This window comes from Vibrio sp. S9_S30 (assembly GCF_014694455.1).
Lineage (GTDB): Bacteria > Pseudomonadota > Gammaproteobacteria > Enterobacterales > Vibrionaceae > Vibrio.
In genome coordinates this window covers 288,357-403,699 of the sequence record NZ_JAAUWT010000002.1, presented here as the reverse complement: position 1 = coordinate 403,699, position 115,343 = coordinate 288,357, and the positions used below count along the sequence as shown (strand labels likewise).

At 45.5% G+C, this 115,343-nt stretch carries 100 protein-coding genes (1 of these 100 only partly in view); 21 read left to right on the top strand and 79 right to left on the bottom strand.

What is annotated here, in order from left to right:
* On the top strand, window positions 1-2,451 hold the 3' portion of the coding sequence (locus HC752_RS04030; protein ID WP_190333832.1) for an insulinase family protein. Its footprint begins 327 nt before the window's first position; only the last 2,451 of its 2,778 coding nucleotides appear in the window; its start codon lies beyond the left edge, outside the window; it ends in the stop codon at window positions 2,449-2,451.
* A gap of 137 nt (window positions 2,452-2,588) precedes the next feature.
* Here the strand turns inward: HC752_RS04030 and HC752_RS04025 are convergent, their stop codons facing one another.
* The 5 genes from HC752_RS04025 to HC752_RS04005 form a co-directional block, all read right to left on the bottom strand.
* Window positions 2,589-8,012 (bottom strand): NPCBM/NEW2 domain-containing protein, encoded by a 5,424-nt coding sequence (locus HC752_RS04025; RefSeq protein WP_190333831.1) that lies wholly within the window; start codon window positions 8,010-8,012, stop codon window positions 2,589-2,591.
* A 200-nt stretch (window positions 8,013-8,212) separates the two neighbouring features.
* Window positions 8,213-9,202: an aldo/keto reductase gene (locus HC752_RS04020; RefSeq protein WP_190333830.1), complete on the bottom strand. Its 990-nt coding sequence runs from the start codon at window positions 9,200-9,202 to the stop codon at window positions 8,213-8,215.
* A 10-nt stretch (window positions 9,203-9,212) separates the two neighbouring features.
* Window positions 9,213-10,220, bottom strand: coding sequence for an ABC transporter permease (locus HC752_RS04015; protein ID WP_101112709.1), 1,008 nt, complete (start codon window positions 10,218-10,220; stop codon window positions 9,213-9,215).
* A gap of 52 nt (window positions 10,221-10,272) precedes the next feature.
* Window positions 10,273-11,799 (bottom strand): ATP-binding cassette domain-containing protein, encoded by a 1,527-nt coding sequence (locus HC752_RS04010; protein ID WP_190333829.1) that lies wholly within the window; start codon window positions 11,797-11,799, stop codon window positions 10,273-10,275.
* Between the two features lie 113 nt (window positions 11,800-11,912).
* Complete coding sequence (locus HC752_RS04005) at window positions 11,913-12,974, bottom strand: substrate-binding domain-containing protein (protein ID WP_101112713.1); 1,062 nt, start codon at window positions 12,972-12,974, stop codon at window positions 11,913-11,915.
* A 428-nt stretch (window positions 12,975-13,402) separates the two neighbouring features.
* Between HC752_RS04005 and HC752_RS04000 the strand changes: the two genes are divergently transcribed.
* Window positions 13,403-14,797: an FAD-binding oxidoreductase gene (locus HC752_RS04000; protein WP_190333828.1), complete on the top strand. Its 1,395-nt coding sequence runs from the start codon at window positions 13,403-13,405 to the stop codon at window positions 14,795-14,797.
* A 115-nt stretch (window positions 14,798-14,912) separates the two neighbouring features.
* Here the strand turns inward: HC752_RS04000 and HC752_RS03995 are convergent, their stop codons facing one another.
* Window positions 14,913-15,755 carry a class I fructose-bisphosphate aldolase gene (locus HC752_RS03995; protein ID WP_101112717.1) on the bottom strand — a complete coding sequence of 281 codons (843 nt, stop codon included), beginning with the start codon at window positions 15,753-15,755 and terminating at the stop codon, window positions 14,913-14,915.
* A 202-nt stretch (window positions 15,756-15,957) separates the two neighbouring features.
* Between HC752_RS03995 and HC752_RS03990 the strand changes: the two genes are divergently transcribed.
* From HC752_RS03990 to HC752_RS03980, 3 genes are all read left to right on the top strand, one after another.
* Window positions 15,958-16,764 carry a DeoR/GlpR family DNA-binding transcription regulator gene (locus tag HC752_RS03990; RefSeq protein ID WP_180958404.1) on the top strand — a complete coding sequence of 269 codons (807 nt, stop codon included), beginning with the start codon at window positions 15,958-15,960 and terminating at the stop codon, window positions 16,762-16,764.
* A gap of 174 nt (window positions 16,765-16,938) precedes the next feature.
* Window positions 16,939-18,606 carry a glycerol-3-phosphate dehydrogenase/oxidase gene (locus HC752_RS03985; RefSeq protein ID WP_190333827.1) on the top strand — a complete coding sequence of 556 codons (1,668 nt, stop codon included), beginning with the start codon at window positions 16,939-16,941 and terminating at the stop codon, window positions 18,604-18,606.
* Entirely contained in the window at window positions 18,599-20,098 is a 1,500-nt protein-coding gene (locus HC752_RS03980) for an FGGY-family carbohydrate kinase (RefSeq protein ID WP_190333826.1), read from the top strand. Before HC752_RS03985 ends, HC752_RS03980 begins: the two co-directional genes overlap by 8 nt.
* A 124-nt stretch (window positions 20,099-20,222) precedes the next feature.
* Here HC752_RS03980 and HC752_RS03975 read toward each other — a convergent pair whose 3' ends face one another.
* The 3 genes from HC752_RS03975 to fadI form a co-directional block, all read right to left on the bottom strand.
* Entirely contained in the window at window positions 20,223-21,266 is a 1,044-nt protein-coding gene (locus tag HC752_RS03975; protein ID WP_190333825.1) for a hypothetical protein, read from the bottom strand.
* Window positions 21,267-21,496: 230 nt separating this feature from the next.
* Window positions 21,497-23,614 carry a fatty acid oxidation complex subunit alpha FadJ gene (gene fadJ / locus HC752_RS03970; RefSeq protein ID WP_190333824.1) on the bottom strand — a complete coding sequence of 706 codons (2,118 nt, stop codon included), beginning with the start codon at window positions 23,612-23,614 and terminating at the stop codon, window positions 21,497-21,499.
* Window positions 23,614-24,921, bottom strand: a complete 1,308-nt coding sequence (gene fadI / locus HC752_RS03965; protein WP_190333823.1) for an acetyl-CoA C-acyltransferase FadI — start codon at window positions 24,919-24,921, stop codon at window positions 23,614-23,616. The genes fadJ and fadI overlap by 1 nt, the downstream gene beginning before the upstream one ends.
* Before the next feature lie 662 nt (window positions 24,922-25,583).
* Between fadI and HC752_RS03960 the strand changes: the two genes are divergently transcribed.
* From HC752_RS03960 to HC752_RS03950, 3 genes are all read left to right on the top strand, one after another.
* Window positions 25,584-26,090 carry a sigma-70 family RNA polymerase sigma factor gene (locus tag HC752_RS03960; protein ID WP_238930406.1) on the top strand — a complete coding sequence of 169 codons (507 nt, stop codon included), beginning with the start codon at window positions 25,584-25,586 and terminating at the stop codon, window positions 26,088-26,090.
* Window positions 26,083-26,799: a DUF3379 family protein gene (locus HC752_RS03955; protein ID WP_190333821.1), complete on the top strand. Its 717-nt coding sequence runs from the start codon at window positions 26,083-26,085 to the stop codon at window positions 26,797-26,799. Before HC752_RS03960 ends, HC752_RS03955 begins: the two co-directional genes overlap by 8 nt.
* Before the next feature lie 329 nt (window positions 26,800-27,128).
* A complete protein-coding gene (locus tag HC752_RS03950) occupies window positions 27,129-28,409 on the top strand; it encodes an outer membrane protein transport protein (RefSeq protein ID WP_190333820.1) in 1,281 nt (426 codons plus the stop codon).
* 79 nt (window positions 28,410-28,488) lie between these two features.
* On the opposite strand, the gene HC752_RS03945 is transcribed toward HC752_RS03950, so the two are convergent.
* The 55 genes from HC752_RS03945 to HC752_RS03675 all read right to left on the bottom strand — a co-directional run bounded on the left by HC752_RS03945 (window position 28,489) and on the right by HC752_RS03675 (window position 87,239).
* Window positions 28,489-30,333: an ABCB family ABC transporter ATP-binding protein/permease gene (locus tag HC752_RS03945; RefSeq protein WP_190333819.1), complete on the bottom strand. Its 1,845-nt coding sequence runs from the start codon at window positions 30,331-30,333 to the stop codon at window positions 28,489-28,491.
* A gap of 342 nt (window positions 30,334-30,675) precedes the next feature.
* Window positions 30,676-31,434: an MlaA family lipoprotein gene (locus HC752_RS03940; protein ID WP_190333818.1), complete on the bottom strand. Its 759-nt coding sequence runs from the start codon at window positions 31,432-31,434 to the stop codon at window positions 30,676-30,678.
* Between the two features lie 142 nt (window positions 31,435-31,576).
* Complete coding sequence (gene ccmI / locus HC752_RS03935) at window positions 31,577-32,797, bottom strand: c-type cytochrome biogenesis protein CcmI (RefSeq protein ID WP_190333817.1); 1,221 nt, start codon at window positions 32,795-32,797, stop codon at window positions 31,577-31,579.
* A complete protein-coding gene (locus HC752_RS03930; protein WP_238930405.1) occupies window positions 32,794-33,285 on the bottom strand; it encodes a cytochrome c-type biogenesis protein in 492 nt (163 codons plus the stop codon). The genes ccmI and HC752_RS03930 overlap by 4 nt, the downstream gene beginning before the upstream one ends.
* Window positions 33,285-33,839 (bottom strand): DsbE family thiol:disulfide interchange protein, encoded by a 555-nt coding sequence (locus HC752_RS03925; RefSeq protein ID WP_190333815.1) that lies wholly within the window; start codon window positions 33,837-33,839, stop codon window positions 33,285-33,287. The genes HC752_RS03930 and HC752_RS03925 overlap by 1 nt, the downstream gene beginning before the upstream one ends.
* On the bottom strand, window positions 33,840-35,816 hold the full coding sequence (locus HC752_RS03920; protein ID WP_190333814.1) for a heme lyase CcmF/NrfE family subunit: 1,977 nt from the start codon (window positions 35,814-35,816) through the stop codon (window positions 33,840-33,842).
* Complete coding sequence (gene ccmE / locus HC752_RS03915) at window positions 35,813-36,298, bottom strand: cytochrome c maturation protein CcmE (RefSeq protein WP_190333813.1); 486 nt, start codon at window positions 36,296-36,298, stop codon at window positions 35,813-35,815. Before ccmE ends, HC752_RS03920 begins: the two co-directional genes overlap by 4 nt.
* A complete protein-coding gene (ccmD, locus tag HC752_RS03910; protein WP_190333812.1) occupies window positions 36,295-36,501 on the bottom strand; it encodes a heme exporter protein CcmD in 207 nt (68 codons plus the stop codon). Before ccmD ends, ccmE begins: the two co-directional genes overlap by 4 nt.
* 3 nt (window positions 36,502-36,504) lie before the next feature.
* Entirely contained in the window at window positions 36,505-37,257 is a 753-nt protein-coding gene (locus HC752_RS03905) for a heme ABC transporter permease (protein WP_190333811.1), read from the bottom strand.
* A 153-nt stretch (window positions 37,258-37,410) separates the two neighbouring features.
* On the bottom strand, window positions 37,411-38,079 hold the full coding sequence (gene ccmB / locus HC752_RS03900; protein ID WP_190333810.1) for a heme exporter protein CcmB: 669 nt from the start codon (window positions 38,077-38,079) through the stop codon (window positions 37,411-37,413).
* A gap of 2 nt (window positions 38,080-38,081) precedes the next feature.
* Complete coding sequence (gene ccmA / locus HC752_RS03895) at window positions 38,082-38,699, bottom strand: cytochrome c biogenesis heme-transporting ATPase CcmA (protein WP_190333809.1); 618 nt, start codon at window positions 38,697-38,699, stop codon at window positions 38,082-38,084.
* 259 nt (window positions 38,700-38,958) lie between these two features.
* Window positions 38,959-39,459 carry a DUF2802 domain-containing protein gene (locus HC752_RS03890; RefSeq protein WP_274602103.1) on the bottom strand — a complete coding sequence of 167 codons (501 nt, stop codon included), beginning with the start codon at window positions 39,457-39,459 and terminating at the stop codon, window positions 38,959-38,961.
* On the bottom strand, window positions 39,459-39,953 hold the full coding sequence (locus tag HC752_RS03885; RefSeq protein WP_190333807.1) for a chemotaxis protein CheW: 495 nt from the start codon (window positions 39,951-39,953) through the stop codon (window positions 39,459-39,461). Before HC752_RS03885 ends, HC752_RS03890 begins: the two co-directional genes overlap by 1 nt.
* A 39-nt stretch (window positions 39,954-39,992) precedes the next feature.
* The gene (locus HC752_RS03880; protein ID WP_190333806.1) at window positions 39,993-41,192 is read right to left on the bottom strand and encodes a chemotaxis protein CheW; all 1,200 of its coding nucleotides are present in this window, start codon (window positions 41,190-41,192) and stop codon (window positions 39,993-39,995) included.
* Window positions 41,185-41,961 (bottom strand): AAA family ATPase, encoded by a 777-nt coding sequence (locus tag HC752_RS03875; protein ID WP_190333805.1) that lies wholly within the window; start codon window positions 41,959-41,961, stop codon window positions 41,185-41,187. The genes HC752_RS03880 and HC752_RS03875 overlap by 8 nt, the downstream gene beginning before the upstream one ends.
* Before the next feature lie 9 nt (window positions 41,962-41,970).
* Window positions 41,971-43,116 (bottom strand): protein-glutamate methylesterase/protein-glutamine glutaminase, encoded by a 1,146-nt coding sequence (locus HC752_RS03870; RefSeq protein ID WP_190333804.1) that lies wholly within the window; start codon window positions 43,114-43,116, stop codon window positions 41,971-41,973.
* A 13-nt stretch (window positions 43,117-43,129) separates the two neighbouring features.
* Window positions 43,130-45,304, bottom strand: coding sequence for a chemotaxis protein CheA (locus HC752_RS03865; RefSeq protein WP_190333803.1), 2,175 nt, complete (start codon window positions 45,302-45,304; stop codon window positions 43,130-43,132).
* Window positions 45,305-45,313: 9 nt separating this feature from the next.
* On the bottom strand, window positions 45,314-46,039 hold the full coding sequence (locus tag HC752_RS03860; RefSeq protein ID WP_190333802.1) for a protein phosphatase CheZ: 726 nt from the start codon (window positions 46,037-46,039) through the stop codon (window positions 45,314-45,316).
* A 59-nt stretch (window positions 46,040-46,098) separates the two neighbouring features.
* Entirely contained in the window at window positions 46,099-46,467 is a 369-nt protein-coding gene (gene cheY, locus HC752_RS03855; RefSeq protein ID WP_000697871.1) for a chemotaxis response regulator CheY, read from the bottom strand.
* Window positions 46,468-46,515: 48 nt separating this feature from the next.
* Window positions 46,516-47,250: an RNA polymerase sigma factor FliA gene (locus tag HC752_RS03850; protein WP_190333801.1), complete on the bottom strand. Its 735-nt coding sequence runs from the start codon at window positions 47,248-47,250 to the stop codon at window positions 46,516-46,518.
* Window positions 47,243-48,130 carry a MinD/ParA family protein gene (locus HC752_RS03845; RefSeq protein WP_190333800.1) on the bottom strand — a complete coding sequence of 296 codons (888 nt, stop codon included), beginning with the start codon at window positions 48,128-48,130 and terminating at the stop codon, window positions 47,243-47,245. The genes HC752_RS03850 and HC752_RS03845 overlap by 8 nt, the downstream gene beginning before the upstream one ends.
* 13 nt (window positions 48,131-48,143) lie before the next feature.
* Entirely contained in the window at window positions 48,144-49,622 is a 1,479-nt protein-coding gene (gene flhF / locus HC752_RS03840) for a flagellar biosynthesis protein FlhF (RefSeq protein ID WP_190333799.1), read from the bottom strand.
* 25 nt (window positions 49,623-49,647) lie between these two features.
* The gene (gene flhA, locus HC752_RS03835) at window positions 49,648-51,741 is read right to left on the bottom strand and encodes a flagellar biosynthesis protein FlhA (RefSeq protein ID WP_190333798.1); all 2,094 of its coding nucleotides are present in this window, start codon (window positions 51,739-51,741) and stop codon (window positions 49,648-49,650) included.
* A 119-nt stretch (window positions 51,742-51,860) separates the two neighbouring features.
* Window positions 51,861-52,991, bottom strand: a complete 1,131-nt coding sequence (gene flhB, locus HC752_RS03830) for a flagellar biosynthesis protein FlhB (RefSeq protein ID WP_190333797.1) — start codon at window positions 52,989-52,991, stop codon at window positions 51,861-51,863.
* Between the two features lie 9 nt (window positions 52,992-53,000).
* Complete coding sequence (gene fliR / locus HC752_RS03825) at window positions 53,001-53,783, bottom strand: flagellar biosynthetic protein FliR (RefSeq protein WP_190333796.1); 783 nt, start codon at window positions 53,781-53,783, stop codon at window positions 53,001-53,003.
* An 8-nt stretch (window positions 53,784-53,791) separates the two neighbouring features.
* Window positions 53,792-54,061: a flagellar biosynthesis protein FliQ gene (gene fliQ / locus HC752_RS03820; RefSeq protein WP_190333795.1), complete on the bottom strand. Its 270-nt coding sequence runs from the start codon at window positions 54,059-54,061 to the stop codon at window positions 53,792-53,794.
* A gap of 12 nt (window positions 54,062-54,073) precedes the next feature.
* Entirely contained in the window at window positions 54,074-54,943 is an 870-nt protein-coding gene (gene fliP, locus HC752_RS03815; protein WP_190333794.1) for a flagellar type III secretion system pore protein FliP, read from the bottom strand.
* Window positions 54,930-55,319 (bottom strand): flagellar biosynthetic protein FliO, encoded by a 390-nt coding sequence (fliO, locus tag HC752_RS03810; RefSeq protein ID WP_190333793.1) that lies wholly within the window; start codon window positions 55,317-55,319, stop codon window positions 54,930-54,932. The genes fliP and fliO overlap by 14 nt, the downstream gene beginning before the upstream one ends.
* 2 nt (window positions 55,320-55,321) lie before the next feature.
* A complete protein-coding gene (gene fliN, locus HC752_RS03805) occupies window positions 55,322-55,729 on the bottom strand; it encodes a flagellar motor switch protein FliN (protein ID WP_190333792.1) in 408 nt (135 codons plus the stop codon).
* Between the two features lie 10 nt (window positions 55,730-55,739).
* Complete coding sequence (gene fliM / locus HC752_RS03800) at window positions 55,740-56,816, bottom strand: flagellar motor switch protein FliM (RefSeq protein WP_190333791.1); 1,077 nt, start codon at window positions 56,814-56,816, stop codon at window positions 55,740-55,742.
* 7 nt (window positions 56,817-56,823) lie between these two features.
* A complete protein-coding gene (fliL, locus tag HC752_RS03795) occupies window positions 56,824-57,318 on the bottom strand; it encodes a flagellar basal body-associated protein FliL (protein WP_190333790.1) in 495 nt (164 codons plus the stop codon).
* Window positions 57,319-57,354: 36 nt separating this feature from the next.
* Complete coding sequence (locus HC752_RS03790) at window positions 57,355-59,469, bottom strand: flagellar hook-length control protein FliK (RefSeq protein WP_190333789.1); 2,115 nt, start codon at window positions 59,467-59,469, stop codon at window positions 57,355-57,357.
* Between the two features lie 136 nt (window positions 59,470-59,605).
* Window positions 59,606-60,049 carry a flagellar export protein FliJ gene (fliJ, locus tag HC752_RS03785; RefSeq protein WP_190333788.1) on the bottom strand — a complete coding sequence of 148 codons (444 nt, stop codon included), beginning with the start codon at window positions 60,047-60,049 and terminating at the stop codon, window positions 59,606-59,608.
* Window positions 60,050-60,060: 11 nt separating this feature from the next.
* Entirely contained in the window at window positions 60,061-61,383 is a 1,323-nt protein-coding gene (fliI, locus tag HC752_RS03780) for a flagellar protein export ATPase FliI (protein WP_190333787.1), read from the bottom strand.
* A complete protein-coding gene (gene fliH, locus HC752_RS03775; protein ID WP_190333786.1) occupies window positions 61,383-62,183 on the bottom strand; it encodes a flagellar assembly protein FliH in 801 nt (266 codons plus the stop codon). The genes fliI and fliH overlap by 1 nt, the downstream gene beginning before the upstream one ends.
* A gap of 54 nt (window positions 62,184-62,237) precedes the next feature.
* A complete protein-coding gene (gene fliG / locus HC752_RS03770; RefSeq protein WP_190333785.1) occupies window positions 62,238-63,290 on the bottom strand; it encodes a flagellar motor switch protein FliG in 1,053 nt (350 codons plus the stop codon).
* Window positions 63,283-65,022, bottom strand: coding sequence for a flagellar basal-body MS-ring/collar protein FliF (fliF, locus tag HC752_RS03765; RefSeq protein WP_190333784.1), 1,740 nt, complete (start codon window positions 65,020-65,022; stop codon window positions 63,283-63,285). The genes fliG and fliF overlap by 8 nt, the downstream gene beginning before the upstream one ends.
* A gap of 15 nt (window positions 65,023-65,037) precedes the next feature.
* Window positions 65,038-65,349 (bottom strand): flagellar hook-basal body complex protein FliE, encoded by a 312-nt coding sequence (fliE, locus tag HC752_RS03760; protein ID WP_190333783.1) that lies wholly within the window; start codon window positions 65,347-65,349, stop codon window positions 65,038-65,040.
* Window positions 65,350-65,448: 99 nt separating this feature from the next.
* Window positions 65,449-66,864, bottom strand: a complete 1,416-nt coding sequence (locus HC752_RS03755) for a sigma-54-dependent transcriptional regulator (RefSeq protein ID WP_190333859.1) — start codon at window positions 66,862-66,864, stop codon at window positions 65,449-65,451.
* Window positions 66,864-67,904, bottom strand: a complete 1,041-nt coding sequence (locus HC752_RS03750; protein WP_190333782.1) for a sensor histidine kinase — start codon at window positions 67,902-67,904, stop codon at window positions 66,864-66,866. Before HC752_RS03750 ends, HC752_RS03755 begins: the two co-directional genes overlap by 1 nt.
* Before the next feature lie 122 nt (window positions 67,905-68,026).
* Entirely contained in the window at window positions 68,027-69,490 is a 1,464-nt protein-coding gene (locus tag HC752_RS03745) for a sigma-54 dependent transcriptional regulator (protein ID WP_190333781.1), read from the bottom strand.
* A gap of 235 nt (window positions 69,491-69,725) precedes the next feature.
* Complete coding sequence (gene fliS / locus HC752_RS03740; RefSeq protein WP_190333780.1) at window positions 69,726-70,136, bottom strand: flagellar export chaperone FliS; 411 nt, start codon at window positions 70,134-70,136, stop codon at window positions 69,726-69,728.
* Between the two features lie 12 nt (window positions 70,137-70,148).
* Window positions 70,149-70,454 carry a flagellar protein FliT gene (locus HC752_RS03735; protein WP_190333779.1) on the bottom strand — a complete coding sequence of 102 codons (306 nt, stop codon included), beginning with the start codon at window positions 70,452-70,454 and terminating at the stop codon, window positions 70,149-70,151.
* A gap of 3 nt (window positions 70,455-70,457) precedes the next feature.
* Complete coding sequence (fliD, locus tag HC752_RS03730; RefSeq protein WP_190333778.1) at window positions 70,458-72,335, bottom strand: flagellar filament capping protein FliD; 1,878 nt, start codon at window positions 72,333-72,335, stop codon at window positions 70,458-70,460.
* 20 nt (window positions 72,336-72,355) lie between these two features.
* Window positions 72,356-72,766 (bottom strand): flagellar protein FlaG, encoded by a 411-nt coding sequence (locus HC752_RS03725; RefSeq protein ID WP_190333777.1) that lies wholly within the window; start codon window positions 72,764-72,766, stop codon window positions 72,356-72,358.
* Window positions 72,767-72,842: 76 nt separating this feature from the next.
* Window positions 72,843-73,976, bottom strand: a complete 1,134-nt coding sequence (locus tag HC752_RS03720) for a flagellin (RefSeq protein ID WP_190333776.1) — start codon at window positions 73,974-73,976, stop codon at window positions 72,843-72,845.
* 533 nt (window positions 73,977-74,509) lie between these two features.
* Window positions 74,510-75,640, bottom strand: coding sequence for a flagellin (locus HC752_RS03715; protein WP_190333775.1), 1,131 nt, complete (start codon window positions 75,638-75,640; stop codon window positions 74,510-74,512).
* 171 nt (window positions 75,641-75,811) lie between these two features.
* Entirely contained in the window at window positions 75,812-76,945 is a 1,134-nt protein-coding gene (locus HC752_RS03710) for a flagellin (protein ID WP_190333774.1), read from the bottom strand.
* A gap of 1,088 nt (window positions 76,946-78,033) precedes the next feature.
* Complete coding sequence (locus HC752_RS03705) at window positions 78,034-79,167, bottom strand: flagellin (protein WP_190333773.1); 1,134 nt, start codon at window positions 79,165-79,167, stop codon at window positions 78,034-78,036.
* Between the two features lie 496 nt (window positions 79,168-79,663).
* Complete coding sequence (locus tag HC752_RS03700) at window positions 79,664-80,797, bottom strand: flagellin (protein ID WP_190333772.1); 1,134 nt, start codon at window positions 80,795-80,797, stop codon at window positions 79,664-79,666.
* 276 nt (window positions 80,798-81,073) lie between these two features.
* Complete coding sequence (locus HC752_RS03695; protein ID WP_190333771.1) at window positions 81,074-82,207, bottom strand: flagellin; 1,134 nt, start codon at window positions 82,205-82,207, stop codon at window positions 81,074-81,076.
* A gap of 434 nt (window positions 82,208-82,641) precedes the next feature.
* Complete coding sequence (locus HC752_RS03690; RefSeq protein ID WP_190333770.1) at window positions 82,642-83,775, bottom strand: flagellin; 1,134 nt, start codon at window positions 83,773-83,775, stop codon at window positions 82,642-82,644.
* A gap of 651 nt (window positions 83,776-84,426) precedes the next feature.
* Complete coding sequence (locus HC752_RS03685) at window positions 84,427-85,560, bottom strand: flagellin (protein ID WP_190333769.1); 1,134 nt, start codon at window positions 85,558-85,560, stop codon at window positions 84,427-84,429.
* A gap of 173 nt (window positions 85,561-85,733) precedes the next feature.
* Window positions 85,734-86,651: a Dyp-type peroxidase gene (locus HC752_RS03680; protein WP_190333768.1), complete on the bottom strand. Its 918-nt coding sequence runs from the start codon at window positions 86,649-86,651 to the stop codon at window positions 85,734-85,736.
* 135 nt (window positions 86,652-86,786) lie between these two features.
* A complete protein-coding gene (locus HC752_RS03675; protein ID WP_190333767.1) occupies window positions 86,787-87,239 on the bottom strand; it encodes a DUF2919 family protein in 453 nt (150 codons plus the stop codon).
* A 75-nt stretch (window positions 87,240-87,314) separates the two neighbouring features.
* Between HC752_RS03675 and HC752_RS03670 the strand changes: the two genes are divergently transcribed.
* A complete protein-coding gene (locus tag HC752_RS03670; protein WP_190333766.1) occupies window positions 87,315-87,656 on the top strand; it encodes a DUF2956 domain-containing protein in 342 nt (113 codons plus the stop codon).
* A 49-nt stretch (window positions 87,657-87,705) separates the two neighbouring features.
* Window positions 87,706-87,858, top strand: coding sequence for a hypothetical protein (locus HC752_RS03665; RefSeq protein WP_190333765.1), 153 nt, complete (start codon window positions 87,706-87,708; stop codon window positions 87,856-87,858).
* A gap of 141 nt (window positions 87,859-87,999) precedes the next feature.
* Here the strand turns inward: HC752_RS03665 and HC752_RS03660 are convergent, their stop codons facing one another.
* Window positions 88,000-88,281 (bottom strand): winged helix-turn-helix domain-containing protein, encoded by a 282-nt coding sequence (locus tag HC752_RS03660; RefSeq protein ID WP_190333764.1) that lies wholly within the window; start codon window positions 88,279-88,281, stop codon window positions 88,000-88,002.
* 354 nt (window positions 88,282-88,635) lie between these two features.
* Between HC752_RS03660 and HC752_RS03655 the strand changes: the two genes are divergently transcribed.
* From HC752_RS03655 to HC752_RS03640, 4 genes are read left to right on the top strand one after another with little or no spacing between them, the layout of a single operon-like run.
* Window positions 88,636-88,983 (top strand): ArsC family reductase, encoded by a 348-nt coding sequence (locus HC752_RS03655; protein ID WP_190333763.1) that lies wholly within the window; start codon window positions 88,636-88,638, stop codon window positions 88,981-88,983.
* Between the two features lie 16 nt (window positions 88,984-88,999).
* Window positions 89,000-90,139: a succinyl-diaminopimelate desuccinylase gene (dapE, locus tag HC752_RS03650; RefSeq protein WP_190333762.1), complete on the top strand. Its 1,140-nt coding sequence runs from the start codon at window positions 89,000-89,002 to the stop codon at window positions 90,137-90,139.
* Entirely contained in the window at window positions 90,136-90,810 is a 675-nt protein-coding gene (locus tag HC752_RS03645) for a M15 family metallopeptidase (protein WP_190333761.1), read from the top strand. The genes dapE and HC752_RS03645 overlap by 4 nt, the downstream gene beginning before the upstream one ends.
* Before the next feature lies 1 nt (window position 90,811).
* Entirely contained in the window at window positions 90,812-91,003 is a 192-nt protein-coding gene (locus HC752_RS03640; protein WP_190333760.1) for a DUF2897 family protein, read from the top strand.
* Between the two features lie 283 nt (window positions 91,004-91,286).
* On the opposite strand, the gene bamC is transcribed toward HC752_RS03640, so the two are convergent.
* The gene (bamC, locus tag HC752_RS03635; protein WP_190333759.1) at window positions 91,287-92,312 is read right to left on the bottom strand and encodes an outer membrane protein assembly factor BamC; all 1,026 of its coding nucleotides are present in this window, start codon (window positions 92,310-92,312) and stop codon (window positions 91,287-91,289) included.
* Between the two features lie 68 nt (window positions 92,313-92,380).
* Window positions 92,381-93,259, bottom strand: coding sequence for a 4-hydroxy-tetrahydrodipicolinate synthase (gene dapA, locus HC752_RS03630; protein ID WP_190333758.1), 879 nt, complete (start codon window positions 93,257-93,259; stop codon window positions 92,381-92,383).
* A gap of 301 nt (window positions 93,260-93,560) precedes the next feature.
* On the opposite strand from dapA, the gene HC752_RS03625 reads away from it, so the two are divergent.
* Window positions 93,561-94,103 (top strand): glycine cleavage system protein R, encoded by a 543-nt coding sequence (locus HC752_RS03625; protein ID WP_190333757.1) that lies wholly within the window; start codon window positions 93,561-93,563, stop codon window positions 94,101-94,103.
* Window positions 94,104-94,204: 101 nt separating this feature from the next.
* Window positions 94,205-94,669: a thioredoxin-dependent thiol peroxidase gene (bcp, locus tag HC752_RS03620; RefSeq protein ID WP_190333756.1), complete on the top strand. Its 465-nt coding sequence runs from the start codon at window positions 94,205-94,207 to the stop codon at window positions 94,667-94,669.
* 309 nt (window positions 94,670-94,978) lie between these two features.
* On the opposite strand, the gene HC752_RS03615 is transcribed toward bcp, so the two are convergent.
* The 8 genes from HC752_RS03615 to HC752_RS03580 all read right to left on the bottom strand — a co-directional run bounded on the left by HC752_RS03615 (window position 94,979) and on the right by HC752_RS03580 (window position 106,973).
* Window positions 94,979-97,093, bottom strand: coding sequence for a TonB-dependent receptor (locus HC752_RS03615; RefSeq protein ID WP_190333755.1), 2,115 nt, complete (start codon window positions 97,091-97,093; stop codon window positions 94,979-94,981).
* Between the two features lie 142 nt (window positions 97,094-97,235).
* Window positions 97,236-98,546 carry a lysine N(6)-hydroxylase/L-ornithine N(5)-oxygenase family protein gene (locus HC752_RS03610; protein ID WP_190333754.1) on the bottom strand — a complete coding sequence of 437 codons (1,311 nt, stop codon included), beginning with the start codon at window positions 98,544-98,546 and terminating at the stop codon, window positions 97,236-97,238.
* Between the two features lie 60 nt (window positions 98,547-98,606).
* A complete protein-coding gene (locus HC752_RS03605) occupies window positions 98,607-100,370 on the bottom strand; it encodes an IucA/IucC family protein (protein ID WP_190333753.1) in 1,764 nt (587 codons plus the stop codon).
* Window positions 100,370-101,287 (bottom strand): GNAT family N-acetyltransferase, encoded by a 918-nt coding sequence (locus tag HC752_RS03600; RefSeq protein ID WP_190333752.1) that lies wholly within the window; start codon window positions 101,285-101,287, stop codon window positions 100,370-100,372. Before HC752_RS03600 ends, HC752_RS03605 begins: the two co-directional genes overlap by 1 nt.
* The gene (locus HC752_RS03595) at window positions 101,280-103,073 is read right to left on the bottom strand and encodes an IucA/IucC family protein (protein ID WP_190333751.1); all 1,794 of its coding nucleotides are present in this window, start codon (window positions 103,071-103,073) and stop codon (window positions 101,280-101,282) included. Before HC752_RS03595 ends, HC752_RS03600 begins: the two co-directional genes overlap by 8 nt.
* A 226-nt stretch (window positions 103,074-103,299) precedes the next feature.
* Window positions 103,300-105,291: a Fe(3+)-hydroxamate ABC transporter permease FhuB gene (fhuB, locus tag HC752_RS03590; RefSeq protein ID WP_190333750.1), complete on the bottom strand. Its 1,992-nt coding sequence runs from the start codon at window positions 105,289-105,291 to the stop codon at window positions 103,300-103,302.
* On the bottom strand, window positions 105,291-106,187 hold the full coding sequence (locus tag HC752_RS03585; RefSeq protein WP_190333749.1) for an ABC transporter substrate-binding protein: 897 nt from the start codon (window positions 106,185-106,187) through the stop codon (window positions 105,291-105,293). Before HC752_RS03585 ends, fhuB begins: the two co-directional genes overlap by 1 nt.
* Window positions 106,188-106,205: 18 nt before the next feature.
* Complete coding sequence (locus HC752_RS03580) at window positions 106,206-106,973, bottom strand: ABC transporter ATP-binding protein (RefSeq protein WP_190333748.1); 768 nt, start codon at window positions 106,971-106,973, stop codon at window positions 106,206-106,208.
* Between the two features lie 142 nt (window positions 106,974-107,115).
* Here HC752_RS03580 and HC752_RS03575 point away from each other — a divergent pair, with 142 nt between their 5' ends.
* Complete coding sequence (locus HC752_RS03575) at window positions 107,116-108,324, top strand: MFS transporter (protein ID WP_190333858.1); 1,209 nt, start codon at window positions 107,116-107,118, stop codon at window positions 108,322-108,324.
* Here the strand turns inward: HC752_RS03575 and HC752_RS03570 are convergent.
* The 3 genes from HC752_RS03570 to HC752_RS03560 form a co-directional block, all read right to left on the bottom strand.
* Window positions 108,321-109,046 (bottom strand): siderophore ferric iron reductase, encoded by a 726-nt coding sequence (locus HC752_RS03570; RefSeq protein ID WP_190333747.1) that lies wholly within the window; start codon window positions 109,044-109,046, stop codon window positions 108,321-108,323. The genes HC752_RS03575 and HC752_RS03570 overlap by 4 nt on opposite strands.
* Before the next feature lie 211 nt (window positions 109,047-109,257).
* Window positions 109,258-110,334 (bottom strand): AI-2E family transporter, encoded by a 1,077-nt coding sequence (locus HC752_RS03565; RefSeq protein WP_190333746.1) that lies wholly within the window; start codon window positions 110,332-110,334, stop codon window positions 109,258-109,260.
* Window positions 110,334-110,564, bottom strand: a complete 231-nt coding sequence (locus HC752_RS03560; RefSeq protein WP_190333745.1) for a sulfurtransferase TusA family protein — start codon at window positions 110,562-110,564, stop codon at window positions 110,334-110,336. The genes HC752_RS03565 and HC752_RS03560 overlap by 1 nt, the downstream gene beginning before the upstream one ends.
* Window positions 110,565-110,798: 234 nt before the next feature.
* Here HC752_RS03560 and bepA point away from each other — a divergent pair, with 234 nt between their 5' ends.
* The 4 genes from bepA to HC752_RS03540 all read left to right on the top strand — a co-directional run bounded on the left by bepA (window position 110,799) and on the right by HC752_RS03540 (window position 113,690).
* Window positions 110,799-112,256 carry a beta-barrel assembly-enhancing protease gene (gene bepA, locus HC752_RS03555; protein ID WP_190333744.1) on the top strand — a complete coding sequence of 486 codons (1,458 nt, stop codon included), beginning with the start codon at window positions 110,799-110,801 and terminating at the stop codon, window positions 112,254-112,256.
* Window positions 112,257-112,332: 76 nt separating this feature from the next.
* Entirely contained in the window at window positions 112,333-112,683 is a 351-nt protein-coding gene (arsC, locus tag HC752_RS03550; RefSeq protein WP_190333743.1) for an arsenate reductase (glutaredoxin), read from the top strand.
* Window positions 112,680-113,249, top strand: coding sequence for an NAD(P)H:quinone oxidoreductase (gene wrbA, locus HC752_RS03545; RefSeq protein WP_190333742.1), 570 nt, complete (start codon window positions 112,680-112,682; stop codon window positions 113,247-113,249). Before arsC ends, wrbA begins: the two co-directional genes overlap by 4 nt.
* Window positions 113,250-113,273: 24 nt before the next feature.
* The gene (locus HC752_RS03540; RefSeq protein ID WP_190333741.1) at window positions 113,274-113,690 is read left to right on the top strand and encodes a DUF2069 domain-containing protein; all 417 of its coding nucleotides are present in this window, start codon (window positions 113,274-113,276) and stop codon (window positions 113,688-113,690) included.
* Window positions 113,691-113,825: 135 nt separating this feature from the next.
* Here the strand turns inward: HC752_RS03540 and HC752_RS03535 are convergent, their stop codons facing one another.
* Window positions 113,826-115,175, bottom strand: coding sequence for a DUF2066 domain-containing protein (locus tag HC752_RS03535; protein WP_190333740.1), 1,350 nt, complete (start codon window positions 115,173-115,175; stop codon window positions 113,826-113,828).
* Window positions 115,176-115,343: the final 168 nt, after the last annotated feature.

Below are 115,343 nucleotides of genomic sequence, written 5' to 3'. Positions count from 1 at the left end.
AAACGCTTTAGCCAATTCTTCATTGCCCCTCTGTTTAATCCAGATTCTTTGGAAAAAGAACGTCAGGCAGTGGAGTCTGAATATCGTTTGAAATTGAAAGACGATATGCGGCGGCTCTTTCAAGTACATAAAGAGGTGGTCAACCCCGAGCATCCTTTTTCCAAATTTTCGGTGGGCAATGCAGACACCTTATCCGATAGGGAAGGAAGCTCAATTCGTGACGAAATCATCAACTTCTATGACGCACACTACTCTGCCGATCTCATGACACTTGCGATCGTCGGCCCGCAAGAATTGGATGAATTAGAGAGTTGGGTAGAGGCGTTGTTTTCCCCAATCCCAAACCACCACTTGTTTGGCAAAACGGTGACCGTCCCGCTTACGAATCCAGACTTACCTTCGTGCTACGTCCAAGTCGAACCTGAAAAGGATACTCGTAAGTTGGTACTCGCTTTCACCTTGCCATCAATGGATCAACATTACGCATCGAAGCCTCTTTCCTACTTTGCTCACTTGTTGGGTTATGAAGGGGAAGGCAGTTTAATGCTCTACCTCAAAGAGCTTGGCTGGGTCAATGGATTGGCCGCTGGTGGCGGCATGAGCGGCAGTAATTTCCGCGAATTTTCAGTCAGTTGCACTTTAACGCAAGAAGGTTTGAACCACGTAGATGACATTGTTGAAGCCACATTTGCGTACATAAAGTTAATTATTGATTCTGGTTTTGATGAATGGCGCTATAAAGAAAAACAAGCCGTACTAGAGTCGGCATTCCAGTTTCAAGAAGCCGCTAGACCCCTCGATTTGGTTAGCCATCTGGTCATGAACCTTCACCACTACCCTGAAGAAGATGTGGTGTATGGTGATTACAAGATGGCACATTTTGATACCGCTTTGCTTGGCAAGGTTGCCAAATATTTCACGGTCGACAATATGCGATTGACGTTGATCGCCAAAGGTGTGGAATGCAACAAAGTCGCAAAATGGTATGACACACCCTATTCTGTGAAACGCTTTACAGATGAGCAAACCAGCCGCTGGAAAGAGGTTGCTCTTAACCCTGAACTAACACTGCCTGAAGTCAACCCATACATATGCTATGACCTGACACCACAAGCGTTGGAAGGTAATGAAACCAAACCCAAATTGATACAAGATCTCCCCGGTTTTCGTTTGTGGCACCTTCAAGAGAAAGATTTTAGAGTCCCTAAAGGGGTACTCTATCTTGCCATTGATAGCCCTCATGCCGTATCTACACCACGAAAGATTGTTCAAACGCGGTTATGCGTTGAGCTGTTCCTCGACGCTTTAGTAAAAGAAACATACCAAGCTGAAATAGCAGGTATGGGCTATAACATGTACGCGCATCAGGGTGGTGTAACGTTAACGCTCAGTGGTTTTAGCCAGAAGCAGCCTCAGTTACTCAGTGTTATTTTAACCCGTTTCGCAAACCGAGATTTCCGTTCTAGCCGTTTCGATACCATCAAACAACAAATGCTGCGCAATTGGAAAAACGCCGCAAAAGATCGCCCAGTTTCTCAGTTATTTAATGCGATGACCGGACTTCTGCAACCCAATAACCCCCCTTATCCGGAGCTAATTGAGGCGTTAGAATCCATTGAAATGGAGGAATTGCCAGCATTTGTCGACACCATTTTGAACGAACTGCATGTTGAATTGTTTGTCTATGGCGACTGGAATCAATCTCAGTCGATTGAACTTGCCGAGACCATCAAAAATGCACTGCGTGTAAAAGACCAACGCTACGAAGAGTCATTGCGACCTCTTGTCATGCTAGGAAGTAATGGCACATTTCAGCGTGAGGTTCAGTGCAACCAAGCGGATTCTGCGATTGTTATTTACTACCAATCGCCAGAAATTGACCCGAGAAGTATTGCACTGTATTCCTTAGCCAATCATTTGATGTCGGCGACTTTCTTCCACGAAATTCGGACGAAGCAGCAGCTTGGTTACATGGTAGGAACGGGGAATTTACCTCTAAACCGCCATCCCGGTTTAGTGCTGTACGTACAATCGCCCAATGCCGCACCGATTGATTTGCTTTCTGCAATAGATGAATTCTTAAATGCGTTTTACATGGTGCTGCTTGAGCTTAACGAATACCAATGGCAAAGCAGTAAGAAAGGGCTCTGGAGCCAAATCGCAACACCTGATAACAATTTAAGAGGTCGAGCTCAGCGTTTATGGGTAGCGATTGGTAACAAAGATCACCAATTCAATCAAAGAGACAGAGTACTCGAAGAGCTAAAAACACTGACTCGCAGTGAAATGATTCGCTTCGTCGTCAGCGTATTGAAACCTCGCACCGCGAACCGCTTGATTATGCACAGCAAAGGCAATGAACACCAAGATGATCCTTGTTTGAATGAAGGGTTAGAAATTGGCTCTGTGGAAGAATTCCAGTTGAGACCAAGAGACGTGGAGCTTGGTTAGCTCACTTAAAAAATTTAGTTCGCAAAATATTTAGTTCGCAAAACAAAAAGGGGACCGCGCCCTTGCGGTCCCAAAATCGTCTAATTACCAAAATTCACCTACCAAGCATGTAAATCAGACGAGTACTCTTGTTGGCTTTACTGCGCATGACGGAATTTTGCATCGGCCCAATCCGCCCAATCGTAGCCAATGCCATCACCTCCCGAACCGGAAACTAAACGGATGACACTGTTTTCAGGGCTAATCGGGATGTCGACGTTCTCAGGCGCGCTTCCGCCAGTAAGAAGTGCACTTTGATAGCGCAATTCATCATCGACAAACACTTGGAAAATAACAGAGCCTCCCGTGCCAGTCCCATCATCCACGCCTACGACCGCACTGAATCTATCAAAGTTTGCCCCCGTCAGACTGTAAACCACTTCAGATTCTGCATGTAAGCCAAGCCCTTTTGGATATTGCTTTCCACCGACGGATATTGGCTGACCGTCTCCTTGCGCTTGTTGACCTACATTCATGTCTTTTTCTATTGGTCCCCATCCATTTGTGGAAGAAACTTCCACTAAATCGCTCGCGTAGCTGTAAGTTCGGTCACTAAGAACAAACTTGGCATTACCCCAATCCGCCCAGTCGTAGCCATTTCCATCGCCACCATCTTCCACTATAAGCTCTATATTTGTATCTTGGTCGCCAATTGGAACAAATACCTCAAGGCTTTCGTCACTTCCTCTCACGAGTCCACTATCAAACCTAACATTCCCATCAACAAGCACCTTAAACACAACAGATCCAGCATTACCCGTTCCATCATCAACACCGACCGTTGCGGAAAATGCGCTAAAAGGCTGGCTGGTAAGATCGTAGACTATTCGGGAGTTTGCGTGTGCCCCCAACCCTTTGGCAAAGTACTCACCGTCGATGTACATAGGCTGACCATCACCTAGCGCTTGCTGGCCAACATTCATGTCCTTTTCTACAGGTCCCCAACCGTTTGTTGATTCCGCCGCTTGAAGATCACTGGCATAAACATGCCTTACCTGTCGAACTCGAAACTTAGCGTCGGCCCAGTTCGCGTGGTCATATCCGTTACCATCACCAGCATCCGTTGCTTCAAGACGCACTTCATTATGCGAACTACTTAGAGGAATACTGATTTGGATACTCTCATCGCTCCCTCTAACTACGCCGCTTTCGTAGCTCAATACACCATCGACGTACACCTTGTAGATGACGCTGCCTCGATTACCGGCCTTATCATCGATACCAATAACAGCGCTGAACTCTTCAAAGTCGTAGTCTGAAATGTCATACACAATCGATGAATTCGCATGAGCTCCTAGCCCTCTTGCATAGCGTGTTCCACCGACAGACAAAACATCTCCGTCTCCGAGTTCCGTCCAACCGACACTCATGTCTTTCTCTAGTGGACCCCACCCATTTGTGGCACTTTGCTCATTTAAGTCGCTTGCGAAAACATAAGAAGGAGAATTCAATCGCAGTTTTACATCCGCCCAATTCGCGTGATCATACCCGATGCCATCACCGGCATCCGTTGCAATCAGCTTAATTTCTTCGGCTGTGACAGAAAGGGGAATAACAACAAACTCAATAGGATCCCCACCTCTTAGAACATGACTTCTGTATTTGAGCACACCGTCGACCCACACTTCGAATACCACCGAACCTGCCGAGCCCGCACCGCCATCGATTCCAATAAAGCTACTGAATTGGTCGTAAGGCTTACCGGAGATATCTAAGACAATTTCCGAGTTAGCATGCGCACCAAATCCTTTATCAAATGTGACACCGCCAACGCTAAGTTTTCCTCCATCATTACTTGCCTGACCTCCGACACTTTGATCAATTTCAACCGGTCCCCACCCGTTACTTGAGGATGTAATAGGTAGATCACTGGCGTAGTCAAAATCGTTATCAATGGAAGGAACAACGGTTAAGCCTTCATACTCTATCTGCTTCAAGTAAGAGACTAGGTGAGCACGCTCTGTTTTGTTACCGATATAGTGCACGCCGGTGCTCTGAAGTACGTCATCTAGACTTTCCGCTTTACCGTTATGGAAGTACGGCGCTGAATCTACAAGCCCAAGAAGTGTTGGCGTATCAAACCCAACCCCTGCGAGTGGCGACCCAATTCCCGTTCCAGACGATGTGTCGATGGTGCCCACATCATGGCGTTTATTGTCTGTAAAGTTGCTCCCAGAATGACAGGTACCACAGCTTTTGCTTACGAAGAGAGATCGCCCAGTCTGTGCACTTGCAGTAAGAGTTCCATCGGCATTTCGATAGGGGCTTTTATTAAATGTCGTTAAGCTTGAAACATAAATCGCTAAGTTATCTAAGTCGGTACTGATACCAGATTTGGCGAGACCTAGAGGGTTCTTAACATCCTCAAATAACGCATCAGGAATAAACCCACGCCCTTCAAATGCAAAACGAATGTCGTTCTCAAAGTCCTGAATTTCATCAAAATTAGCAGTCCAATGAACATTGCCATGGTTCATCCCTGCCCGTCCTGTCAACGGAATAGTATTACGAACACCTTCCCCTCGATCAGTAAAGTCCCAATTTCGACCATCTGAACCACCATCCGCATGACAACTTGCACATGACAAGTACCCATCCTTATTCATTCGTGGGTTCGCTGCATCGTGGAACAATTGTTTCCCTGCTAAGATCCTCGGCGATAATTTCTCCGTCGCAACCACATCAACCTCCGCGATATGTCGCGCATCACCTTGAACGGTCTCTAACGCATTAACATCCCAAACAGAAACCGAACGAGATAAGAAATTATGAACAAAAAGATAATTGCCTACTCTCACCAAACCATTCGGTGCGAGACCATGACCACCCAGTTGAGATACAACGTCTCCCGTGTATGCATCCAACACTTCTACGTTGCTTCGCCCTTCCATTGCAACATAAGAATAATCACCCAGCGGGCTGAAAACAGCTGCCTTTGGTTGTGCGTTATTGTCGATATCAAGTTGTCTAGCTGGCACCTCATTCAGCGTCGCCATGTCAATTTGGGAAACGATTGCCCGTACTGTGGTTTCGAACGTTAACCCTTTATTTGGGTCGGACTCCTTAAATGTCCCTCTGTCTACGTTCGCCTTGTTAGATGGAAGCCAAGCGTATTTCTCGTCTGGTGAGATTGTTACGCTGTTAAGATAGTTGGCAATTCCGCGGCTACGGTCGGGTCCATCAATCGTAGAGGTATCTTTGTTTAACGAGATGTTCTGAACCAAAGTCATCGAATTGACATCAATTTCGGCAACGTCAGCCTTCTCTTGAAGAGATATAAATCGAGTAACCAGAGCCTTATTTGAATCAGATGTTATCGCAATGCCACGAGCCGAGTGACCGATATCAATTCGACCAATAACATTTTGAGTATTAGGATCAATTTTAATGAGCTCCCCTAAGCCATAGAGAGAAACTAACGCACTCGTCCCATCCGGCGTAAACGCTATTCCATTAGGGCGAGCACCGCGGGTCAGCCGTATGATGTCTAAGACGGAGCCATTAGCAGCCGACAAAATATGAACCGTATCGCTCTTTTCACTCACAACCCATATATTGCCATTTGGCGCAGTAGCGAGCGATTTTGGCCCTTGCATTACCGCTCTTTCCCAGAGTTTTTGAAAAGGCGCAACAGCCGAAACCGCGGATACAGTGTCGTTATCAGGATTTACTACGAAAACACGATTTGCAGAACCCACAATGGTCGATGAATGACTCGGGGGATTTGCCGATATGGGGTAATGAACCGTTAAACTTTCACTTTCGCTCGAAGTAAAACCACTTTCCCGTACAGTGACAATTGGAGACCAATGCCCGGCTTTATCATACTGATGAGAAATTGTGTTGCTTGAACTGAATGGCGTTGGAGGGGTTCCGTCGCCCAAATTCCACGAATATTCTAAGGTGCCTCCAAAAATCGGACTGGCATTGGCAGCCGCATTTACGTAACCACCTACTTCGACAGTATTAGGAAAAGAAACAGTCACATCGTGCGATGCCACATTACCTGTGGAGAAGCTATAGCGAACTTCAGGCATAGCATTACCGGTAAAGTCTTTAATGCCATTTACAACGACTTGATAGATTTGATTCCCTCCCAGCGGCGCGCTTGGCGAAAAATGCACAAAACCCAAATTGACGCTGTACGTGCCATCAATAGGTGCCACTGAGCCTGCCGGAATAACTTGAAAGGTTAAATCAGTCACAGAGTCCATCAAAACGCTGTCTGAAAGCGCTAGCCCAATACGGGTGGTGGGAGATACATTGGTGTCGTCGTGTGCTGGTAACGTTCTAATTATTTGAGGCGGCGTTAAATCCCTTCCCTCGTTGTGAGCCAAAAATCCGCTTCCGCTCCCGTGATCATTCCCTACCCACACCATGTTACCAAAAGGGAAAACTTGGCCATGATCCGTGTCACTTCCGCTCGCATTTAAACTGCCTTTACCTAAATCGACAAAATTCTGTTTGTCTGAAACATCAATGACAGCAACATCTTCTTGGTTCCCAAGAAACAATTTATTGTCTTGCCCATTACAATACAGATTGACGTATTCTCCTTCATGCTCATTAACCAAAGTCATTGGCGTGGTCGTGGTATCGTACGTCACTAAATTGTTCGCGGAAGATCGTGGCCCAAAATTCGCGTATTTCCCATCCCAACAACTGATGTAGAAGTTATAAGGAAGATTGTTTACGACCTTCGTTAGTTCCGGGTTAAGTGGATCATCAATATTAAGAATCGAAAAACCGCCTCGGTCTTCACGGCTCGCCAAATGCAGTTCATTACCTAACGCCAGTACAGAGCCGACAACAAAGCCGCCTAATTCAGAACGCGGGATCGTTTTTACCAAAATAGGGTTATCAACGTCCGTTGTATCAACAATGGAGATACCCGAAGTTCCTCGAGCGACATAAAGGTAAGGCGCTTGCCAGAAAACATTCCAAGGTATATTGCTGTATCCGCCCAATATGATATCTGGGAATGTTAACTTCGAGCGCCGCACAGGATTATTTACATCTGACCAATCCCAGATTTCAATACTGCGGGAATTGTGAGTGACGATAAGGTTGCCTTCAGACAAACCTAAAGAATGAGCTTCTGTAAAATCTTGGGTTCGAATGGCGTCGCCTGTGCGATGAATATTTGTACCATCAGGCTCGTAAACTTGTTTAACCTTAACGGGATTTATTGGGTCAGAAACATCAAGGGCAATCCACCCTCCCGGATCTTGACCATGATCTGGCGCAAACACGCCAACCGCATACCCATTGACCATCGTTAACATATTGAGCCCATAATGAGCCCGACCAGGATAATCAGGTGGGATAAACCCCGTCGTATCATCAATTAACGGCGATACATGTGTATAGACATCATTAGATGAAAAATTTGGATTGCCTAAACCCGGTCCATTTGCCTGAACCGGGTTTAAGATAAAAAAGGATGACAAAGCTGCGACTGCACCTTTTTGAACGTGCTTTGTAGCTATAAGTAAACGCTTTAAATGTCCCTGTGTTTTCATGACTGCGTCCTTGTGTCTAAAACTAAAATACACATATATTTAATTGAACACTCCAACCAAGTGTTTCGAATCTATGTGCGACATTTACCCAGCCAAGACGTCTTAAATTTGGTGAATTGAAACTTTCAGGGACAAGTGTTCTTACAATAGCTTTTTACTATTTTCGTAAATACAACCAGTTAAAGTGCCCCTTCGAAATTTCAACTCAATGCATTCAATTGTGACAACATGGTATTTGCATCTTCCTTATCAATATTCAACGATCCTGCCTTCGCATTTTGCTCGGCATGCCCAACCGATCGCGCGCCACACAACACAAAATCAATTCCCGATACCTGACTAGTAGCAGCGACAATAAGCTGTGCCATGGTGCAACTGTACTTATCTAGCAACGGCTTCCATGCTTCCATTTGCTGTAACACTTGAGCACGTTTTTCTTTAACGAACCAAGGGTTCCAAGCATCCACATTGCGAATATCATTGGCATCAAATTGGGTGTCCATCGTTACTTTCCCAGAAAGTAGCCCTTGCTCCATCGCTTGGTACGCCATGGTAGACATCCCCAAACTCTGGTTTTGGTTTACGGTGGCTCTTGCGTCTTTCTCCCAGAGCATGCTGTAGCGAATCTGATTGGTATCAATTTGATTGCCTTTGCAATACGCTAATGTTTCTTCTTCAGATAAATTACTCACACCAATAGCTCTTATCTTTCCTTCTTGCTTGAGTCCCACCAAGCATTCGAGCGTTTCTTCGATTGGTGTCTGATAAGGCGCATTCGACGGCCAATGTACTTGATAAAGATCCAGATAATCTGTGTTCAAACGCTTCAAGCTTTCTTCTACTTCACGGCGGATACTCTCTGGCGACAAGTTTCGCCTTAGCGTCTTTCCATCAGTAGAAAAGTGCTCGGTTCCTTCCCAATCCCATACCAATCCACATTTTGTTGCCACGACAATTTCATCTCGACGCTTTCTAATGGCTTTTCCAATAATCCTTTCTGACTCACCAAAGCCATAACCTGGAGCCGTGTCAATAAAGTTGATCCCTGAAGACAACGCAGCATGAATCGTATTAATCAGCTCCTTTTCATCCGCTTCTTTCCCCCATATAGAACCGCCACCAATCCCCCAGGTACCAAGGACAACCGCGGAAGCAGAGATATCTGAACGACCAATTTTTCTGTACTGCATCACGGGCTCCTTATTTTTTAGATTGAATGACGTGGTCAATCGCAATCGCTGATAATAAAATCAATCCTCTAATCAGCTCCTGCCAGTACACGGGGACGTTGAGCAAAATAAGAGACGAAGACACAATAGAAAGAAGCGCGATACCCAAAATAGCGCCAAAAATCGTTCCTGCACCGCCGTTTAAACTCGCCCCGCCAATTACAGCGGCAGCGATAACATTGAGTTCAAGCCCAACACCGAACGTTGGTGTCGCTCCGCCAAACTTAGACATAAAAATGATGCCCGCAAGACCTGCCATTGAGGAGCACAATACGGTCGTCCAAAACTTGATGCGGTCAGTTCGAATACCGGAATATAACGCGGCTTTTTCGTTACTCCCCGTATAGTAGACCCTTCTAAACATCAACATATTTCTGAGCATATAGTCGGACAGGAAAATAACCGCTATGAATATGATCACTGAAAATGGCAAACCAAACACATCTCCTTGACCAATAAACTTAAACTCGGGCGGCAAGCTATACAGCGATAATGGAGATCCTTCGGTTATAACAAAGCACAGCCCTCGCGCTATCCCCAAAAAGGCAAGTGTTGTCATAAAATGGCTTAAGCCAACCTTGGTCACACAAACACCCATAATGCTCCCGATGCCAGCACAGGCTGCAATCGCAACCAAACTCGCCACCCATGGGTCCATGCCTAAGAGGAAAAGCTTACCGGCTATCACCATAGATAAGCACATCACGGCACCGACAGATAGGTCGAACCCGCCAACGATAAGCAGTATGGTCATTCCGACAACGACCAAGCCTTCCGTTGAAAAAGAAAGAAGCATGGCACGCATGTTCGCCCATGTGAGGAAGTAAGGAGAAGCAAAACTCATCACCACGAACAGAATAACGATAATGGCAACCAGTGCTGCTTCACGCGCCCCAGCAAACCTTGAGATCAGTGGAAGTAATCCTTTATGTTCTACTTTCTCAGTCATTCCTGAGTTATTTATAAATTCCGTTTTCATATTTTTATCCTGATTCAATCCTTGCGGTTAAAGCCGTCAAATTTTAATACCATCATCCGACTTTCACCTCACTTTCAATATTTAATCCAGATGCCAACCGAATGATATTTTCTTCTGTAACGTCGTCACTATTTAATTCACCCGATATACAATTCTCATACATAACTATGACTCGGTCACTCACTCCAATTATTTCTGGTAATTCAGAAGAAATAATAATAATACCGACACCTTGATTGGCTAGTTTTCGAAGTAATGCGTGAATTTCATGTTTTGCTCCAACATCAATTCCTCTTGTTGGCTCATCCATAATAATTATTTTCGGTTCTATTGCTAACATTCGAGCAATGGCAATTTTTTGCTGGTTGCCACCGCTGAGTTCTCTTGTCAGCTGCTCAATATCTCTATATTTTACGGTAAGTACTTTTGATAGTGATTCAGCTTGTTTTATTTCTTTTTGTTTATCTATTCTACCGAAACTCTTTCTTAAATTATTGAGCCCCAAAACAGAGATATTTTCTCGAATAGACATATCGAGATACACACCTTCTTGCTTACGGTCTTCAGACAAATAAACTACTTTGTTATTCAAGCTGTCATCATAAGATTTAAACTGAATCTTTTTCCCTTCCAATGTTATATTCGCTGACTGTTTAGGGCGCAAGCCACATAAGGTTTGTATAAGCTCACTTCGCCCCGAACCAATCAGCCCTGCCACTCCTAATATTTCACCTTCATAAAGCTGAAAGCTAACATTGTTGAACCGTTCTTTATCACAAAGGTTTTCTACCGACAGAATGGGTGTTTCATTTGATTTGACTTCATTACTTTTAGGTGGGTAGAGATCATTTATTTTTCTTCCTACCATATTATTTACGACATCTTCTGGTGAGGTGTTTTTTATTTCCTTAGTACAGATGTATTCTCCATCTCTTAATACGGTCACTCGATCGCAAAAATCGAACACTTCAGCCATTCTATGACTAATATAGATAATACTTACACCACGACTTTTTAAATCCAGAATAATATTAGATAGTGCTTCCGATTCTTTTTCAGTCAGTGCTGCGGTAGGCTCATCTAAAATTAAAACATCACACTCTTCTGTGAGTGCTTTAGCGATTTCAATGATTTGTTGTGTCGATATACCCAGATCTTTTACTTTAATGTCGGGTTGAATGGGCATCAATTGTGATAAGATATCGAGCGTTTTTTTATTTATTTCTGAATAATTAATTCGCCACTTTTCACCTTTTTCAGCACCACACATGAATACATTCTCAGCCACCGTGACGTCAGGGCAAAGTGCAATTTCTTGATGAACGAAATTCACGCCTAACGCTTTGGCTTTACGTGGGCTATCAATATGAACGCTTTTGTTTTTTACTAGAATGGTCCCACTATCAGGTTGATAGATACCATTGATCACTTTCATTAACGTGGACTTGCCAGCGCCATTCTCACCGCACAACGCATGAACTTCGCCCTTAGCTAACGAAAAGTTAACGTTTGATAAAGCTACGGTTGGTCCGAATCTCTTGGTGATATTCTTCAATTCTAGGACTTCATTTCCATCCACAACAACTCTCCTACAGCAAACAGATAGATCTTCGTCTTTATTATTGTCGTAAGCCAAAGGTTGGAATAAGGGAGCACGCCGCTCCGCCCCCTTTCCTCTTAAGCTGACGCGAGCTAGTCTCTTACACCCTTGGACTCTCTTCGCTTCATGTACGTATCCCAATAAAAATGTTCTGCATTTTCTTTTGTTACAATAGAGAATCCATTGTCGACATAAGGCACTTGCATTGGGTTGATGCCTTTGGCTACATGGTCATTCATCGGATCGATGAGCTCAGAGTGTTTCGCTAAGAAGAGCAATGTCATTCCCATAAACCCTTGAACCCCCTGGTTCGGGTTAAGAGCACCGAAGATTTCTTCGTTTTTGATCATGTCTAAAACTTTTGCGTTGATATCGCAATTAAAGACTCGAATGCCTTTTCCTAGCTCTTTTGCTGCTTGCGCAGCCCCCATTGCCGAATTCGCTTCTGGCATAAATACAGCACCAAGATTTGGGTGCGCTTGAGACATCGTTAGCAAGGCGTTGTAAGCTTTGGTTGGATCTTGATTACTTGCGGCGCGCGTAACAAGTTTCATGTCGGGCCACTTTTCTTCCATTCGACCAATAAATGCCGCTACACGTTTATCGTGATTATCTTGCCCAGGATTTTCTAGAACGGCATATTCACCTTTTCCTCCCATATCTTCGGCAATCGCATCCGCTGCATAGATCCCTTCACGTTCATTATCTGAAGTAACATAAGCAGTACGTTCGCTATTTGGAGAGTCGGCACCAAAAGTAACGACCGGAATGCCCATTTCTCTGGCTCGTTTAATCGGCTCCACAAAAGGGTCAGGGTTAATCGGTGCCAGCAGGATACCCGCAGGTTTGCGCGCAAGGATTTGTTCGAAAGACGCGAGCTGCTTGTTTACGTCATATTCTGGTGTACCTGTGTAAACAGTTTTAACACCCAGCTTTTTCCCTGCCTGCTTCATCATTTCATACACAGGGAACCAATATTCAACGCCCGATACAAAAACATTCATGTAGTAAGTTTCTTCGGGATCACCTACAAAACCGTTGGCTTCTTTCTCTGCTGCAACCGTCGAAAATGCGATACAAGCTGTAAGAACAGAGACTGCCGCTCTCTTTACCCCTCGCTTGAATAGACTTTCTTTTTCTCTTGTAAAACTCATTTCAGTTCTCCTTGAACATCGTCTTCCTTGATTTAGCTATATGGAAGTGCACTAACTAAACACCAAACCACACAACCCAACATCTAAACACCACAATAATTAGCATAATGTCGTTTTACAAGTTCAAATCGCACAAGAAGTGAAAAAAGAATTACAAATCCAACATATCGATAACAAATGGAATATATGACCACAATTAATACAAATTAATAGATTATAAAACTAGTAATAAATGATAAAACAGGCATAACTTACCATGCAATGCATTAACAATCGTCACTAGACTAGTATTAAAAACTCAATAAAGCCAAAAGAACTTGAACACAAAACTACATAATGCTAAAAAATAAAACAGGAACTCTAGATGAGTTAGAGGTGTGGGTATACAACCCTCATATATGGACATAAATGAAGTGGAGTAAAAAAGTATGGAGAAGACAATTGAAGAGGTTCTAAATGCTTTAGAAACGAATCAAATCGAAAAGATTGATTATGACGTTCTAAACACCAAGGATTTGGACCCTGAAGAACATTGGCCTAGGTACTTTAAAGAAAAAAAACAAAATTCAAACATTTTGATTTTCAAGCCAGATAATTCAAATGATGTTTCTACTATTCTTAAACTCGCCAACAAACTTAATATCCAAGTTTCAGTATTAGGGGGACACTCTAACGTCGTGGGTAGTTTTGAAGGCGGTCCTAACGTTTACCTATCAACGGAAAACCTAAATTCCATTCAACCTGTAGAGCGTTTAACCAACCAAATCACGGTCGGTGCTGGTGTTTATGGTGGTGATCTTCTCAAAACGATGGAACAGTGGGGCTTTGAACTTGGTCAATACCCTCAATCACTTTTTATATCTACAGTGGGTGGTTGGATTAATACTCGAGCAACAGGCTCATCGTCTACCTACTATGGTGGTATTGAGCATGCAGTTATTGGATTGGAAGCCGTCCTTGCAACCGGCGAAGTCATAACGGCGACTCCCAGTGCAAGACCCCCCGGAGGGCTTGATTTAATTAAGCTTCTTATCGGATCAGAAGGCAGTTTTGCAGTCATTACATCCGTCACTCTAGAAGTTCACAGAAAACTGCCAACCTCATTTACATCAGTCGCGTTTGACAACTACGAAAACGCTATTGAAGCACAGCGTCAATTGGTTCAAGGCGGGTTCCCTATCGGATTGCTTCGCGCATACAATATCGCTGAAACCAACCATATTACCGAGTCTATTTCTAAAGGAGTTCCAAAAGACGATTTTGCTTTGTTAACTTTCTCTGTCATCGCGCCAGAAGAATCTCTCTCAGCGCTTACCATCGAAGCAAGAAAGAAAGTGACCAATATCGGAGGGACAATACTGTCTGACGATGTTTCAGACACTTGGTTTATCAATCGTTACCAGTGTGAAACCATGATGAGAGATCGCAATGTTATCGATGGGAAGATGTTCGATACCGTAGAAGTAACCTTGCCTTGGAATCAAGCTTCAGATTGTGCTTTAGCCTTAGAAGATGCCTTTAATGATAGAGTAGAGCAGTTCTATACTCACTTCTCTCACGCCTATCAAACAGGTGCCTGTATGTATGCACTTTTCTTTATAGAGGAAAGCTGCGATTCCGAAGCCATGAGTATTTGGCGTCATTGCCAAGATAAAATGGCAACCATTGTAAAAGCACATAAAGGTACGTTAGCTCATCACCACGGAGTTGGCTCTGAACGTTCAAGTCATTACATGGAAACGGATGTAGGCTTTATCCATAAGCAAATCAAAGAAAAACTTGATCCTAACAATGTTCTATTCTGTCGAATGCTTCTTGGTTAATCGAATTTAACCACTAAACACATTGAATCCACCCTTACGTAGAGGTGGATTTTTTTAGGTTCAAAAAAGGCGCCTAGAAGACGCCAAAACCTCTTAACTGAGGAAGCAAAGTACCCTACAAATTATATTCTTTAGCAGCATCCGCTGCCGCTTTGCCCTGACATATCACGTCGGTAATCGCCCGTATCGCATCGGCTGGACGTTCATGCAAATAGAGGTTTCGTCCTACAGCCACCCCTGAACATCCTGCCGTCATCGCACTTTCCAAACTCACAAGAAAGTCTAAGAAACTGCTTCGCGTTGCCCCGCCCATCATCACCGTAGGAACCGGTGTTGAGTCGACGACGGTCTTAAATGACTCGGGATCCCCTGTATATTCGACTTTAACAATATCCGCCCCCGCTTCGGCAGCCATGCGAGCCGCCAGAGCAACAAACTCCGGTTTATTTTGTTCACCGTCAGCAACATTTGTACCTCGAGCTAAAGGCTCACATAATACGGGAAGTCCAAGACGCTCAGACTCCCGGACTAGCGTACCTAGGCGTTTCATTTCAGCGACATCATCAGCGGGGTTACTCGATCCAAGAAAGACATAATCGTGCACCGCATCAGCGCCGTAAGCAGCGGCTTGCTCAGCATTAGCGATAAAGTCATGCTGTCCCTTGAACCCATCATGCCCCAACAGTTCGGCATTCCGCCATTTGTCCGTCCACCCCACCGACATGATTACTGCCGGAGAATGTCTGTGCCCCAATAGACTAGAGTATTGTTTTATGTACCCTGGTGAGAGCATTGCCCCTGTTAAGCCATTCTTCGATAGTTCAAGTAGAATTCTCCTGAACTCACTATCTGATGTAATACCTGGCTGTGGTCCCAGGTACATACTGTTAACTAACGCTGCAAAGACCGCTTTCTTGTTCTCAAACATTCTGTTGAGACGAATAGTTTTCCCTTCCATAACACTTCCTTATGTTTTCTTTCATCTGTCACATAAAGCACTATGTAGCTTTATGTAGTATAATGTCAACAATAATGCTACACAAAAGTTAAAAAAGAAATAAATATGGTGCACGAGCACATAAGCAAAGTGTGAAGCTTGAGAACAGCACGATGTTATGATATTTCACAACTTACAGCTCACTAAACTCAAAGGAACATTTATGAGTAGAGGAGACGTTTCAGAAGAAACCATGCTGCCTGAACAACGTCAAAGTCGGATTTTGCAAATAATTCGAAAAAATGGAGTCGCAAAAAACGCGCAATTGGCTAAACAATTTGGAGTCAACATTGCAACGATTCGCCGTGACTTCACTACGTTTGAAAAGCAAGGGTTAGTCACTGTCGTTTATGGGGGAGCCAAACTGAAAAGCGAGTATATCGCCCCTTCTCCCTATGAAAATGAAATTGCGTTAGAAGAAAAACAAAATATTCATTTAACGACAAAACAAACCATCGCTCAAAAAGCAGCGTCACTCATTAAATCTAACGAAAGCATAGGTCTAAATGCAGGTAGTACTGTTCCTATGATTCTAGATTACTTATCCGATGACGTTCAGCACCTATCCGTAACGACATTGGCTCTAAACATTGCGGAAAAAGCCGTCCGCCTACCTATTGTAGACTTGTTCGTTCCAGGTGGGCACTACAGAAACACATCTCACGCATTGTCTGGCACTGTAACGGAGCAAGCATTAGCTTCTATCAATTTGGACCGAGGCTTTTTTGGTGCTTCTGCCATTGACCTTAATGCGGGTTGGACACATCCAGCGCACGCAGAAGTCCCGTCAAACCAAATGATGCTTCGCCAAGCAAGAAAGAAGTACCTTGTATGCGATTCCTCGAAGCTAGGTAGAATTAACTTCAGCAAAGTGTCCGATTTAGCAGTATTCGACGCCTTTATTGTTGATGATGAATTCCCTCTGGAATACAGACAGTGGGCAGAGGATAATGGTATTGAGGTGATTTAGCCTTTCAACTAGCTTCCCCCACAACATCCATATTGTAGAGCCGAATCATTACCGATTCGGCTTTTTTATGCCTTAAAAACACAAAAAACAACAACAAACTTTACACAAAAACACCACAATGCTATAAAAAACTACATGTCGTTATATTAATTCGTCATTTTCCAAGGAGCGGAAATGGAAATACATAGCAATGATGCACCTAAAGCATATGATTTTGTGATAATTGGTGGGGGCATATCAGGGGTATCTCTCGCCCGAGAAGCGGTTTTGAGGGGATACTCAGTCGCACTGATAGAGAAAAATGACTTTTCTTCAGGAACAAGCAGCCGATCAGGGAAACTCATACATGGGGGAGTACGCTATTTGGAAACGCTTGACCTCAAGGTTGTTCGTGAATCTTGCAGGGAAAGAGAGACTCAGCTAAACATAGCGCCGCACTTAGCCAAAACCCAACCTATTCTGTTTGTATCAAACTCACAAGGTAAATACAGCCCTTGGCAGCTCAAGATAGCGCTCTCTTTTTATGACTTTGTATCAGGTAACCCAAAAAACAGAAAAAGCCGAATATTCAATAAAAAGACCCTAAGAGACAAAGAACCTAATTTGAATTCAAATGGGCTTAAAGGAGCTGGGTTGTTTCATGATTTAGCGACTAACGATGCCAGATTAACAATAGATACCCTGAAAAGCGCGATATCTCTCGGGGCTGACGCCATGAACTACACTCAAGTAACAGATTTACTGTATAAAAAAGGCAGGGTCTGTGGGGTAAAAGCGACCAATCATCTCTCGAACGAATGCTTTGAATTATCGGCGTCCTATGTGATCAACGCCTGCGGTCCAGGTGTCGATTCCATTCGCTTAATCGATGATCCCACCGCACAACGTTTAATGTCTCCCTCCAAGGGTGTTCACCTTGCGTTTAGCAACAAGAGACTCAAAGTTAACCATGGTGTGTTCATGCACGTAGAAAGCGACAATGGTCGCATGAATTGGGTATTACCTAAAGATGATGAAGGGTATGTCTTTGCGGGTGCAACCGATTCCTACTACGAGGGTGATATTGATAACCCGACGGTAACTGATTCTGATGTTACGCATGTACTGAACGCAACCAATGAAATGTTTCCAAACGCGAAATTAACACAGCAGGACATCCTCTCTGCGTGGTCAGGATTAAGACCCTTAGTGAAAACAGAGTCAATATCAAATGCCAGTAACGTCTCTCGACGCCACTTGATCACTCAAAGCTCTTCGGGTTTATACACCTTGGCTGGTGGTAAATTGAGTACATGTCGACTCATGGCAGAAGAAACCGTTGATTTTATAGAAAACCAAGAGAAGCTTTGCAAAACAAAGAGCTTAAGCCACGTAACACCGATTTCGGGCGGAGAAAATTTCTCTCACTTAACACTTCCCAATGTCGACGTTTTATCAGACCAAGATATTGCTAGAATACAAGGTAATTTTGGTAGCAACGCACCTCAAGTGCTTAAGCTGGCTTCATTTGACGAAGACCGAAAAGACATATTCGGCTCTAACTTTCCTCTGACTCCAGCAGAAATTCGCTACATCGCGCGAAACGAGCATGTCGCTCACCTGACCGACATTTTAATAAGACGAACAAATGTCTTCTTTCAATTGAAAGACGCAGGACTGTCTCAACTTGAAGCAATAGGGAAACTCGCCGCTAGCGAGCTCAATTGGTCTCCAGAAAGACTTCGAAAAGAAATTAATATGTACCAAGAAGAAGTGGCCATCAATCGAGAGTTTGGTTCCTCTAAGCCTCAATGCCTCTCAATGAATCAAACCAAATCGAAACTAGGTGGTAGTTATGACTAAGAAACTGATATTGACCATTGATTTGGGCTCTAGTGGAATGCTTTTGTCTGTTTTTAATAGTAAAGGGGAGCTATTAAGGGAACAAAAACAAACATACACACCAGACACGGACACCACTGGCAAAGCCGCTTACAACATAAACGCGATGTATGATTCCATGTTGTTGTCTATCAATCAGCTCTTTGATACCGATGACTCTTTTTCTGCCCAAGAGGTCGGCGTAATTGGCGTATCGGGCATGATGGGGGGAGTATTAGGTGTAGATAAATATGGCTCCCCAACCTTTCCTTACACCACATCGTTAGACACGCGTTTTCTCACTCACTACGAAAGCATAACGAATGAATACGGTTCCGAGATACGAGAAGTGACAGGCACTTGGTACCCAATACTTGCACCAAAAATGAAATGGATGGAAAGCCAGTCAAAAGAGAGCTTTGCAAAAACGATTAAAATCGTGCCCATTACAAGCTATATCGTCGGGCATCTTTCAGAACTTCCACCAGAAAAGTGGGCGATAGATAAGTCTCTACTCTGGATGACGGGTCTTTCAAACAAACATAGCCAACAGTGGGATCAAAACATCGCTTCCAAGCTCGGTATTGATCTGAAGCTTTTGCCTTATATTGCGGAGTCGACCGATATTGTTGGGCATACGACCAGTAAACTGTCTACGCTCACCTCTATACCGAGTGGCACACCGATACTGGCAGGGCTTGGCGATACTCCTGCGAGCATTGTTGGCGCGGGTGGTTTTTCTAAGAACGTGGCTGTAGATATCGCTGGTACTTATCCTATCCTATCTATGTCGACCCCTGTAACTTCTTATGAACGCATTGGAAAAGTGGGGGAAATCTTCGGCTCACCTTTACCTAACATTTGCCACCCGTCGGTGTTCATTAATGGTGGTGGGCTTACTCAAAAATGGCTTGTTGATATCATGTTCGGTGACGATTGCGACCAAATTAGCCACTATGAAGACCTATCAAAAGACGCCGAACTCATCCCACCTGGCTCTGATGGTTTGCTCTGTAACCCTCACTTCGGAGGTCGCGCCTGCCCACCCGATGCCGATGTAAACGCTGGCGCATTCGTCGGATTAAAGTGGGGGCATAAAAGAGCACATCTGTATCGTTCCTTCTTGGAGGCTTTAGCTTATGACTTGTCCCTTACATTCAACCAACTTTCAAATGATCTTGGTGAACAAGTTACCGAGATCAGAGGCGTGAGCGGAATGGCCAACAATTCGCTTTGGAATCAAATGAAAGCCGACATTCTAAACCTACCTTATGTGGAGATGGATAATAAGGAAGCAACGGCACTCGGCACAGCAATAACCGCTGGCGTTTCGATTGGACTATTTGAAAACTTTGAACAGGCTACTTCTGATATTTGTACACCCAAAAAAGTATACAAACCTAGACGTGAGTTACATGAGACCTATAAACCTTATATAACAGCCTACAAAAAACTCATTGAAGGCACACCTTAACCAGATACAAAAAATGTGGTCAATCGTTTAAGGTAACAATGCATTTTTCAGCGAGGTGCGCCGAACACTGCATTGTTACCTTTGCCAGTGGAAATCAGTTAACGCTAGAAACTACCCGACCCGTTTACACATAATCGATAACTGAATCAATTAAGTCACTGGCACTGGTATCGGTTACGATCAAGTAATCCCCACTCTCCGTATAAAACTCAGCAATAGTGTATTGTGCAGTGTAATCCACGCCAAAATCACTCAGTCGTTGAGTCATCGCGTCGGTCAAATCCTCTGCTGAGTACGTTGAAAAATAGCTCGCATATTCAACCAACCCAACATCTATCGTGAGATTGACGTCGGTAAAAACCATTACATTGGCGCTGCCATCTGGGTTGTCTTCCCAAGTGCCCGCTAGGTTGTTATCCAGAAGTTCTTGCGTAATGTGTAAGTCAGAAGCACCATCACCAATGACGACTTCAAAACCCGTAAATTCCAACGTGTTGTTACCACTGAGATAAAGCGCATCAATGCCTTCCCCTCCATGCGCGCTGCGATGAGTATTCCAATCGGCTTCGAGCAACCCTGCAACGTTAACCACATCATTCCCTTTCCCAGCAGAGATATCAAACTCTGTGTGGTCTCCACCTGCAATGTCAAAAAAGCTGATCGTATCGTTGCCGTCACCCGTATCGATATCGAAATGGTTATTCCAAGCCGCCCCATTTGACTTCACATGAACGTTTACCTCATCGTTCCCCTCACCCGTAGAGACCTCTCCACGCTTTGCTCCGTATACGTTCACCGTCGTTCCCGTGTCAGACAAAGCGTTGACCTTCACATCCACGAAGTTTCTCACATTGATGAAGTCCGCATCGGCCTCAACTGACGCTTCTTTTAGACCGTCCGTATTCCATTTGAACACCGAGACATCAGTAACAAATTTACTTTCACCGTTTACCCATTTTTGTTGAAAACTGAGTGTCAGCCCCCCCTCCTTTAATACCCCCTCCCCTTGAAGAGTTTTTAACGATGGATGTTGATCGACTCCATACTGATCCAAATACTGCGCAAATTTCGTTGTTGCAAGCGCTTGCGCGTCAATAGCCATTTCATTGACAAGCGTTTCAACTACGCTGCCGACATAAATGTCGGATTTTATTGTGTTACCTAGCATAGCCACTCCTGATATTTACTTTTCAGACTAAGAGTCTACTCTCTCTGCGACAGCGAGAGTATTCTCGTATCATTAGTTAGTGCTATTTTGGGGATCCGTACTTTAAATTGTCATACTTTTGTCACGCGTACTAAGTAATCAAAATACTACCTGTGCCAAATAAAAAATAAGCCGGTTCGAAACCAGCTTATTGATACGGTTATTACTAAAGTTTATTTTATGACCTAATACTAAGAAGCAATATGGAAGGTTGATCCGTTACCCGCACGAGTAAGCAAGCCATCGCATGGCGCAAAACGATCGCCGTATTTTTGTGCGAATTCGTTCATGATGGTGACCAGTTCTTTCAAACCTATTTGCTCCATGTAGCGGAAAGGACCGCCTAAGAAAGGTGGGAAACCGATTCCAAAAATCGCACCAATATCTCCGTCACGAGCATTGCGAATAATGCCTTCGTCTAAACACCGTACTGCTTCATTTAGCATCGGTAGTACACAACGAAGTGCAATGTCTTTTTCGGGCAATTTGGCTTCTGGTGTGAGCTTGAGTAGCTTATAAACGCTTTTGTCGACCTCTTTCTTCTTACCTTTATAGGTATAAAAGCCTTTACCACTCTTACGCCCTTTACGACCGTCGTTAAGCAATGTATCGAACACATCTGGTGCTTTGAATCGTGCTCCCAGTTCTTCAATTAAGATAGGTATTATCTTAGCGCCCACATCCACACCCACTTCATCCAGAAGCGTAATGGGACCGACAGGGAACCCAAAGTTGAGTAAGGCATCGTCCAGCGTTTCAATCGGCTCACCACTCAATAGAATATGGGCAGCTTCATTCATATAAGGGGCAAGGATGCGGTTAACAAAAAAGCCCGCTTTATCGGCGACTACAATGGGCGTTTTTCCTTGCTTGCGCGCAAAATTGACGGCGGTAGAAATCACTTCATCGGATGTGCCTTCATGAGGGATGACCTCAACAAGGGGCATTTTTTCAGCGGGGCTAAAGTAATGTAAACCCACCACATTTTCTGGGCGCTCACACTCTGCGGCTATTTGGTGAATCGGCAGTGACGACGTATTAGTGGCAAATATGGTGGTGTCTTTCGCGTGTTGCTCGATCTCTTTCACCATGGTTTGTTTGAGTGCCAAGTCTTCAAATACCGCTTCAATAACAATATCGACGTTGCGATAACCAACGTAATCCGTCCCACCAGTCAACTGCGACATATGATACTGCACACCCGCCTTGGTCAGGATCCGCCGTTTTTTCTGCTTAGTGAACAATGTATGGTTGTAGTTGATCGCCTTCAAAACACCATCGTGAGAGACGTCTTTAACACGAACAGGCACCTTAGCTTTCGCCACCGACACGTGGCTTATCCCGGCTCCCATTAGCCCGCCACCTAACACGCCCACTTTCGAAATGTTTCTTGGTTTGGCTTCACTACCATTATCTTTTTTCATTTCGGTGGTGGCGAAAAAGATTGACCGAAGCGCCTTAGATTCGCTAGTCATACACAACTCACCAAACTTTTTGGCTTCTGTTGCTAGACCGGCTTGTATCCCTTTTTCGAAGCCTTCTCTGATGACGTCCAGAATCGCCTCAGCGGCAGGGTAATTGCCACGCGTTTTCGCCAAAGTCTTCTTCGTCGCTTGATCAAAAATGAATTTACGACCAAGGTGATTGCCAGAGAGCAGCTTTTCTTTGGTATCCACCAAGCGTTTCGCTTTCGTTTTACTTGCAAATGTTTTAGCAACATCCAGCAAAATCGATTGAGGGACACTGGCATCAACCACACCTAACGTCTTGGCTTTTTTGGCACGAAGCTGCTTACCGGTCAAAATCAAATCCAAAGCGCCCAACAACCCTATTAACCGAGGGAGTCTCTGAGTTCCACCTGAACCTGGCAACAAGCCTAGCTGCACTTCGGGCAACCCTAACCGTGTTTTATCTGAATCGGTACACACTCGATAATCACAGGCTAATGCTAATTCCAATCCACCACCTAAACATGGGCCGTGGATGGCCGCGACTGAAGGAAAAGGTAAGGCTTCCAAACGCGCGAACATCTGTTGCCCTTGTTTGGCTAGCCCTTCCGCTTCTTCCGCTGTGGTACACGCGTCCAGCATTCTTACATCAGCCCCTGCAACAAAATTATCGGGCTTAAGCGAATGAATCACCAAACCCGTCAGTTCGTTCTTTTTGGCTTCAAGTTCAAGCAAGATCGCCTGCATTTCATCCGCAAACTCCGCTTGAAGCGTATTCATTTTCTCGCCAGGAACATCTATGGCTAGCCACGCGAGGTTGTGATCGTCTATTGATAAAGTAAATGCACTTTGACCCGCCATTATTCCACCTCCAAAATCATCGCTGCACCTAAACCACCCGCCGCACACGCTGTATTCAATGCCAGCCCCCCTCCACGGCGTTTAAGTTCACGTAGAGTTTGAGTGATCATCCGAGCACCTGTTGCAGCAAATGGGTGGCCATAGGCGATAGAGCCACCAAGCACATTGAATTTGTCCATATCGATGTCGCCAATGGCTTTATCTCTACCTAGCACTTCTTTAGCGAACTTGTCGCTGGCGAACATTTTCACGTTTGCCAACGTTTGTGCTGCGAAAGCTTCATGCATATCAATGAGTGTGAGATCAGCTAAGCTAATGCCTGCACGATCAAGCGCTATGGGTGTCGCATGGGAAGGCCCCATCAGCATATCTTCTTTTACATCTATCGCCGAAAAGGCGTAGGAGCGAATGAACCCCATGATGTCCATTCCTAACTCTTTTGCGCGACCTTCACGCATAATGAGCAACGACGCTGCCCCGTCGGTAAGCGGTGTCGCATTCGCTGCTGTCACACTGCCATACTGGCGATCAAACGCAGGACGTAATTTTGCGTACCCTTCCATCGTCGAATCATGACGAATATTGTTATCGGTATCGATCCATTGTTTGTAAGGCTCGGGAAAAGCGGTCATCACTTCATCTCGAATCTTACCTTCTTTCCACGCTTGTGCTGCTAAGGTATGGGAGCGATGTGCTAATTCGTCTTGAGCTTGACGCGTGATCCCGTGCGTTTTTGCCATTTGCTCAGCCGTTTGCCCCATCGATAACCCTGTCGAATATTCCGCCACGGCAGGAGGCACCGGCATCAGATCTTTGAAGGAGAGCTTGCGCATAATGGCAAGCTTCTGCCCCATTTTTTTTGCCTTACTCAGAGCAAGTAAAGCGGCAGCCAACTTTTTGGAGACACCAATAGGCAATACTGACGAAGAATCCGCCCCACCCGCGACACCGATATCGATGACACCAGCCATGATACTTTCTGCTACGTTCACCGCAGACTGAAAACTCGTCGCACAAGCTCGCGTCACACTATAGGCATCGGTGTGAATATTCATACCTGTCCCTAATACAATTTCGCGTGCAATGTTTGGTGCCTCTGGCATTTGCACAACTTGCCCAAATACCACTTGATCAATTAGGGCGGGATCAATATCGGCGCGGGTCAGCATTTCACTGACGACCATCTTACCCAAGTCAACAGCGGGGACCTGAGAAAACTCGGTGCTTTGTCTTGCAAAAGGCGTTCTTAGCCCCGCAACAACCGCAATCCTTTCTCCGGAACGCGTCCTTACATCCTGAATGCCCATTCTATCTCCTTAAAGAGGTCAGACCTGTAATGTAATGAAAATGTTATCAGATTAAAACACATGTTTGAATCGCTTTTTATTTTATTGCGTGATCTAGGACTAGAATGTAGAGAGATGCACGTAAGAAATCGTAAGTGTAGTGCAGAAAAGACAGGGCAATCACTGTGATAAATAATTAGATTGCGTTACATTAAAACTGTGACTCTGGAATATTGGATAAAAAAAACCACACATAACGTGTGGTAGGAATTGATATAGCGTATCGCCAAAATTAAAAAATCAGTTTCCTGATTAGGAGAAAGTAAAGTCAGCCTTCAAAAGGAAGTGTCATCTTGCTCAACATGCTAACCACAAGTGGTTAACCAGATGACAAGACGTACTATAACCAGATTCCAAATATGGGTATTGAATTAGATCAATTTATTTGTTGTTTATGCAATGCTGCCAAGTGGATAACGGCTTAAGGAAAGAATTGGAATGAAATTTCTAAGCTCGGTCATTAACGCCAAACTATCCTCTTAATTATAAGTTCAATTACTTTCAGTAGGTTAGAACTCTCAGGTGTTGACCTTCCATAGACACAGCGAGAGCAAACGGAGGCTCAAGTGTCGATTATCGATTTTTTTGGAAAGAAAAAAGAGAAGCGTCCGGTCAATTCTGATATGGACAAGCAAAAAAGATACGAAGCGCTCGTGCGCGCTTACCACACCGACCTATATCGCTATGCGTATTGGTTGTGTAAAGACAGTCATGTTGCGGAAGACTTGGTACAAGAAACCTGTTTACGTGCTTGGCGGGCAATTGATAGCCTGCTAGACGAAAAAGCAGCAAAGTCTTGGTTAATTACCATTCTACGCCGTGAAAACGCACGCCGTTTTGAAAGAAAACAGTTAGAATTGGTGGATATTGATGACCATAGCAACGATGCAAAAGTTTCTGACGACCCGCATCATCAGCAGCAGTGGCTTCAACATCAAATTATGAAATTAGAGGTCGAATATCGAGAACCATTGTTCCTACAGGTTGTTGGTGGGTTCAGTGGCGAAGAAATTGGACAAATTCTGGAATTAAATAAAAACACGGTGATGACACGTTTGTTCAGAGCCAGAAACCAACTCAAAGAGATGCTTGAAAATTCTCAATCGGATATGGGGGTACATAATGGATGATTTAGAATTTCGCCGTCGCATTATGTCAGATCCAAGGGACAGAGATGACGAAATCGAATTGGCGATTTCTCAAAACAGTGCGAACGCTAAATTTGTCGATGACATTTTGAGCCTAGATGCACGGCTAGAAAAAGCAATGAAAGTCGATGCGCCAGATGGGTTGGCAGACCGAATTCTGTTTAATCAAAGTGCTGAAACGGAACAACCTAAGTTTGCTCGGAAGGCGCTCGCGATAGCAGCATCGATAGCATTTGCTTTTGGGATTTTGATGGGGCAAGTCAATTGGGATGGGCTTGTGGTCACTCCAGCTTACGCAACCTTGGCAAATACTGCACTGGCGCATGTGACGGCTGAGAAACCATTTATTAACCCAATAGATGAAAATGTTTCTTCTAGCCAGATCAACGTGAAAATGAAGCCATTTGCGTATTACTTCTCGCAAAACTTTCCTTACCACGTTTATTACCTAAACCACTGTAGTTTCGGGAAGTCAAATGCGATGCATATGGTCTTTGAAGGAAAGCATGGACGGGTGACACTTTTTGTTACTAATATCCCTGCACCTGAATCTCAAACGTTTGTCAAAGACGGAATGTCTGGCATTGTCATGCCATTGATGAACGCCAGCATGGTGATTGTAGGAAGCATGGATGAAGATGTAGCGAAAATCGCTGAAACCTTGAAACCCCTCATACACCCAGCAAGCTAAGCACCAGTCTAAGCTCAGCGTTTAACGACATAGGTCTGCTTTTCTTCTTAAGCAGACCTTTTTATTTGCACACGTCAGTCCACATACTAGTCAGTCCACATACTATACGCGGCATTCTTTTCCATATTTTTATTCGTTGGCATCTGTTTTTTAAAACAATGGTCGGATTTCATTTAATGAATCACAGAATTACCATCTCAGTCATTGAGTAATTACTCAATGACTGAGATAGTTACATCAATCGATAAAGCAGGGTTATCTACCTAATAGGTAGATACACATATCACCCAACAAATAATGTCTGGGAATACAATAATAAGGTTAATCCTATGAACACTTCGCGTCTGTTTAAAAAAACGGTCATCGCAACAACTATCGCTCTCGCATCTCAGCAAGCTATCGCGGCTGGCTTCCAACTCAACGCACAATCAGCGACAGGTCTTGGCCGTGCATTCGCGGGTGACGCGGTTATTGCGGACAACGCATCTGTAATGGCTCGTAACGCCGCCGCAATGGCATTGTTTGAAGAGACGTCGATGTCATTGGGTGTCACAACAATTACATCAAAGATCGAAATTAAAGATGCTAAGTACACTTATGCCAATGCACTTACTGGTCTATCTACTTCTGAATCCAATTACAGCAACGCGGGTGATACTTCCATAGTACCTAACCTACACATTATTGTTCCATTGAATGAAAAGATTGCTGTAGGCGCGAATGTTTACTCTAACTTTGGTACAAAAACTCAATTTGATAGCACATTTGTTGGTGCTGAGTATGGCGGTCTAACTGATGTTAAGAGCATGAATATTGGTCTTTCTGGATCATACCGTATCAATGAGCAACTAAGTGTTGGTGCTGGCTTAGATATGATTTATGGTTCAGGAAAGATGCAACGTAATCTAAGCGGTAAACTAACACAGGTCCCTGTGAGCATTTCACCCATTCTTATCCTCGATTTATCTGGGCTAAAGGTACTTGACGTAGACGCTTCAGGTTGGGCGTTAGGGTTTAACCTAGGTACAGTATATGAGATTGATAAAAACAATCGTTTTGGACTCTCTTATCGTAGTAGCCCTACTCTAAAAGCCAAAGGTGACGTAACAACAAGTGAAGGGGTAACCAAAGGTGACACGCTTTTAATACCTTTACCTGACATGGCCGAGTTTTCTGGTTACCACCGTATAGATGGCACTGAGTTTGCGCTTCACTACAGCGTACAATGGATTGGCTGGTCTACATTTGAAAAGCTAGAGGCAGAGAAAACTGGTATTCTAAACGAATACAAGTGGCAGAACGGTATACACTACTCTCTTGGTGGTACGTATTTCTTAAGCCCAAACTGGACGGTACGTGCAGGTTATATGCATGACACAAGTGCACAAGACAAGCTAACCTCAATTTCTGTGCCTGATTCGAACCGTAACTGGTTATCCGCTGGCTTTACTTACAATATAGACGACCAATCGAATGTAGATGTCGGCGCCACTTATCTTCTAGGTCAAGATGTAAATGTATCTGAAGATAACTTGCCATTAAGCAAAATTGAAGGCACTACACGAGCGGATGCAATTCTACTGGGTGTGCAGTACAGCCGTACATTCTAATCAAACGGATCCGATTATCTGAAAAATATAAGAGTTGGCACGGTGCCAACTCTTTTTGGTTTACGCTTACCAAGTTTGATTAAGTTTCTTTAAGCTGACTCTGCCACATTTGGGCATACTGCCCTTTTAAATCGAGTAATGCCTGATGGGTTCCTTGCTCCAAGACTTTTCCTTGTGAAAGAACAACAATGCTATCGGCATCCACGATGGTAGAGAGACGATGCGCGATGGTAATCACCGTTCTTCCTTTCGACATCAACTTCAAGCTTTCCTGTATTTCTCTTTCTGTTTCGGTGTCCAAAGCCGAAGTGGCTTCATCCAGTAATAAAATAGGTGGATTCTTGAGCAATGTTCGGGCAATACCTACGCGCTGCTTTTCACCACCAGACAGCTTTAACCCCCGCTCACCCACTTGAGTTTGATAGCCGTCTGGCAGCTGTTCAATGAAATGATGAATTTTAGCCGCTTTAGCCGCTTCAATAATGTCATTTTGCGAAGCATTGGATCTGCCGTAGGCAATATTGTAGTGAATGGTATCGTTGAAAAGCACGGTATCTTGTGGAACAACACCAATTGCACGATGCAAACTGTCCTGCGTTACGTCTCGTATGTCCTGACCATCAATTAGGATTGCCCCCTTAGTCACGTCATAGAAGCGAAACAGAAGCCTTCCTAGGGTCGATTTGCCTGAACCAGAAGAACCCACGATGGCGACTGTCTTTCCAGCACCGACCGTGATGTTCACATCATTTAAAATTTGCCTCTGCGACTCATAAAAGAAATCGATGTTCTTAAAACTTAACTCTCCAGCTGAAACCGCGAGTTCGGATGCATTTTCTTTGTCTTTCACATCGGGTTCTTGGCGAAGTAATTCAAACATCTCCCCCATATCTATCAACGACTGACGAATCTCCCGATACACAAACCCAAGGAAATTCAACGGCATCATAACTTGCATCATGTAAGCATTGACCATAACAAAGCCACCTACCGTCAATACTCCAGCATTCACATCTCTAACGGCAAGCAACAGTGCAAGCACCATCCCCCCATTTAACAAAAGCGCTTGACCGAGATTAAGTAATGCCAGTGAATTCACTGTTTTGATCGAGGCGGCTTCATAGCCTTCCATTGATTGGTCGTAACGCCTCGCTTCCCGCTGCTCTGCACCAAAGTACTTCACCGTTTCAAAGTTCAGTAAGCTGTCTATCGCTTTTTGGTTCGCATCCTTATCCTTGTCGTTCATTTCCTTACGAATACGCACCCGCCATTCAGTCACTTTTGCAGTAAACACGATGTAAATAACAACGGTTACGCTCACCACCAGCAAATACCAGAAATCAAAAGCGAACAACAAGATGAGAGAAATAAGCAATAGCTCAAGCATGAGTGGTCCAATGCTAAAAAGCATAAATCGAAGCAAAAACTCGATGCCTTTCACTCCTCGCTCCATGACTCGGCTTAAGCCGCCTGTTTTACGCGTAAGATGGTAGCGAAGAGAAAGGCGGTGGATATGCGATATGGTTTCTAGCGCGACAGAACGGAGCGCGTGCTGCCCTACCTTAGCAAAAACAACGTTACGTATTTCTTCAAAACCGATTTTAAAAACTTGGTTCATTCCATAGGCGGCAACCAGCCCTACCGCCCCCAAAGCAAGCAACCACTCTGGTGAATCATTTTCTGTCGCTAGAATATCAACGACCGCTTTGTACAAAAACGGAGTAAACACGGCAACCAACTTGGAGAGACCAAGGGCAATCATGGCAATGATCACCCTTCGTTTTACCCATGGTTTACTCTTTGGCCACAAATAAGGCGAAATTTTCTGAATTGTATTCCAGGCACTTTCACGTGCTAAGTTTTCTAGTTCTCGGTTATCTTGAATAGCTTGATTTGGTTTTCCAACATCGCTCGTTTCTGACATGCGTTTCCTGTTTAAATGTTATCTAGCGGTGGGGTTGCGATAGGTCTATACCGGAATGAGGTCTATGCCCGAAATTGATTCTACTTTTAACGTCAGTATAGATAGATTATTGACCTGATAATGAGATCCCTAACGAACCTTAGCTTTGGCTATGAAATAACATCACTCAAAGCATGCAATAGGGGCTAAGGTCGACACCCTTTCTAACCACAGCTGAAGTGAGCTATATGAGGGTTCAACACGAAAGTTCAACACGAAAAAAGCCTGACGATAAATCGCCAGGCTTTCACTTTTTTGAAGTCGGTCCTTTTGATCGACTTATCGTCGAATCAAATCCTCTACCTAATAAAACTCTTCATCTAAGTAATCGTCTAAGAAGTCTTCTTCGTCTTCTTCTACTGTGTCCGTCATACCTGCTTTAAAATCCCGCCTCTGTAGGTATACGTCACGAGACAATGCATAAGGATCCGGAGACGATTTCAGCGTGCCTTCTTGTGGAATCAGCAAGTAACGCTTTTCCAAACCTTCTAATGCCCACTTTCCTAAACCAGCCCAAAAGTTCAAGTAAGACAGTGGGACATACATACCATCGACAGTATCTGTTGCTTTCCGTAACGTTATTGGTCCGTACCCAGGCACCATAAAGTATGGTCCATGACCCACACCGTAATAACCCAACACATCGCTGAATGCACGATCATCCTGATGAATAATGCCTGCGGCAGACGCCACGTCAATGAATCCCAGTAGACCCAATGTCGAATTAATCCAAAAACGATTGAAGTTTGTTAGCGCTTGCTCACCCTCCCCCATTAAAAGGTTGTTGACCATACTGGCGGGTTCATCAAGATTCGCAAGAAAATTACCAATGCCACCACGAACGGGTTTGGGCACAGTTTCGACATACGCGACGGACACTGGGCGAACAATGTAAGGATCAAGATAATCATGGTTGATATCAAACATTGCTCGGTTAAAGCTTTCAAACGGGTCATTCGGATGAGAAAGATCGTCATATTCTCCCTCTGGCACAGAGGAACATCCGACTAATAAAGAGGCTACTAACACTAATAGCCAAGAACTCACTCTATTTAACAACATATTACTTTACCAAAAACAAAGACCGGCTTATGCCGGTCTTATTATCGATTCTTAATGTACTCAAGTCATTCAGTCTATTCTAATGATTTCATAAGATTCATCAACTTGAATGGATATCGACACTTAGCACGAGACGGTACCATTAATACCGTTTATCAATGGTTAAAGCAACCTTATCACCTAATTTAGCGATATCACTTTGACCATACCAATCGCCATCTCGGCTCGCAACATTACCATCCGCATCAATTCTGGCTTTCACCATAAGCTCATCTAAACTAGATAGCTTCACGCCTTCTATCATACTATTTCCATCGTCAAGCACGACCGTTCTTGGAAAAGCCCCCAAAGGATAGCGTGCAGCAGCAACTGGCATTGGGCTGCCATCCGCTCTGTGCACTGATACAATCAATACAGCATTAGGATCGGGGCTGACGTCATCGGCTAACGCAATACTTACCTGAATTGATTTATCGCTCACCACCGCGGTTTCGCCCATTTTCAGCTTCGCATTTTGAATGCTGCTACTCAGCATCTCGTATCGGCTATCTTGTGGACCAATCTTTTCTTGCATGGTTCCCCAATAACGAATTGCCGCAGCGTAATCGCTACGCTCAAACGCATCAAATGCCAGCAAAGAAAATACTCTCAGATCGACCTGCTCTTGCTGAGCTAATCGAAGCAGCAAGGAGCGAGCCTGACCTTGGTCTACTTCATCAGATGACAGTGTCAGAGCTTGAGCATACCCTAACTGAATGTCTGAATCTTGGGGCTCAAGACGATATGCGTTTTTCATCGCACCAACTGCCGTAGTCACATCTCTGTTTGCTAACGCTATACGACCTAAAAGCATCCAGCCAGTTGATTCGTTTGGTTGATTATACAATCGCGTACGCAGCGCGAGTGTCAAATCCTGCATCTCTTCTTCGGTGAGAGTTTGACCTTCTGGCGACATCAGCTTTTTGGTGAGCGTTGGAAGATTGCTTGCTGCTCGATTCCAGTCCAGTACTTTCTGTGCTCCACCAAAATGGTAATACATTCCGTAGGATAACGCCGCAACAAACAATACCGATGGAATCGCTACAGCCATTGTAGAAATCTGAGTAGTCGCTTCGTTTTTCTTTGCTTTAGGAACGTCGTCTAACAACGTTTGTTTAAGGTCAGCAATTAAATCTTCCTGATTCTCAACTAATCCTTCTTTCGTCTCTTCTTCTAGCTCACCTAAGCGATCTTTGTAGAACGCTTTATTAAGCTCATCACGCCGCGCTTCATCATCGACAGCACGTCGCTGAACCAAAGGAAAAGCAATAAACACGCTAGAGATAGTAATGATGACTGCCGTGGCTATCCAAAAAAAAGTCATTTTCGCACCTCTCCCGTTTCGGATTCTTCTTTAAGCAAGGCTTGTAGCTGTGCTTCTTTTTCTGCATCCCAGTCGACAGATTTCACGGAATCTTGACGGGAGGGTTTACGACGGCTTCTCAAAACGATAAACCCAAACCCAATGACCAAGACGCCGATAGGTCCGATCCACAGTATGGATGTTGCAACAGTAATCGGCGGGTTATAGGTGACAAAATTTCCGTAGCGGGCGATCATGTAATCGATGATTTCCTGCTCCGTTTTCCCTTCTTTCAACATCTCATACACTTTCAGTCGGAGATCTTGAGCTAGGATGGCGTTAGAATCGCCAATAGAGTTATTTTGACACTTAGGGCAACGCAATGTATGCCCCAGCTCTTTGAATAACTGTTCCTGCTCAACAGAATCAAATTCGTATACTTCTATGCGAGCCAGAGCAGGTAAAGCAAACAGAGCAATAGCAAGGAGTACGCCACGTAAATTCTTCATCATTTCGCAGCCTCCTCCACTAAACGCTGATAAATGGGTTGTAACGTTTCTTTCCAATTCCTGGCGTTTACATCGCCAACGTGCCGGTACTGAATAATGCCATTCGCATCAACGATATACGTTTCTGGTGCCCCATAAACACCGAGGTCTAACCCAAGCATACCGCTCCCATCAAATAAACTGATCATGTAAGGGTTGCCCAATTCATTTAACCACTGCACGGCTTTTTCACGGTTATCCTTGTAGTTAAGACCAATAATCTTCACTCCATTAGCCGCTAACTCATTTAAGTAGGTATGCTCGGCATAACACGTCGGGCACCACGTCGCCCATACGTTGATGAGCAATGGCTCACCTACAAATATGTCTTGTTCATACAGCCGGCCAGGTTCTGCTAAGTCTTCAAGTTTAAATTTGGGTACAGGCTTTCCAATCAATACCGATTCTAGCTTTGTTGGATCATCCCCATCGGCATTGCGGCTGAGCTGAGTAGCAAACACGGCGACCAGTATCAAAAAGAAAGCCAGTGGGGCAAAAAGTACATTTCGATTCATTTAGGCTTCCTTCTCTTTCAGCTCGATTGCCATTTTAGAAGGCTTTCGGAATCGATATCGCTTATCGCTGATTGCCACAATGCCACCAAAGGCCATGAACAAGCTACCAAGCCAAATCCATCGAACGAAGGGTTTGTAATAGATACGTACCGCCCATGCATCACCATCGTCCAGTCGTTCACCCATTGCGATATACAAATCACGGGTGATGCCACGATCAATCGCAGCTTCTGTCATCATGGATTTAGCCGTAGTATAAAAACGCTTTTCTGCATGCAAGATGTTCACAAAATTGCCGTCTTTTGTTATCTCAAAGTCCGCGATATAGCCATCATAGTTCGGCCCGTCATTATCTCGTACGCCTTGGAAATATAATTTATAATCTTGGATTTGAAAGCTTTCTCCGGGTGCTAAACGAACATCGCGCTCTATGCTGTAATTCTGTACCATGGTGATACCAATCACGGTAATCGCCATACCAATATGACCAAGCATCATCGCCCAATGGCTTCGCTGGAGCTTTCTAATACCAACACTAAAAGTATGTCTGTGAGTCGCTCTTTGATACAGCTCGAAGCCATGCATAGAGATAATCCACATCGCCATAACCCATCCTAGGTATGCAAGCCCATTAAATGAATCAGCTAACAGGAAGACGAAAGCCGCTCCAAGTAACAAAGAAATCACCCCAGACACTGCCATCGGCTTTTTGAGACTACTCAGATCGTCACGCTTCCATTTTATCAATGGACCTATGCCCAGCAAGAAAGCGAAAGGCATCATTAGCCACATAAACAACATGTTGAAGAAAGGTGCACCGATAGAAACTGAACCCAACCCTAACTGCTTATGAACCAAGGGTAGCAATGTACCAACGAGTACAACCATCAAAGCAGCTACGAGAATAACGTTATTGGAAAGCAGGACATTCTCGCGCGACAACAGTGCAAAACTGCCGCGCACACGCACAGATGACCCTTTCAGCGCAAACAGCAATAACGAACCGCCAATAACAACCACTAAGAGCCCCAAGATGAACATACCGCGAGCGGGATCAGAGGCAAACGCATGCACTGACACCAATATACCGGAGCGTACAAGAAATGTACCCAGCAAGCTGAGCGAGAATGCCGAAATCGCTAGCAGCACAGTCCAAGCTTTAAATGTTCCGCGTTTCTCCGTTACTGCAAGCGAATGCATCAACGCTGTACCCGCTAACCAAGGCATGAAAGACGCGTTTTCGACAGGATCCCAGAACCACCAGCCACCCCAACCAAGTTCGTAATACGCCCACCAAGAGCCCAACGCAATGCCTAAGGTTAAAAATAACCAAGCGGCCGTTGTCCATGGTCTCGACCAACGCGCCCAAGCAGTATCTAAGCGTCCTGTCATCAAGGAAGCAATCGCAAACGCAAACGCGACGGAAAAACCCACATATCCCATATAAAGCATTGGCGGATGAATGATTAGGCCAGGATCTTGGAGCAGAGGGTTTAAATCACGTCCATCAACAGGAAAGAATGGTAACGTTCGAAGAAACGGGTTTGAAGTAACAATGATAAACAGCAGGAACCCAACCGTTATCATCCCCATTACGGCTAAAACACGAGCAACGGCTTCTTGCGGCATTCCTCGGCTAAATGTCGCAACCGCAACCGTCCAAGCCGCCTGAATCAACACCCACAGGAGCAGTGAACCCTCGTGAGCTCCCCAAACTGCCGTTAAGCGATAGAACCAAGGAAGCAAACTGTTAGAGTTAGACGCCACATACTTGAGAGTAAAATCATTAGTATAAAATGCCCAAAGAAGCACAAAGAATGAGAGGAGAATCAACAAGAACATTCCCCAAGACAGCGGTCTTGCCGTGTTCATCAGTGTGATATTGTTTTTTGTTGCCCCAACTAAAGGCAATAGGCTGAGCAATATAGCAAAGCCAAGAGACACTATCAGAGCGAAATGCCCAAGTTCAGCGATCATTGCGTGCTCTCCGATTTTTGTGCATCTGTATATTCCAAAGGTTCATGCACTTTCTGCATTGCTTCTGCGATTTCAGATGGCATGTACTCTTCGTCGTGTTTTGCTAAGACTTCAAATGCTTCGATGGTCGTTGCATCTTTTAAAACACCTTGTGCAACAATACCCTGCCCTTCACGGAATAGATCGGGAAGAATACCGTCATAAAAAACCGTGACTTTTGGACCAACATCAGCCAGATCAAACTGCACTCTTAGCGACTGGGAATCACGAGAAACCGAACCTTTTACGACCATTCCACCGATTCTCAAGCGTTGACCGACTTCGGGTTTTGATCCATCGGGCTTACCGTTAACAAGCTCAGTTGGTGTGTAAAATAAATCCATATTCTGATTCAAGGCATACAGCATCAGACCAATGGTGGCACTTAAGCCAAGTACTAAGGCCAGAACAAGACCGAGCCTCTTTTTACGTCTTGGATTCATAGGGTGTTCTCCAAATTCTTAGCAGCATCAATTCGCGCTTGACGATCGATCTTGACATTCACCTCATCCATGAGATTCCTTCCTCGTTTGATACTGCTAAACAGCAAGATCAACATCGAGAGAAATGTAATACCAAATGCACCCCATACGTAGGATGCATACCCCCCCATGGCGAGAAAATCACTGATAGATTCAAAATACATTCTCTACTCCTTACTACTGGCTGGAGACGACGCCAAAGCTTGTACCCAAGGACGATGGCTTTCTTTGCTGATAATTTCGTTTTTGAATCGGATCACAGTGACAGCACCGAAGAAAAAAGCGAACCCCAAAATATTCAACAGCAACGGCCAAAGCATATCATCAGATATTGACGGTTTAGCGAATTTTGTAATTGTTGCTCCTTGATGCAAGGTATTCCACCATTCAACAGAAAAGTGAATGATTGGCAGGTTAATCACACCCACAATGGCTAGGATACTGGCAGCTTTAGCCCCTGTTTTTTGATCATCAAATGCATGATAAAGCGCGATTACACCGAAATATAAAAATAGAAGGATCAATTCGGAAGTTAAACGGGCATCCCATACCCACCACGTGCCCCACATTGGCTTCCCCCATACTGCACCAGTAACAAGTGCAATAAAGGTATAAACGGCTCCAATAGGCGCCATTGCCGCTGCTGCCATATCCGACAAACGAAGTTGCCAAACAAGACCAATAAAGGCTGCGATTGCCATCGACATATACACTCCCATCGACCAAATAGCCGAAGGGACATGAATATAGATGATCCGGAAACTGTCTCCTTGTTGGTAATCAGAAGGCGCATACGCTAACCCCCAGATGGTACCAGAGACTAAAAAGACGACAGCCAAAACGGAAAACCAAGGCAAAAGCTTATCGCTTAGCTGGTAGGCTTTCTCGGGCTTGGCATAGGGATGTAGCCATTTCCACATGGTTAAGATCTCACTCTTACTTCTAGGGCTTCCTTGTTAAGACTGTTTATATCTTGGGAAGTTGTAATATTAATTATTAATAGGTGTTACTTAAAATCTGTAGCACATTCCCAACACTTTAACGGAATGTTAACTAAAAAAACTTGTTCAATATCAATTGACGCTTATGCGTAATGATGCGCTTATCGCAAAAGGGGTTAACGTCGCCGCTCCAGCCAGCATCGCCCCCAGTATGGCAATTTGACCGTTATACGAGACTCCCAGACCCGCGGCATCAATGGCTGACGTAGCAAAAATCAGTATAGGAATATACAAAGGCAACACGAGTAAACTCAAAAGAACACCACCTTTTTGCAATCCAACGGTAAGGGCGGCACCAATTGCTCCAATGAAACTCAATGTTGGCGTTCCCACCAAGAGAGTGCAAACCACTGCACTCCACGTATTAAAGTCTAGGGATAATAAGATGGCCAGCAGAGGACTAATGAGTATCAGAGGTACTCCGGTTAACATCCAATGTGCCATGACTTTTGCCATCACGGCCATCGGTAAAGGTACAGGCATTAGCATCATCTGTTCCAACGCACCATCTTGAAAGTCATCTCGAAAGAGCCGTTCTAATGACAATAGCGCAGACAACAACGCTGCAACCCAAACCACGCCAGATGACATTCTTGCAAGTAAATTAGGCTCTGGACCAATACTCAAAGGAAATAATGTAACGACAATAATGAAAAACCAAAGCGGGTTCAGAATGTCAGCTTGTCGACGAAAGGCTACAAGTAATTCACGCCTTATAATTGATATCATTGCTCCAATCATGACTACTCACCCAATTTAATTTTTCTAAGAAGAGGGTTATCCGTGAACATATCTTGGTGAGTGGTTAAGAGCACCATCCCTCCTTTTTGCGCATGAGAAACAAACAGCGTTTCCAAGACCTTAACACCTTGCTTATCAATTGCCGTTAGAGGTTCATCCAATATCCATAGAGGATGCTCACTTAGCCACAATCTCGCTAATGCCACTCGCCTTTGCTGCCCAGCGGACAATTTACCAACGGGTATGTCCTCTCTTCCTGCAAGACCGACTTGAGCTAGCGCTTTCCATAATGCTTGTTGATCCTTTAACCCTTGATGAACATTCATATAGAATTCGAGATTTTCTTGCGCACTGAGCTCTTTTTTTACTCCCGTCTGATGCCCTAAAAAAAGCAAATCAGAGTGATACTCTTCTCTTGAAGAAAATATGCTTTCGCCTTTCCAGTAAATTGACCCTTCTTCAGGGTCCCCAAGACCTGCAATGATACGCAGCAGTGTTGTTTTTCCGGTTCCGTTTCGCCCTTCAACTTGGATTAAATCGCCAGAGTTGACCTGAAAAGAAAGCGCCTCGAACAGCACTCTTTCATCACGAACAGCAGTAAGATTGGATACGTCTAACATGGTAAATGTCTTGATTTTATTAAGGGCATATCTTAGCACAATGCGAAATACACTAAACAGGATGCTCCATCAAGATTCACGAAAGAGAGTAAAAAAACGTTAACAAAACATCATATTTTTATGAATATGCTTACTAGATCATGTAATGATTGACACTGAGAAAGCGTCAACCCTCGGGGGTGAGCGGCTTTCACGGTATTGAGAAAAATAAAAAAAGGAGCCAGCGGCTCCTTTTAAATGGGTAGAAGTATCTTTTGGATCATTTTACGTTCTTTTGTGGACGTCTTTGATCTTGTCTTCGGCGAGGAGCTGTTCGACCGCTAAGAGGTGGAACTTTTTCTTTGCCTGCTATCTTATTTTGTAAAGACATCATTAGCTCAGCTTCAGCTTTAGGTAATTCGCACTCTTCAATAAGTTCGTTGATACCCGCGCCCAATTGAACCATCTTACTCGCTCGGGTGTACAATCGACCATCACTGTCTGTGTGTTCAATCTCAGTAATACGCTCGTTTAGATGCTGAATGATATCCTGTTGCTCTGCTACTTTCTGCCCGAGCCCGACCATTACCGATCTCACTTCAAGCACTTGTTTGTTCGTCTTTTGAAGCTCTTTCTCCAAAGCTCGAATCTGTTGGCGCTGCTGATCTATTTTTTGACGACCATTTTTTCGGATTCTGAGGAAGAACAATACCAATAGCAAGGCAACTAAAACTGAGCCGCTCACTACAAAAGGTAAAACAGAATACAACTCGTCGGTCATTATAGGTGAGCCATATCTTCCCATTCTTCATCAGAAAGAAGCTTATTCAAATCAACCAAGATCAAAAGCTTGCCATCACGGTTGCTCACACCTTGGATAAATTTAGCGCTTTCATCAGTACCAACACTTGGAGTCGTGTCGATTTCAGAAGAACGTAGGTAAACAACTTCAGCCACGCTATCAACAAGAATACCGATAACCTGACGCTCAGATTCGATAACAATAATACGAGTATTGTCTGTAATTTCACCTTGCATCAAACCAAAACGAGAGCGAGTATCGATAACGGTTACAACATTACCGCGCAAATTGATAATGCCTAGAACGTAATCTGGCGCACCTGGAACAGGCGCAATTTCCGTGTAGCGTAACACCTCACGAACCTGCATTACGTTGATACCGTAAGTCTCATCTTCTAGCTGAAACGTTACCCACTGCAGAACCTCGTCGTTAACTTGGTCTTTTCTTACTTCTACTTCATTAGCTTGAGACATGTTTTATCCTCATCTGTGTCGCTACCGACAATTCTACTACTAACTGTCTAATGCTTTGACATCCAGCCCGGCATTGAGCATGGAAACTAACTCTTCTACATGAATTAAAGCACACATTTTCTCTTTAACCATGCCAGCCAACCAAGGTCGCTTACCTGCGCTTTCACGCCAACGAACCTTTTCCGGCTCCAACCACTCGGTGCCCATCAATTGATTAGCAGCGAGCCCCCAATGACTTTCGCCCAGCATTACAATATATTCATAATTCTCACGGTGAGAATTATCAACTAGCTTTTCCGACATTACCCACCTAGCTGTATCGACTACATCAAACTGGTCATTACGGCTTGTTTGTAGCCCCAAATACCAGTCTGGTCGACCAATCAAGTGATTCAATTCTTCGTTCTTACGATGAATCCCGCCGAGTTCATCGAGAGGCACAGCAAACGTTACACTATTAACGCCAAAGTAAAGCACCTGAAACGCTTCATGTCTTGCGACCGTATGCCAAGTATCTTCTGAATCGCTACCCGTTACGGTTTGAGCTTCAACTTTCGTTTCGGCTTTAATTTCTGGCTCTTCAACCGTTTCTTCAGCAATAGGCTTTTGTACTTCAGGCTCTGAAATAACAATATCTGGTTCGGCGAGCGCTACCTCTGGTTCATCAACTTCCCACTCTTGAATTTCGTCTGGCTCAAACTGAGTGACAACCGCATCCACTGTGTTCTTTTCAACCACGGTAATTTTAGGCTCTTCAGCACTAAGTGCCGCAATCTCAACTGTGTTTTGACCGATTAACTCATCAATTTCCGGTTCATCCGCAATATTGGTTGATTCAAGCTGGCTCAACAAACGTTGAACATCTTCCAAATCCGGAGCTTCAAATTCGTTGTATGCGGTTTCAGTATAGGACGGAATAGACTCAGGTTGTACTTCAGGCTGAGGGTCGAGACAGAAACTCTCTTCCTCCAACTCCAATTCTTTGGGCAACTGCACCATTGAAGCTGATTCTACAGAATACTCTGGAGGCGATATCACTTCCTCGGGCGCTATATCATTAGTAAGATCAATTTCAGGCTTTTCTACATCGACAGATTCTGCAAGTACTTCTTCTGTCATCCCCTTTTTAACATCAAGTGCTTCAGATTCCGCAGACAACAACAACCCCTCTTCATCAAGAAGTGAGGTAAAATATTCATCTAAAGCCTGTTCGCTAGAAAGCACTGAATCTTTAATCATCGAAAGCTAACCTCTCGAGGTAAAGTAATAGCTGCTTATAAGCAAAAACGCCACGACTACCTGATGCAAAATGTGAGGCAGGAAGATGTTTTATGCTCGCATCTCTAAATTTTGTATCAATAGGGATAGCTGAAGGCCATACCTGGTTTGGGTAACCTTTCTTTAACTGTGTTAATGTCTGCAATGAAGCATTAGTTCGTTTATCGTACATCGTGGGGACTATTGTGGTCTTGAAGGGGTCTGGGCGCGACTTCTGCATAATAGCCAATGTGCGAACCATTCTCTCTAGTCCTTTCATAGCAAGGAATTCGGTTTGAACAGGAATTAATATCCTATCGCTGGCAGCCAGCGCATTGACCATCATGACACCAAGAATAGGTGGACAGTCGATAAGCACATAGTCATATTCACCTTGAACGGACACCAATGCTTTCTTCAGAATCAACCCCATTCCGCTCCGGTTACCCATGACACGATCTAGTGTCGCTAACGACATATGCGCTGGAATGATATCGATATTTTCAATATCTGTACCCAAGATCAAGGATTGAACTGTCGATTTTTCAACTTGTCTTAACTGAAAAAGATCAAACAAACTCGAAGGGACTTCATCGGAATCGTAACCTAAATAAGTTGTTAATGAACCATGTGGATCGGTGTCAACCAGTAGTACTCGATGACCCTGTTTGCTTAACAGCCCAGCAAGAGTAACTGTTGTTGTGGTTTTCCCCACTCCACCCTTTTGGTTAGCAACGCTCCAAACTACCACATTGGCTCCTTAGGATAGTCCAACTTCGATCAGAATACGCTCTGCAATTCGATCCAGAGGCAAATCTTCTGTCGATAAGCCCGCTTTAGCCACAGCCTGTGGCATTCCATATACTACACAGCTCTCTTCATCTTGTGCCCAAATAGTCGCACCCGCTGCTTCAAGCATCCGCGCGCCTTCACGCCCATCGGCTCCCATACCAGTCAGTACCATGGACAGAACCTTATCTTGGTAGATTTTCGCAGCAGAGCCGAATGTTACGTCCACGCAAGGCTTATAGTTCATCCGCTCACCACCATCGATAATTCGCAGTTTTGCCGCTCCAGGACGACCATCGATCATCATTTGCTTACCGCCTGGCGCAAGATACGCGTGACCCGCTCTTAAGATGTCTCCATCCTCTGCTTCTTTCACCTGAATACTACATAATGAATTTAAACGAGCGGCAAATGCTGCGGTAAACGTAGCAGGCATATGCTGGATAAGCACAATAGGATGTGGATAGTGAGCAGGCAATTTGGTCAGAATCTTCTGTAATGCGACTGGTCCTCCAGTAGAAGTACCAATCGCTGTAAGTTGATATTTCTTACCTGTTGCTCGAAACTTGGCGTTCACTGACCGACTGCGTTCTTGTACCGGAGCCGACCGTTGTAATGCTGAAGCCCCCACTGGACGTGCAGCAGTACGTGTCGCTGTATTTGTAGGCACACTACTATCGGATGCTGACGTTCCCCCTATTGGACGGCGCATAAACACACGCTTACGTGAAATTTCTAATACCCGCTGCTGCAATAAAGTGACTGCTTCATCGCGATTTCGTGCGATGTCTTCGAACTTCTTAGGAAGAAAATCCAAAGCACCAGCATCAAGCGCATCTAGAGTAGCCTTAGCACCATCATGAGTAAGCGAAGAAAACATCAAGATTGGCGTAGGTTGCGCCTTCATGATTTCACGAACAGCTGTGATGCCGTCCATGACGGGCATCTCAATGTCCATTGTGATGACATCTGGCTTTACTTTGATGGCTTTTTCAACGGCTTCTTTGCCGTTGACAGCCATATCCACTACTTCTAGGCGCGGATCTGAGTTGATAATTTCACTTACGCGTCTGCGAAAAAAGCTTGAATCATCAACTACTAATACTCTTACCGCCATATTATCCCTTCAATTAAATATGCGAGCGAGTGGCATATTTCTTCAATAAGTTTGGTACGTCTAAAATCAATGCAATATGACCGTCACTGGTAATGGTTGCGCCAGCCATACCTGGCGTTCCTTGCAATAATTCATCGAGTGGTTTGATAACCACTTCTTCTTGACCAATTAAAGTGTCAACCACAAATCCAACACGCTGACTGCCCAATTGAACAATAACGACATGCCCATGATTTGATTTTTTCTGACCATCAGAGCTACTTGGGACAAGCCAATGCTGAAGGTAGAACAGTGGAATCGATTTATCTCGTACAATGATCGTAAGTTGGCCATCAACGGTGTTGGTTTTGCTTAAATCTAGATGGAATATCTCATTCACACTTGCCAGTGGCAATGCGAATGGTTGTCCAGACACGCCCACCATAAGTGTCGGTAGGATGGCGAGCGTCAACGGAACTTTGATGGTGATCTTAGTTCCTTTACCCATTTCTGAGTCAATATCGATAGACCCATTTAAGGTATTGATCGCAGTTTTTACCACATCCATACCAACACCACGTCCTGAAATGTCTGAGATTTCAGTTTTGGTAGAAAATCCTGGCATGAATATGAGGTTATAACACTCTTTCGGAGACAGTCGACCTGCCGCATCCGCATCCATCAATCCGCGATCAACCGCAATGCTTCTGAGTTTGTCGGCATTCATACCGCCACCATCATCGACAATGCTGAGTTCAATATGATCACCTTCTTGCGATGCAGAAAGTATCACTTTACCTGTGCGTGGCTTACCATTCTCGACACGTACATCTGGCATTTCTATGCCATGGTCAACGGAGTTACGCACCAAGTGAATCAATGGATCTGCAAGTGCTTCAACCAAGTTTTTGTCTAGGTCGGTTTCTTCACCGCGCATTTCAAGAACAATGTCTTTCTTCAAGGTACGTGCGATATCACGTACAACTCGAGGGAAACGCCCGAATACTTTCTTGATAGGCTGCATTCGGGTTTTCATTACCGCACCTTGGAGGTCTGCAGTAACAACATCTAAGTTAGCAACAGCTTTCGACATGTCTTCGTCGTTGCTATTCAAGCCAAGGCTGACTAATCGATTACGAACTAATACAAGCTCACCAACCATATTCATGATGTCATCCAAGGTTGATGTATCAACACGAACTGTTGCATCTGCCTGAGGCTTCTTCGATTCTTTTGCTTTTGCTGGCGTGGCTGGCGTAGCGGCTACAGGCTTCTCAACGGGTTTAGGCTCGGCTTTTGGGGCTGGGACTGGAGCAGGAGCTGGCTTCGGTGCATCAGCAGCTGGAACAACTGGTTTCGTTGCTGCTTCAAGTTCTTCTGGAGATGGACCTTTACCTGTACCATGAAGTTGATCAAGCAGATTCTCAAATTCATCATCTGTCATTAAGTCTCCGCCGATATCAGCGGAAAGTGCTGCTGGAGCAGGAGCAGCTGCAGGAGCTGGAACAACCGAGTCAGAGGCACCACCTGTAGGGCTACCACCTGAGCCATGCAGCTCATCAAGAAGCTTTTCAAACTCTTCATCGGTAATATCATCACCACCAGAGGCTATGTCAGCAACTGGTGTTGGAGCTGGCGCACTACTTGATGCGGACGGTGAACCTTTACCATGCAACTCGTCGAGCAGAGCTTCAAACTCATCTTGAGTTATTTCATCTATTGAGCCAGCATCGGAAGGTGCATGGGCGACTGGTGCAGCCGGCGTTTCCACTACAGGCTCAGGCTCAGGAGCCGCGGCAGACGCAGCTTCTTCAGCGCTTTCAGGTTTACATAAACGATGAAGCTCTTCGATTAACACAGGATCTGCTGGTGTGAGAGGCTGTCTTTCTTGAACGGCTTCAAACATGATATTCACAGCATCAAGCGCTTGCAGAATCGTATCCATTAGATCAGCACTTACAGTTCGCTGGCCATTACGTAAAATGTCGAAGATATTCTCCGCACCGTGACAAACGTCAACCAGCTCGGTAAGAGCCAAAAATCCAGCACCGCCTTTTACGGTGTGGAAACCACGGAATATTGCATTCAAAAGATCTCTATCATCTGGATTATTTTCCAGCTGTATTAACTGCTCTGAAAGCAGTTCCAGGATTTCACCAGCCTCGACCAAAAAATCCTGTAGAATATCTTCGTCTAATTCGTAACTCATATATAACCCCTAGAAGCCAAGACTCGACAGCAAGTCATCAACATCGTCTTGTGAAGCGACAGCGTCTTCACGCTCGTGAGCGTTAATAATTGGGCCTTCTGCTTCAGCACCATTCTTCTTCGCTTTGCCCTCTTCATGTTCGCCTGTTTGCTGCGCAACACCAAAGGCCGTCAAAATTTCGACAAGTCGGTCTTCTACCTCACGAACTAAGGTAATAACACGTCTTATGATTTGTCCAGTAAGATCTTGAAAGTCCTGAGCCATAAGAATTTCTGTTAATTGGCTTCGTAACTCAGAACTATCTCCTTCTACCTGGGTCATCAGCTCATCGATTCGATGGCAAAGAGATTTAAACTCATCCAACTCAATTCGCCCGTTCATAAGTCGGTTCCATTGAGGACGAACCAGCATTAAATGTTCATGCAGATTGTCAGCCATTGGAAGAGAACGTTCGACCGCGTCCATAGTTTTGTTTGCTGCGGTTTCCGTTTTTTCTATCACATACTCTAGACGATCTCTCGCATCAGGGATTTCATCTGTAGCAATTTCATTCATTCGTTGATCGACTTTGAATTGCGTTAAGGAGTCATGCAACTCACGAGTTAATGTTCCAATTTCATGGATCACTGGATTCTCGATAGTCTTTGAAATGGATTTAACGAGTTCGTTAGCTTCTTCTTGCTTGTCGCTTTCCAACAAGCTGACCAACTCTTTCGCTTGCTCTAAAGAAATCATTCTACTTTTGCCCTTCCAACGCGTCTGTATGTGTGTTTGTTATAAGCGTAATAATGGCTTTACAAACGCTCGAAGATTTTATCTAGTTTTTCTTTCAGCGTTGCAGCAGTAAAAGGTTTGACGATGTAACCGTTAACCCCTGCCTGTGCTGCTTCGATAATTTGCTCGCGCTTGGCTTCTGCAGTAATCATCAAAACAGGAAGGTGCTTGAGCTCGTCATCTGCTCGGATATTCTTGAGTAGATCAATACCTTGCATACCGGGCATATTCCAATCTGTTACGACGAAGTCAAACTCGCCTTTTTTGAGCATCGGTAAAGCGGTAAGACCATCATCAGCTTCCTGAGTGTTATTAAAACCCAGGTCACGAAGTAGGTTCTTAACAATACGGCGCATTGTTGAAAAGTCGTCAACAATGAGGATCTTCATGTTTTTATTCAAAATTGCCTCCACTGAGGTCGAAGTCAGTGTTATTTATTACTCGTTAAGTGTCCACGCACTAAGCTTAGCTCGTAAACGTTGCATAGATTGGCTATGTATTTGACTGACGCGAGATTCGCTGACATCCAATACTTCCCCAATTTCTTTTAAATTTAGCTCTTCATCGTAATAAAGCGAGAGAACTAGGGCTTCCCTTTCAGGAAGTGTCTTAATTGCTTCAATAAGGGCATGTCGGAAAGATTCGTCCGCTACCCCTTTGAATGGTAGATTATCTTCGGATGCTTCATGTGGAGATATGGCATCTTCTGACACACCAAGGTCTTCAATTCCTACCAGTCGTGAACAGTTTATATCAGTTAGCGCATTATGGTACTTTTCTAGTGACATATTTAAGTGTTTGGCCACTTCTGCATCAGTTGGATCACGGTTTAATTGTGATTCTAGCTCATTTATTGCCTGACTGATGCTCCGATTGTTCTTATGCACCGATCTTGGCACCCAGTCACCACGCCGCATTTCGTCCAACATAGCGCCGCGAATCCTAATGCCAGCATAGGTTTCAAAGCTTGCCCCCTTATTTCCATCGTAGTTTTGCTGAGCTTCAATTAACCCTATCATCCCGGCTTGAATCAAATCATCCACCAAAACACTCGGTGGTAATCGACCAATGAGATGATGGGCTATTCGCTTTACAAGATCGGAATAACGCTCAAGAAAAGCCGATTGGCTTCCTGGATTACAAAATTGATCGTATGTCAGCGCCTTAGTCACCAAAAGGCTCTCCTGCTACTTCTATGTTATTAAGTAAGCGTTCAACAAAAAACTCTAAATGTCCACTCGGAGTTTTAGGAATTGGCCAGGTTAATGCTTTGTTTGCTAATGAGCTGATAGCCAATGCTGCTGGAGAACGCGGAAATGCATCCACCACAATCTTCTGCTTTTTCACCGCTTGACGTACTTTATCATCAAGAGGGATGCAGGCAACGAGCTCTAGACTAACATTGAGAAATCGTTCTGTCACCAAAGTCAGTTTTGCAAACAATTCTCGTCCCTCACGATAACTTCTGACCATATTGGCTACAATTTTAAAGCGTTGAACTTGATGTTCACGACTTAACAGCTTAATTAATGCATAGGCATCTGTAATGGATGTAGGCTCATCACATACTACAATCAGCACATCTTGAGCTGCACGTGAAAAACTTACGACCATATCTGAAATACCGGCTGCGGTATCGATCAAAAGCACATCCATATCTTCTTCAAGTGACCCAAAGGCACGAATTAAACCAGCATGTTGGGCTGGTGACAACTCGGTCATGCTTTGAGTCCCGGAAGTGGCTGGAATAATTTTAACACCAAATGGCCCTTCAACCATGGCATCTTTTAGCTCGCATTCTCCAGCCAATACATGACCTAGGTTTCTTTTGGGTCTAATACCGAGCATGACATCAACGTTGGCTAAACCGAGATCGGCATCCAACACGACGACTTTTTTGCCTTGACGTGCCATTGAAAGCGCTAAACCAAGTGTGACATTTGTTTTACCAACACCGCCTTTACCGCCAGTAACCGAAATTACTTTAGTAAGAGTTGGTTGCGTTAAGCGACGGAGGCCGCTGGCTTGATCTTGTATCATATTTTTATTCATAGTAGTCCGCCGCTTAAAGTCCTTCCGATTCACTATTCCAATAGTGAGGTTCATCTTCCGCTGACTTCTCTAGCAACTCATTTGCTTTTGCAAGCATATACTTAGGTTGAGCTATCACTATATCCTCTGGCACCCGTTGTCCATTGGCAATGTAAGCCACAGGGATGGCATTTTGAATAACCACGCTGATAACCTCTCCTAAGCTCAGAGATTCATCTAACTTAGTCAAAATGCAACCAGAAAGAGGAATCCGTTTAAAATGGTCTATCGTTTCTTGCAGCACTTGTCGCTGTGCTGTAGTTGGTAAGACGAGGTAGCTGTTAATGACTTCACCGCTTTCCTGCATTAGTGTGTCTAGCTGTTCGGAAAGTCGTACGTCTCTCTGACCCATTCCAGCTGTATCAATTAAGATAAGTCTTCGATTTCTAAGCTGATATATGACTTCGGCAAGTTGTTCAGAATCTTTAGCAACTCTTACCGGACAGCCCATAATTCGACCATAAATTGACAGTTGTTCGTGTGCGCCGATACGATAGGTATCCGTTGTCACTAATGCGACGTTATCCGCGCCGTACTCCATAGCCGCTCGAGCTGCCAGTTTTGCTACCGTTGTTGTTTTCCCCACACCAGTGGGACCCAGTAATGCAACGACACCACCACGCTTTAGAATGTCTTCGCGGGGTATGGCTACTTGATCTGAAATGAGACCTAACAATGCTTTCCAAGCATGTACTGGGGGGGTCTCTTCTGGGATGTAGCATGCCATTTGGTCTGCCAGTTCTTGAGAAACCCCCATTCGTTCCAATCGCTTAATTAACATCGCTCTAAGAGGCTCACGACGTTCAACTTCTTGCCACATTAAACCCGATACTTGATGCTCAAGAAGACGACGAATAGAGGTCATTTCTTCACGCATGTTTTCCAGTTCTTCTTGGTTTCCATTATCTCGCGTATCTCGTTCGCCTTTGTCGTAGCGAGTCGGATCTAACTTTGGTCCACGCCTCTCTGCGAAAGAGTCTTCCTTGAGTATTCGAGACAACCCTGACTCTTCAGCAAGTGAGCGACCAGACGTACCTTGAACGGAAGAACGACGGCGATCGTAACCAGAATCTCGGTTTGAAGATTGGCGCTTTAGCAGCGCTTCCAATGAATCGGCTTCTGTACTTGTCTCTGAGTCCGCTTCTTGGCTGTATTGCTTTAGCATATTGGCGAAGCGGCGAGTCATGGATCCTCTGCCTTCACCTAGGCTAACTCGATCTTCTTTTAGCTCTCGTCTCGTTGACGTCATCTGAGAATAATCGCTTGGGGTACGAGAAACGCTAGAACTTCTGTTTCCATTTTTTGCCGCACTGTCACTGTCGATCGCCGCAACAATTTCGACACCGCCAGTCACTCGCTTGTTCGACATGATCACGGCATCAGATCCAAGCTCTTCTTTCACTTGAAGCAGCGCACCGCGCATATCTTTGGCAAAAAATCGTTTAATTTTCAAAATCGCTTTCCAAATCTAACAATGTTTAGTTTCCGACAGCCTGAACAATTCTAATTTGCTTTTCATCCGGTATTTCCTGGTAGGAAAGCACTCTTAAGTTCGGGATGGTGTTCTTCACAAATTTGGCGAGTGTTGTTCTTAATACACCTGAAGTCAGTAATACTGCTGGCTCACCTTTGAGCTCTTGGTCATGTGTGGCTTGGCTTAATGAGGATTGCAGCCTTTCGGCTAACCCCGGCTCAATCCCTGCAGACTCTCCACCTGACGCCTGCATAGTTTGATGCAATATTTGTTCCAACTCAGGTATTAATGTAATCACAGGCAATTCAGGCTCTATCCCATTGATTTCTTGTACGATTAATCGTTTTAACGAAATTCGAACTGCTGCTGTGAGTATGTCGGGTTCTTGACTCTTTGATGAATACTCGGACAGAGTTTGAACAATGGTACGAATATCTCGAATAGGGATCGCTTCATTGAGCAAGTTCTGCAAAACTTTAACAACCACACCCAGTTGAAGCTGATCCGGTACAAAGTTCTCAACCAATTTCGGTGCATTTCTTCCCAGCATTTCCAATAGGTTTTGAACTTCTTCATGCCCAATAAGCTGCGACGCATTGTTTGTGAGTAATTGGCTTAAGTGCGTTGCAAGCACTGTCGAAGAATCAACGACGGTGTAACCCAGAGCCTGAGCAGTTTCTTTCTGATCGTCTTTGACCCACACGGCTTCCAAACCAAATGCTGGGTCCATGGTCGCTTCCCCTTCTACCACGCCATAAACTTGACCGGGGTTGATCGCCAATTCTTGATCAGCACGAATTTCAGCTTCCCCAACCGCAACACCCATTAACGTAATGCGGTAGCTGTTCGGTGAAAGTTCGAGATTATCGCGAATATGAACAGCAGGTATGAGGAAACCAAAATCTTGTGAAAGCTTTTTCCGGACACCTTTCACACGCTCAAGCAGTTCCCCACCTTGATCTCTATCAACCAGTGGAATCAAGCGATAGCCGACTTCTAAACCAATCACGTCCACAGGCTGAACATCGTCCCACGACAGTTCTTTCTGAGAAGCAGATTCAACCTCTTGTTTAACTGGCATTTTCGGTTGATCCGTTTCTTCTTTTTGTTTTTTCCTAATGTAGTAAGCACCACCGCCTGCAATGATCGCCAATAATAGAAAAGCAAAATGCGGCATTCCAGGCACAATGCCCATCACCCCTAAAATACCCGCAGTAATCATGAGTGCTTTAGGGTTATCGAACATCTGGAACACCATTTGTTGCCCCATATCTTCGTCAGTATTTTGGCGAGTCACCATGATCGCCGCGCCAATCGAAAGCAAGAGTGACGGGAGCTGAGCAACCAAGCCATCACCGATGGTTAGCAGGGTGTATATTTGAACCGCATCGCCAAAATTCACGTCATGTTGGACCATACCGATGGATAGCCCACCGATTATGTTAATAAACAGGATTAAAATACCCGCAATGGCATCCCCTTTTACAAATTTTGATGCACCGTCCATCGAACCATAAAAGTCCGCTTCTTTAGTGACTTCAAAGCGTCGGGTTCTGGCTTGTTCCTGATCGATAAGACCCGCATTCAAATCGGCATCAATCGCCATCTGCTTACCGGGTAACGCATCGAGAGTGAATCGCGCACTGACTTCAGAAATTCGCCCTGCACCCTTGGTGACAACCATGAAGTTGATGATCATCAAGATAAGGAAGACAACCAAGCCTACGGCGTAGTTACCACCGATAACAACGTTACCAAAGGCTTCAATGACGCTACCCGCCGCACCCGGTCCTTCATGACCATAAAGCAAGACAACACGTGTGGACGCCACATTGAGCGCGAGCCTCATTAAAGTGGCGACCAGCAATACCGTTGGAAACGCTGCAAAATCAAGCGGACGACGCGTGTATACCGTAACTAACAAAACAACCATTGCCAGAGCAATATTGAACGTGAACATTAGATCCAGCAGAAACGGAGGCATGGGCAATACGATCATTGCAAGTGTCGCAAGGACCAATACCGGCGCCCCTATTGCGGGCATTGCCCGATTAGGCATTTTGGGCAGTTTTTCTGCAAATGGCAGGTTCAATTTCATAAGAAGCTAAATAGACGATCTATAAGTTAAAACGCAAGGTGAAGGCTACTATGCAAATTTCAGTCCATTTGAATAGTCAAAAAATTGTCTGGTAAATGGGTAATAAGAGTTTTGGATTATCAATGCCTTAAGTCTGGTGGTATCGGCATATTCCTTTCTTGCAGCGTCGGGCGCTCTCCACCTCGTTTTCGGAACTGCTTCAACTGGAAGACATACGCCAGTACTTGAGCCACCGCAGTAAATAAACCGTCAGGAATTTGTTGTTCTAGCTCGGTGGAATGATAAAGGGCACGAGCAAGGGGGGGGGCGGGTACCACGTAAATATCGTGCTCCAGAGCGATTTCCCGAATTTTCAACGCAATATGATCGGTACCTTTTGCTACCACAACGGGCGCTTTGTCGGTTTTTTGATTGTAGCGAAGCGCGACAGAGAAGTGCTCTGGGTTGGTAATAATCACGTCAGCCTGTGGAACATCTGCCATCATCCGTCGCTGTGCCATTTCGCGCTGAAGCATTCTAATGCGGCCTTTCACCTCAGGCTTACCCTCTGTCTCTTTGAATTCGTCTTTCAATTCCTGTTTGGTCATTTTTAACTGATTGGCATGCTGCCAAATCTGGAAAGGAATATCGATAGCAACAACGACCAGCAGAGAACAACTGATAAGTAAGGTGAAATTAAGCAGGATATCCAAAGCATGAAAAATATTCGCTGGATATAAATCTAAACTGAGTTGAAACAAATCCTGACGAGACGCCTGTATCAGATAAAACGCTACGCCAGCGACCAGTAACACCTTCAAGATTGATTTAATCAACTCAACCCAACTCTGCATACCCACCATTCGTTTTAGACCGCTAAGTGGGTTCATTTTTGAGGCTTTTGGCATTGCAGCTTCGACAGAGAAACTGATCCCACCTACGCCAGCGGCTCCCGCTAATGCAGCAACGAAAATAGTGATCAAAATCAGCAGAAGCGGAAGTATCAGATAGACCAAGGCACCGAAAATTATCTCAATAAGCTTACCAAAGTCGTAGATTTCTTCCCTGCTCAGGGAAAACAAACGTGACATTACCGTGAACAGCCCTCTTGAGAGGGATTCACCAAACCACATTAATGCCACGGACCCAATCACTAAAACCGACACGGAAGCCAATTCCTTAGAGCGGGCTACTTGGCCCTTATCTCTTGCCTGTTTTAGCCGCTTGGGCGTGGCGTCTTCTGTGCGTTCCTGACCGTCTGATTCTGCCAAATCAACCTCCTAACAATTCATGTCAATAAGGCGGCATATTTGCCCTCGCCCTTCGAGCCAAATCAGATCATAGTGGGTATACAGCCCAGCGATGATGTACCAACAAATCAGTAAACCCACCAACAAAGCAAACGCAAATCCGAGTGAGAAAATGTTCAACTGGGGTGCGGCTCTTGTCATTACCCCGAACGACAGATTAATGGTAAGCAAAGCGATGATGCCAGACAGCGACATACTGAGTGCCATTTTAAACATAGTACCAAACCACAAGGCGAGCTCCCGATAGTCAACCGAATTCAGCGCACCTTGCCCGATAGGTAAAGCCGTAAAGCTCATGACAACCAATTGGATCATTTGTAAGTGACCATCGGTCGATAAGAAGAACATGGTCGCTAGAAACATAAATAGCTGACCAAGCAAAGGGGTGTTTTGTCCATTCGCTGGATCCACCATAGATGCAAAACCCAAGCTGGATTGCATGCCTAGGATTTGACCCAACACGACAAACGCTTGCAGCATAAACTGGGTGACGGTCCCCATCGCAATACCAATCACCAGTTGCTCAAACGTTGTTAGAAAGCCTTGAAACGACAATAGCTCAATGTCTTCAGGCACCGCCGGTATAGCAGGCATGACTGCAAACGTAATGGCTAAACCTAAATACAGTCGAATACGGGTAGAGACAAACCTTGCTCCTGTAACCGTCATCACCATTAACATGGCAGAAATCCGGCTATAAGGCCAGAAGTAGTTTGCTATCCAGTCCAGAATGATGTCTGCAGAAAACTCCATACCAACCTCTAATGCAGAACAGTTGGCATGCGTTCAATCAACCCGAAAAAAAACTCCATCAGCATACGGGTCATCCAATGCCCAAATAACATCAAAGCCAAAAGCGTGACGACCAACCTTGGAAGAAAACTCAATGTTTGTTCGTTGATGGATGTCGCTGCCTGGAAAATGGCAACAACCAAACCAATGATAAGGCTGGGAATAATTATCGCGCACACCAATATCAAAACCAACCAAAGTGATTCTCGAAAAAGGTCAACGAACATTTCAGGAGTCATGCTTTCCCTTCCCTATATCGCAAAGCTGCCAGCTAAGGTAGACAATATGAGGTTCCAACCATCAACCAGTACAAACAACATAAGTTTAAAGGGCAAAGAAACGATCATAGGAGAAAGCATCATCATACCCATGGCCATTAATACCGAGGCAACCACTAAGTCGATAACCAAAAATGGCAAAAAGAGCATAAAACCAATCTGAAACGCGGTCTTCAACTCCGACGTAATAAATGCAGGAATCAAGATGCTCATTGGCACATCTTCTGGGTTATTGACCTGAGCACCTGAAATATTCACGAACGTTTCCAAATCTTTAACGCGTGTTTGCTTGAGCATAAAGTCCTTCATAGGTATTTGCGCCAAGGTAAACGCATCACGAGCGGTTATTTGTTCATTGATGTATGGCTGAATGGCCTCTTGATTGACTCGATCTATGACAGGGGACATGATGAAGAAGGTTAAGAAAATGGCTATACCAATGATCACCTGATTAGACGGCGTTTGTTGCAAACCCATCGCTTGACGCAATATCGACATCACCACGACAATACGGGTAAATGATGTCATCAAAATCACCATTGCGGGCAAAAAGCCCAACAATGTCATTAAGGCCAAAACTTGTAAGTTGATTGAGTAATCTTCAGTGCCATCAGGATTCGTGGTAACCGTTATTGCTGGAATACCACTTCCAGGTGCCCCACCAGAGATAAACGCACTTGAAGACCCTGTCGCACTTTGTGATTCTGCTACTGTTAGACTTTGCGCACCCACCGCATTAGTGGGAATCGAGCTTGCTAATTCTTCTTGCGCTACAACCGAGGTTGAAAGACTTAAAAGCAGAAACGCTGCCAGTAAGGCAGCGATAAAATTATTTTTTTTCATCTTTTTTCAATAACTGACTAAGTTGTTGGGCGAAGGGTGCCGACACGGGTTGTGCGTCTTCGACAGGCTTGTCCAGTTTAGAAACCAAATTAATCGAGTGGGCGGTGATGCCCACTAAAAACTGCTCTTCTCCAGCCTGCACAATCACAAGCCGTTCTTTGGTCCCAACAGGTAGCTGACGAACGATTCTTAGCCCGTCGTGTCCCATCATACTAGGCAACCGCATTCGCTTTAGCGCCCATGCCAATATAAAAATAATGGCAATAACAAACAGCAAAGAACCGAGTGTCGCTGCCATATCTAACTGCCCAGCACTGGAGGTGGAAGCCAATGCAGGGGCAGGCAGGAACAACCACCAACCAAAGAATTTTTTCATGGCTACCGGAGTTTCTTAATGCGTTCAGTTTGGCTAATAACGTCGGTGAGACGAATACCAAACTTATCGTTGACTACAACGACCTCACCGTGTGCGATTAATGTTCCATTAACCAACACATCCAGTGACTCACCAGCCACTCGGTCTAGCTCAACAACCGACCCTTGGTTAAGTTGCAATAAATTACGAATGCTGATTTGTGAGCGCCCAACTTCCATCGAAATTGTGACAGGAATATCCATGATGGTGTCGAGTTTACGACGCTCATCTTCAGAAATCGGAGCTGGCTCATTGGACAGTTCTTCAAGGGGAGCCGCTTCAACATCATCACCGCCACCAGATGCTAACGGGTCTTCACCTAATGCAGCGGCCCATTCATCTGCCAGTTTTTGATCTTCGTTTGGATCCATACTCAATCACCTACTCATTTATTTCTGGCGAGATTTCTTCAACCTCATCGCCACTATCTAGTTCCGATTCCATGTCATTGCCAAGGAATACCAAATCGGATTTGACCACATCTGGACGCTTAATTTTCTCAGATACCTGAACAGCCAGCTTATCGCCTGAACGCCCCATTTTAACTCGGTATGTTGGCAGTTCTTCCACAAACATCGTTGCATTTTTAGGCATTTCAATAGGGATAATGTCACCCGGTCTAAGTTCCATCAAATCACGAAGGGAAATATCTCTTTCCAACAAATTCACTCGGAAATTGACCGGGACGTCCATAATTTCTTCTTTTAGCGCCGAGCTCCAACGTACGTCAGTTTCCATCTTGTCGGACTGAACACCAGCATCTAGAAGCTCACGGATCGGCTCAACCATGGAATAAGGCATAACCACATGGAAATCACCGCCGCCACCATCCACTTCAATATGGAAGCTGCTTACGACGATCACTTCGGTTGGGCTCACGATATTCGCCATACTTGGGTTGACTTCTGAATCCAAATACTCAAATTCAACGCCCATAACCGGTGACCATGCTTCTTGATAATCCGCAAATACAATTTTAAGAAGCAGCTGAATAATGCGTCGTTCAGTGGGCGTAAACTCACGTCCTTCAATCCGGGCATGGAAGCGACCATCACCACCAAAGAAGTTTTCAACCAAAATAAAGACTAATCGCGCTTCCATAGTGATGAGCGCCGTGCCTTTGAGTGGTCTAAAACGCACCATGTTCAAGCTAGTCGGTACATAAAGGGTGTTTTGGTATTCACCAAACTTCACCATTTGCACACCGTTGATCGATACCTCTGCAGTTTTCCGCAGCATGTTAAACAAACTTATTCGCAGGTGCCGAGCAAAGCGCTCATTGATGAGCTCCAAAGTCGGCATTCGACCACGAACAATTCTGTCTTGAGACGAGAAATCGTAGTCGGCAGTGTTATCGCGCGCCCCACCACCGGCATCAAGATCATCATCTCCGTCATCTACATCGTCAACACCATGCAGTAACGCATCAATCTCATCTTGGCTTAATAAGTCTGTCACAGGATACCTATTGCATTACAAAATCGGTAAACAGCACTTTCTCAATCACAGGCTGTCCCACTAGCTGACTCAAGGCCGCTTTAATGTCATCCGTTGCCTGTTCACGCAACTGCCCACGACCTAGCGGTGTACGAAGTTGCTCGGCGGTTGCGACACCAAACGTTGAAAGAAGGGTGCTTTCAATCAGAGGAATGTGGTGCTTCGCCATTCCCTCGTTTTCGCTTCCTCTCACCATAATTTGGACCTTGATTTGCACCAATCTGTCTTTCTTATCTCCAGTAACGTTAAAAACAAACGGTTCTGGAATATTGACATAGGAAGCGGGTTCATTTAACGGTACCGCTGCCTCTTCGGCTACGGGTTCTTTTTCCTCAGGATCAGAACCCATTAAGAAAAATGCTGCACCACCACCGCCCGCCAGTAAAACGACCACTGCAATGATGATGATCAGGAGTTTGCTTTTTCCTTTGGGTGCTTCCGCATCTTGTTGTTCTTCTGCCATAAGCGTCTCGGTTAAATAGAAGGTTTAGTTATAATGTTAAGCGTAAAAACTGATTCCATCACGGTTTGGTTTCACATCAAGGTTAACTTCGAGTGATTCGTCACCCTCTGAGTCGAATTCGCTATTAAAGCCATCGCCATCTTTACCTTTTCTGGAACCTTGATCAGCAACATACTGACTTTGCTGCTGTTGTCCTGCATTTTGCTGCTGAACAGACGTATCTGCAAGCTGTAAACCTTGTTGAGACAGCATTTCTCTCAATCTGGGCATGGCTTGTTCAACGATGTCTCGAGTTTGCTGGTTCGCAACCGTAAACTGAACCGATGCGATATCGTTATTCATTGTCATCCGAATCTGCATTCGCCCTAATTCGGGCGGATCCAATCGAATGTCGATATTTTTGAGGTTTTTCGACAGCATCATTTGTACACGTTCAGCGAGCTGGTCGCCAGCTGCCACACCATCTCGAGAAAGTTGCAGCGGCGATTGCTGAATGGCAGCGGCGATTTGCCCCTCCACCTTAGCCTGTGCGTTGGACAATCCTTGTTGCGATGTGACACCAGTGAGTTGTTGGGAGAAATCCGCTTTTTCACCGTGATTATTTTCATTGCCTTTAGCCAGTTTAGTTGCACCTAAAGCTGCCGCACTACCAACCACAGCAGCAACCGCATTACTGGTTTGAGTTGCTGCTCCCGCCGTCATACTTTGCGTTGTCATTTGCTGATTTATCACAGCGGGACTGATTTCTTGTGGCATAACTTGTGTCGCTGAAGCGACGGCTGTTCTATCGAACGGTAACGGGGTCGACGTTGGGTTAACTAACTGGGCAGCAAGCGCTGCATTGGTTGCCATTTTGGTGCTGTTAGCCGTTTCTATCGCCCCCTTCGCCGCTTGCAGTTCTGCTTTGGTCATCTCTGCTGATGTCGCGGTCCACATAGGCTCTGTGTACTGACCTTGAAGTTGTTCAGAAGCAACCGGAGGTTGTCCATCAAACGATGTCTCTAGCGGTATTTGATTGGCGATCACGCCTGCTTCCATAACACTCACTTGTGCCCCTTTCAGATCCACCTTTGGGGTATCCGAAAACGTTGTCGCACGCACAGTATCGACATCAATAGGTGTCTGAGTCACCGTATTATTTGCCCAGTTAATTTGCGCATCTTTCGGGGTTTGAGTAGAAGACTTCACACCGTTTTGACTAACCGAATCATCAGCAACAACTGTTCTTGTTTTGGTCTCCGTCATCAGAGCATTTTCGGCAGTCAGTTCAGCGATGTCTTGGTCCACTGCAACTTGCCTACTCTGTTGCAGTGACTCTGCACCAACTTGTACTCCAACAGAGTCGTTTGAAGCCTCTTCAGCTGGTGTTGGAGCGATTTGACCTTGGTTTGCAACAATCGCACCTCCAGAAACAGCGACCATCCCTTTAACAAAATCACGGCTTATTTCATCGGTCATTGGATCAGATAAAAGCTGACCCGGCTCTGTTGATGCCGCGCCAAGAGTGGCTGCGTCTACTCCGTTAGAAGCGTCAATATTAGGCTGTTGTAAGTATTTGGATTTCGCATCGGCTATAGCCCGTTCAGAAACAGCCTTATCTTTTGATGTTGATTCTGCTACCCCCGCCACACTCGCTGATCCTTGTGGCAACTTGTTGCCATTGGCGTCAATCTGCTCATTTTGATCAGTACCGTCTGACCGGTCTTTTGTCTTTAAGACTTTATTCGAATCGTCTAACCGACCAAGCAAATCATTACCCTCGGTCATTGCTTGATCAACGTTTTGTCTTTTAGCGTGTGTTACTTCTTCTAGTACGTCCGTGCTTTTGTTGGAATTGGCGAGGATCTCATCGATAAACTCGTCACCACCCGCTTCGTCTGTCAACGCTGCCGCAGTGGCAATCTTTGGTAATTCAGAGTCCTCACCTTCCGCAGCGTCAGCAACCTTTTTTAGGCTAGGCTCTTCGGTGCCATCGACTTTAACCTTGTTGCTTGACTCTGTAGGTTCGGATTCAGAATAAAAGACAGATTTTAGCGCAGCCAGAAACCCACCCGACTCATTTTCTGCAGCAGAATCAGTAGATTGACTGGATTTTCCGAGCAAATAAGACTTGCTTCCGGATTCGTTCACTGACAGAGGATTTTGGCTCATAAACACACTCTCAAAGCGTTGGTACGTTCTAGGATCTGTTGACCTATCTCGGTTAACAGTCGACTTTCGGCGATTCTATTCAGTCTATATAGTCGGAAAGATTGCAAAAAGTGAGCCAATTTGAATATATATCGAACTAAAAAGAACTTTTCCTACGAGAAAACTGCAAAGTGGAAAACTCATCCATTTGTCTTTGCTCAACTTTTTCTTGCTGAATGCGCTTTTCCTTTGCTTTTTTCTCAAGCATCCACTCATAAGAACGACGAGTTTTGCGAGTTTCCAGCCAATATTCTTCACAGTTGCTGACCTGTGAAATGAAGTGCTCTTCAGCAGATTTTTGTTTAGCTAAAGTTTCATCCAACTGCGTTAAGAATCGATTTAGGTGGCCATATTCACTGGCAGTGAGCCCACTTTTCCCACGCTCCACCAATTGATTGCAGTAATCCAATCGATACTTTTCTATTTGCTCAACTTGACGATAGTAATCTTCAAGCTCAGATCTCGACTTATTGAGAACTAATACGGCTTGAGATTCTTTATTTTTCGCCTGTTCTAACAAAAACTCTAGCGCATTATTCACTTATCCCTCTCTTAAGATGGCTGCAATATACTACGAAGCATATTGACGCACATTTCATATGGTACCGCCTCTCCCATACCTTGCTGTGCGTACTCATCCAATTTGGGTTTGAGAGTAAACGCGGTATCAATTGCTGGGTCTGTCCCTGGCTTGTATGCACCAATAGAAACAAGATCTTGGTTTTTACGGCAAACTGAAAGCACTTGACGTACTGCTTTCGCCATCATCATGTGCTCATCAGTTGTAATTTGAGGCATAACGCGGCTAACAGATCTCTCGACATCAATTGCAGGATAATGACCAGCATCCGCTAATTCACGAGACAGTACGATGTGGCCATCTAAAATGGCCCGCGAGGCATCCGCAATAGGGTCTTGCAAGTCATCCCCTTCCGTTAATACGGTAAAGAAGGCGGTAATCGACCCCTGATTGTCATCACCATTCCCCGCACGCTCGACCAGTGCAGGCAATTTAGCAAACACCGATGGTGGGTAACCTTTAGTTGCTGGTGGCTCTCCTACCGAAAGGGCAATTTCACGTTGCGCTTGAGCAAAGCGAGTTAAGGAATCCATTAGCAGGAGGACATCTAATCCTTGATCACGAAAATACTCCGCAATGGTCAGCGCTGTCTGACAACCTTTTAAACGCATCAAAGGCGAGGAATCAGCAGGCGCAGCAACAACGACTGAGCGTTGGCGACCTTCTTTCCCTAAAATTTCCTCGATGAACTCTTTCACTTCTCGCCCACGCTCACCAATCAGCCCGACAACCACGACTTGAGCCGTTGTCCCCCGAGTCATCATACCGAGCGTGACCGATTTACCCACACCGGAACCTGCAAAGAGACCAATACGCTGACCTTTTCCCACCGTCAACAATCCGTTTACCGCTTTCAATCCCACATCAAGCGGCTCGGAAATGGGCTTACGCGCCAACGGGTTAATGGGCTGACCATTGAATGAGGCTTTTTTCTCGGTGTAAATATCACCAAGACCATCCAGCGGATTTCCAACCCCATCAATGACTCGACCTAGTAACTCCATTCCAACCGACAAACCACTGTCCGTTGTGATGGGGGTGACTTTAGCTCCTGGGAGAACCCCTGTTATCTGTTCGCTCGGCATTAAATAAAGGCTTTCGCCAGAGAAACCGACCACTTCAGCTTCCATTTCTCCGCTGAGTGTTTCCACTTTACAAAGGCTGCCTATAGGAGCTTTACATCCTGTGGCCTCAAGCGTTAAGCCAACCACACGGACTAACTTACCAGACGCAATCGCCTTCGTGGTTAAGCCTTGGATTTTATAATTGGACAGTCTCTCTTCAAGAGCCAGCATCACACTTGCTCCTGGTGCCGATTTGAACCACAGAAGGATTGAATGACTGAACGGATTCGCTCTTCCATTTTGAAACTCACACTCGACTCACCGGCTGCGATATGCACATCGCCTCGATTCAAAGACGGCTCACTCGACAATGTCCAACTGCGATTATTGAGTTCTTCTTCGCCGTAAGACGACAAGACAATGGCTAAATCATCGGGATTGAGCTTGATGGTAATGGCATGACCTGCTATGGGCAGAGCCTCCACACTTTGACGGACGGTATCTAATATCACTTGTGGGTTCATCTGCACTTCTACGTGCACCACTTCTTTAACCAAGGTGAGAACCATGTCTACCAATTGCTTTTCGACTTGGGCATTCATCAATTCCAACGGTTGAGCAAACTGATTAGCCAACGTCATAAAGTGGTTTACTTGCTCTTCAATGTAAGCTTGACCCGCTTCAAGACCTTCTTGCTTGCCTTGCTCTGTGCCCTCTTGATGACCAGCGGTAAACCCTTCTTCTTTACCTTTTTCAAACCCGTCCTGATACCCTTGCTCTTGACCCGATGCTAAGCCTTCTTGATAAGCCGCTTGCTTGATTTCTTCTATTTGTTCGTCGGTCAGTGCAACAGGTTCTTCAGCTTCAGGTATGTCGAATTTTGGTACCCAAGAAGGGTCGTAGTTAAAGGCAGTATCTTTGGCGTGAGTATTCGCATCACCTGTATAGTCAGGCAATCCCCATGCCTCAGCCTTGTCAGCCATGTCATCTTCATCCGGTCTTAAAAAGCCACGTTTACGTTCTAATGACATCACATTACCTATTTTGAAATGATCAGGCAGCGCTCAACAATAGAGCGCATGGGATTATAGGAATTCGTCTGCACCACCACCCAACACAAGCTCGCCATTGTCGGCAAGACGTCGAGCAATCGCCAGAATTTCTTTTTGAGCGGCTTCCACATCGGACACTTTTACTGGAGCCATTGCTTCCATGTCGTCTCGCATCATCTCTGCGGCACGCTTCGACATGTTCTTGAAGACTTTTTCGCGAAGACCATCGTCGGCTCCTTTGAGCGCTCGTTGCAAAACATCCTGTGGAATATCACGCAGCAATTTTTGAATACCAGCGTCGTCCACTTCCATCAGGTTTTCGAATACGAACATCAGATCTTGAATCTGAGTGGCCATATCTTCATCCTGCTCACGGATTTGATCCATCAAGATGCCTTCCATGCTGTTATCCATAAAGTTCATGATTTCAGCAGCCGCCTTAGTACCACCGATCTTCGCAGCTTGCGCACCCGCTTGACCTGCGAACTGTTTCTCCATAATTTCATTGAGCTCAGCCAATGCAGACGGCTGAACTTCTTCTAAGTTGGCGATACGCATAACCAAGTCGAGACGATCACGTTCTGCAAATTGTGACAAGATTTCAGCCGATTGATCGGCTTCCAGATAAGAAAGAACGATAGTTTGAATTTGCGGGTGCTCGTTCACAATAATGCTGGCAACTTGGCGAGGGTCCATCCATTTCAGAGAATCCAAGCCTTTCGAACCCGTACCTAATAGGATTTGGTCAACTAAGTTATTCGCCTTGTCCTCACCCAAAGCGGCGACCAAGGCATTCCGCATAAAGTCTTCACTGCCCATACCGATGTTGGTGTATTTCTGGATGTCTTCCAAAAACGCTCGGTGTACCACACTGACTTTATCGGAGTTGAGGTCAGCTGCCCTCGCCATGGCGCTACCCACCCTTTGAACCTGCTTAGGCTCTAGATGACGAATTATGCCTGCGGCATCCGATTCATTTAGACTCAAAAGCAATATCGCAGCACGTTCCTCTCCAGGAATCGATTCGATATCGATGCTTGGTCCTTTTTCACCGCCATCTTCTTTTGTTGCAACGTCGTTAGCCATCTGCTGATACCCAATTCTTCACTACTTGTGCCGCGAGTTCTGGTTCGTTTGCAACCAGTGCTCGTACCGCTTTCAATACATCTTCGTCTTTATGCAGGTTAGGCAAATCAATACCTGAACCAAACTCGAAGGAATCACCCGCATCAATATCGCTACCAATTAAGCTCGTATCGCCATCCGCTGAAAGTGGAAGACCATCGGCACCAAATTCTGAATCCTCGTCCTCTTCGGAATGAGGGTTGATGAGCTTCTTCATCGCTGGGCGGACCAAAATCAAAATGATGGCGATGATAACCAGCGCACTCGCTAACCAACGAATCCAATCGTTAAAGTTCGGGTGATCCCAAATTGGTACATCCACCATGATTTCGGTTTCGGGTTCTGCAAATTTGACGCTTAGAACATTCAACAAGTCACCACGTGTTTCGTTGAATCCCACAGCACCAATAAGAACACTTCGAATCGCATCAATCTCTGCTTGCGCCAACGGCTGGTAAGTGACGTCTCCCGTTTCCGCATTCACGATGGGTTTATGCCGAATAGCCACCGACACCGTTTGACGATTCACGACGCCCGTTTGTCGACGCTCATGGCTAATGGTGGTATCCAACTCAAAATTTCGAGTCGCTTCTTTACGAACAGAGCCCTGACCTAGTAGTGAGCCGTCTTTCATCTGCTTGACGTCTTGGGGAATAGACGCATCGGCGGGTGGTTGATTTGAAAGCGCGCCAGGTACGCCCGCAACCACATTTCCGTTGTTGTAGTCTTCTACCGTATATTCACTGCGCGTCGAAGGGGTATTTGGATCAAAACGCTTACGAGTTTGCTCCACTGCACTGAAATCGAGCTGAATGTCTACCTGAGCGGTATAATTGCCGAGCCCCAGAATTGGAATGAGAACAGAATCGATCTTTTCACGCAGCGCTTGTTCTTGCTTGCGTTCTAGTTCCTGTTCTTTCCGGCGAGCCGTGGCCATTGGGTCTTGCGACCCTGAACTGAGTAATCGACCATGTTGATCTGTCACGGTTACTCGTGTCGGCTTCATACCCGGTACAGCACTGGACACCATATCGACAATAGAGTCCACTTCTTCTTGCTTCAACGAATTCGTGGAGCCAAGCGTCAAAAATACGGTAGCTGACGCCTCTTGATTTTGACGAACAAAAACGCTTTGCTTAGGTAGCGCAAGCAAGACTTGTGCTTTACGCACTTGTCGCATCTGTTCAATAGCTTTGCCTAACTGTCTTTCTCGGCTGAGTTTTAAGCGCTCTTGTTCAAGGCGTTGAGACACGCCAAAGCCCATATCTTGTAAAAGAATATCATCGCCCGCGGGGTCCGGTTGATTCAAACCAGCACGAGTCATGTTTAATTTGATATCGCTGTATTCGCTCACCGAAACTCGAATGGTATTGCCGTCAAGCTTATAGTCAATTTTCTGTTGATCTAGGTAGTCAAGAACGGGGATCAGCTCTCCTGTCTCATAGGTTCCTAGCGGGCGTAGCTCAGGTTCACGCACCCAAAAGAAAACCATGACGATAAGCGCCACACATATTGAAATAGCAACAACCAAAACCACTTGACGCAATAAGTCTAAATCACCCATAGACATATCAAACTTTGAGGAGCTTTGCTCATCTAAGTCTAGGTTTTGACTCTCGTGATCCAGGTCACTTCCTACGGCTACTGCTCCGCCATCGGATACCGCGAGATCTGTTGATTTGTCTTCAGCCACTTGTCACTACCTGTTTTAGACTGGCATGTTCATCAGCTCTTTATAAGCTTCTACCAGTTTATTTCTTACTTGAATCGTCGCGTCAAAAGCCACACTAGATTTGTTTCGAGCAATCATCACATCAGACAAAGATACGTTCGGGTCACCTTGGTCAAAGCGCGTTGCTAACTCACCCGATTGCTTCTGTAATGCATTAACGTTGTTTATGGCATTGTTTAATAGCGCACCAAAATCAGAGGAAACCTGCTGTCCTGTCGCGGGTTTAGTGGAGTTTGTCGCTTCAAGCATCATCGCTTGCATTTCCTGATTTATCCCACCAATTTTCATCGCTCACCTCTGTCGTCAATATTCTGACTTTTTACTGCATTCTACTCTTTGACCTTGCAATTAATATGCCACTGTATAGGAACGCTAGTATGACGCCTATTAATTAGGGATATCAATACCCGAATCACGCATTTTTGCTAACTTGTAGCGCAGTGTTCTTGGGCTAATACCTAGCTTTTCCGCCATTTCTTTTCTGCGCCCATTACATTCCGCCAACGTATCCAAAATAATAGCGTATTCCTGTTCTCTTAGCTCAGAACCTAGACCATCGGTAGACGATCCCATTATTTTTGTAATCTCATTATCGGGCTCTGCGATAGGCTTAACGGAAGGTATAGCCACATCACCCGATTCAACAACCGCCTGCAAACTATTGGCATCTTGCCAATCGACACCTTCAAGCAGGATGTGGTCGGAATCAATGTCGCCTTGCTCACTTAAAATTAAAGCACGCTGGATAACGTTATCAAGTTCACGCACGTTACCTGGCCAAGGGTAGGACACCAATTTGTGCAATGCCGTTGCTGATATGTTAGGAACGGGCATGCCTAACTTCTTACAATGACGTTCCACCAAGTGTTTGGCGAGTGGCTCAATGTCGCCCTGACGCTGACACAATGGTGGCCAAGCAATTGGGAATACGTTCAAGCGGTAATACAAATCTTCCCGGAAATGACCTTGTGCTACGTACTGTTTCAAATCACGGTTACTGGTGGCTAACACACGCACATCCAGTTTGACACTCTTACGACTGCCTAAACGTTCGACTTCTCGCTCTTGTAATACGCGGAGTAGTTTTGCTTGTAGATTCAAGTCCATTTCACTGATCTCATCGAGTAAAATGGTGCCGCCTTGAGCTTGTTCGAACTTACCTGGACATGCCTGAACGGCACCAGTAAACGCCCCTTTCTCGTACCCAAACAGTGTGGCTTCCAGCATATTATCGGGAATGGCAGCGCAGTTGATGGCGACAAAAGGCCCTTCACTTCGCAGGGATGCATTGTGTATGTAACGAGACATGACTTCCTTGCCCGAGCCACTGGGTCCAAGCACGATAACATTGGCGTCCGTTCTCGCGACTTTGTCTGCGAGAGCTAACAACTTAAGGCTTTTCTCGTCCGCGACGACTGCATCACCTTCATCGTCACTTTTTACGGGCGCGTAACGGCTAACCATGTTGAGCAACACTTCTGGTGCAAATGGTTTCGCCATATAGTCAATCGCCCCTTCTTTCATGGCGGCAACCGCATCTTCGATATTGGCGTAGGCAGTCATTAACAATACAGGTAGGTTTGGCCAATGCTGTTTAATATTTCGGAGCAGCGCTAATCCGCCCATACCAGCCATTTGCACATCGGATATAACAATATCCACTTCTTCTGATTTTAGAATAATCAGAGCTTGTTCCGCACAATCCGCCTCGACCCACTCATATCCTGCTAAAGCAAGGGTGTCTACAAGAGCCTCACGTAGACCTTCGTCATCTTCCACTATCAGTACTTTGCTTTGAGCCATCATTCTTCTCCAGAGTTTGTTGTTGCAAGGGGCAGACAGACAGTGAAACAAGCACCATCTCCCGGCTCTGAAATCAGTTCTAACCTTCCATCATGGGCTCGACATACCATTTGAACAACGGCGAGCCCTAATCCCGTCCCTTGAGAGCGAGTAGTAAAGAAAGGTTCCATAATTTTTTGCTGTAATTCAGGAGGGACACCTGGACCGCTGTCCTGAATCGAAATTTTGAGTTCGTTATTTACGACTCGAAAGTAGACATCAATTTGCGCTTCTTTCCCTGAAATCTGTATGGCATTGATAACAAGATTGCTCAACGCTGACGCCACCGCATTGGCGTTCCCCATTAATATCGCATCCGGGTTTTCTAATTCGAGATGGTAATCAATTGAGCTGGTTTTGATTGCGGTTTCTACCATAGGTTGAAATTCAGAGCGCAGATCGTCGACCGTAAACGGCTTGACGACTTTGTTATCTCCACCTTTTGCAAATAACAGCATGTCGTTAACTTGTTTTTCGAGATCGTGTAATCGGTCTACCAGTTTGGTTTGAAAACGTTCACGTGTGGGAGCCGGTAGGTTTGGCGCACCTAAGTTGGAAGCGTAAAGCATTGCGCTAGAAAGTGGCGTGCGTACTTGGTGCGCTAAAGATGCCACCATTCGCCCTAAAGAGGACAACCGCTGCAAATCGCCAACACGAGCTTGCAATAATCGTGTTTCAGTTAAGTCGGTAATCAAAATTAGCTGACCAGTTTGAGAGGCAGAAATGGCAAGGCGTACTTTACGACCATTACGAAGTGAAATTTCGTGCCCATCATCTTCTCGTGGAGCAAACGCAGCTTGGATGACTTCAAACCACTTCTGTCCGACTAGCGGAACTTCCAGCAATTTTTCTGCTTCAGGGTTCGCTTCGTAAACACTGCCTTGGGTATCAAGTAAGATAACCCCAGCTGGCATCACATCCAAAACTTGTTTGTAACGCGCAACTTGATCTTCTAAGGTTCCTAACGTCGAGCTGCTTTCTTGAATTTCTGATGGTGCCATGACAGGTTTCCGACTAAAAACAACAATAGCCTAGGATGCATAATGCATGCCAGGCTATTTTTGCTTAAATATCAGATAATTAAACCAAAAAAGACAGTGTCAATTGATTGACAAAAACGTGCTTACCGATTGAGATTATACTTACGCATCTTCTCTACTAGGGTGGTACGGCGCATTCCTAACATGTCTGCCGCTCGAGCAACGACACCACCTTGAGCCTCTAACGCTTGACTGATCATGTTCACTTCAACGTCAGCCAAGAGCTCTTTCAAATTAACACCTTCTGGAGGTAACTCTTGAGGGCTATTGGCATTGTCGGCCATATCGAGCACACTTCCTTCAAAATTGAAGTCTTCAGAAAAAATGTCAGAAAGTGCGTCACGCTCTTGCTCTTCAATGGTTCGACTTGAGCCAATATTTTCTGGCTGAAACTCTGGAATATCACTATAGCGATATTTGGTGGGTAGATGATTCACATCCACTAAGCTGTTTGGAAACAGAATCACCATGCGCTCAACCAGATTGGCGAGCTCACGCACATTACCTGGCCAATCATGTTCCATCATGGAATTGATGGCCCGAGGTGTGAAGCATATCGGCATCCCACCTTCAGCTTCCATTCGGGTCAGCAATTCTTTGAGCAAAAGTGGAATGTCTTCTTTACGATCTTTAAGAGCTGGCATATCGATAGGAAAAACATTCAATCGATAGAATAAGTCTTCACGGAATTTTTCTTCTTCGATCATTTTCTCGAGGTTGCGGTGCGTCGCTGCAATCACTCGAACATCGGCTTTGATTGTATTGTTGCCACCGACACGCTCGAAGCTACGCTCTTGAAGCACTCGAAGCAATTTCACCTGCATTGACATTGGCATGTCGCCAATTTCATCAAGAAAAAGTGTGCCACCTTCAGCCAACTCGAACCGCCCTTTACGTGCGGTGATTGCACCTGTAAACGCGCCTTTCTCATGACCAAACAATTCGCTCTCTAACAACTCGGGAGGAATGGCGCCACAGTTAATTGGAACAAATGGGCCATTTCTACGCGGGGAGTGATAGTGGATATTTCTCGCCACGACCTCTTTACCTGTCCCAGACTCGCCAAGAATAAGAACATTCGCTTCGGTTGCAGATACTTGTTCGATCAAGTGACGCACATCTTGTATGCCTTGACTTTGCCCAACCAAACTTCTGAACAGTGTGTTTTTACGGCTCGCCGACGGCAATGGCCCCCCTTTTCGACCAAGAAACTCTTGGCAATGTCGCAAAGCATCACTGAGCTGGGGGTAATTCAAAGGCTGTTCAAGCTCACCAACATAATGTGGAAAGTCATCCACAGAAATGGTGTTACTGCTTAACGTAAGAAGTGGAATATGGTTGGATTGTTTCAGTGTTTTAGTAAGAGGCGCTTTATGGTTTACAGATCCTAAGATACATCCCGCCCATGTTGCTGACCAATCAATGCTGTCGATTTCATCGGTACTGATGACTTCACAGTGTTCACCGATAAACTCAAGAATTATGCTTAAATTATGTTTAACCTGCTGATCATCTTCAATAATCAACAATTGTGCCAAGCCTTGCATATAAATAAGTGTTTGCCTTTAGATTTTAATCATTATCGTACAGACCTAAGCCCTGCAACTTTGTTTCATTTACGAATGAAGTATGCAATATCACGAGCGTTAAGAGAGCAGCAAAAACAAAAAAGTCATTAAAAGAGTAGGCTCTAATAATGACTCTATTCTATGCGATAAAAAAAATAAGGCAACCAAGCACTTTGCGGATGTGAGTTTTGTTCTAAAACATCTTAAATCCGTGTTACTGACCTATTTCCGCAGAGGTCAAATTATGAAACTCAGCTGGAATCTGATCCCATGCTGATTTGATCTCTCGAATGATATCGACCACATCATCAATTGGTTTGGGTTCGTTACTCTGATTCGCAACCGTAATTTGCGCAATCATGAATTCGTATAACTGATCTAGATTTTTAGCAATATCACCACCGTCGTCCATAGATAAGCAAGATCGAAGGGCGATTACAATGTCTAACGCTTTACCTAAACGCTCACCTTTTGTTGCTATGTTTCCCTGCTGCATTGCAGCCTTACCTTGAATCAGGCGCTCAATTGCACCAGCCATCAGCATTTGAATGATCTTATGCGGAGAGGCCGCAGACAATTGACTGTCTACTGAAACCTTTTTGTAAGCCTGTAAAGAACCTCGCATGGTAATCCTCTCTTATAGAAACTTCTTGTATTGCTGAACCGACTTGTTTCCGTGTCGATACTTTTTCAAGTGTTCAGCAATTTTATTGGTATTCGCCTGCATCAATAAAACCATTTTCTGTGTTCTAACCACAGCGTCTTTCCACTCTTCTTTATTGATGAGCTCAGGCGATTTTTCAAACTCTTGCAAAACACTTTGCAACAACTGTTCTCTTTTATCGACCACAGCAACAATTTCTTCAGCCATTATTTCATCTTTTTCTAAAAAAGATACAAGCTGCCGATCGAGATCGCTTAGGTCGGTCAATATATTGGACATACATTAACCAAATGCATTCATCATGCCAGAAAGCTGTGCCTGCATCTTACTGGTCGCTTCCTTCATCGCAGAAAACTTATCCTGCGTTCTTTGTGCGAGGGTGTCCATTCGACGATCTAAGTTGACTTGCTGATCGTTCAAACGGTAATTCTGCTCATACAGGCTCTTTTCTCGTGTACTGATAGAACCTGTCACACCGGTCATCGAATGTATGGCGTCTTCTACCTTTTTCGCAAAGCCATCACTTCCACCAAAAAACTCACCAAGCTTGGTGAAATTTTTATTTAGTTGCCGATCGAGCATGTCATAATTAACTTCCAGCGTCCCCTGACGCGTCGTCGTTATGCCAAATTCCGTCAGGGTTTTAATATCTTCTGGTGCATCCTTTATCGCGGTAGTAAAAACCGTCTTTAAACGCGATTCAGCGCCACGAACGATACTGTCTCCAGAAAGAGGACCCGCGGCCCCAGAAGCAGGATCTGCCGCTGAAAGTTCTTTGCTGAGCCTAAAGAACTGGTTGTACGAATCCACAAACGTTAGGATATCGTTCCTGACACGTTCTCTATCGTAGTCTATCCCGATTTCCGTTTGTTTCTTCGGGTCTGATACGCCTTTTAGCGTCAAGTCTACGCCATCAATCGCGTTCTCAATAACATTATTGTCGCTGCTGACCTGTGCAATGCCATCCAAGACCACCAAAGAATCTTGACCTTGTTGTAATTCATTCATACCACTATAGCCATCAAACGCTTTTTGGGCGACTTCGATTCTTGACATGGCATTTTTGATGTCTTGATCGTACTGAGCTTTAGCATTCGTCATCAGCATGGCATCACGTTCTTTCACCGTGACGTAGGAATCGGTTAGTGTGCCTGACGCCGTTGGCGACCAACCAGGTATATCGGACGACTTCTCGCGTGCTTCGTCATCCAACCCGTCGGTTCTTGGCTTGTAAGAGCTCAGTAATGTGCCTGATGCCGCTTCAGAGAAGCCTGGAATGGTGTCTTCTGGCTTAGGCGGCTTTTGTTGTTCTACACCATCAATAATAACGGGCTCTTCGATACCCGGTAAGTTAACGACATAGACGGGCAGCGCACCATCAGGATTGATCGGCTTGCCTTCTAGAGCTTCTTCAATTTCTTTTGGTGAATATTTATTCGACAGAACGGCAACATCTTGCCCATCTGCTGTTAAAACTGGCGAAGTTTGCAGTTTTAGGAGTGCCGCTTGCGCTTCTTCCAGGTCTTTCATCCTGTCTTCTAGCGTTTTATATTCAAGCGCTTCCAAGGGATTGTTTGGATCAGCGGAATTGGCTGAAACATAGATTTGATTTTCTGCACCCGTTTTTTCTGAGGCTAAAATAATGCGCTGGCCATCAACATCATTAATGATGGCAGCGCGAACACCAGGATTGCCGGGAGCTGCATTGATGCTTTTTACAACATCAATGAGCTTGGCATTTTGTTTTACTTCAACAGTAAAATCCCTTTTTCCTAAACGGATCTGCAGCTCACCAGCCCCAAAGCGAGTTTTCTCACCCACAATGTTAGAACCCAACTTATGGTTCTGAGCAAGCTGCACCACATCGACAGCATATTTGCCAGCAATTGCGTCCGTTGTGGCAGTAGCCGAAACTACTTCTTCATCAGATGACTCCACCGAACGTACGGCGAAAGCCTTATCCTGACGAAACTGAGCCATCAGTGCTTTCATAGAATCCAGTGATTCCCTGAGTCGACCATAGGCGCTGATATTGGTCTCAACTTTGATGCGCTCATTATCGATCCGTTGCTGCTTTGGAAGCCGCTCCGAATCCACAATTTTGCTCACCATAGAGTTGATGTCCAGACCAGACATTCCGCCCATTGGGTTTACACTCATTCATTCACCTTCATACCTAATTACACCTTTTCCACGATCAACCCGGAGGAATTGGCGGCTAGGCGCCTTAATATTTCGAGCATTTCTTCGCTCGGTATCTGTTTGATGATATCGCCAGTATCCGCATCGAATACAGTGACGACTCGTCTCCCAGATTCGTCATCGAATTTAAAAGATAATCCCTTATTGAGTGACGAAATAAAATCATTTACTTCATCAATCCGTTTCTCCAGTTCGGCTGCGTTAATCTTAGTACGCTCTTTCGAAAAAGACTGCGCAGATTCGTTCTGGATAGCGTCTTTTGGGGTTACCTCTTCTTTTTCTGCTCGTTTTTGCGCATTAGCACTGGATACACCCTCAGCTGTAGAAGCAATTTTTGTGCCACTACCATAAGAAGGCTGGGAAATCGATGTGTAGGATGATATGTCCATAACGATCTCACCTCCACCTTGACAGCTTACAAAAGGTTGCCCTTATGCTCGCTTCTTACACAGAAGTATACCAGATTTAACCCAACAAACTCAGTGCCGCGGATGGTGACTGTTTTGCTTGAGCGAGGATAGATGTACTCGCCTGCTCAAGGATCTGAGACTTCGTCAATTGAGTGGTCTCTTTAGCAAAATCAGTGTCGCGTATGCGACTCATCGATGCGTTCACGTTTTCGTTAATGCTATCCAAATTACTGATAGCGTGGTCAAATCGGCTTTGGAATGCACCAAGCTCTGCGCGCTTACTGTCGACACTTGTTAATGCACCGTCAATGACGGCTATGGCTTGTTGAGAGCCTGCAACGGTTGTTACGTCAATATCATTGACCGCAACACCTTCTGCCTCTCCCATGCTCAGTTCTCCAGCTAACCCACCGCTGAACGTCACACCGCCATCTATTTTTTGGTTATGGGCAAATACACCCAACTCACCATTGTCGCCTACGTAAGCTTTTAGGTAATCCTGCTGACCATTAATGTAAGTCGCAACTTCTTCAATATCGTCGCCGGCCAAAGCGTTGATAGTGATACTTTGCTCATTACCCTCTGTGTCTGTAAACTCAAAGGTTATGTCAGTAGCTTCGCTGTCCACTACCCAGTTGCCATCTTTCGCATTCGCCGCTGTGTAGTTTTTTCCTGCCATACTTTCATGGTCGGAACGAACATTACCCATTTTCAACAATACAGCTTCACCGGAACTGGCACCTATCTGAAAAGATTGTGTGCCATAGGTACCGTTCAGCAACTTATTGCCACCAAAAGAAGTCGTTTCTGCAATACGATTTAATTCATCGTTTAGAGCACCCACTTCTTGCTGAATCGCAATCCGCTCTGAGCGGCTGTTGGAACCGTTAGACGATTGAAGTGCAAGGTCTCTCATGCGTTGAAGAATGTTAGTACTTTCCTTCATCGCTCCTTCCGCCGTTTGAGCTATTGATATCCCATCGTTTGCATTTCGCACTGCCACGTCTAAACCGCGACTTTGTGAATCCAAACGATTCGATATTTGTAACCCAGCGGCATCATCTTTCGCGCTATTTACACGGTATCCCGATGATAAACGCTCCATTGATCTGTTCATGTCGGCCACAGAGTTATTCAGGTTACGCTGGGCCGTCATAGCAGACACATTAGTGTTTACTGATATTGTCATATAGATCTCCTTTGACATTAAGGATGATGGCATCGCGTCTCTCACCTCGCTAAACCATCTCATTTCTCGCATTCCTTTTAACGGCTGAATCATCCAGTTCTTTAGAGAAAAACGTATTTTTTTTATTCTTTGTTAAGGGGGTAAAAGAAGGGATTCAATAACCGCATGACGATCAGTAGGTTAGAGTCAAGATCTATTTTATATGAAGCTCACCCATTCAAAAAAAGAATGTCATAACGGAAGATAATATGGCGACTGATAGCATTCTTTTCATTTACTCTACAGCTCCTACAATGCACGTCAGAGCAAGCTAGCCACGTTAAAGAACAGTGAGTTAAGAAGCCCGCTTTGCGTTGCGAGCAGGCATCAGGGACGCATAGACCGACCCATTTCAGGTACAAGTTTCTGATCTTTTTTGGCGGGTATTATTTGAATGGGGAGATAGAGCACCTGGAAGGGATGCAGAACACGCTCTCCAGCATAGCGTCAGAGGGTATATCAATAAACAATGACGCGACTAATGCCTCTCGATATTAATTCAGCAAGCTTGTCGCCGCCGAGGGCATTTGATTGGCTTGCGCGATGATCGCGTTTGAGGCTTGTTGCAAAATTTTTGATTTTGTAAAGCTTGTCGCTTCTTTTGCGAAATCGGCATCTCTAAGTTGCCCCTTGGAGCCACTCACATTAATGTTCATGTTTTCAAGGTTAGAGATACCACTTTCGAATCGGTTGTGAATTGCTCCCAGCTGGCCACGCTGGCTATCGACATAGGTCAATGACGCATCGAGCACCGCGATTGCTTGCTGTGCGCCGCCTACCGTACTGATGTTGAGAGAATCGACGGTAAGTTGCCCCTGTTTCGATAGTGCAAGTTCTGAGGCAAGACTGCCACTAAACGTAAGATCAGATTTTACATCATGATTTGGAGCAAACAGTTGCAATTGTCCATTTTCATTAACTGAAGCACTGATCTCGTTCGTTTGTCCGTTAATGTATGTCGCTAACTCTTCGATGTTGTCACCGGGAATAGCCACAATTTGCAAATTAACGGGTTGGTTTGCGACATCCTGGAACTGGATATTTAATGCGTTGCTTGAATCCGTAACTACCCAGTTACTGTCCTTTCCATTTTGTGCTTCGTAGCTGTCTCCTCCCATACGCTCACTATCTGTGCGCATGTCTGTCAGTGATACCATAATGGCGTCAGTGTTAGGTCCTATATGAAACGATTTGGTTCCATACGTTCCGTTAATCAGTTTCTCACCACCAAAGCTGGTCGTTTCAGCAATTCGATTGAGTTCGTCATTGAGAGAGGACACTTCATCTTGCAGTGCCTGACGATCGTTATCGCTGTTGTTTCCGTTGGCAGATTGAATGGATAAATCTCGCATTCTCAACATGATATTGGTTGCTTCGTTTAACGAACCTTCGGCCGTTTCAACAATGGACAACCCATCATTTGCATTTCGAATTGCTACATCTATCCCGCGAGTTTGTACATGGAGTCTATTTGAGATTTGCAGACCAGCTGCGTCATCTTTCGCTGTGTTGATTCTCATCCCCGAAGATAAGCGTTCCAGTGATGTATTTACATTGCTCATAACACCTTTCAATTGGTGTCTGGTTGCCATTGCAGATACGTTGGTGTTAACCGTTAATGCCACTGCAAGCTCCTGAAAATCTTTAAGTTCGTAGAATGTCCACTTTAAGCAATGCTCTTGCTTGGGCACAGGATTGACGATTTAAGTCAGTAACGGTAAACCGTCTGTATCCCTGTGGAATGCTAGGTGGCTGCAACACAATCAACCACCCAGACCGCCCTTAGTCTTCGAGTACTAGCCCAGCAGCATTAACGCCGAATTGGGAGATTGCTTTGCCTGAGCAAGTACCGAAGTCGATGCTTGTTGTAGAATCTGAGACTTAGTCATCGCCGTGGTTTCTTTCGCGAAGTCCGTATCTTTAATTCGGCTCTTAGACGCATTCACGTTCTCGTTAATGTTGTCTAAGTTATTAATTGCATGATCGAACCGGTTTTGGAATGCGCCCAGCTCAGCTCGATGGCTATCAACATACTGGAGCGCTGCATCGACAACCGCTACCGATTGTTGCGCACCCGATACCGTTCTGACATCGATATCGTTAACGGTTGTTGCCTGAGCAGCTCCCATAGACAACTCGCCACCCAGAGCGCCACCAAATGTCACCGCACCGTCAATTTTGTTGTTGTCAGCAAAAACTTGTAACACCCCATTGTCGCCGACTGACGCCTTAATTTGATCCGTTTGACCATTGATGTAGGTTGCCACCTCTTCGATGTCGTCTCCCGCCTTGGCATTAATAGTCAAGCTTTGATCAACACCATCTTTATCGGTGAATGAAATGGTCAAATCCGACGCCGCACCATCAACCGTCCAATTTGCATCTTTCGCATTGGCGGCTTGGTAACTTTGCCCCCCCATTGCGCTTTCATCAGAACGCATACTCTTAAGACCCAGCATGACGGCTTCACCGCTGTCCGAACCGATCTGGAATGATGCATTGCCGAAGGTACCGTTTAGAAGCTTGTTACCACCAAATGATGTGGTTTCAGCAATACGATTGAGTTCGTCATTTAACGCGGTAATTTCTTCCTGAATTGCAACACGCTCAGATTTACTGTTTGAACCGTTGGCAGACTGAAGCGATAGATCACGCATACGTTGAAGAATGTTTGTCGTTTCTTTCATTGCCCCTTCTGCTGTTTGTGCAATCGAAATACCGTCGTTGGCATTTCGAACTGCCACATCCAAACCGCGGCTCTGAACGTTTAAGCGGTTAGAGATTTGCATCCCTGCTGCATCATCTTTGGCGCTATTGATTTTATAGCCCGATGATAGACGTTCCATCGATGTATTAATGTCACTTGCTGCGTTGTTTAAGTGACGCTGTGCTGTCATCGCTGATACGTTAGTGTTTACTGTCATACTCATGGTGTTTCTCCCATTGATTTTCCGTTAAGGGCGGTTTCCGACGTCTCGGAAAACCAATTAGTTCTCTCAAAGTCATATTTTGTATCGACTTACTATTTATTTTCTTTAGGTATTTTTAAGAAAAAAACATTAAAAAATAACGAATAAACCAATAAGTGTATGAAATTGCTATTTAAATTATTTGAACTTAAATTATTATTAAAATACAAACAGTTATAGTTTTATAAATTACATTATTTTTGTTGTTTTTCCGATGTGAGGAATTCCTACCAGAGCGGCAGTATGTAGATATAGAAATGCATAAGTATTACGTAATACCTATCCAGAAAAGTAACGTTTTAGATACGCCTAAACATACAGAAATCAGAAGAACTAACACCAGGAATAGATGTAGGGATTCAGAGAATACACCGATGCTCTTGCGTCCAGTTAGTCACTGGCGAGGCACCCGTACTCTACAATTCTGAATCTCCATCCAACCTTTGGATAGATCACTTCCAATGAAACGAAACCGATATGGGCGAGTGTTGTGCAAATGCATGAACTATCAGATTTCTTCAGTGCATTTCACTCTGCCTATATATAACCTCGTTACCTGGTTATTGCGTGTTAGGTTGATAGGTCGCACTTTAATTATCCTGCTATTGTGACTGTACCGTTCTAGATCCGCTTATTGCGTCCAGATAGATCCATCCCACTTCCTGCTAAAATTAAAAAGCGAATCAGCCTGAGCATTGTTTAGCTAATCGTATCTATCTCCTTACAATCTGGTTAATCTCTTCAAGCATCTTGTTGACTTGCATGAACTTTCGGCACGATACCCATTAAAACCTCGATATCGTTTAAACCTTTTTGCTGTTGTGACTGTTTAATCAAAACAGCAAACTGGTCTACATTACTTTGCGATCTGAATGGGTCTTAGATTTCGACCATTTTTGATCTGGCTGGGTATAAAACCTCGATTTAATCTAAACCGATTTCGTTACCCCTACACCCATCTGCACTCTCCGCGGTGTTCTCCCCTCTCTTAGAAAAGAGAGGCGGGAAGGAACGTCATGGGCAGGCGCCCCTTCCCGCAAGAGAGTCGATTAACCCAGCAAGCTCATCGCAGCGTTCGGCGCTTGTTTCGCCTGCGCCAATATCGATGTCGATGCTTGTTGTAAGATCTGGGCTTTTGTCATTGAGGTCGTTTCTGACGCGAAGTCGGTATCTTTGATACGGCTCTTCGACGCATTCACGTTCTCGTTGATGTTGTCTAGGTTACTGATGGCGTGTTCAAATCTATTTTGAAAAGCGCCCAGCTCTGCTCGGTGACTGTCCACGTATTTCAAGGCGGTGTCGATAATTGCTACTGACTCCTGAGCACCGGCAACAGACGTCACATCGATGGTGTCAACCGTAACATCCTGACCAGCTGAAAATGCCAGCTCTCCCGCTAACGCGCCTGCAAAGGTGACATCCCCTATCACTTTGTTATTTCCTGCGAAGACTTGCAGTTTCCCACCATCACCCACCGATGCTTTCACTAAATCGGTTTGACCATTGATGTAGGTTGCCAGCTCTTCGATGTCATCGCCCGCCTTCGCATTGATGCTCAAGGTTTGCGCCTCTCCGAAACTGTCGGTCAATGAAATCGTTAAGTCTGTCGCGGCATCTGGCACCGTCCAGTCTTTGTCTTTGCCATTCGCTGCTTGGTAGCTCTTGCCGCCCATCATGGCGTTGTCGCTTCGCATATCTCGCATGGTGAGCATCACGGCTTCACCGTTATCCGCACCGATTTGGAATGCAGCGGTGCCGTACGTTCCGTTGAGTAGGCGGTTACCACCGAACGAGGTGGTTTCTGCGATACGGTTCAGCTCATCGTTCAATGCGGTGACTTCTTCTTGAATCGCGATGCGCTCCGCTTTGGAATTCGAGCCATTCGCTGATTGCAGCGACAAGTCACGCATACGTTGAAGGATGTTGGTGGTTTCGTTCATCGCACCTTCGGCTGTTTGAGCAATGGAAATTCCATCATTGGCATTTCGCACGGCGACTTCTAAGCCTCGGCTCTGTACGTTTAGACGGTTTGAGATCTGAAGACCTGCTGCGTCGTCTTTGGCACTGTTGATTTTGAAACCTGAAGACAAGCGCTCCATGGATAGATTTAAGTCACTTGCTGCGTTGTTTAAGTGACGCTGCGCTGTCATTGCTGATACGTTGGTGTTTACAGTCATGCCCATGATGTATTCTCCAAATTGGTTGATGGTTTGTAATTAAAGAGCTTTGCACATTTGCTTACACTCTTTCCTCTCTCTGTACTTTATATAACGGCTCAAAATGAAAATTCTTTAGCTAAAAATAAGCAAAAAAATCAAAAAATGAACCACTAAAACACAAATCAAACCTTAATCACAAAAACAAACAACAAAATAAGAAAAATACTCAAGATTACCGGAAGAAAACCAAGCAATACCGTCTTGTTTATCATGAATACTTAATTTGATAGTAAATGGCGGAAATCGCCTTCATTTACAGATTCGCTTTGCTGTTTCGACTAAGAAATCAGAACAGCAAAGCGATCTATTTATTTGCTTTGACTCATGTTCAGCGTGACCTTTTGTACCCATTTCTTATGCATATCTCTCTTGCATGTCATGCTTTCCTCGCTTCCTCAATTGAGAAAGAGAGGCGGGAAGGAACGTCATGGGCAGGCGCCCCTTCCCGCAAGAGAGTCGATTAACCCAGCAAGCTCATCGCAGCGTTCGGCGCTTGTTTTGCCTGCGCCAATATCGATGTCGATGCTTGTTGTAAGATCTGGGCTTTTGTCATTGAGGTCGTTTCTGACGCGAAGTCGGTATCTTTGATACGGCTCTTCGACGCATTCACGTTCTCATTGATATTGTCTAAGTTGCTGATCGCATGACCGAATCGGTTCTGAAAGGCACCCAGTTCGGCTCGATGGCTGTCTACGTATTTCAGTGCCGCATCCACTATCGCGACCGATTCTTGTGCACCCGCTACCGTCGTCACATCGATGGTGTCGACCGTTACGCCGTTTGCAGTACCCATCGCTAGCTCTCCTGCAAGAGCGCCGCCGAAGGTCACATCGCCAACCACTTTATTGTTCCCTGCAAAAACTTGCAGTTTCCCGCCTTCGCCAACCGACGCTTTCACTAAATCGGTTTGACCATTGATGTAGGTTGCCAGCTCTTCGATGTCGTCGCCCGCTTTCGCATTGATGTTCAACACTTGAGCCTCGCCGAAACTGTCGGTCAATGAAATCGTTAAGTCTGTCGCGGCATCTGGCACCGTCCAGTCTTTGTCTTTGCCATTCGCTGCTTGGTAGCTGTTCCCACCCATGAGGGCGTTGTCGCTTCGCATGTCTTTCAGAGTAAGCATGACTGCTTCACCGTTATCGGCACCTATCTGGAATGCAGCGGTGCCGAACGTTCCGTTAAGTAGGCGGTTACCACCGAACGAGGTGGTTTCTGCGATACGGTTCAACTCATCGTTCAATGCGGTGACTTCCTCTTGAATCGCGATGCGCTCCGCTTTGGAGTTCGAGCCATTCGCTGATTGCAGGGACAAGTCACGCATACGTTGAAGGATGTTGGTGGTTTCGTTCATCGCACCTTCGGCTGTTTGAGCAATGGAAATCCCATCATTGGCATTTCGCACGGCTACGTCTAAGCCTCGGCTTTGTACGTTTAGACGGTTTGAGATCTGAAGACCTGCTGCGTCGTCTTTGGCACTGTTGATTTTGAAACCTGAAGACAAGCGCTCCATGGATAGGGTTAAGTCACTTGCTGCGTTGTTTAAGTGACGCTGCGCTGTCATTGCTGATACGTTGGTGTTTACAGTCATGCCCATGATGTATTCTCCAAATTAGGGTGTGTATTTATGGGTTCCCTCTCTAATGGAGCCCATTCCTCTCTCTGTACTTTATTTAACGGCAACGAATTCGATTACTTTAGTTATTTTCATCACTTTATTTAAAATAACTATTAAAGCAGCCAAAAAACAAACTTAACAATGAATAAAAAACAGCTTTACTCATCGTTTACTTAATGTTTCATTGAAAAGCTCAAAAATAAAAAGGAGCCTTGGCGGCTCCTTTCATAATCGGGTATTTAGATTTAATTTTAACTAGCCCAGCAAGCTTAGCGCCGCGTTCGGCGCTTGTTTCGCCTGCGCCAATATCGATGTCGATGCTTGTTGTAAGATCTGGGCTTTTGTCATTGAGGTCGTTTCTGACGCGAAGTCGGTATCTTTGATACGGCTCTTCGACGCATTCACGTTCTCGTTGATGTTGTCTAGGTTACTGATGGCATGTTCAAATCTATTTTGAAAAGCGCCCAGCTCTGCTCGGTGACTGTCCACGTATTTCAAGGCGGTGTCGATAATTGCTACTGACTCCTGAGCACCGGCAACAGACGTCACATCGATGGTGTCAACCGTAACATCCTGACCAGCTGAAAATGCCAGCTCTCCCGCTAACGCGCCTGCAAAGGTGACATCCCCTATCACTTTGTTATTTCCTGCGAAGACTTGCAGTTTCCCACCATCACCCACCGATGCTTTCACTAAATCGGTTTGACCATTGATGTAGGTTGCCAGCTCTTCGATGTCATCGCCCGCCTTCGCATTGATGCTCAAGGTTTGCGCCTCTCCGAAACTGTCGGTCAATGAAATCGTTAAGTCTGTCGCGGCATCTGGCACCGTCCAGTCTTTGTCTTTGCCATTCGCTGCTTGGTAGCTCTTGCCGCCCATCATGGCGTTGTCGCTTCGCATATCTCGCATGGTGAGCATCACGGCTTCACCGTTATCCGCACCGATTTGGAATGCAGCGGTGCCGTACGTTCCGTTGAGTAGGCGGTTACCACCGAACGAGGTGGTTTCTGCGATACGGTTCAGCTCATCGTTCAATGCGGTGACTTCTTCTTGAATCGCGATGCGCTCCGCTTTGGAATTCGAGCCATTCGCTGATTGCAGCGACAAGTCACGCATACGTTGAAGGATGTTGGTGGTTTCGTTCATCGCACCTTCGGCTGTTTGAGCAATGGAAATTCCATCATTGGCATTTCGCACGGCGACTTCTAAGCCTCGGCTCTGTACGTTTAGACGGTTTGAGATCTGAAGACCTGCTGCGTCGTCTTTGGCACTGTTGATTTTGAAACCTGAAGACAAGCGCTCCATGGATAGATTTAAGTCACTTGCTGCGTTGTTTAAGTGACGCTGCGCTGTCATTGCTGATACGTTGGTGTTTACAGTCATGCCCATGATGTATTCTCCAATTGATTTTCCGATATTACGGTCTCCGCCGTCGCGGAAAACCAAGCGTATTTTTCTCTCGTGCTTTTTATAACGGCTCAGCTAAAAAGATCTTTAATAAAAAATAACCACTGGGTGAGGGATTTTGAAAATTCACCTAAAATCAGACTATTACGCTTTGATAAATACGTGGGAACATTCTAGAGTCGAGAAAATAGAGCAAAAATCGTCCTAACTGCATGGGAGGCTCTAAGGGGAAGAGTGAGTAAGCAGCTCACTTTCAATTAACAAATGTCTTCAACCTTTACTTTCCTCAAAGGGGATAAGAGCCCATCGTTTACTATGATGCGCATTCTTGAAGGTAAGAGAAAAAAAGATCAGAGCGCGCTCTGATCTTTTTTGCCTTCTTTTAGCTCATTCGTTCAATTAACTTATTCGTTCATTTAACCTAAGAGGCTCATCGCTGCGTTAGGTGCCTGCTTAGCTTGCGCAAGGATAGACGTTGAAGCCTGCTGTAGGATTTGTGATTTCGTCATCTTGGTTGTTTCTGATGCAAAGTCTGTGTCTTTTATGCGGCTCTTTGATGCGTTCACGTTCTCATTGATGTTATCTAGGTTACTGATGGCGTGATCAAAACGGTTCTGGAATGCGCCTAATTCTGCACGGTGGCTATCCACATATTTGAGCGCAGCATCAATGATCGCAACAGACTCTTGCGACCCCGCAACAGTGGTCACATCAATGCTATCGACCGTAACATCTTGCTTTGCCCCCATGGCGAGTTCACCAGCAAGACCACCACCAAACGTAAGGTCACTGGATACTTTGTTATTGCCAGCAAAAATTTGCAGTTTACCTTCTTCACCAACTGATGCTTTCACTAAATCGGTTTGACCATTAATGTATGTCGCCAATTCTTCGATATCATCGCCATCTTTGGCATTAATAGTCAGAGTCTGCGCTTGGCCAAAGCTGTCTGTTAGATTAATCGTTAAATCGGATTTGGCAGCAGATACGGTCCAATCTTTGTCTTTACCGCCAGTCGCTTGGTAGCTCTGCCCACCCATCAGAGAATTGTCGCTGCGCATGTCTTTTAGCGTCAACATAACCGCTTCACCGTTGTCGGCACCAATTTGGAATGCTTTCGTACCGTACGTACCATTTAGCAGCTTGTTCCCGCCAAAAGACGTCGTCTCCGCTATTCGATTCAGCTCATCATTTAATGCGGTCACTTCTTCCTGAATAGCGACACGTTCAGACTTAGAGTTAGAACCGTTTGCCGATTGCAATGACAGATCACGCATACGTTGCAGAATGTTCGTGGTTTCATTCATTGCCCCTTCAGCGGTTTGAGCAATAGAAATACCATCATTGGCGTTTCGAACAGCCACATCCAAACCACGGCTTTGAACGTTCAAACGGTTGGAGATTTGCAGGCCCGCAGCGTCGTCTTTTGCACTGTTGATTTTGAAGCCGGATGATAGGCGCTCCATTGAAGTCGCTAGATCGCTGGCCGCATTGTTAAGGTGACGTTGTGCTGTCATCGCCGATACGTTGGTGTTTACTGTCATGCTCATGGGTACTGCTCCAAATGATTTTCCGAATTACGCTTTCCGAGCCAATGCGTCGGAAAACCAAGTTGATTGCCACCGAAGTAACCTCAAGATAAAAATCAAAAGTCACTCGGGGTATTTTCAAGATGAAACAGTTAACGACACCCTATTGTTTTCCTTGAGGAATTTTTTAAGAAAAAATGGATTTTCCAGCTTAAGTGGTTACAAATAAATCAAACGCGATATATTTTGTTATTTCCCTCTAAAGTTCGCATTTTCCTTGCCGATACATCTTTCTTTTTTCTCGAGCCCAATCCAAAGCTCTGCACCCGCGATGTCAAAATCTTATTCACTTTTTCAAATGCGAGCTTACTTTGGCTAACCTGATTTTGGGCTAACCAGATCAAAGATTAAAAGGGCACGTTTTTGCAGGCAATCACGCCGAAGTAATCACGTCGAGTTAATCACGACAAGGTATCGGGTTTTGAGCCATGACGTTGAACCACGCTCTGAGGCGTGATCCTCAGAGATCAGATAAGTGGGCTGCCAACGATATTTGGCGAAGAATGCGTAAAAAGATCACGCGTTACTGCATTTTCTTGAGATGAAGTTTGCTCTATTGCAGCGCTATGCACATCGACAGTGGGGTAACCAATCTCTCGTTTAGCGCTTAACCTACCCCAATAGTGTCAATGCAATATTAGGTGCTTGTTTTGCTTGAGCAAGGATGGTGGTACTGACTTGTTGCAACATTTGTTGCTTTATCATTTCGACCGATTCTTTGGCGAAGTCGGTATCCTTAATGCGGCTATTGGAGGCGGCGAGGTTTTCATTAATGTTATCGAGATTGCTGATGGCATGATCGAATCGGTTTTGGAACGCACCCAATTGTGCACGATGGCTGTCCACGTATTCCAACGCAGTATCAATCACCGAAACGGCCCGTTGCGCGCCCCCCACATTGGTAATATCAAGGTCGTCAACCGTTTCAAGAACAGGGCCCGACATGGCTAACTGAGAGGCTAAACTGCCACTGAAGGTAATTGGGCTTGCGACGACGTCTGCCGACGCAAAAATTTGCAGCTGCCCATCTTCGTTTACAGACGCCGAAACGTGATCCGTTTGCCCATTAATGTACGTCGCCAGCTCTTCAATGTCATCGCCCACTTTTGCCTGAACATTGATGTTAACGAGATCCCCAACTTTGTCAGTAAAGCTAAGGTTAAACTCATTTTGACCTGCGCTGACCGTCCAGCTTGAATCCGCTTTTCCCGCCGCTATGTAACTGGCTCCCCCCATCGCAAGGGTATCGGAACGCATATTGTTTAGCGACACATTCACCGCTTCTCCGGCACTGGCTCCAATTTGGAAAGCAGAGCTTCCATACGTGCCATTGAGAAGCTTTTTACCACCAAAAGAGGTGGTTTCGGCAATGCGGTTGAGCTCATCGTTGAGAGCGCTCATTTCTTCTTGAAGGGCTATTCGCTCCGCTCGGCTGTTTGAACCGTTTGAGGACTGTAACGACAAATCCCGCATGCGTTGCAGAATATTGGTGGTTTCTTTCATCGCCCCTTCGGCCGTTTGTATGATTGAAATACCGTCGTTAGCGTTGCGCACCGCCACATCCAAACCACGCATTTGCGTTTCCAATCGGTTGGAAATTTGTAGACCCGCTGCGTCGTCTTTTGCACTGTTAATACGGTTCCCTGAAGCCAGTCGCTCCAAAGATTGGTTCAACGCCTGAGTCGCCACCCCGAGATTTCTCTGGGCGACCATCGCTGAAACATTAGTATTAACCGTAACGGCCATAAAACTGCACGCTCAAAATAAGGGTATTCAGCCCTATAACGGCAGGGGAAAAGAAATCTTTAGTCGAAATTTGAATGTTTTTTCTTCGGTGGGGAAATGTTAGTAGGATCGGGTCGCTAAGCACGACCCGATCACAAGCCTAAGTAAGCGCTAAATGTAAGCATTAGCGAGTATTACCTGAGTGTCTTTGATGAAGACACGTCTAAAGACGAAAGCATGGCTTGCGAAGGCGCGAAGAAATACGCCCCTGTCACTGCCGTTGTAAAACGTAGGAGTTGGTCGGTTTTTCCATCCGTTTCACCGTACATACTTTCAAGCATGGCTTTGAAGTTATGGAGCGTATGACAGTAGGCAATAAACAACAAACCGTGATCACCTGAAACACTGCCGTAAGGCAAACTATGGCGAACAATTTTAAGCCCTTTCCCTTCTTCTTTTATATCGACACGCCCAACATGGGAAGCGGCTGGAACATCATCTAGCTCAATAGAGTCTGGTTTGGTTCGTCCTACCACCTTCTCTTGTGCGGATACATTCAGCCGGTTCCAAGCGGGCAAGTTATGGACGAAGCGTTGAAGCATCACATAGCTTCCGCCAGAAAATTCACCCTCAGGAATGATGGCAACCTCACTGCGTTGCTCACCTTCTGGGTTTTCGGTTCCATCAACAAAGTCGGTCATATCGCGGGAATCAAGGTAGCGATAACCATAGGTTTCATCGACCAATTCTACGTATTCAGCAATAGGCATTAAGAACTTACGTAATGCAAAAAAATGGAGATGGTGACGATCAGAGTGACAGTGAATCAGAACATCGACATCCGTTGACGGTGCAATCACGTTATCTTTACCCAGCTCACGGAAAGGCTCTAACTCACTAGGCATGGGCTGATTCAATTTCGACCAAAACTGATGCGTGAAAGACACGCTCAGCTTGATATTGGCGTTTTGCTGCTGATTGATCTCTTCCACCAAGGCTGGTAGCGCTTGAAGCGAAGACAATACCGTTTGAGGTTCGCTCGTGATTTTAAATAAAGAGTAAAGCGCGAAAGGGCTTCCTTCCGGTACAATCGCAGTTTGCGGATTCGACATATTGATTCTCACCTGTAGTTTGCATCATTGTTCCGCTTCTTTCTGAACGGATGTATATACTCAAAATACGAGTATAAATATAGTGCCATAAACGTCAGTCACAAAAGTGCATGCCGTATCAAAGAAGTGTGACCTTTACTTCATTACTTTCAAACATTCTTTCAATCGGCGACTTTTCCAAACAAACAAAAAGAACCAAATGAGCAACACCGCCGTTATAGAATTCGACCAACTAAACGCCCCATTATCGAGTTTGATTTGATAGATAACCAAACCAAAGTGACCACCAATTAATAGCAAAGTAAGCCCTCTCCCCCAGCTAATGAAGCGATTTAACCAAGCCCTGTCTGGGTTTCGAAAACCAATCAACCACATCAATAAAATGGAAGGAAGACCAATGGCTAAACCAAGATACAGTGTGTCTTTTACTGGGTAGATCATTTCAAGAAGCTTGCTACCTGATTCTCGGCTGACCCCTGCTACAACAAATACGACCCAAGCTTTCGCTAAAAATATCCAACCGAGCCAAAGCCAGATTGGCGCTTTTAAGTAACCATGTTTGTCGTAATCTTCAATTGGATAGCGCACTATCACCTCTGCATTTCATAATGGTAGACTAGGGACTTCACCCTACAAACCAAACATATCAACCCCCGGTTAGCAATGAAACATAAAAAAAGTACTCCATCTCCAGAAACACAATCTGATGCCCAAAAAATTGCCAAAGCAACGCAAAAGCCAGGTCAAACAAAAGAACAGACCAAGCTCATCGTTCAAGGTATCGAGAAAGGCATTACGCTGTATAAAAAGCAACAAAAAGAAAGACAACGCGATGCCGACAAAGCGAAGAAACAGGCGCAAAGAAGCAAACAGCGGACAGATTTGGTCGAAGACAATCAATCAACCGTGCCAACGACAACGGAAAGATCATCCAATCTATTGCCTTGGATGCTTCTGGTTGCAAGTTGGGTTGGCTTTATTGTTTATGTATTAGGAATTGCATAATGTTTACGTGATGAACCCCCAGCAATAGCAATGTAAAGAGGTTGTTGGGATGGAATCCGTTGGGTTTCTCGATGGGAAAGGGCTTTCTGTATTGCGAAGACCGTTTGAAATAAAGTCAGCCGATGGCGTTATGTTTGTCAGTCGAGCCGTGTTCTACACAGACTCTGATGGTGAAGAAATTGAGCTTGTTGAGAGCATGTAAATTATAGGCTCTCTGCTTGTATGAGCACTACTTAAATCACTCATACAAATTCAATCACTTATACAAAAAACCAGCCTACAATGTTGCAGACTGGTTGCGTTTCCAACAATCAAGCTCTGTGTTCCTTTGAGTCTACCGACCCTAGTAGCCTAACGTCGATGCAATGTCTTTTTGTCTGTCTAAAACCCATTGGCTATCAAATGGTCCCCAATCCGACAACTGATAATACCCATCATTATGGCGACGTCCATCCTGCACAAACATGAGCTCTATGCCCAACCCTGGTAAGGCTTTCAATACATCTTGAATGGTTCGTCTAGGCCAACCTGTTATTTCAATCAGCTTAGGAACATTCGGTCTATCTAGGCTTTCAACCAACAAAGCCAAATATAATCGTCTTGCAAATACAGGATTCAAATCCATTGATGCCTCCTACCACTGTATTTTTGCTAGAGCTAGACGCCCTAGTGACCTACTCCTGAGGTCTCGGATAAATCCCCACACCAACTGGGTCTATTCACATTATTGGTTTTCTGGCACGCAGAATGTTGCGCTTGATCAAATTTGATGAGATTGGAGGTGATTAAGTTCTCGTTTATCGTGCGTGAAACGATTTGTTTCTATTTGGGAAGAGCAGAGTGCAACCACACACACCAATTACTTACCAAGGACTCAATATAGAACATCAATTTTACTCCCACACGCGGTTTCCTCTTGCTCCACTTTGTCAACCTGATAGGATTTGGGCTTCGGAAGAAAAAAGGATAAGAAAACGCTATGGCAAACACTATGTATGGCATTCCTAACTGCGACACAATTAAGAAAGCAAAAAAGTGGTTGGAAGCTGAAAACATCGCATACGACTTTCACGACTACCGTAAGCAAGGTATCGATAAAACCATGGTGGAAACGTTCTGCGAAAAATTGGGATGGGAGCACGTCTTAAACAAGCGTGGAACCACATTTCGCCAGCTATCTCAAGAGCAAAAAGATTCACTCAATGAACAAACGGCGATTGCATTACTGGTGGAACACCCAGCCATGATCAAACGCCCTATTTTAGTGGTGGAAAATACCTACCACCTTGGCTTCAAAGCCGATCAGTACCACACTATTTTTAAGTAAGTAAGGATTTTCAAGGATGACAGACAGCCCTGTATTGGCGCTTGCCAAAGATCTCATTAGCCGCCCATCGGTCACTCCGTTGGATGAAGGCTGCCAAGAACTCATGATCAATCGTTTAAAAGCGCTAGGGTTTGACATTGAAATCATGGTGTTTGAAGACACCACCAACTTTTGGGCTCGACGTGGCACACAAGCACCTCTGTTTGCCTTTGCTGGGCATACGGATGTGGTACCAGCGGGTCCTTTAGAACAGTGGCACACGCCACCTTTTGAGCCAACGGTTATTGACGGGCACTTGCATGGTCGCGGCGCCGCCGACATGAAAGGCTCGCTGGCCTGTATGGTGGTTGCGGTTGAACGTTTCATTGCTGCAAACCCTGACCACAAGGGCTCCATCGCATTTTTGATCACATCGGATGAAGAAGGACCTTTCATCAACGGTACTACTCGCGTAGTGGATACCCTTGTCGAAAGAAATGAAATCATCGACATGTGTATCGTTGGAGAGCCTTCAAGCACTTTGCACGTTGGTGATGTGGTTAAAAATGGTCGCCGCGGTTCTATCACAGGCGATCTTGTTGTGAAAGGCACACAAGGTCATGTCGCTTACCCTCACCTAGCGAATAACCCAGTGCACCATGCACTGCCCGCATTAGCGGAATTGGCTTCCACAAAATGGGATGACGGCAACGAGTACTTCCCACCAACCAGTTTCCAAATCCCAAATTTGCATTCTGGTACTGGCGCGTCGAACGTCATTCCTGGTGAATTCAATGTTCAATTCAATTTTCGCTTCAGCACAGAATTGACCGATGAAGAAATCAAACGCCGCGTGCATTCCACACTCGACTCTTATGGATTGGACTACGATCTTAACTGGACGTTGAGTGGTCACCCATTCTTAACCGATACGGGTGAACTTAAAGACGCAATTGTGAAAGCCGTTGAAAGAGTCAATCACAAGAAACCTGAATTGCTGACGACGGGTGGCACTTCAGATGGTCGTTTTATTGCGACCATGGGTGCGCAAGTAATTGAACTAGGGCCAGTTAACGCCACCATTCATAAGGTTAACGAGTGCGTGAGCATAGCAGATTTAGAGCTACTGACGGATATGTATGAAGCCACATTAGAAGAGCTATTGGCAAACAAATGACGCCAGCCCAACTGACCGGACAAACCCAATCCCACCTTTTAGAGTACTTCATTGGTACTCAAAAGGTACTGGCTCATCCCGACGCAGGAAAAGCATTAACCGCCCTGCATCAGGCAGCCAAAAACAAAGGGTTTGAACTGGCAGTTGCCAGTGGATTTCGCAGCTATGAACGTCAGAAGTCCATTTGGAACGCCAAGTATTCTGGTCAGAGGGCTATTTTAGATAACCATTCTAACCCTATCGATGTCACAAAGCTGTCGGACGAAGACAAAGTGATCGCCATTTTACGTTGGTCGGCATTGCCGGGAGCAAGTCGCCATCACTGGGGCACAGATTTCGATGTCTACGCTAAGAACGGTTTGCCTAAAAACACACCGTTACTATTGGAACCTTGGGAATACCAAACTGGTCATCAACAAGATTTTGCAGAATGGGTGCAGGAAGCCATGCAAAATTTAGGCTTTTTTCTGCCTTATGATGAAGATTTGGGCGGCGTCGCAATCGAGCCATGGCACATAAGCTACCGTAGTGTGGCAAGTAAAAATCTTGCTTCATTAACGACCGACATCATTCGTGAGGCATTACATCTCTCCCCTGTTGAAGGGCAAACAGTGGTGCTGCCTTTACTCGATGCCCTATACAATCGCTTTATTATCAATGTGAGGGACTAAGATGGAATTTCTAACCAACCCTTGGGTCATTATCACCGTCGTCTTGGCCGTCGTTATCGGTAACATTGCGGCGTTAAAATACACCGCGAAAATGAAGTTTACACCGCCCGAGAAAGGGAAAAACGATATAGATAGGCTTAACGAATTGGATAAAGAGAATCAAAGCAAAAAAGACAACGAAAGCCAGCATTAAGCGGTTTGCATGGACAGATCATTAATGTAGACGTGGTGATTAAGGGGGTCGCTTGGGTTAGCCGAAACCGTCGCTAGCTGCCAAAAGTTGGGGGCTTACGAGCTTCCACTTACGTTTGCGTATACCCTGTTCTTATCGTTTCCGCGGTAATTGAGCCCAATCCTCTAAACTGCCGTACGGATCAGAAAGGCAAAGAGGCATGGTCTGGGTGTCGTAACCTTTCGGGCCACTGGATATAACAAAGCCCACTTCACAAAGTGGGCTCTATCGATTTAAGCTCTGCTTACTTTAATGAATTTTCCGCAACTTTCGCTAATATCGGCACTAAGTCCGTAAGCAATGGTTCACTAATAGGTTTATCAGATCCATCGGTTACGTTGATGGATGTTCTGTTATCTAAATCCCCCATCAAGAAAGTAAATGATCTACCATTCAAATCCAACGGTTTCACGCCAATATCTTGCCAGAACTTGTCGTCTGGTTTGGCGTACTTCACTTTAATTATGCCTTGAGACTGGTTACGCTCTTCAATATTAAACCCCATTTTCGGCAAAATCGTTGGCATGTGTTGCCATAACGTCGCGTACGGAGTACGAGCGATGATGACAGGTAACCCACTTCGGTCTTTACCAAGGCTGATCGGAATTCGCTTCACCAACTCCTGAGCCTTCAATGCCGCTTCGGCACGCAGGTTTTGATCGTAAGTCGAGGTCACTAGATTTGTCATCAGGATGTTGTAGCGCTCTTTGTCTGTCGCTTTAACAGGCTTAACTTGCTTACCTTCACGCCAGTCGATGAGTGAAATCTTAAAGCCGTAGCGGCGGTTCGATTCCAGCTTTTCTAGCGCATAACGGCTGCCAAGCTCAGAGTCTTCATCTTCCGATTTCCAAGTTACCCAATCCGTCTCGATCCGAGTATTGGTGTTTTCTTTTACGCCAATACCTTGGTTTGAAAGCATCTGTAAAGCAGTTCGCCACACTTTATCTTGTTCGGTTTCTCGCACTAACCATAGAGTCACTTCACCCTCTTTCACTTCCGTACGTGCACCGGGGATGAGTTCTAAAATCTGTTGTGGTGGACGAATGTCAACGTTCTTGCCAATTCCGCCTGCGTAGTCGCCGGCTGGAATATCGTAATCAGGGTAGAACTGTGGTGTGGCACCTTGTGGAAGTAACCACTCTTTCAACGGTGTTGAATCAAGGTACGTAAAATCATCTTTCGCCTGACGGCGAGATGACGGATCACTTGAACAAGCAGCGAGAACAAAAACAGCCAGCGAACTGATCACTAGCTGACGTGAAAGCTTCATTAAAACTCCTAAATACAACCCGAAGCGCTTGGCTTCGGGGTTAATTTTGTGGGTTCGTTGGTTTGATCCTAGCTGATCCCAGCTTCTGCTAGAGACTGTTCAATAACAGGCTGAGCATCGATAGAAAGCTCCGTCATCGGCAGCCTTAAACTGCCATTCGCAATCAAACCCAGTTTGTGCGCGGCCCACTTCACAGGAATTGGGCTCGCTTCAATAAATAGGTTTTTGTGCAGTGTCATCAAGCGTGCATTGATGGATTCAGCTTCTTCATACTCACCAGCTCGAGCTAAGCGCATGATTTTAGCCATATCTGCTGCCGCAATATTGTTTGTTACAGAGATGACGCCATGACCACCTAGCTTACAAAATTCAAGCCCTGTCGAGTCATCACCACTTAGTAAGATAAAATCTTCGCCACAAAGTTCACGGTGAATTGCAACTCTTTCTAAATCGCCCGTTGCATCTTTCAATGCAACGATGTTCTCAATTTTGGCGAGACGAGCGACTGTCTCTGGTTGAAGGTCAACCGCTGTGCGACCGGGTACGTTATAGAGAATAATCGGTACATCACTGGCTTCAGAGATGGCTTTGTAGTGCTGGTATAAGCCTTCTTGAGTCGGTTTGTTATAGTAAGGAGTGACACTTAAGACCCCCACAATACCCGAGCCTTGAAGCAAGCGGCTGAACGTCACTGATTCGTGAGTAGCGTTTGCCCCCGTTCCCGCAACCACAGGAATACGACCATTAGCGTACTCTACTGCTTTGTTCACCACCTTGACATGCTCTTCGATTGTTAGAGTGGCCGACTCACCCGTAGTGCCCACCGCGACAATTCCATCGGTGCCCGCTTCTACGTGGTATTCAACAAGTTGCTTCAGGCTTTCGAAATCCACTTCACCTTCACTATTAAACGGTGTCAAAAGCGCAACCCAGCTTCCAGAAAACATGTCCATCTCCTTAATAAATTCTCATACCAAATGGCGTCACTTCAACGACCTCCAGAAGGTCTATCTCAGCTCAAATGGGCTTCTAGCATGGTACTGTAACATCCTTGAATAAAACAAGGGTTCAGAGCGCCTTAGATGACAATCTCACGTTAATAATTGGAGGTGGAGCATAGATTGGTCGAAAAATTATCGAATTGGATGTACTTTCAGGTTTTCCCATTGAAATTCTTCGTCGGTATCCGAACGAATAGCCGGAACTGTGCTAACATGCAAATTAACAGTTATTGAAAAATTGCCCCTCATGTTACAACATTTAGTGATTACCGCTGTTGGTACAGATCGCCCAGGTATCAGTAATCAAATTACGCATTTGGTTACCGAATCGGGATGCAATATTATCGACAGCCGCATTGCACTCTTTGGCAGCGAGTTTACGTTGATTATGCTGTTGTCTGGGAACAACCACAGTCTCGCTCGAGCTGAGACTCGGCTCCCTCTTTTAGGTAAAGAACATGATCTGATTACGATCATGAAGCGTACCTCTCCTCATCAGCGCCCTGACCACGTTTATCGGATAGAAGTGTTTGTCGAATCGGAAGATAAAATGGGTCTGACTGGAAAATTCACGCAGTTTTTTGCCGACCGACATATTGGCATATCTTCGCTGAGTGCACAGACCATTGATAAATCTAAGGTCGAAAAAGAACAACATCAATTTCATATTGCGTTGACTGCCTACGTCGATGGCGAATGTAACTTGATGCAACTGGAAGAAGACTTCCAATTACTGTGTTCACAGCTATCGGTTCAGGGTTCACTGAATTTCATAAAAAACAGCCAGTAAAAATAAACGAGTGCTCAATGGCAGCGTTGGCTGATGACGCGCCATCACCCGCAGGCGTATCTACGCAGATAACATTAATTTAAAAAGTAAGGATTAGACCAATGGCAATCGAAGCCGGACAAACTGCACCAGATTTTACCCTCAATGACCAAGACAACAACCCAGTAACACTGTCTGAGCTTAAAGGAAAGAAGGTACTGCTTTACTTCTACCCACGCGCTTCCACACCTGGCTGTACGGTTCAGGCTCAAGGGCTACGTGACACGAAAGCTGAATTGGATGCTCACAATGTTGTTGTTCTTGGTGTCAGCCCAGACAAACCGCAAAAACTGACTAACTTTATCAACAAGCAAGAGCTGAACTTCACTCTACTTGCTGATGAAGAGCACGAAGTATGCGAAAAATACGGTGTTTGGCAACTCAAGAAGTTCATGGGCCGAGAAAACATGGGTGTAGTAAGAACAAGCTTCTTGATTGACGAATCAGGTAACCTTGAGCATGTATTCAACAAGTTCAAAACCAAAGACCATCATGAGGTCGTTTTAGACTATCTCAACAGCAAATAACTTTCTCAACAGCAAGTAACTATCTCAACAGCAAGTAATTTTCTCAACAGAAAGTAACGTCCCTCGGCTAATATCTCGCCGCTTTACATTCGAGATTGACTCAGGGTGCACTCAAACGGATCAACTTTCGCCAAGATCTTTATCCTCTAACCATAACGTAAGTTGACGAGCTGCTGTTTTTTCAATAACCAACAGTTCACGTGCAAGAGTAAACTATGGTACAGAGCGTACCCTGAAGTGAGGTGAGGCAAGCCATTCAGTACCACGAAAGCAGAATGGCTTGCCTAGCTGGGCAGTGTTTTTAAGTGATTAGAATTTCAATTGGTAGTTTAAAGTGAAAGTACGACCGCGACCTTTGTATTGGTATAGCGCATCGCTGCCCGTGTACCAGTGTTGAGCTCGCTGGCTCCAAGTCGTGTAATAGTTTTCGTTAAACAGGTTCTTTATACCGAAGCCTAGGCTACCGACAGGGAGCAGGTAGTGACCTGCGAAATTAACCACGGTAAAGCCGTTGAGCTCGCGCTGGTCAGCGTCTTCGTAATCAAACATAGTCAGACTTTGAAGCTTCAGGCTGTAGTCATTGTCGTACCAACCAACCCATGCCCCCGCTTTAGAAGTACTGGCTTCCATCGCTTTGTGATCTTCCCAGCCTTTGTCTGTTTCAGTTTCGGTCACGACATAGTGACCGAGCAGACCAAGCTGTAGCCTGTCTGTTGCCCAGTAGCTAATTTGAGCTTCGGCACCATAGACACGTTTAGGGTCTGCAAGTCCAGAGATAGACAAATCATCTTCATACTGAACTGTTGCGCTTGAGTGCGAGTAATAGAGCGCAGATTGTAGCGAGATATTGTCTAGCTCGTTACGATAACCGATCTCGTAGCTGTCTGTTTTGATTCCATCAAGCTTAGAAGCCGCAACATCTTGAGTCGCACTCTTACCGTAGTAACGATAGAGCTGAGGAATATCAAACCCTTGTGAGAAGTTAGCCCAAACCTGAGACGTCGGGTTTAGGTGATAGATAGTACCAAGGTTAAACAAGCCTTCGGCGTAGTCTGTCGAGCCACCAGGAATAAAGTGGGAGCGAGAAGTCGCTTGAAAGTCAGAAATATCTACGTCCATTTTCTGGTAGCGATAACCAGCCTGTAGCGACCAGTCTTCAGTGATGCCGTATTCCGCTTGGATGAAGCCGGCGATAGATTGGGTGTCAATACCTGGGTAGCGACCCTGTATTTCCTTGATAACGTGGACTAACCCCCCCGTCGCTTCAGTCGTTGCCGGATCGTAGATAGCTTTATCGCTGTCAAATTTATCAATGTAACCGTCAATACCGTAAGTCAGGTTCCAAGATTTAAATGATGTATTCAACGCTGCTTTCATTGCCAAAATGTCCGTAGATTGGCGAGAAGAGTTGGTTGACAGAGACGTCCTCCCATCGACTGTGTATGGCATGAAGGTGTGATCTTCAGTACGGTAAGATAGCTCTGCGATTAGTTGATGGCTTAAGAAGTTATTGTTGCTGTAAGCCGCACTCAGCATCATACGCTCTGTGCCTTGTTCACGATCCGCAGAGTAGCCTTCTCTAACATCCACAAACTGGAAAGTACCGCTGCCATTTTTTTCAAAATAAAGACCGTAAGGCGTATCTTGTTGGCTATCGTAGTATTGCGCTAACACGTTTAGCTGCTGACCTTCAGCGATGTGAATTTGTAGGTTACCTAGTAGGTCAATGGTTTCGTTAAACTGGGTCGAACCCTGAGTAATATCCGGCGTTATTATCTCGCCGTCAGCATCGAAATAGCCTTGTGTTTTAGTGTAAGCGACCGATGCGCGACCTTGAACTTTCTCGTTACCACCAGCAATAGACTGAGCCAGTTTGTAGTCAACATCTTCGCTTGATGAGAAGCCCGAAGTTCCACTAACAAACGATTCAAATTCCACGTCTTCGCCAGGCGCTTTCTTAGTGATGATATTGATAACACCACCCGAAGATCCTGCACCATAAATCGAAGTCGCCCCTGAAAGTACCTCGATGCGATCGATATTGAACGGGTCAATGGCGTCTAACTGACGACTCAGGGAGCGCACAGACTGAAGAGATACCCCATCAATCATAACCATCAGGCTGCGACCACGTAGGTTTTGACCAGAATGGGTGCGACCGCCACTGCTTACATCCAGTGAAGGGATAGTCGCAGCCAGAATCTCATCAAGGCTTTTACCACCACGGTACGCTTGCTCGATAGTTTCCGAGTCAATGTACCAAACGGTTCCCGGAATATCACTGATCGCTTTTGGCATGTGGCTTGACACAACCACCATCTTCTCTTCACCGGTGTACTCTTCGGCTTGTACGGGGAATGCCGTGGCAGCAGCGACGGCTAATGCGATGGCAGATAGCGAAAAACTTCCTTTTTTAACGTTCATTTTCTTCCCTATGTTTATTGTTTGTAGGCTCCAAAGGAGTTCATTTTTTTGTGTAGTGACCTTAGTTTTTTCTTTGGTAATTAAGCCTTTGTCTAGGGGGTCTCCGAGACAAAGGCTTAAACTGGCAATAAGTAAAATCGGCTCAAATGGTGGTTTTTGCGCTGTTCAAACTTGGGCTCAGCCAGTCGATCATTCCGCGACCTGAATCGGTATCAAATAACGTTTTACCTACAAGACGATTAATGATTTTTGCACTTCGCCACGCCATCAGGCTTAATTGCGGCTCGGCGATACCATGACTGTGCATGCCAGCATTCACTGCAAAGATCTTGTTGGTTTGCTGACCTTCCCACTTAAGTTCGAAGTCAGAATTCATCTGATAGCGATTGTGTTCGTCCATATCTAACAGAGGCAGCAGGTTGCTCAAACAAGCTGGCGAAGGTGCTTTAAAACCGGTCGCCAGAATAACAATGTCCGCTTGGTGAGCTTCCAAGTTTTGCCCTAGAGCATTACTGGCTGTTAGCTTGAAGCCTTGAGAATCTTGGCTCATGTGAGTGAGGGTGCGGTGAGGCAACAATTTGACCCACTTATCCTCTTTGAGAACATCAAAGCGGTGGTAGAGCTCCTGATAAATGGTCAGCAGGGCTTTCTGGGTAATACCGTCAGAGGTGAGCTTCTGATTGGTGACTTCCGTATTTTTCACTGTCGGAGACAAGTTAATAAACGCATCGACATAATCAGGTGTGAAGAACTCGTTCGTAAACGATGCTTCATCGAGTGGCTGATAGTTAGAACGACGTGACAACCAGTCTAACGACTTTGGCTTGCCCCACTTATTTTGCAGTGCATTGATAAAGATATCTGCGCCACTCTGACCACCACCGATGATCATCACACGCTTGTCTGTGAAGTCTCTTTGACGAAGACCAACTTCAGCAGCGTGGAAAACACGTTCACCAATATGAGCTTTCGCACACTCAGGGATAGACGGAACTTTACCAGTGCCAATACATAAGTTGTTAGCCTGATAAGTCCCTTGGTTTGTATGCAGGTTGAATGCTTTACCTGTGTATTCGACCTGTTCTACGCGAGTGGAGAACTGAACATTGTCCATCTGATGCGCAGCCCACGCCAAATAGTCTGAGAACTCATGGCGGCTGATGCACTGAAGTTCAGCCGACAGAAAGCGATAGAACTTTTTGTTTTTGACCAGGTAAGAGAGGAACGAATAACGGTTCTCTGGGCTGATCGCAGTCACTAAGTCCTTTAGGAACATGGTCTGCATGTTGGTGTTATCCAGCAGTAATCCTGGATGCCATGCAAAGCGTTCTCTGCCTTCAAAAAAGCACGACTTAATTTGTGGTTTTTCATTTAGCAGAGCAGCAACGCTAAGGTTAAATGGACCTGCCCCGATACCGGCTAAATCGAGTTTGACGTTGTGAGTGTGTTCCATGAGTACAATCCTTTTCTTGGGTTATTTATGCGGCTTAACTTGCCGTTATTATTGTTTTGCTTAAGCGTTTTGCTCTGCTTGCCGTGCTGTCACGAGCGGGTTATCGAGCATGTCATCCATACTGGGTAACATTCTTGATGCGCTGGCATCGGTGCTGTGCTGGAATTTGGCTAAATTAAGCCCTATGCGCAAAATGCGCGGTTTGAATAGATCGAACTTGGCAAATCGGTGTTGATAGTCAGGCTGCTGCGCCATGTAGGCTTGGATTCGCTGACCCAATAGCGCGTAAAACTGCGACTCTGAGAAGCCGAGTTTGGCGACCAAAGGCGAAATAAAACGAAGCGTGGTAACGAAGTGACCCGTTTGTAAATCGTGGATGATCAGCGCTTCTTCGAGACGCACAGTCACTGCTTTTACGCTTGGTTCAAGCGTGGCCTGTTCTGGGTAATCGCTATCAACTAAACGCATGTCGCCTTGGAAATCTTTAAGTAGAATTCGTTTGGGAAGATCGTTCTCTAATACCAGAGTTACGTTCTGACCGTGAGCAATCAGGGAGACGCCGTACTTACACAGCAAGTGGTAGTAAGGTATGACGACCGCATCGAACATCTTGCTCAGCCACGTCTCAACAGAGACGCCTGAACGTTCAACGTATTCAGCGATAAGCGGATTGCCCTGATTGTCGCATTCCATCAATGCGGCCATCAGAATGGCCTGCTCACCCTGCCTGAGTTTTGAAGCCGCCGATTCACGCCAGATAACGCCAAGCAGTTCGTGATAGCGATACGGTGCCTGCTCCAGTAACTGATAATCGGCCTGAGCGGCAAAGGCGGCGGCGGGTTCCTGAAGTACTTCAGCTTGCTTTTCAACCAGCAGTTCATCTGAGCTAAACACGGATTCGATCCAATCCGATGCGATAGGTCCTGCAAGAATATAGCGACCAGGAATACCTCGGTAACATGAGGTGTTCATAATCGTCAGCGGCAACTTAATATCGTAGCTGTCAGGTCGGGTCACGTTACTTAACGTGCGTAAAGAGAGTTGTGGCAGAAACTCATCGCCAAACTCACCAAGGTAGATCAGTTTCTTCTCTGCCATCTCGCGGACAAACAACAGTGATAGCTTGTTACTCCACTGCCAAGGGTGAACAGGAACATAGCTATAGTCTGCAATATCAACCCCATAGGAAGCGGCAATGCTATCCATGGTTTTACGTTCTGATTCCTTCATTGACGCGTTGAGTAGTTCTTGCCAGCTGACGCTTCCGTTAGTGGCGAGTTGCAAAATGGAATGCTCCACGGCAACCCAGCCCAGTTGAAAAGCGCGTTCTGATTCTGGCGCATAGCGCTTCAGGTCGTCACTGCCCCAACCGCGTCGTCCCTTGTTAAAGGCAAATTTCGGGTGACCATCGAAGTAGGTCTGTTGCTGCTCGCAAGGGAGCAGCGCTAAGTCTCGTGCAGTTAGCGACTCTTTTCTCTGCATCAACTTACAGTCACCCAATAGAGTCGCATTAAGATCCTCTAAGTGCTCAGCGAACGCGTCATCCGTCATGTTGAGCAGAGACTGTAAATCACGCATTAACAGGGCAGCTGAAATGGTCTGATGTGGCTGGCGTGCAATAGAACTTGGCTCAATCAGAACCTGGCCCCAAATGTTTTCACTGCCCTGAAATTGATAGCTCACTTCATTGGCTAGCTGAAGAACATACCTCTGGGCATCGTGCTCGAAATGAAATGCCTGTTCATACGCAAACTCGCTGATGATCTTGGCGACCATTTTCTGGTTGGCCAACGACCAATACTTATGTAGCGCTATTTGTTCCATTACCACTGCTCCGAGAAGAAACGGTCACGTGTCATCATGAGCAAAGCTGAACGTTTATGGGGGAAGTTAAACTCAAAGCACTTTTCGTAGCCGAAAGGTAGAATGCGATTAAACAAACGTTGATTATCCGATCTCGGTTCAAGAACGATGCGCTGAGTACGTGCGTCATCGATGAATAGGTAATGGCTGATCCCTTTCATCCACGCATTAAAGAACTTAGGACCACGGAACTGCTGTTCACCAACCAATAGATGAATACCGCGGTCAAAATCTTGCACATCGAAGTAAGGGCTGAGTCTGTCTTCTGCCACCCAGTAAGCTTCTACATAACCAAAAGGTTGACCGTTAAACTCACCAATCAGCGGAATAATATGAGGGTCTGCCATACGATGTTGAAGGAATTCTGCCAGTTTGTCCTCACTCCATGCCTGTTCCCAGAAATGGGCGACGCGCGGGTCGTTCATCCAGCGAGTAAACTGAGCGAGATCCTGATTGATATCGACTGTACGGAAGCTGACGTCCAACTCCGCATCCACGTCATATCTCTGATAAACGCACCCTTCGGGCTTTGACGGTCTTAAAGGGTGATGTCGGTATTGGTCGTTCGACTGAACTAAACGCTTTGGGAAACGGGTTGATGTTTTGTGACGATGCCAAAACAGCGGTAACTGATAAAAACAGTCGCGATGAAGCTTGCCGTTGATGGTAGGAAACTCTTGAGCGAGTCGTTCTTCAACCTGTTGGTCATCACTGGCTAGGGTAACGAACTCGAGCTGTTTGTTGTGACTAAATAGCTGATCCAGTTCGTTAACCACGGTCTCGAATAACCCAGAATGCTCCAGATCACTGTGTTGGACGATAACGCGCACACTGGGATCTTGGTCATCTTGATAGATAAAAGTTTTAAAATCAGGCATCTGCGACCTCCTTGACGCAAGCGAGAGGATTAGGCAGATCAAAGTAAATCACTGCCGGATCGGGAATGGAGTTCTCGTTAAAGTTCTGCAGATAGCAGAAGAAGTTACCTTTGCAACACAGTGACTTACTGTTAAGCACGTAGCTCAGACAGCGATCATCATTCACACCGGTTTGCAGTAAGGCGTCGAGTTTATCGTGGAGGATTTCAATTAACTGCGACTCTTCTACGTCGAGATGGGCACAGATAGCTGAGATAACGTTAAAGGTAGAGTTGATGATGAGGTAGTAAGCGAAGTAGCGCTCGACCTTCTCTTGATCCCAGTAGTTTTCTAGCGTCTCTTTCTCATCGCCGAGTAAGCGGCCAAAGCGTTGTAGTGCAAGATCTGTGTATCCCGTCCCCTGACAGTCTCGGTAGTACATGCCGACAGGGAAACCCTGTTCAAGTTGCATCACAATGTTCTGCTGGTGGGCTAGGAAAACAATGCCGAAATTAGACTGTAAGTGGAAGAGAGAAACGACACAGTGGGTACAGTAAGCATCAAACCACTGCTTTGCGGCTTGTTGATAGGACAGACTGCCTTGTTCCGCGTAGTGACGAATTCGCTCGGCAACCAAGCTGGAACCACCATAAGGGTTTTGCTGAGTTAATGTCGCGAGAACAACCGCTTCTTGGTCGGGCTTGTCTTCCAGAGGGTTGTCTCTAAATGCCACCAGACTTTCGTCAATAATATTGCCATCGCTATCTTTCAGGCCGATATACGCAGGCTCCTGCATCAACTGGAAACCAATGCCTTTACCAAGCTGCTTATCCAGAATCTCTTGTTGGAACAGATCATTCAGACGTGTGCCACGAATCACTTCTTTCAGTGACAGGTTACGAATTGAGTTGGTCAGCTTTACGCTTAGAGAGAACTTAAGCATATAAGGCAGTGATGGTGCGTATAGCGAACGGGTTGAAGAGGTTGGATACCAGTTCACACCAATTTGACCAAGGTTAATCAGTTGACCCGTTTTAAGGTATGCCTCAATCGATGGGTTGCTTGCCATCACGCTCCATTGCCAAGGGTGAACGGGCAGCAGGCTCTTGCCTTGTGCAATGGCTTCGGTTAAAGCTTGCTGAAGCTTTGGCTCATGAGAGACCAGATCTAGCATACGCTGTTGGCAAGGAATGCCAGCAGAGCTGCCTTGGGAAATCAGTTCGTTATCAACCTGTAGCCAGTAGAGTTGGAACTGACCACCGAGTTCTGGTGAGTAAACTTTGGCATCCTCAAGACTAAACTGTTCGCGGCTTTTGGGGGCTGGGTGAAATGAGTGACCGATTAACAAACCCTGTTCTGCGGTTTTGAAATCTAGCTTGTCGGTAAAGAGTCGGGTTTGATAAGGAGAATGCTGGATACCTTGACCAGTGTTGAACTGACTCTCCAGCACACGAGTCACAAAGATCTGTTTTTGCTCTTCACTGATGAATCCGACAACCGCAGGTTCCGACACCATCAGTTCGATAAGCTGATTGACCGATAACGCTGTTACAGAATCGCCATTAAGCAGTAAGGCGGGAAGTCGATATTCGTGGCTCCCCAACGGTGAAAAGTAGCAGAGTGGAATATGGATGGTTCGTCCACCAGATAGCGACACCTGATAAGTATAACCTTCTGCATGTGATTCGATTTGAACGGTATGACTTTCTCGGGCGAGAGAATTGAGAAAACAAGCTAGAGCTGGGTCATTGTTGGTGACCAACTGGTTTGAGTTTTCAGGGTTGAGCTGATCGTTTTTACGATTCATTTTCTTTCTCAAATTATTATTAATTAAACTTTTGATGCGAATGCTAATTATTATCATTCGTATAATAGACTAATTTGTTAATAATTTGTCAGAATTAGCAACAAGGAAGAAAACGGCTGATTTTATCCATGATTTTGTGACATAGCTTCACAATGGAAGTTCGTAGAGAGCTCTCTGTATACAAGCGATTTGCCAACTCAATGACTGTTTTCGCAGCTCACCGGTGCTATTTCCTCATCAAATAGAGGAAGTACCCTCCCCCAATCAGCGAGGCTAATAGTCCCGCAGGGAACTGCCATGGGAACCACAACGTCCTACCAATCCAGTCGGCAGCCACCATAATAATCGCTCCTAGCAGAGCCGCTGTGAGCATTTGTGGAATCGCACGATATTGATGGAGCGAGCGAGCCATATGCGGCGCTAACAACCCAATAAAGCTTAAGGGACCAATGACTATGGTGCAGAGCGTAGTTAACGCAGCAACGATAAGTAACAGCACTAATCTAACCACAGTGGCGTTGAGACCAAGGCTGATGGCACTCACTTCACCGAGATTGATCAACGTCACCCAGCGATGGAGTGAGAGAGCCAGAGCTCCCACAACGCAGACACCACCAGCCAATAGCCACATGTCATTAAGACTGACTAAATAGGTAGAGCCTGACAGCCAAGTCAGCAGTGTTGCAGCGTTATCGTGACCTGAGCTCATGGCAATTCTAAGCAGAGCATCGAGTCCAGCGCTGAGTGCTATACCAGTCAGTAAGGTTTGAGTTGGGGCGAAATGGTGTCGTCTCCCCATGAACCAGACGAAACCGGTTACCGAAGCAGCCCCAAGGGTACCGAGTAACATTTGCTGTTCTCGCTCAATCGCCACGCCTGTAAGAGTGCCAAGAACCAAAGCCAAAGCTGCACCGGAGCTGATACCAAGCACTTCTGGGCTAGCCATTGGGTTATTGGATAGGCGTTGAATAACCGTACCAGCAAAGGCCAATCCAATGCCTGCCAGTAACGCGACCATGACGCGGGGTACCCTCAGGTCAAACAGGGACGGAGTTAGCTTGGTGCTCCAGCCTAATGGGGTTTGACCGACCACTAAAGCAATGATAACGATGGTCAACAGAACGCCAACCAGTATGACCGTAATTTTAGTCGCACTGATGATTTTATACTGACCAACCGATTCGCTTCGGGCTTTGAGGTCTGACTGCAGTTTGGTTCGTTGCAACAGCCAGAGTAAAAATGGGGCGCCAATCAGGGCGGTCATCGCTCCAGTGGGTAGCAGCTCTCCGCCGACCCCAGAGAAAGGCTGAATGACAAGGTCGACAATCAGCAGCAGTAGGCTGCCAACTAAGCCACTGACCATGATCTGTTTCGCCAATGTCCGTGCACCCAACATTCTCGCGATCGCAGGGGCGACGATACCGACAAAACCAATTAAACCGACCTCGCTGACCACTGCCGCCGTCATAAAAATAGCCAACGACAGACACAGCAATTTAATCTGTTTGATGTTGACCCCTAACGAGGTGGCAACGTTGTCACCGAATTGCAGCACAGACAGAGGTCTTTGTAGCATCAACAATAGGGCTGTCGGTAGGGTAACAAGCGGCAGAAGTATTTGAACACTCGACCAATCATTCTGGTTAAGTACGCCCGCACCCCAAACAAAAACGGTCGTTAAGCGCTGCTCATGCAATAACAACAGCATGGTATTAACCGAACCGAGGAATAAGCTGACGACCAGACCCGCCAAAACCATATGTAACGGTGAAAAGCCCCTACTAGAACCAAGGATAAAAACCAGCCCTGTAGCGAGGCAGCCACCGATAAAAGCGGTAACAAAATTAGGGACCAAGCTAGCGGCAGGAAGCAGCAATAGACCAAGTACCATGCCGAATTCAGCGCCCGCTGCAACACCTAGCGTGGTTGGGGAAGCGATTGGGTTTCGTAAGACAAATTGCATCACGCAGCCTGCAACCGCCAGTGCGAAACCGCAAATCAGCGCCACAGCCAGCTTGGGCAGGTATGTGTAATAGGTAATGATATGCTGGTAATTCGCTGAATCGAAGTGAAACAATGACTGCCAAATCAACCCAACACCCTGTGAATAGGGAGCGGTAACTTGCAGTAACCCACTCACCAACACCATAACGGCGAAGATTAGTAGCCATGATGGGGTGTTGAGGTTACTGCGCTGCGGGATGTCGCATGCGTCCATTAAGGTTTCACTAACTGCTGAGTGATATGGTCACTGAATCGTTGCGCTGCGATAAGGCCACCGAAAGTCCAGATTGCCGGAAGTTCATAGACTGAGTCACTGCGAGTAAATTCCATGGCTTGCCAAAGTGGCGACTGGCTAAGTTGCTTGCGCTCTTTCTCTTCAAGTGGACCGAAAAGTATGACGTTGGCACCTTGATGTTCGGCAAGCTTTTCCGTTCCAGTGGTGGTGAATCCCCACATGTTTGTGGTTTCATTCCAAGCATTACGCATGCCCATCACATCAATCGTATCTTGAACTAAAGAGCCTTTGCTGTGGACTCGCAGCGTCTTGTCGTTGATGAAGCGAGCAAAGATAACGGGTTTTTGGGTCGAACCTGCAGCTTGGATTTTACGGCCGTTTTCAGCCAATCGCTGATGCGTCTGGTTAATCACTTGTTCCGCTTGCTGTTGCTTATTGAACAGTTGACCTAGCGATCGCGTAATGGACTCTGCTGATTTCAGAGGTTGTTTATCTTCACTGTAAATAGTGAACACGAGAACTGGCGCAATCTGACTCAGCGGCTGGTAAGCGGCAGCCATGTGTTTGCTGATCAGTATTACATCCGGCTTGAGTTCACTCAGTAGTTCAAGGTTAGGTTCTCTGCGCGAGCCTACGTCGGTTACCTTTGGGCTTAGCTTAGGTTCCGTCACCCATTGTTGATACCCCTGAGGGTCGGCTACGCCTTCCAGTTCAACACCTAAGCTCAATACGGTTTCAGTTAATGCCCAGTCTAACGCAACCACTTTTTTTGGTAACAGCTCAAAAGCGCTCACACCCATCTCATGGGTAATCTCTATAGCGTAACTTTGAGCAGAAGCTAACGCTGCACACAACATCACGATAAACTTTTTCACAATGAACTCCTTTTTGGTTTAAGGGATATAACTTATTGGCTGACCGGTAGTCGGATGAGAAAACAGGGCTAGCTCCATGCCGTAGATCTTCATCAGAGTCTCTGGTGTCATCAGCGCTTCCGGAGTGCCTGAGGCAATCACTTTACCCGAGTGAAGAGCGATCAATCGGTCACTGAATTTGGCGGCCATGTTGACGTCATGCAATACCATGATCACGGTCAGACCTAGTGTCTGATTCAGTTTGCGGATTAACGCGAGCAGCTCATGCTGATGGGCGACATCGAGTGCAGAAGTGGGTTCATCGAGTAAGATGCACTGGCTTTGCTGAGCAAGCAGCATCGCGACCCAAGCACGTTGCCGTTCACCACCGGATAAGGTAGCCACATACCTTTCGGCTAAGTTACTCAGACCTACTTTTTCAATCGCGGATTCGACGATTGCATAATCTTGTTGGCTATAGCGACCAAAAACCCCTTTCCACGGATAGCGACCAAAACAAACCAGCTCGCGCACTGTGACGCCATCTGTAACGGGAGGATGCTGTGGCAGATAAGCAACTTGATGAGCAAACTCTAAATGACTGTAGGAAGAGACTGGCGCGTTTTGAAACAATATCTCGCCCTGACTTGGCGCGTGTTGCCGGCTTAACAGTTTAATCAGAGTCGACTTACCGCAACCGTTATGTCCGAGCAGAGTGGTTACCTCTCCTTGGGCAAAAGTCAGGTTAGTAGGGAAAAGTGTAGTCTTGCCATCGATTTCAAACGACGCATCGACAAGTTGGTACATGGCAAATTATCAAATTATGTTATTGATTACGAGTCGGCGATGTTAACATATGTAAATAGAAATGATAATTACTTTCATAATCACTTTGCGGCATGTGTTGCTCTAGCCGCATTGCACTTTCGCTTATAGTGTGTTCAATATGATGTCAGTTACACAAAGCAAAACCGCCCAGTTGGGCGTCGTTGGTCTCGCGGCTGCGTTAATGGGGATTGGGCAAAATGGACTCTTGGTATCCCTACCATTTTTGGTCGAGCAGTCCGCGTTTAGTTTGTCGACTTGGTCAATCCTTATCGCTGTCGGCAGCTTATTGTTTCTTCCTACAGCACCCTACTGGGGGCGCTACAGCGACCGCCATGGACCGAAAGGAGTTGTGGTGAGAGCGCTTGCTGGAATGGCGCTGAGTTTTTCGTTATTGAGTTTGTTTGCTTTTCTTAGTCAGAGCGATGAAGCACTCGTCGGTTTGAGTTTGATTGGGTTACTGCTTGCGCGAGTGATCTATGGTTGTACGGTCTCAGGCATGGTGCCAGCCAGTCAGCATTGGGCCATTCTTCTGTGTGGTGAAGACAACCGATTACAAGCGATCACTTCAGTCAGCATCGGTTTGAGTGCCGGACGTTTGATTGGCCCACTGATCTCAATCTTAGTGTTAAAGCTGTCTCCCTATGCACCATTAATGGTGATGGTGGCTCTGCCCTGCTTGGCGCTTATTGCTGCTTTGTCGCTTCCTTCGCCAATCGTTGAAGCAAAAGCTAATGCCAAGCAAAAATCTCTGCCTTGGTTACCGCAAAGAAAACTGATGCCTTATTTGATCAGTGGATTGCTATTATGCGCCGCAATTGCCTTGCTGCAATACAGTTTCTCGCCATTGATTGAAGCAGTCACGCAATGGACGACTGCACAAATCAGTGATGCCATTGGTGTGTTACTGACCATTAGTGCCGCCTGTACCTTTGTTACTCAACTATTGGTGATTAAAAAGAAAAAGCTCACGCCGTTATCGATGTATCGAATAGGCTCTGTCTGCTTATTGATAGGATTTGCCCTGTTTCTTACCGCTAACATCTGGGCGTATGGCGTTGCGATGACGTTTGCCGCCTGCGGCGCAGCATTACTTGCTCCTGCTTATACCAGCTCAGCGACAGAGCAGCAGCCCGACTTTCCAGGCGCAGTGGCCGGTTACATCTCGATGTTCCACACCATAGGTTACGGTTTGGCGTCATTAATGGCGGTTACTGCAACGATCTCCGCTCATTATCCAATCTACCTATGCATTGCCTTTTCCTTGATGATTGTGTTCATTGCTTATCTCGCGGTTGATAAACAACAGCCGAAGGAGATAAAGGTCTCTTAGCGTTTATTATCCGGATGCCTTGCACAGTCTTTGCATAATTTACGTCCTTGGCATTTATAAACTAAACAGCAGCTGGTTCTAACCAGTTTTAAGCGGTTGGAGTGAGGATTGTAGCTAAGGGTATTCAGCAGTTTTTCTGGCAGTTCGCAGGCTTGTAACCACAGTCGAGCCTGCTGCATTAGGTACTCTTCGCCCAGACTAGGAGCAAACTGGTGCAGTTTTACCAAGCACCCAAGTACACCATCGGCAAACAGGTGACGAGTAAAACCGGGACGGATACGCGTCCACAGGCTCATCTCTGCTCGGAAGTAATCAAACAGCTCGATTAGCTGTTTGCCTGCCTGTTCGATTAGCTCTGATTCTGTCCCTTGTGAATAGTCTGATGATTCAAACTGAAAGCCGCTAATAAACCTTGGCTGAATCTTTTGCGCCATCGCTGCCAGATTGGGCAAACCTCGACAAGCGTAAATGGAGATAAATGCGACATAAATCGGTTGCCAGCAGAGTAGAGTCCATGTGCGGGTCAACCAGTAAGGGGATCCAGCTTCTGGGTGCGCTTTCTCTAGGCTCAAATAGAGTTCGCGAATGGATTGCGAGCTAGGATGACCGATATGAATTAACGATGGATCGCTAGTTGCCAAAGGGGCTAACTGCCCATCTAGGTATGGGGTGACCTGCTTGGAATGTTCAAACAGATGTTCAAAGAACGAATGATCACTCATTGGATAGTGCTTATCTGTGCTAACTAGGTAGCGCACAGGATAAGTAATTGCCCAAATTACTGCAATCGATTCTCATTTCGATTTATATTGAAAGCAATAGCGCATCATGACGTAGTATTGGATTATTTAAACCAGTCTGCTAAAAATTTGCCGCAAAAACACAAAAGACCTCTGGAGTCAGAGGTCTTTTTATATACTTATTTCTACGCGGTTAATCAGAGCTAGCAATCGCGGGTTTGGATTCCGTATTGGGCAATGCATTAATGACGGCTTTCACCAGCGTCGCTAAAGGAATGGCAAAGAACACCCCCCAAAATCCCCACAACCCACCAAATACGAGTACCGAGACAATAATCGCAACCGGGTGCAAGTTCACCGCTTCTGAAAACAGTACAGGCACCAACACATTACCATCGAGCGCTTGAATGATGCCATACGCGACCAAAAGCCAGTAAAACTGAGGTGTTAAACCCCATTGAAATAACCCGACAATGGCAACAGGGACGGTCACTGCCGCCGCACCAATGTAAGGAATCAGCACCGACAAACCGACCGCAACCGCTAGCAGGACGGAATATCTCAAATCGAGAATGGCAAACGTCACGTAGCTGACCCCACCAACAATCAAGATTTCCATCACCTTTCCACGAATATAATTCGAAATTTGCTGGTTCATCTCGCGCCAAACTTTGGTGGCTAAACGTCGGTTTTCAGGCAGAAACCCACTGAGCATCGACAGCATTTCTGCCTTGTCTTTCAATAAGAAGAAAACCAAAAGAGGCACCAAGATAAGGTAAACCGCCAGTGTCGCGATACTGACCAGTGAAGCCAATGATCCTTTCACCACACTTTCGCCTAAGCCAAGGACTTTGTTCTTCGTATTTGAAACGATGGATTCAACAATTTGAAGGTTAGCTAACTCTGGGTACTTTTCAGGAATAGAATCGATAAAGACTTGAAGCCCGTTATACATATTCGGGATATCGTTGATCAAGTTGCCCACTTGGCTCCATATGGTTGGCACTAACCCAAAAACCGCCATCAGCATAAGACCTAGGAAAACCAAAACCACAATAGGTACGGCTACATTACGAGGCAACCCCACACGAATCATTTGTGTTACCGGCCATTCAAGCAAGTAAGCAATCACTATTGCAACCAAAAGCGGTGCAATTAAGTGTCCGACAAAATAAATGGTGGCAAAGCCAAACAGAAGAATGGCAACCAAGCTTACTGCATGAGGGTCGGAAAAACGTTGCTTATACCAGCGGCTGACCATATCGAACATTAGGAATCGCTCTCTCTTACTACGGTTAAGGTGGACATATACTCATTCTCTTCCAAATGGATCGAAAAGAGGGATGAAGAAAAATATCGTATCATATCTTGTATTGAGCTTTTATCATGTACTTGAATAACTAAGGTTTCTTTCCTTTTTAAACTTGCTGCGCGACGCTTCGCGATCAGCAATGCCATTGGGCAGCGTTCTTCACATAAATCAAGCGTGTAGCTGTTCATTCTTAACACCAATACTTACTATTGTGCCTGTATTGTAATAGCATTTGTGGCTCTGGTCTCCCACTTCATTCGCAGAAGTGGAGATGGTCATGCTGAAATGTGTGAGCTAATTCTGTTTTACACTGCGCCCGTCAATGAAATAAATAGCGTTCAAAAATTGATAGGCGAACCATATCTGTGTTCAACAGTCCAAATGCACGATACGAAATAAAAATGACAATGTAATGGAGCAGAATGTTTAAATTTACGCGTTCAACCCTATACCTCAGCATGGCGGCTCTCCTTAGTCAGCCAACTCTGGCGCAGAATCCGGGGTATGAGTTGCCTGATATCGGCACTGCTGCTGCCTCTACACTGACGATTGATCAAGAGTCGTTGTATGGCGATGCTTACATGCGCATGTTGCGAAAAAGCCAGCCTATCGTAAACGACCCAGTATTAAACGAATACATAAGTACTCTTGGACATCAACTTGTCGCGAGTGCCAATGATGTCAAAACCCCGTTTAACTTCTTCCTTATTCAAGATAGAGACATTAACGCCTTTGCGTTTTTTGGCGGATACGTTGCGCTCCATTCCGGGTTATTTCTACATGCACAGACAGAAAGCGAATTAGCTTCTGTGCTTTCTCACGAAATCGCCCATATCACTCAGCGCCACCTAGCCCGAGCGATGGAAGATCAAGCCCGTCGTTCTCCTGCGACCATCGCTGCGATAGTCGGCTCTTTGTTGCTTGCCATTGCCGCTCCTCAAGCTGGCATCGCGGCCATTACAGCCACTCAAGCAGGAATGATTCAAAGCCAAATTAACTACACACGCTCTAATGAAAAAGAAGCCGACCGCTTTGGTATTGTGACCATGTCCAAAGCCGGTTTCGACCCTCAAGCCATGCCGCAATTTTTTGGTCGGCTGGCCGATGAATTTCGTTATGTGAGTAAACCGCCGCCGATGCTACTGACTCACCCATTACCCGAAGACCGAATTACGGATTCACGTGCAAGGGCACAGAGCATGCCACCAAAACGGTTAGGTCCATCAATTGAATTTAACTTAGCCCGTGCGCGCGTCATTGCGCGACACGCAGGGCTCGACAGTGAAGCAGCCATCGACTGGATGGACAGAAAGCTCAAAAAAGCACATCAAGATACCGTACCGACACTAAAATACGGTAAAGCCCTCGCATTGCTCGACATGAGAAAATTGGATGAGGCAGAAACACTGCTCGTGCAGTTAGACAAACAAGACCCAAACAACAATTTTTACTTAGACGCGCTTTCAGATTTGTATTTATACAAAAAAGAATACGACAAAGGGCTCACCATGCTGAAAAAGGCATTAGATAAAAAGCCAAACAACCCTGTACTTGAAATTAATTACGCTAACTTATTGGTAGAAAGCGGAAAATACGATCAAGCAACTCGGCTGTTACAACGTTACACGCACACTCACCCTGAAGACGTAAACGGCTGGGCACTGCTTGCCAACTCGGCTGGCAAACAAGGAATACGAGACGAAGAAGCGGCAGCACGAGGCGAGATATTTGCTCTTAAAGCCGATTGGAAACAAGCCATCAGTTTCTATGCAGAAGCCAGTAAACTGGTTGAACTTGGAAGCCTCAAACAGGCTCGATATGACGCAAGAATCGACCAACTTGGGCTTCAACGTGATCGCTTTTACGCCCTTCAAAATTAAAAACGACCGCTTATGAACCCAAAGCGTCTGTTACTCTAAACAATCGGCAAACCTAAAGAAGGAATAAGGAGCCTCCATGTCAGTATCGATTTACCATAACCCTCGCTGTTCAAAGAGCCGAGAAACGCTTGCTTTACTTGAAGAAAAAGGCATAACACCCGAAGTCATCAACTATCTGGAAACACCGTTAACTGTTGGTCAACTGCAAACCGTTTACACACAACTTGGGCTGAGTTCAGTGCGAGATATGATGCGAACCAAAGAGTCCATATACAAGGAACTAAGCTTAGGTGACGAGTCTGTTACCAACGAGCAGCTTTTTGAAGCCATGGTCGCCAACCCTATATTGATTGAGCGCCCTATTGTCATTAAAGGTGACGCGGCTCGCCTAGGTCGACCACCAGAACAGGTTCTGGACATTTTATGATTATAAAGGTCGTTGTCCTTTATTATAGCCGCCACGGAAGCACCAAAAAGCTGGCTCGCCAGATTGCCCGTGGCATCGCTTCTGTCGAACAGTGTGAAGCCCTGATCCGAACGGTAAGCGAAATCTCAGACCATTCCCCTCAACCTGAAGACCCAATTCTGACGCTTGAAGAATTAAAAACATGCGATGGTCTAGCCATGGGCAGCCCCGTTTGGTTTGGAAATATGGCGGCACCACTAAAACACTTCTGGGACACCTCTACCCCTCTGTGGGTAGGTGGCGACCTCATCGATAAACCGGCTTGCGTGTTTACGTCTTCCTCTTCCATGCACGGCGGTCAAGAAACCACCCTTCAAAGCATGATGCTTCCTTTATTTCATCATGGCATGATGCTACTTGGTATCCCTTATTCTGAACCCGCTTTGCACACCACATCACAAGGTGGCACCCCTTATGGTGCATCCACTCTTGGTGGTCAGATACAATCTAACCAGTCAGATGAAGGGCGATTAGCTTTTGCTCTTGGGAAACGTCTGGCAGAGTGTGCCAAGAAACTGAAAAGCTAGGGTTCGTCGCCCTAAGGACTCTGTATGACGGAACTTCAATCCATTAAGTATCGATACTTAGCGTTAGCAGGAAACATTGGTCTTTTAGGCTGGGTTGCTTTATGGCAAATCAGCTTATCACCTCACCCTCATATCAATAGCCTAACATTAACGCTCGCGTGGTCTGTGCCGCTGCTGCTGCCCTTACCGGGAATTTTGGCTGGCAAACCCTATACGCATGCATGGGCTAACTTTGTATTGATGCTGTATTTTCTGCATGCACTGACCATTTTGTATGTCAATGAAGGCGAACGGTGGCTAGCGGCAGTGGAGCTTTTATTAACCACGATTGCCTTTGTAGGAAACACCCTTTATGCGCGACAGCGAGGAAAAGAATTAGGTCTCAAACTCACCAAACTTTCTGAAGTAGAGAAGCAAGAAAGAGCGCGTTTTGAGCAATAGACAGTTGAGCAGTTGAGCAGTTGATCAATCGACACTTTGACAATCGAAAAAAAGAAGAGCTACCCACTGGCAGCTCTTCTTTTATGTATGGCGTATGTTCCTACATGGGTATGGGCTTATGGATACCAAAACCCACTAACCAAGCCACTCATAGATAAGATCTGCTTTTTCCTCAGGAACGGCTTCAACCACTTTTGTTTTGATGCTTGGCGTATCACCAACCGTTGCCGATGCTTCCATGGCGGTATCGCCACTGGTTACAGGGGCGTCTGAAGTTAGAGGAGTGCTTGCAGTGCCACCGTCAGACGAAGGCTCATGATCTGCCGTGTCAGCCATCGTTTCAAAGACAGACACTTCTGTTTCCAGCGCATTCTCGGCAGCCATTTCAGCTGCGCCTATCTTAGACTCGGCTGTTTGAGGATCATTCGACGCCACCGGTATGCCTTCAACCACCTGTTCTTCAGCATCGACAAATGCATCCAAAACGAATGCTCTCACTTGCTTAAAGTTATTTAACTCACGCTGAAAATCCACAACAGGGGCAAGTAAATTGACTTTAAAAGTCACATCATTACCTTTAATTTTTAGGATCCCTGTCGATGCAACAGAATTCAAATCTTTAAACATAGATTCTAAACGGAAGAAATTACGTGAACCTTTCACGCCTAGAAATTGAACCGTCACGCTTTCGGTCGACACGTCCGAAACCTGAACCGCACTTTTACTCGCAAAGTAATTGCTGACACTATCGACCACCGCTTGAAGGGTAGAATCAAACTCGCCCTGCTCTTGCCCCGACATAGGTGACTGCTGAGAGCCAAGCATTTGCTCTGGAGATTGGTCGAAAAGCGTCCAACGTACAGACGCCCTACCCGAACTTAGGTGCTGTACTCTGAGAACCAATACTGCATCGGCCTGATAACGGGCACTGGCCTTACTGATTGGATTAACAAAGCCTCCCCAAACTTCTGGTGCAGAGATGCCTGTCACATCATCAAAATCACCAACCGGAACAGTAATGGGTAAGCCCCGCGCGTCGGAATACTGACTCAACAGTTTGGTGACGATAGAGCCGCTTTGCTCCCACACAATTTGACGCTCGTAGCGATCTTCTTCGACAACCCACGTTAAAATGGAAGCGCGATTCTCAGACCAATATGGCAAACCCGCCTGAGTCAGCAAACCCTGAATTTGTCTTGGACTAAAAACAACTTTTAGCGTTTCTTGTCCGCCTAATTGTCCGTAACCAATTTGAGAAAGGTAAGGTCCCGTACTCTTTTTCGCTTTTTCGATAACCGGATTACTGGCAACGTCCTTTTGCCCAGAAGCCTTAATAAGAACCTGCTCTAATCCTTGAGCTTTCGCAAGATCCTCTGCATTTTCCTCTTCAGTCAATACAATTTCAGATTGGAATACGTCCACTTTGGTTAGCGCAAAGCCGGGAAAAGCCAGCAAACTCAATAACAAACAAGCTATCCGATTCATAAATTCTCTGTCACAACGTGAATGAACCTGAAATGATAAGCAACTCTCAATGTTGGGGCAAGAAAACATCGCAATACAGTGACATTCCCCCTTGACTGGAATAAATCCACCTGCTTAACCGCTCGGTGCCCAGTCACCTAAAGAGGCTTGATATATGGGTATTTATTG

Bases quoted from the DNA above. Each gene is read 5' to 3' on its own strand.
- HC752_RS04025 (WP_190333831.1), bottom strand. From the start codon at position 8,012: ATGAAAACACAGGGACATTTAAAGCGTTTACTTATAGCTACAAAGCAC.
- HC752_RS04020 (WP_190333830.1), bottom strand. From the start codon at position 9,202: ATGCAGTACAGAAAAATTGGTCGTTCAGATATCTCTGCTTCCGCGGTT.
- HC752_RS04015 (WP_101112709.1), bottom strand. From the start codon at position 10,220: ATGAAAACGGAATTTATAAATAACTCAGGAATGACTGAGAAAGTAGAA.
- HC752_RS04005 (WP_101112713.1), bottom strand. From the start codon at position 12,974: ATGAGTTTTACAAGAGAAAAAGAAAGTCTATTCAAGCGAGGGGTAAAG.
- HC752_RS04000 (WP_190333828.1), top strand. From the start codon at position 13,403: ATGGAGAAGACAATTGAAGAGGTTCTAAATGCTTTAGAAACGAATCAA.
- HC752_RS03995 (WP_101112717.1), bottom strand. From the start codon at position 15,755: ATGGAAGGGAAAACTATTCGTCTCAACAGAATGTTTGAGAACAAGAAA.
- HC752_RS03990 (WP_180958404.1), top strand. From the start codon at position 15,958: ATGAGTAGAGGAGACGTTTCAGAAGAAACCATGCTGCCTGAACAACGT.
- HC752_RS03985 (WP_190333827.1), top strand. From the start codon at position 16,939: ATGGAAATACATAGCAATGATGCACCTAAAGCATATGATTTTGTGATA.
- HC752_RS03980 (WP_190333826.1), top strand. From the start codon at position 18,599: ATGACTAAGAAACTGATATTGACCATTGATTTGGGCTCTAGTGGAATG.
- HC752_RS03975 (WP_190333825.1), bottom strand. From the start codon at position 21,266: ATGCTAGGTAACACAATAAAATCCGACATTTATGTCGGCAGCGTAGTT.
- fadJ (WP_190333824.1), bottom strand. From the start codon at position 23,614: ATGGCGGGTCAAAGTGCATTTACTTTATCAATAGACGATCACAACCTC.
- fadI (WP_190333823.1), bottom strand. From the start codon at position 24,921: ATGGGCATTCAGGATGTAAGGACGCGTTCCGGAGAAAGGATTGCGGTT.
- HC752_RS03960 (WP_238930406.1), top strand. From the start codon at position 25,584: ATGGACAAGCAAAAAAGATACGAAGCGCTCGTGCGCGCTTACCACACC.
- HC752_RS03955 (WP_190333821.1), top strand. From the start codon at position 26,083: ATGGATGATTTAGAATTTCGCCGTCGCATTATGTCAGATCCAAGGGAC.
- HC752_RS03950 (WP_190333820.1), top strand. From the start codon at position 27,129: ATGAACACTTCGCGTCTGTTTAAAAAAACGGTCATCGCAACAACTATC.
- HC752_RS03945 (WP_190333819.1), bottom strand. From the start codon at position 30,333: ATGTCAGAAACGAGCGATGTTGGAAAACCAAATCAAGCTATTCAAGAT.
- HC752_RS03940 (WP_190333818.1), bottom strand. From the start codon at position 31,434: ATGTTGTTAAATAGAGTGAGTTCTTGGCTATTAGTGTTAGTAGCCTCT.
- ccmI (WP_190333817.1), bottom strand. From the start codon at position 32,797: ATGACTTTTTTTTGGATAGCCACGGCAGTCATCATTACTATCTCTAGC.
- HC752_RS03930 (WP_238930405.1), bottom strand. From the start codon at position 33,285: ATGAAGAATTTACGTGGCGTACTCCTTGCTATTGCTCTGTTTGCTTTA.
- HC752_RS03925 (WP_190333815.1), bottom strand. From the start codon at position 33,839: ATGAATCGAAATGTACTTTTTGCCCCACTGGCTTTCTTTTTGATACTG.
- HC752_RS03920 (WP_190333814.1), bottom strand. From the start codon at position 35,816: ATGATCGCTGAACTTGGGCATTTCGCTCTGATAGTGTCTCTTGGCTTT.
- ccmE (WP_190333813.1), bottom strand. From the start codon at position 36,298: ATGAATCCAAGACGTAAAAAGAGGCTCGGTCTTGTTCTGGCCTTAGTA.
- ccmD (WP_190333812.1), bottom strand. From the start codon at position 36,501: ATGTATTTTGAATCTATCAGTGATTTTCTCGCCATGGGGGGGTATGCA.
- HC752_RS03905 (WP_190333811.1), bottom strand. From the start codon at position 37,257: ATGTGGAAATGGCTACATCCCTATGCCAAGCCCGAGAAAGCCTACCAG.
- ccmB (WP_190333810.1), bottom strand. From the start codon at position 38,079: ATGATTGGAGCAATGATATCAATTATAAGGCGTGAATTACTTGTAGCC.
- ccmA (WP_190333809.1), bottom strand. From the start codon at position 38,699: ATGTTAGACGTATCCAATCTTACTGCTGTTCGTGATGAAAGAGTGCTG.
- HC752_RS03890 (WP_274602103.1), bottom strand. From the start codon at position 39,459: ATGACCGACGAGTTGTATTCTGTTTTACCTTTTGTAGTGAGCGGCTCA.
- HC752_RS03885 (WP_190333807.1), bottom strand. From the start codon at position 39,953: ATGTCTCAAGCTAATGAAGTAGAAGTAAGAAAAGACCAAGTTAACGAC.
- HC752_RS03880 (WP_190333806.1), bottom strand. From the start codon at position 41,192: ATGATTAAAGATTCAGTGCTTTCTAGCGAACAGGCTTTAGATGAATAT.
- HC752_RS03870 (WP_190333804.1), bottom strand. From the start codon at position 43,116: ATGGCGGTAAGAGTATTAGTAGTTGATGATTCAAGCTTTTTTCGCAGA.
- HC752_RS03865 (WP_190333803.1), bottom strand. From the start codon at position 45,304: ATGAGTTACGAATTAGACGAAGATATTCTACAGGATTTTTTGGTCGAG.
- HC752_RS03860 (WP_190333802.1), bottom strand. From the start codon at position 46,039: ATGATTTCTTTAGAGCAAGCGAAAGAGTTGGTCAGCTTGTTGGAAAGC.
- cheY (WP_000697871.1), bottom strand. From the start codon at position 46,467: ATGAAGATCCTCATTGTTGACGACTTTTCAACAATGCGCCGTATTGTT.
- HC752_RS03845 (WP_190333800.1), bottom strand. From the start codon at position 48,130: ATGAATAAAAATATGATACAAGATCAAGCCAGCGGCCTCCGTCGCTTA.
- flhA (WP_190333798.1), bottom strand. From the start codon at position 51,741: ATGAAATTGAACCTGCCATTTGCAGAAAAACTGCCCAAAATGCCTAAT.
- fliR (WP_190333796.1), bottom strand. From the start codon at position 53,783: ATGGAGTTTTCTGCAGACATCATTCTGGACTGGATAGCAAACTACTTC.
- fliQ (WP_190333795.1), bottom strand. From the start codon at position 54,061: ATGACTCCTGAAATGTTCGTTGACCTTTTTCGAGAATCACTTTGGTTG.
- fliP (WP_190333794.1), bottom strand. From the start codon at position 54,943: ATGAAAAAAAATAATTTTATCGCTGCCTTACTGGCAGCGTTTCTGCTT.
- fliO (WP_190333793.1), bottom strand. From the start codon at position 55,319: ATGAAAAAATTCTTTGGTTGGTGGTTGTTCCTGCCTGCCCCTGCATTG.
- fliN (WP_190333792.1), bottom strand. From the start codon at position 55,729: ATGGATCCAAACGAAGATCAAAAACTGGCAGATGAATGGGCCGCTGCA.
- fliL (WP_190333790.1), bottom strand. From the start codon at position 57,318: ATGGCAGAAGAACAACAAGATGCGGAAGCACCCAAAGGAAAAAGCAAA.
- HC752_RS03790 (WP_190333789.1), bottom strand. From the start codon at position 59,469: ATGAGCCAAAATCCTCTGTCAGTGAACGAATCCGGAAGCAAGTCTTAT.
- fliI (WP_190333787.1), bottom strand. From the start codon at position 61,383: ATGCTGGCTCTTGAAGAGAGACTGTCCAATTATAAAATCCAAGGCTTA.
- fliH (WP_190333786.1), bottom strand. From the start codon at position 62,183: ATGTCATTAGAACGTAAACGTGGCTTTTTAAGACCGGATGAAGATGAC.
- fliG (WP_190333785.1), bottom strand. From the start codon at position 63,290: ATGGCTAACGACGTTGCAACAAAAGAAGATGGCGGTGAAAAAGGACCA.
- fliE (WP_190333783.1), bottom strand. From the start codon at position 65,349: ATGAAAATTGGTGGGATAAATCAGGAAATGCAAGCGATGATGCTTGAA.
- HC752_RS03755 (WP_190333859.1), bottom strand. From the start codon at position 66,864: ATGGCTCAAAGCAAAGTACTGATAGTGGAAGATGACGAAGGTCTACGT.
- HC752_RS03750 (WP_190333782.1), bottom strand. From the start codon at position 67,904: ATGGCACCATCAGAAATTCAAGAAAGCAGCTCGACGTTAGGAACCTTA.
- HC752_RS03745 (WP_190333781.1), bottom strand. From the start codon at position 69,490: ATGCAAGGCTTGGCACAATTGTTGATTATTGAAGATGATCAGCAGGTT.
- fliS (WP_190333780.1), bottom strand. From the start codon at position 70,136: ATGCGAGGTTCTTTACAGGCTTACAAAAAGGTTTCAGTAGACAGTCAA.
- HC752_RS03735 (WP_190333779.1), bottom strand. From the start codon at position 70,454: ATGTCCAATATATTGACCGACCTAAGCGATCTCGATCGGCAGCTTGTA.
- fliD (WP_190333778.1), bottom strand. From the start codon at position 72,335: ATGAGTGTAAACCCAATGGGCGGAATGTCTGGTCTGGACATCAACTCT.
- HC752_RS03725 (WP_190333777.1), bottom strand. From the start codon at position 72,766: ATGGACATATCATCCTACACATCGATTTCCCAGCCTTCTTATGGTAGT.
- HC752_RS03720 (WP_190333776.1), bottom strand. From the start codon at position 73,976: ATGACAATATCAGTAAACACTAATGTGTCTGCTATGACGGCCCAGCGT.
- HC752_RS03710 (WP_190333774.1), bottom strand. From the start codon at position 76,945: ATGAGTATGACAGTAAACACTAACGTATCAGCGATGACAGCACAGCGT.
- HC752_RS03705 (WP_190333773.1), bottom strand. From the start codon at position 79,167: ATGGGCATGACTGTAAACACCAACGTATCAGCAATGACAGCGCAGCGT.
- HC752_RS03700 (WP_190333772.1), bottom strand. From the start codon at position 80,797: ATGGGCATGACTGTAAACACCAACGTATCAGCAATGACAGCGCAGCGT.
- HC752_RS03695 (WP_190333771.1), bottom strand. From the start codon at position 82,207: ATGGGCATGACTGTAAACACCAACGTATCAGCAATGACAGCGCAGCGT.
- HC752_RS03690 (WP_190333770.1), bottom strand. From the start codon at position 83,775: ATGAGCATGACAGTAAACACCAACGTATCGGCGATGACAGCACAACGT.
- HC752_RS03685 (WP_190333769.1), bottom strand. From the start codon at position 85,560: ATGGCCGTTACGGTTAATACTAATGTTTCAGCGATGGTCGCCCAGAGA.
- HC752_RS03680 (WP_190333768.1), bottom strand. From the start codon at position 86,651: ATGTCGAATCCGCAAACTGCGATTGTACCGGAAGGAAGCCCTTTCGCG.
- HC752_RS03670 (WP_190333766.1), top strand. From the start codon at position 87,315: ATGAAACATAAAAAAAGTACTCCATCTCCAGAAACACAATCTGATGCC.
- HC752_RS03665 (WP_190333765.1), top strand. From the start codon at position 87,706: ATGGAATCCGTTGGGTTTCTCGATGGGAAAGGGCTTTCTGTATTGCGA.
- HC752_RS03660 (WP_190333764.1), bottom strand. From the start codon at position 88,281: ATGGATTTGAATCCTGTATTTGCAAGACGATTATATTTGGCTTTGTTG.
- HC752_RS03655 (WP_190333763.1), top strand. From the start codon at position 88,636: ATGGCAAACACTATGTATGGCATTCCTAACTGCGACACAATTAAGAAA.
- dapE (WP_190333762.1), top strand. From the start codon at position 89,000: ATGACAGACAGCCCTGTATTGGCGCTTGCCAAAGATCTCATTAGCCGC.
- HC752_RS03645 (WP_190333761.1), top strand. From the start codon at position 90,136: ATGACGCCAGCCCAACTGACCGGACAAACCCAATCCCACCTTTTAGAG.
- HC752_RS03640 (WP_190333760.1), top strand. From the start codon at position 90,812: ATGGAATTTCTAACCAACCCTTGGGTCATTATCACCGTCGTCTTGGCC.
- bamC (WP_190333759.1), bottom strand. From the start codon at position 92,312: ATGAAGCTTTCACGTCAGCTAGTGATCAGTTCGCTGGCTGTTTTTGTT.
- dapA (WP_190333758.1), bottom strand. From the start codon at position 93,259: ATGTTTTCTGGAAGCTGGGTTGCGCTTTTGACACCGTTTAATAGTGAA.
- HC752_RS03625 (WP_190333757.1), top strand. From the start codon at position 93,561: ATGTTACAACATTTAGTGATTACCGCTGTTGGTACAGATCGCCCAGGT.
- bcp (WP_190333756.1), top strand. From the start codon at position 94,205: ATGGCAATCGAAGCCGGACAAACTGCACCAGATTTTACCCTCAATGAC.
- HC752_RS03615 (WP_190333755.1), bottom strand. From the start codon at position 97,093: ATGAACGTTAAAAAAGGAAGTTTTTCGCTATCTGCCATCGCATTAGCC.
- HC752_RS03610 (WP_190333754.1), bottom strand. From the start codon at position 98,546: ATGGAACACACTCACAACGTCAAACTCGATTTAGCCGGTATCGGGGCA.
- HC752_RS03605 (WP_190333753.1), bottom strand. From the start codon at position 100,370: ATGGAACAAATAGCGCTACATAAGTATTGGTCGTTGGCCAACCAGAAA.
- HC752_RS03600 (WP_190333752.1), bottom strand. From the start codon at position 101,287: ATGCCTGATTTTAAAACTTTTATCTATCAAGATGACCAAGATCCCAGT.
- HC752_RS03595 (WP_190333751.1), bottom strand. From the start codon at position 103,073: ATGAATCGTAAAAACGATCAGCTCAACCCTGAAAACTCAAACCAGTTG.
- fhuB (WP_190333750.1), bottom strand. From the start codon at position 105,291: ATGGACGCATGCGACATCCCGCAGCGCAGTAACCTCAACACCCCATCA.
- HC752_RS03580 (WP_190333748.1), bottom strand. From the start codon at position 106,973: ATGTACCAACTTGTCGATGCGTCGTTTGAAATCGATGGCAAGACTACA.
- HC752_RS03575 (WP_190333858.1), top strand. From the start codon at position 107,116: ATGTCAGTTACACAAAGCAAAACCGCCCAGTTGGGCGTCGTTGGTCTC.
- HC752_RS03570 (WP_190333747.1), bottom strand. From the start codon at position 109,046: ATGAGTGATCATTCGTTCTTTGAACATCTGTTTGAACATTCCAAGCAG.
- HC752_RS03565 (WP_190333746.1), bottom strand. From the start codon at position 110,334: ATGTTCGATATGGTCAGCCGCTGGTATAAGCAACGTTTTTCCGACCCT.
- HC752_RS03560 (WP_190333745.1), bottom strand. From the start codon at position 110,564: ATGAACAGCTACACGCTTGATTTATGTGAAGAACGCTGCCCAATGGCA.
- bepA (WP_190333744.1), top strand. From the start codon at position 110,799: ATGTTTAAATTTACGCGTTCAACCCTATACCTCAGCATGGCGGCTCTC.
- arsC (WP_190333743.1), top strand. From the start codon at position 112,333: ATGTCAGTATCGATTTACCATAACCCTCGCTGTTCAAAGAGCCGAGAA.
- wrbA (WP_190333742.1), top strand. From the start codon at position 112,680: ATGATTATAAAGGTCGTTGTCCTTTATTATAGCCGCCACGGAAGCACC.
- HC752_RS03540 (WP_190333741.1), top strand. From the start codon at position 113,274: ATGACGGAACTTCAATCCATTAAGTATCGATACTTAGCGTTAGCAGGA.
- HC752_RS03535 (WP_190333740.1), bottom strand. From the start codon at position 115,175: ATGAATCGGATAGCTTGTTTGTTATTGAGTTTGCTGGCTTTTCCCGGC.